The organism is Crenobacter oryzisoli, assembly GCF_030385785.1.
Taxonomy (GTDB): Bacteria; Pseudomonadota; Gammaproteobacteria; order Burkholderiales; family Chromobacteriaceae; genus Crenobacter_A; species Crenobacter_A oryzisoli.
The window spans coordinates 1-102,082 of the sequence record NZ_JAUEDK010000011.1 but is presented as its reverse complement, the minus strand read 5'-3'; the positions used below and the strand labels follow the sequence as shown (position 1 = coordinate 102,082).

Here is a 102,082-nt window from a genome sequence, read left to right as displayed (position 1 = left end):
CCGAATGAAGGTGTCGCCGCAAGCAAGGGAACACACTCCGGCCCTGCCATCCCACTGGGAAGCGCGGGCCATCGAAACGGTGTCTCGGCATGGGCGCCGGCGCATCTTGTTGACCTCCTTGCTGGATGCCAAGGCGTGGCCGGCCAAGGAGATCGCGGCGCAATACCAGGAACGCTGGCACATCGAGACCAGCTACCGCGAGCTGAAGCAGGACATGTTGGGGGACGAATTGACGTTACGCAGTGGCACTCCGGAGACCGTCCGACAGGAAGTTTGGGGGACGCTCTTGGCCTACAACCTGGTCCGACTGGAGATGGCTGAGATCGCGCGGGAAGTGGGGGTTGCGCCGACCGATCTTAGCTTTACGACAGCGCTGCATTATTTGCGCTATGAGTGGAGCTGGCTGGCGATCAGCAGCCCCGGCACCTTGCCGGCGCGCTTGCTGCGTCTGCGGGAACGTCTCGGGGAGTTGTTGCTACCGAAACAACGGCGGGGGCGTGAATGCCCCCGCGTGGTGAAAAAGCTGCCGTCCCGTTACCCAATCAAACAGGTTCGATCTGCTAAGTGAACGGCATTACGGCCTAGGCCGGGCTTTGGTGCGAGTGGCTACCCTTATACCGGTTCAGGGGCCGCGATTGCCTCGTTGTTGAAGTGCAGCTGCACTTTATTGTCGGCATCGACGTCGATCGTCACCTCGCCGCCGTCGACCAGGCGGCCGAACAGCAGCTCGTCGGCCAGCGCCTTGCGGATCGTGTCCTGGATCAGGCGAGCCATCGGGCGAGCGCCCATCTGCGGGTCGAAGCCACGCTTGGCGAGGAAGGAGCGCAGAGCCTCGGTGAAGTGCGCCTCGACCTTCTTCTCGGCCAGCTGCTGTTCGAGCTGCAACAGGAACTTGTCCACCACGCGCAGGATGATGGTCTCGTCCAGCATCGAGAACGGGATCATCGCATCCAGCCGGTTGCGGAACTCCGGACTGAACAGACGCTTGATGTCGCCCATCTCGTCGCCGGCCGCCTTGCTGGCGGTAAAGCCCAGCGACGGCTTGGACAGCGATTCGGCGCCCGCGTTGGTGGTCATGATCACGATCACGTTGCGGAAGTCGGCCTTGCGCCCGTTGTTGTCTGTCAGCGTACCGTGGTCCATCACCTGCAAGAGCACGTTGAAGATATCCGGGTGCGCCTTCTCGATCTCGTCGAGCAGCAGCACTGCGTACGGATGCTTGGTGATCGCCTCGGTCAGCTGGCCGCCCTGTTCGTAACCCACATAGCCCGGAGGCGCACCGATCAGGCGCGACACCGCATGGCGCTCCATGTACTCGGACATGTCGAAGCGGATCAGCTCGACGCCGAGGCTGAACGCCAGTTGGCGTGCCACCTCGGTCTTGCCGACACCGGTCGGGCCCGAGAACAGGAAGGAGCCGATCGGCTTTTGCGGATTGCCGAGGCCGGAGCGGGCCATCTTGATCGCACCGGCCAGCGCATCGATCGCCTTGTCCTGACCGAACACTACATTGCGCAGGTCGCGGTCGAGGTTCTTCAGTGCGTTCTTGTCGTCGGACGACACTGTCTTCGGCGGAATCCGTGCGATCTTGGCGACGATGTCCTCGATCTCCGGTTTGCCGATGGTCTTCTTCTGCCGCGACTTCGGCAGGATCTTCTGCGCCGCGCCGGCTTCATCGATCACGTCGATCGCCTTGTCCGGCAGGTGGCGGTCATTGATGTAGCGGGCCGACAGCTCGGCCGCAGTCGACAGCGCCGCCTGCGTGTATTTCACGCCATGGTGCTCCTCGAAGCGGCTCTTCAGCCCCTTGAGGATCTCGATCGTCTGCTCGACCGTAGGCTCGCTGACGTCGATCTTCTGGAAGCGACGCGACAGCGCGTTGTCCTTCTCGAAGATGCCACGATACTCGTTGTAGGTGGTCGCGCCGATGCAACGCAGCGTGCCGTTGGACAGCGCCGGTTTGAGCAGGTTGGACGCATCGAGCGTGCCGCCCGATGCGGCGCCGGCACCGATCAGCGTGTGAATCTCGTCGATGAACAGGATCGCATGTTCGTCGTCGGTCAGCTGCTTGATCACCGCCTTCAGGCGCTGCTCGAAGTCGCCGCGGTATTTGGTGCCGGCGAGCAGCGCGCCCATATCGAGCGCGTACACTGATGCCTTCGCGAGCACTTCCGGCACCTCGCCGGTGACGATGCGGCGCGCCAGGCCTTCGGCGATCGCGGTCTTGCCGACCCCGGCCTCTCCGACCAGGAGCGGGTTGTTCTTGCGGCGGCGGCACAGTACCTGGATCACCCGTTCCACTTCGTGCTCGCGGCCGATCAGCGGATCGATGCGACCGTCGCGCGCCAACTGGTTCAGGTCTTGGGTGTAGTTTTCCAGCGCTCCGCCTGGACCGGTGGCTTCGTCCGATTCGCTCTCGCTCTGCTCGCGCGATTCGTTGGAGGAGGACGGCTGCGAACGCTGCTTGGTGATGCCATGCGAGATGAAATTCACCACGTCCAGACGCGAGATGCCCTGCTGGTGCAGGTAGTACACCGCGTGCGAGTCCTTCTCGCCGAAAATTGCGACGAGGATGTTGGCGCCGGTGACCTCCTTCTTGCCGGACGACTGTACGTGCAGAATCGCCCGCTGGATCACGCGCTGGAAGCCGAGCGTCGGCTGGGTTTCCACTTCATTGTCGCCAGGCACGGTCGGCGTATGCTCGTCGATAAAGTCCGACAACTGTTTCTTGAGCTGGTCGAGGTTGGCCCCGCAGGCGCGCAGTACCTCCGCCGCCGACGGGTTATCGATCATCGCCAAGAGCAGATGCTCAACGCTGATGAACTCGTGCCGTTTGCGTCTGGCATCCATGAACGCCATGTGCAGGCTTACTTCAAGCTCTTGGGCAATCATCAGTTTTCCTCCATCACACACTGAAGCGGATGCTGGTTTGCCTTAGCAAATCCCTGCACCTGCTCTACCTTGGTTGCGGCTACATCTTTGGTATAAACGCCACACACACCGCGGCCCTGTGTATGCACCTGCAGCATCACCCGGGTGGCTTTTTCCCGGTCCATAAAAAAGAAGGTCTGCAAAACTTCGACGACGAAATCCATGGGTGTAAAATCGTCGTTTAATAACAGGACCTTATAGAGCGGTGGCGGGGCAATCCGCACCCGCGATGCCTCAAGTTGGGCATCATCCTGAAACTGCGCTGACATTTGAGCCTTGGGCAAAATTGCGGACTACTTCAATTTTGGTTCCGATGGCGGGTTTTTCAAGTGAGGAGCTGTAACGGGCTATGACTTGACGTTACTGCAATGGTTGCGTAGAAATGCAGATAGGTGCTGGGCTTAACAGTTTCTGCCGGTGTCCATGACGCCGCCATGCAGCGCTTTAAGCTTTATGGTTCGGCCTCACCAGCCTCGATTTATGCATAGGAAGTAAGATGGCAACTGGTATCGTCAAATGGTTCAACGACGCTAAAGGCTTCGGTTTCATTACCCCGGATGAAGGTGGTGAGGATCTGTTTGCACACTTCTCGGCTATCAACATGCCGGGCTTCAAGACCCTGAAGGAAGGCCAGCGTGTCTCGTTCGACATCGTGTCCGGCCCGAAAGGCAAGCAAGCGTCGAACATCCAGGCCGCTTAATCGGTTTGAATGTGCAGCTGGGCGACCGAATCGATCGGCTGGCTGGACCCAAAAACCCGCCTCGGCGGGTTTTTCTATTGTGCCAATATTATTATTGGCCAAAGGTTGTAAAAAAACCCGCCATAAGGCGGGTTTTTTGTGATTTGATGCAATTGTTTACATGCGGGCGGTCATCGCTTTGCCAAACGCCGAGCAACTGATCTCGGTCGCGCCGTCCATCAGGCGGGCGAAGTCGTAGGTGACCTGCTTGTCGGCGATCGCCGCTTCCATGGCCTTGATCACCAGATCGGCGGCTTCCTTCCAGCCGAGGTGGCGCAGCATCATTTCGGCCGACAGGATCAGCGAGCCCGGGTTCACCTTGTCCTGGCCGGCGTACTTTGGCGCGGTACCGTGGGTGGCTTCGAAGATCGCGTATTGGTCGGAGATGTTGGCGCCCGGGGCGATGCCGATGCCGCCGACCTGTGCTGCCAGCGCGTCGGAGATGTAGTCGCCGTTCAGGTTCAGCGTGGCGACCACGTCGTATTCGGCCGGGCGCAGCAGGATCTGCTGCAGGAAGGCATCGGCGATCGCATCCTTGACGATGATCTCGCGGCCGGTGTTCGGGTTCTTGAACTTGCACCACGGGCCGCCGTCGATCGGCTCGGCGCCGAATTCGCTCTTGGCCAGTGCATAGGCCCAATCGCGGAAGCCACCTTCGGTGAACTTCATAATGTTGCCCTTGTGCACGATGGTCACCGACTTGCGGTCGTTGTCGATCGCGTACTGAATGGCGGCGCGCACCAGGCGCTCGGTGCCTTGCTTGGAGACCGGCTTGATGCCGATGCCCGAGGTTTCCGGGAAGCGGATCTTCTTCACGCCCATTTCGTTCTGCAGGAAGGCGATCACCTTCTTGGCGCTCTCGGACTCGGCCTGCCATTCGATGCCGGCGTAGATGTCCTCGGTGTTCTCGCGGAAGATCACCATGTCGGTCAGCTCCGGCTGCTTCAGCGGCGACGGTACGCCCTTGAAGTAGCGCACCGGGCGTACGCACTGGTACAGGTCCAGTTCCTGGCGCAGTGCCACGTTCAGCGAACGGATGCCGCCGCCGACCGGGGTGGTCATCGGGCCCTTGATCGAGACCGAGTATTCCTTCAGTGCGGCGAGGGTTTCTTCCGGCAGCCAGACGTCGCTGCCATAGAGACGGGTGGCCTTCTCGCCGGCGTACACTTCCATCCAGTGAATCTTCTTCTGGCCACCGTAGGCCTTCTCGACGGCAGCGTCGATCACGTCCTTCATGACCGGCGTAATGTCGACACCAATGCCATCGCCTTCGATGAACGGGATGATCGGGTTGTTCGGAATCGGCTGTCCCGGAACGATCTTTTGGCCGCCTGCTGGAACCTGGATATGAGATGCGCTCATTGCTGCTCCCTTCTGGTTGAGACAGAGTTGTCGTTGCAGTCGCCGGTCTGTGGCGGCTGATCTTCCGCATTCTAACCTGTTGTGACAGTGCCAAGGCGGATTGCACCAAGGCTACTTTCTAATTATCCACGAAAATCGCACCGCCTCCGAGGCGGCGCGGAAGCGGCCTCATGTCGCTCCGGAAAGCCGAAAAGCAAAAATGCCAGGGTAGGCCCCTGGCATTCTGGTTTGATGGAAAGTGTCGGCACTTTGAGTGGCGCCGACCTCTCCTAGTCGCTCGAGGCGCTCCGCTCAGACGCGCGCTGCGGCCAGCGCGGCGTTGAGGGTGGCACTCGGGCGCATCACTGCGGCGCACTTCTCGGCATCGGCGAGGTAGTAGCCGCCGATGTCGGCCTGTTTGCCCTGAACGGCCTTCAACTCGGCGATGATCTGCTGCTCGTTGTCGGTCAGCGTCTTGGCGAGCGGCGCGAAGTGGGCCTGCAGCTCCTTGTCGTCGGTCTGTTCGGCCAGCGCCTGTGCCCAGTACATCGCGAGGTAGAACTGGCTGCCACGATTGTCGAGCTCACCGGTGCGGCGCGACGGCGACTTGTCGTTGTCGAGCAGCTTGCCAGTGGCCGCGTCCAGCGTCTTGGCAAGGATCTTGGCCTTGTCGTTGCCGGTCTTGATACCCAGCTCTTCGAGCGATACGGCCAGGGCGAGGAATTCGCCCAGCGAATCCCAGCGCAGGTGGTTCTCTTCGAGCAGCTGCTGCACATGCTTCGGTGCCGAACCGCCAGCGCCGGTTTCGTACATGCCGCCGCCGGCCATCAGCGGTACGATGGACAGCATCTTGGCCGAGGTGCCCAGCTCCATGATCGGGAACAGGTCGGTCAGGTAGTCGCGCAGAATGTTGCCGGTGACCGAGATGGTGTCGAGGCCGCGGGCCACGCGCTCCAGCGTGAAACGCATCGCGCGTACCTGCGACATGATGTGGATTTCCAGACCGGTGGTGTCGTGATCCTTCAGGTAGGTTTCGACCTTCTTGATCAGTTCGTTTTCGTGCGGACGGTACGGGTCGAGCCAGAACACGGCCGGCATGCCGGAGTTGCGGGCGCGAGTGACGGCGAGCTTCACCCAGTCGCGGATCGGAGCGTCCTTAACCTGACACATGCGCCAGATGTCGCCTTCTTCCACATTCTGCGACAGCAGCACTTCGCCGGTGGCGAGGTCTGTGATGTTGGCGACGCCGGCTTCCGGGATCTCGAAGGTCTTGTCGTGCGAGCCGTATTCCTCGGCCTTCTGCGCCATCAGGCCGACGTTCGGCACGGTGCCCATGGTGCGCGGGTCGAAGTTGCCGTGCCATTTGCAGAAGCTGATCATCTCCTGATAGATGCGGGCGAAGGTCGATTCCGGCATCACGGCCTTGGCGTCGTACGGCTTGCCGTCGGCGCCCCACATCTTGCCGCCATTACGGATCATGGCGGGCATAGAGGCGTCGACGATGATGTCGTTCGGCGAGTGGAAGTTGGTGATGCCCTTGGCGGAGTCCACCATGGCCAGGCGCGGGCGGTGCTCCTGGCAGGCGTGCAGGTCGCGGATGATTTCTTCGCGCTTGGAGGCCGGCAGGGTCTCGATCTTCTCGTACAGCGTGGCCATGCCGTTGTTGACGTTGATGCCCAACTCGTCGAACAGCTTGCCGTGCTTCTCGAAGGCTTCCTTATAGTAGATCTTCACGCAGTGGCCGAACACGATCGGGTGCGACACCTTCATCATGGTGGCTTTTACGTGCAGCGAGAACAGGATGCCGGCCTGACGGCAGTCTTCCAGCTCCTTCTCGTAGAAGTCGCACAGCGCCTTCTTGCTCATGAACATCGAGTCGATGATCTCGCCGTCCTGCAGTGCGACCTTCGGCTTCAGGACGATGCTCTGGCCACTCTTGGTGACGAGCTCCATCTTCACGTCACGGGCGCGGTCCAGGGTGATGGACTTTTCGCCGTGGTAGAAGTCACCGTGCTCCATGTGCGACACGTGGGTCTGCGACCACTGCTTCCATTCGCCCATCGAGTGGGGATGCTTCTTGGCGTAGTTCTTCACTGCCAGCGGCGCGCGGCGGTCGGAGTTGCCCTCGCGCAGCACCGGGTTCACTGCCGAACCCAGACACTTGGCGTAGCGGGTCTTGATCGCTTTCTCTTCGTCGTTGGCCGGGTTTTCCGGGTAGTCGGGGATGGCGAAGCCTTTGCCCTGCAGTTCCTTGATGCAGGCCATCAGCTGGGCCACCGAGGCGCTGATGTTCGGCAGCTTGATGATGTTGGTGTCGGGGTTCTGGGTGAGGCGACCCAGTTCGCCTAGAGTGTCCGGCACTTTCTGCGCGTCGGTCAGGTAGTCAGGGAATTCGGCCAGGACACGGGCGGCCACCGAGATGTCGGCGGTGGCGATGTTGATGCCGGCTGGGGCGGCGAAGGTTTCGATGACCGGCAGGAAGGCGCTGGTTGCCAGCGCGGGGGCTTCGTCGGTCAGGGTGTAGATGATGGTCGGCTGTTCCGAAGGCATTACGCTATCTCCATGATTATCTTGTGACGACATAACGATGGCACGGGGGCTTGCTGTGGGGGACGACCCCCGTGTCGACGCGGGAAAAGACTTTGGAAAGGCGGGCTTGCTGCTGCCAGGTACGGCGGCGCCAGAGGCTGGCAGCCCGGTGACTCTCGGGCGACTTTGTTGGATGAGAATTATAACCTGTCAGGGGCGCGCTGTTTGCTGCAGTTTCGAACTTTCCTGTCGTTTTCAAGATAAACGCTTGTTCGAATATGAATTATGTCGCTCTGAAGCTACGATTTTTACTGCATATTCGAAGTAGAGTGGTTGCTTGATAGATGTTGCATTCATAAACGAACGTTTGAATTATTTTTGTGCAGGTTAAGCGTCGACCGGCGTTGTCGGTGAGGCTCTGCGGTGGTTGGACAACGGCCGGCGAGGCAGATCGGCAGGCCGATGGAACCGTGGCTTGCTATCATCCGGGCAATTGTTATTTTTTCCCCTGCCATGTCTCAACTCATCCTGCTCAACAAGCCTTACGGCGTGATCTGCCAATTCTCTGAGCACCCGAAGCATCCGACGCTCAAATCCTGCATCGACTTGCCGGGGGTCTACCCGGCAGGGCGGCTCGACACCGACAGTGAGGGGCTGCTGCTGCTGACCGATGACGGTGCGCTGCAGCACCGCATCGCCGATCCGCGCTGGAAGCTGCCAAAGACCTATTGGGTGCAGGTTGAGGGGGAGCCGAGCGACGCGCAGTTGGCGGCGTTGGAGGCCGGGGTAGATCTGGGCGATTTCGTGACGAAGCCGGCCACGGTGCGCCGGCTCAATCCGCCGTCGTTGTGGCCGCGCAACCCGCCAGTGCGCTTTCGCAAGAGCGTGCCTGACAATTGGCTCGAGATCGTGATCAGCGAAGGCAAGAACCGTCAGGTGCGTCGGATGACCGCCAAGGTCGGCCTACCGACGTTGCGGCTGGTGCGGGTGGCGATCGGTCCGTGGCGGCTTGAGGACCTGCCGCCTGGCGAGCACCGCGTGCTGGCGGTGGACCTTGCCGATTTGCCGGGCGGCAGGCAAGCTATGACGAGGGCAAAGGTTGGCCGAACGCCGCCGCGCTCGAGCGGGCACCGGCAGACCATGTCGTCCCCGACGAGCCGCAGGCGCAAACCATAAACAAGATGCGTCGGCCAAGCACAAGGGAGAACGAGGCCGATGCAGATTCCGGAATACTACAACCCGGTTGCGCGTGACATCGCGCAGGTGCTGGTGGAGGGCTTCAACAAGCACTACCGGCTGTTTCGCGAGACCGGGCGCTACGCGAAGACATTGTTTGAGCAGCAGGACTGGGAGGGGATCCAGCAGACCATCCGCGATAGGATCCAGTTCTACGACGAGCGGGTTAGCGAGACGGTACTGCGCCTGCAGCAGGAATTCCACGCCAATCTGCTGGACGACGAGATCTGGCAGCAGACCAAGCTGTACTTCATCGGTCTGTTGACCAACCACAAGCAGCCGGAATGCGCCGAGACCTTTTTCAATTCGGTGTTCTGCCGCATCCTGCACCGCGACTATTTCAACAACGACTTCATCTTCCTGCGGCCGGCGATTGCTACCGACTATATCGATTCCGACCCACCGACCTATCGCAGCTACTATCCGCGCACTGTGGGCTTGCGCCGGGTTCTGCGCCAGATCATCGGTGATTTCGACTGGGAGACACCCTTCGCGCACCTGGCACGTGACATCGGCTGCGTGCTGCGAGCGGCGTGGATGCACCTGGGCGGCGAATGGCCGGTGATCGAGGCGAACCTGCAGATCCAGGTGCTGGCGACGCCGTTCTACCGTAACAAGGCGGCGTGGATTCTGGGCAAGGTCGTGAATGGCGGGACCAGCTACCCGTTCGCGCTGGCGGTGTTTCACGATGCCGAGGGCCGGCTGACGCTCGACACGGTGCTGCTGGAACCGTGGCGGATCGGCATCCTGTTCTCGTTCAGCCGCGCCTACTTTCTGGTCGACATGGAAGTGCCGTCGGGCTATGTGCAGTTTCTGCGCTCGATGCTGCCGACCAAGAACAAGGGGGAGTTGTATACGATGCTTGGCCTGCAGAAGCAGGGCAAGAATATCTTCTACCGCGACTTCATCCACCACCTGAAGCACTCCAACGACAACTTCACCATCGCGCCGGGCATCAAGGGCCTGGTGATGCTGGTGTTCACGCTGCCTTCCTACCCGTATGTGTTCAAGCTGATCAAGGACGTGTTCGGTGGACCGAAGGAGACCGACCATGCCATGGTGATGCGCAAATACCAGCTGGTGAAGCGCCACGATAGGGTCGGGCGGATGGCCGACACGCTGGAGTTCTCCAATGTGGCGTTTCCGAAGGCGCGCTTCACTGCCGAGCTGTTGGCTGAACTGCGGGCGCAGGTGCCGTCGCTGCTCGAGGAGGACGAGGAGCGCATCGTGATCCGCCACCTTTATATCGAGCGACGGATGAAGCCGCTGAACCTGTACCTCGCCCAGGTCAACGCCGAGGAGAAGGCCCGGGCGGTGCGCGATTATGGCGACGCGATCAAGGAGTTGGCGGCGGCCAATATCTTCCCCGGCGACATGCTGTACAAGAACTTTGGTGTGACGCGCTACGGGCGGGTGATCTTCTACGACTACGACGAGATCGAGTATTTGACCGACTGCCATTTCCGGCACATTCCTGAGGCGCCGAATCTGGAGATGGAGATGTCCGGCGAGGTATGGTATCCGGTTGCACGCGGCGATGTGTTTCCGGAGGAGTTCGCCACTTTCCTGCTCGGCGACCCGGAGGTGCGCCGGGTGTTCCTCGAGCACCATGCCGACTTGTTGACGCCGGAATTCTGGCAGACCAAGCAGGAGCGGATCCGCGCCGGCTTTATCGAGGACTTTTTCCCCTATCCGCAACACCTGCGTTTCGGCCGCAGTCGCGGCCGGGCGTGCTGAACGCAACAAGGGGAGCCTTGCGGCTCCCCTGGGCGTTGATGGCAGCTTCGTCCTAGCGGGCCGGCTCTTCACCACGTTGGTCTTGGAAGTAGGCGACCGGTCCGGCACTGGTCAGGCCGATGTGGAAGCACGCCGTGCTCGGGAGTGTCACACCGGGTTGCTCGGCGGCGCGGACGATCTCGAACAGGACTTCAACCTCTTTGAAACGTTTGGCGATCCTGACGTTGCCGGTCAGCCAAGCGCGAATCGCCTCGGCCTGCGGGTGATCGTTCTCGATGGTCAGCTCGCGGTTGGGGCAACTGACCAGCCCAATGGCTGGCGGAATGGAAATTGAGAGCTCGGCCAGTTGCTGTTCAACCAGCTTGCTGAATTTGGCCAGCTGGCGACTGGCGCGTGCGCGGATGGCGGCCAGCGTCAAGCGGCCGTCTTGGTTGCCTTGGCCGAATAAGCGGGCCAGGCCAGGATTTTTGGTGCTCAAACTGATCTGCATGACGTAAAGCTCCTGCTTTTCTTTTAACGACGAACTGCTGCTCACTATAGAAAACCCCGGTTCTCATGCCGGGTTTTTTTACAACGGAATGACAAGCGGTTGCCAATGATAACGGTAGTTACCATCTGGGCCTTGCTTTAAAAATAAGACATATTTTAAGAATTGAAATGAAAAAATGGCCGAGCGGTTGGCTCGGCCATTGCAGGATTTTAAATATTTTTAAAAACAGATAGTTATATTGTCATTTTCTTCAGTTCGTACAGCAGCGCCAGTGCCTCGCGCGGGCTGAGGCTGTCCGGATCTAGGTCGCCGAGGCGGTCCACCGCCGGATGAGGGGCTGGCTCGGCCGGTTCGGCCACCGGTACCGCGAACAGATCGGGCTGGCGGTGCGCGCTGGCTGCCTGCGACTCCAGTTCGGCCAGATGTCGGCGCGCCTCGCGGATCACCTTGCCCGGCACACCGGCCAGCTGCGCCACGGCCAAGCCGTAGCTCTGGCTCGCCGGGCCGTCCTCGACGTGGTGCAGGAACACGATACTGTCCTTGTGTTCGACCGCGGACAGGTGCACGTTGGCGACCTGGGCGAACTCGTCGGCGAGGCGCGTTAGCTCGAAGTAGTGGGTGGCGAACAGCGTGTAGGCGCGGTTCTTGTCGATCAGCGCGCGCGCGATCGCCCAGGCCAGCGCCAGGCCGTCGAAGGTGGAGGTGCCGCGGCCGACCTCGTCCATCAGCACCAGGCTATGCTCTGTGGCGTTGTTGAGGATATTGGCGGTCTCGGTCATCTCGACCATGAAGGTGGAGCGCCCGCCGGCCAGGTCGTCCGACGCGCCGATGCGGGTGAAGATGCGGTCCACCTCGCCGATCACCGCGCGGTCGGCCGGCACAAAGCTGCCGATGTGGGCGAGCAGGGTGATCAGCGCCACCTGGCGCATATAGGTCGACTTACCACCCATGTTCGGGCCGGTGATCAGCAAGAGCTTGCGCTCGGCGCCGAGGCGGGTGTCATTGGCGATGAAGCGGTCGACCTCGGCCTCGACCACCGGGTGGCGGCCATTCTCGATGGTCAGTTCCACACCCGGCACGAATTCCGGCTCGACATAGCCGAGCGTGTCGCCGCGCTCGGCCAACGTCGCCAGCACGTCGAGGGTGGCGGTGGCCTGGGCGATGAGCTTCAGCTCGGCGATGTGGGCGGCCAGTTCGTCGAGCAGCGCCTCGTAGAGCTGCTTCTCCAGCATCAGCGCGCGGTCGTTGGCCGACAGCGCCTTGTCCTCGAATTCCTTCAGCTCTGGCGTGATGTAGCGCTCGGCGTTCTTCAGCGTCTGGCGGCGGCGGTAGTCGTCCGGCACCTTGTCGCCCTGCGCCTTGCTCACCTCGATGTAGAAGCCGTGCACGCGGTTGTACTCGACCTTCAGCGTGCTGATGCCGGTGCGCTCCTTCTCGCGTGCCTCGAGCTGCAGCAGGAAGTCGCCGCAGTTCTGCTGGATCGCGCGCAGCTCGTCGAGCGTCGGCGAGTAGCCGTGGTTGATCACGCCGCCGTCGCGCAGGAAGGTGGCCGGCTCCGGCAGGATGGCGCGAGCGAGCAGCGCGGCGACGTCCGATTCACGCGGCAGCACGCCGGCGAGCTGTTGCAGCAACGGGCTGTCGAGCTGTTCGGCCAAGGTCCGGGTTGCCTCCAGCGCCTTCAGGCTGTCGCGCAGCGCAGCCAGATCGCGCGGGCGGGCGCTGCGCAGCGCAACGCGCGCGGTGATGCGCTCCACGTCGCCGACCTCGGCGAGGCTGTCGCGCACGCCCTGCCAAGCGTCACGTAGCACGCGCACCGCGGACAGGCGTTCGGCCAGCTTGCCGTGGCGGCGGATCGGGTGGTGCAGCCAGTGGGCCAGCAGGCGGCTGCCCATGCTGGTCGCGCAGGTGTCGAGCAGCGACAGCAGCGTCGGGCTCGGCTCGCCGCGGATGGTCTCGGTCAGCTCCAGGTTGCGGCGGGTGGCGGCGTCGAGGCGGATCAGCTCGCGCGCGTCCTCGACGGCGAGGTTGGCGATGTGGCTGGGCTGCACGCCCTGGGTCGACTTCACGTACTCAAGCAGCGCGCCGGCACAGCCGATCGCTACGTGCATGCCGTCGACGCCGAAGCCGGCCAGGTCGCGGGTGCCGAAGTGGCGGGTCAGTGTGGCGGTGGACGACTCGGTGTCGAACTGCCAGGCCGGCAGGCGTTGGCTGGGGATGCCGAGCTGGGCCAGCAGCGGGATATCTAGCCCGTCCGGCAGCACGATCTCGGCCGGGCGTAGGCGCTCCAGCTCGCTGGACAGCTCATCGATGCTGGTCTGCTGCAGGCGGAATTCGCCGCTGGCGAGCGAGATCCAGCCGAGGCCCAGCGTGCCGCGCTGGCTGTTGAGCGCCAGCACGCGGTTGTCGCGCTTGTCGTCGAGCAGCGCTGCGTCGGTCAAGGTCCCTGGCGTCACCACCCGCACCACCTTGCGTTCCACCGGGCCCTTCGCGAGTGCCGGGTCGCCGATCTGCTCGGCGATCGCCACCGACTCGCCCAGCTTCACCAGCCGCGCCAGATAGCCCTCGGCCGCGTGGTATGGGACGCCGGCCATCTTGATCGGCACACCGGCGGTGGCGCCGCGAGTGGTCAGCGTGATGTCCAACAGGCGGGCGGCCTTTTCCGCGTCCTCGTAGAACAGCTCGTAGAAGTCGCCCATGCGGTAGAACAGCAGCTTGTCCGGATGGTCCCGCTTGAGCGAGAAGTATTGCGCCATCATCGGCGTGTGGGCGGGGGCCTTGTCTTTGTTCACTGCACGGTCCATGGCTTGAAAGCGTTTGATACGGTAACCGGCCATTCTACCGGAGCACGAGTAGCCGCGCCGCAGGCCGGAAACGACAACGCCCTGCACGGGGCAGGGCGTTGTGAGGGCGGGGCGGGGATTTAGCCCTTCAGGTGCGGCGCGAAGATGTGCAGCAGCTGGCCGAGCACCTTCGGGTTGGCGGCGACGATGTCGCCCGATTCCAACCAACCGTCTTCGCCGGTCAGGTCGGTGACGATGCCGCCGGCTTCCTGCACCAGCAGCGCGCCTGCGGCGATGTCCCACGGCTTCAGATTGAATTCGAAGAAGCCGTCGACGCGACCACAGGCCACGTTGGCCAGGTCCAGCGCGGCGGAGCCTTCGCGGCGGCCACCGGCGGTCTTGGCCAGCACGTCCTTCAGCATGGCGAAGTAGGTGTCGATCATCGACTGGTCGACCACCGGGAAGCCGGTGGCGATCAGGCATTCGTTCATGTTGATGCGCTTGGAGACGCGGATACGGCGGTCGTTCAGGAACGCACCCACACCGCGGCTGGCGGTGAACAGGTCGTTGCGGTTCGGATCGTAGACCACGGCTTGCTGGATCTGGCCCTTGTGGGCGAGAGCGATGGAGACCGCATATTGTTGGTGACCGTGCAGGAAGTTGGTGGTGCCATCGAGCGGGTCGATGATCCACTCGTATTCGGACTGGCCAATGCCCTGTGCGCCGGATTCTTCGGCCAGCACGCCATGCTTCGGATACGCTTCGAGAATGGTCTCGATGATCGCCGTTTCGGCGTTGCGGTCGACTTCGGACACAAAGTCGTTGGCTTTCTTGCGCTCGACGCGGATCACGTCGACGTTCAGCGAAGCGCGCTGGATCACGGTGGCAGCACGGCGCGCGGCCTTCACCGCGACGTTGAGCATAGGATGCATGTCTGGCCTTTTCTACACGGTCTGACGCCGCCGGCCCGAGCGTCGGGCGGCCTGCGTCGTTACAATATGGGTTAAGGAACGATAAAAACCCGCGATCGACGCGGGTCTTTGTAATATGGCCGACATTGTACGCGACAACTACTCATGAATAAACCCGAAGTCCCTGATTTTTTGAAGAACATTCGCGTCGTGCTGGCGCGACCGAGCCACCCGGGCAACATCGGTTCGGCCGCACGCGCGATGAAGACCATGGGCCTGACCAATCTGTATCTGGTCGAGCCCAAGGCCTTTCCGCATCCCGAGGCCGACACGCTGGCTTCCGGCGCGGTGGATGTGCTGGAGCGCGCCACCGTGCTACCGACGCTGGCCGACGCGCTGGCCGACGTCACCATCGCCTGCGCGCTGACCAGCCGCCGCCGTGAGCTGACCACGCCGTTGTCCACCCCGCGCGAGGCGGTGCCGGAGCTGCTGGCGCGCGCCAAGGCTGGCGAGCAGGTGGCGCTGGTGTTCGGCAACGAGACCTTCGGCCTGTCGATCGACGAGGTCGAGCTGTGCAACCGGCTGGTGACGATCCCGGGCAATCCAGACTACTTCTCGCTGAACCTGTCGCAGGCGGTGCAGGTGCTCTGCTACGAGCTGTTCAGCCAGGTCGACCTGCCGCTGCCGCATCTGGAGCAGGAATCGCAGCCGGCCACCCAGGCTGAGGTAGACGGCATGCTCGGCCATCTGGAGAGCGCGATGACCAAGAGCGGCTATTTCGAGCGCCGCAACAGCGAGCGGCTGATGCGCCGCATGCGCCGCCTGTTCGGCCGCGCCGACGTGGAGCGCGAGGAGATCGACATCCTGCGCGGCTTCTGGAAACAGGTGGAGCGCGTGGCCGACCAGGCGCGCGGTGACAAGCAGGACTGAACAAGGAATCGCCGATGAATGTCGCCCTCGATGCGCTGTGGTGGCGCCTGCAGCACCCACAAGTCCGCGATCTGGCCGCGCTGCTGGTGGCGCCGCCGCCGTGGCTGACCGGGCGTGAGCTGACGCTGCCGCAACTGTTGGGCGAACACGGCTTCCGCTACCTGTTGGCGCTGGACGCCCGGCCCGAGCCGCTGACTGGCTGGCTGGCCAAAGAGTCGGTCAGCCGGCTCGGCCGCTATGCCGAGCGGCTGTTGATGTTCTGGTTCGCCAACGCGCCGCACAGCGAGCTGGTATCGGCCAACCTGGCGGTGCACGACGGCAAGGACACCGTCGGCGAATACGATTTCCTGGTGAGGCTGAACGGCGAGCCCTGGCACCTGGAGCTGGCCTGCAAGTACTACATGATGCTGGGAGAGGGGCCGGACACGCTGGTCGGGCCGAGCCTGCGCGACGCCTGGCGGCTGAAGTACCACAAGCTGCATCACCAGCTCGGCCTGTCCGGCCGGGCTCCGGGGCGCGCGGCTTTGCCGGACGGTTTTGCCGGCGCGCGCTGCGCTTCGGTGCTGCGCGGCACGTTGTGCTACCGCGATGGCCCGTGGTTGGACGAACCGCTGTCGCCGTTGCAGTGGCACGGCTGGTGGCGGCCGCTTGGCGAAGCCTGGCCGGTGTCGCGCGACGACAGCCGCTGGGTGTGGCTGCCTCGCTTACGCTGGCTGTCGCCGGCACGGGTCGACGAAGCGCTGGTGCAGCGTATGGAGGACCTGCAGGCGCAGTTGGCTGGCAACGACGTGCCACAGCTGGTGGCTGAGTGTGAGAAACGGCCGGACGGCCACTGGCACGAGATCGCGCGCGGTTTCGTGGTGCCGGTGGGCTGGCCCAACCCGGAGCGGCTCGACGCCTTGCTGCGCCGCGCCAGTGCGCGCGGGTGAGCGTGATCTACTCTTTCGCCCAACACGGCAATACTTCTTCCACCTGCCGGCCACTTAGGCCGGGTCATCCCCCATCTTTCATCGGCGGCTAAGACCGTCGGTTTCCCGTCCTCGGCAACTTTCAAAATCCTCCTTACCACTATGGGGCCGTAGCACGTGATGAACGCCTTGGGTGCCGCCGCGCCGACGCTGTGCCGGTGCAAACCCACGCGCAATGGGCGTTTGGCAAACGGGCGTTTCACGTCTTCGGGCTTGATTTTGCCTAGGTTTTGCCTACAACAATGAATTGTTGCCACCCTTTTGGGTTTGCTAAAGACATAAAATTCAACTGATCAATATTTGAGATCCAGTGCTTGTTTTAACGTCTTGTGTGGCTGTATAGCTCAAATAATATGGTGTTCGTGTTAATAAATGCTAACAGGTTACTTAAAGGCATTGTTTAAATAAATGCAATGGATCAATGTCTGTTTTATGTTGCTTGCAACAATATCAATATTAATCATTTCTGCTATTGGTCGGGTGAGTAATTACTTACTCGACATGAAATATTTTACGCTTGAGCATGGGAGGGGAAATGGGAAAAGGGGGTCGTGGGGTTTCGGCTTGGCCGCTTGCTCTGCTAGCGCCGCTGGCCGTGATACCGCTGCAAGCTGGGGCGGCGGGAAAGAGCGTTGCTCAATTGGAACAGGACATGGCAGCTTTGCAGGCTGAAAACCAGAGCCTAGAGCAAAGAATCCAGCAGCTAGAGAGTCGTTTGGCTGCATTGGCGCCAAGCTCGCAAGCGGCCGCTCAACCTATGGCCACGGCCACTCAACCTATGACCAGGTCGGCACCTCCAGCGGCTACGGTGCTTGCCAGTACCACTACGCCAACCACGGATGTCACCCAGACGACTTCGGCATCGACGATAAGAACAGTCGATGATGTGCCGAAAAGTGTGGAGGACATTTATCAAACTGCCAGCGGATTTTTCAGCTCCAGCAAATTCTCGATCGAGCCAAGCTTTTCCTACAGCTATTACGATGTTCACGAGATGACGCTGAATGGCTTTCTTGCGTTGGATTCGATATTTTTGGGAAACATCAATATCGATCGTATCAAAAGCGACACTTATACCTTTGACGTGACGACCCGTTATTCTCCAACGCCACGTTTGCAGTTTGATATTGATGTTCCGATGATCGGTAGGGATTCTACGTATTTCTCCGGTGGAGTGGGTGGGTCATCAACAACACTTTCACAATCCCAGTTGAGCCAGGCGCCAAAACTTGGCGATGTCTCCGCCGGGATTTCGTACAAACTGGTTCAGGAAGACGCTGACTGGCCCGATATCGTCGGTAGCATCAGGGTAAAGGCCCCGACGGGTAAAGAGCCCTATGGTATTAAGGTACGGACCGACCCCAATAATGACAATCTCTCCGTGCCGGATAGCATGCCGACGGGTAATGGCTTGTGGGCGGCGACTGCAGGGATGTCGTTTGTGAAGACGATTGATCCTGCCGTGGTCTTCGCAAACCTTGGCTATACTTATTATTTTGATCGGCATTTCAACGATATCAGCTCAAATGCCAATCAGCAGGTTCCGGGGTCGATTAAGCTGGGGAATAGCTGGCAATTAGGCGCCGGTGTCGCCTTTGCCCTGAATGACAGGATAAGTCTTGGCATGTCTTATTCGCAGCAGATTGAGCAAGGCAGCCAGACAAAAGTGGATGGTGGGAGTTGGCAAGGTATTACGGGTAGTGATGCCAATGCAGCTAGCATTAACCTTGGTTTAACTTTCGCGATGAGTAGGCACTTTTCTATCATCCCGACGGTTTCCTTCGGTCTAACGCCTGACTCGCCTAACTATTCGCTGTCCGTAAGGTTCCCTTACCAGTTCTAACGTAGAAACGGAAGGAAGTGAGGTCGCTATGTTTCCCAAGCAAATAGTGGTATTGGGGGGCGAAAATGAGCCTGATTTTCTTGAGACGCTGAGAAAAGAAGGCTGGACCGTACTGCCGGTGCGCAGTGCAACTCAACTTGGTGCGCTCAACCGTGATACCGATAGCACGGCCTGTGGCTTGCTTCTGGCCGGTGCGCAGTTCGAGAAACAGCTGCCTCGCTTTCGATCTCTGCTGTTGTCGACCGATTTTGAATGGGTCGTGCTACTGGAACAGCAGATGTTGGAGATATCGGAGGTGCGGCAGTTTGTTTATGAGTGCTGTTACGACTATCACCATAGGCCGATCGACGCCAAGCGCCTCTTGGTGACGCTGGGGCGCTTGCGAGGCAAGGCGCTGCTGAGGCACCGACAGTACGATGTCGAGGCGCCAATTGGGGAGCTGATAGGGGAGCACCCGGTGATGGTGCAGTTGCGGAAGAACGCGCAACGCATTGCACGTAGCCAGGCCAACGTGTTGATCACTGGAGAGAGCGGTACCGGTAAAGAACTGGTCGCTCGCACGATCCATCGCCTATCGGACCGCAGTCATGGGGTCTTTCAGGCGGTCAATTGTGGTGCATTACCGGGCAGCCTTGTCCAATCAGAGCTTTTTGGCTATGAGAAGGGGGCCTTTACGGGGGCCAGTGAGCGCCGGCTGGGGCGTATCGAGTCCGCTTCGGGTGGGACGCTGTTTCTCGATGAAATCGGCGACATGGCATTGGAAGCTCAGGTCAACCTGCTGCGCTTTCTCCAGGAGGGGACCATTGAGCGGCTCGGCTCCCCGCACCCGATTGGCGTGAATGTCCGCGTGGTGGCGGCAACGCACGTGGATCTGATGGGCAGGGTTAGGCAAGGCGGGTTCCGCGAGGACCTGTACTATCGGCTCAATGTTTGCACCATCCATATTCCGCCGCTGCGCGAGCGTCCGTCGGACATTATTCCGATCGCGCAACATCTCATCGCTTGCCATGCCGAGAACCTCGGGGTTCCAAAGCGGCGGCTGAGCAGCGAGAGCGTGCAGGCGTTGGTCAACCACGCCTGGCCGGGCAATGTGCGCGAGCTGACCAACCGACTCAGCCAAGGGCTGGTAATGAGCTCCGGCCGGTTTATCAAGCCAAAGGATATGGGGCTTGAAGCTGGGGTTGAGCCGTCAATCTACCCCTTGGACAAGGAAAGGGAAAATGCCGAGCGCGAAGCGCTGAGAATTGCCCTTGCGATCAATCAGGGCAATCGTAGCAAGGTGGCCCGCTCACTCGGGGTGTCGAGGGCAACGCTGTATCGTTTGCTAAATAAGCATCAGCTGCTCGACCTTGCCGATGCAACATCGTAGCCGGCGTTTGACGACACGAATGGTGAAGTAAGTAAATGCAAAGGCGCGGCCCTCGGTTTCGTTGAGGGCCGCTCTCTTGTTTTGGCATCTTGAAGGGCAGCGTGGTTGCTGGTGTGGATGACAGTGCTTGGCTTGCATGGATGGCAGGCGCACCCGGGGCTAACGAGGGAGCCCAACCAGCAGATGCTGGGCATTGGCCAGGCTGGCGCGCACATCATTTATCGTGTTCGGGTTCAACGTTACGGTGATGTTCAGGCTATTGCGTGTGACCGTGTCATTGGTGTTGATCCGGGTAAATTGCTGGAGCTGACCCTGCCCGACGCTCTGTGAAAGACTGCCCTTGTCCCCCATATCGAGTTGGCTGGTGAGTTTGTTGCCCGATAGCGTTACGCCTTGGCCTTGTGAGGGTACCCAGCCTGCCCCTGGCGCCGACTGCGTTGAGCTATTAGGGTCGCCGGGCCGGATGGTGATGTTAACCAGGTTGCCGGAATTATTGTTATTGCCCCCGATCTGGTTGACCTGGGTGACGCCTTGCACCGTGTTGTTGCTCACGGTCAGCCCGCCTTGAGAGCCTGTTCCACCTGATTGGTTCGATGTCCCGTTCAAGCTATAGGTCGTGATCGTGGGGGTGAAGCGTAGGTTTGGGGTGCCTGCCATGACGACGGCGGTGCCTCGTTGCGTGCCATCCGGCCCCGTCCAGGTCGACGCCATTTCAATGCCAAAGCTCATGATCTTGCCCGCATCGATGTAGCGGCCCCGCAGCGTGTCGAGCGCCTTATCACTGACGTAGGCGAGCTCCCCGAACGCCCCGGCATGCGCGTTGCCGACCCCGCAGAGTGCGACCAGCAAGCCCTGCACCATGAGTAGCCTTCGCATGTCGATCTCCTTCCTTGGTCAGGCGACCCATATCGCCTAGAAAAAGTCACTACGCTGGAAGCCGAATTCCAGCAGCTCGGCAATCGGTACTGGCTGGGCGCGGTTAATCGCATAGCGCGCTGAGATGACTCCCGCGGTGCCCAACAGCGGTGTGTCCCGGCGATAGCCTTTGCCAGCCAGGACCAGCAACACGCCGTTCCATTGTTTCTTGAACGTGTCGGTGGTTACGGTGCGGTTGCCGATGGCCGGGTCGGCCAGATAGACCCAGTCGCTGGTGTAGGATTTCAAGATGACAAAATGCTTGTAGCCGTTGACATCAAGCAGCACGATGGCCGGCAGTTTCAACTGGACCAGGCGGCCGGCGTCGACGAGGAAACCGCTGGCGCGCAGACCGAGACGGTTGGCATAGCGTTTCATGTCCAGCATGGAGAAGCCGTTTTTGCGCACCGTTTCCGGGTCTGAGATGGCCATCATGCCGGCGATGACATCGGCTTCGGTGACCTGGCGGTCGAAGCCATAGCGCAGCAACGTTGCCATGACGGCGGCACCGCAGCTGAAATCGGTTTTCTGCTCAATGATGTTGGTAAAGCGCAGGTCACGCAGACTCTTTACCTGTTTTACCGGCTGATCCATCCCTGTGTAGCCGGGCACAACCATGGTGGCGGAAACGGCCTGTGGGGACTGAGTCAGCCAAGCCAGAACCAGCAAGAGCGGCAGGACGGGTCTTATCATAGTAAATACCCGGCCCCGTTGGCGGGGCCGGGTCCTCCTCAAGATAAGCATCGATCAATCAAAACTACCCCTTATTTCGGTGCTGCGATGGCCAGCAGGTTAGCCTGTTGGTTGCCGATGCCGGAGGCCACGTTCACGCCGATGTTGCCGGAGTTGTGGTTCACCGAGTCTTTCACCGTGGCGCGAGTGTCCAGAGCTCGGTCAATATCGAGGCGAGCGTCAGCGATCACTTGGATGCCACCGGCAGTCGCCGACGACAGCTCTGCCGAGTCGGCGGTGGCGACAGCCAACGCATTACCCTGCTGGTTGAAGGCGCCGGAGCCGACGTTCACGCCGATATTGCCGCTGTTACGCTCGATCGAGTCGTAGACTGCACTGTGGAAGTCGATGTCACCCCAACCCCATTTGGTACCGAGGTTGGTGTCGAGCATCAGCTGAGCGCTGCTAGCGTTCGCGTTAAGCAGCTCGACAGGTTGGTGATTGTCGTTGTCATGGTTAGCCAGAGCGAGCACGTTCTTCTGCTGGTTGCCGATACCGGCGGCGACGTTGACCGCGGTATTGCCCGCGTTGTGGGTAACCGAATCGCGGCTCAGCGTTGCAGTGGCATTGTTGCCGTGGCCCAGGTGCATATAAACGTCACCGATATTTTGCTCGAAGCCTGCGTCGGCAGCGGACACGACGTCATCGTCCCACCGGTTGCGGTGGCGGGTCGAGTTGGTCGCAATGGCCGCTTCGTTGGCCTGCTGGTTCCACGCGCCGGCTGCCACGTTGACGCCGGTGTTGCCGGCGTTGCGCTGCACGCTGTTGCTGACGCTGGCGTGGGCCGGATCTTCGAAGTAGACCGGATCGTCGGCTTCGGCACCCGGCAGCAGTTTCTGCGTATCGCGGGCGACAGCGACGGTGCCTTCATCGGTACGGATCCGCTTGTCGAACTTCACATCGACGTCGACCGTCAGGTCACTTTCCAGCTTGGTGCGGCTGGTGTCCTTGAAGTTGTACGACGGGTCGTTGTCGACCTTGATGTGGTTGTCGAGGTCCAGCGTGGTGCCTGCATGGGCGATCCCATAGATACCGACCAGGGCGCTGAAGATCAACGAGTATTGAAGCGAGCGTTTCATGTTATTTCTCCAGTTGCTTTTTTAAAATCCACACAACAGTAGCGGCTGTGTGGGTTAATGGCCCAGAGTCTGGGCTATTACATTCACCGTCACCGCGTTGACGGTTTGATTCATTACCCCGGCTACCTGATTGACCTGGACAACGCCGGAGGTGTTGTTAAACGCTGTGTCGTCGATATAAACCTTGTTATTGGATTGCTTGTTATCGGTTTTACTGTTTTCTCCACCTGCATTTGTCATGGTTAATGCGGTATTGTCCAAGGTATAGATGCTTCCCTGAATATTGCCAGTATTTTTTTGGTCGATAAAATTGATGTTTGCCTGGTTGCTCATTTGATTAAAGGCGCCGGCGCTTTGGTTAATACCGATGATGCCACGGTTGCCGGAAAAGGCACTGCCATTAATGCTGGCGCTATGCGCTGCACCTTTCATGGTTTCAGCAGCGGTATAGGATTTTTTGTTAAATATTATGGATTGGTCGGCCTCAGTATTCGCCAAACCTCCCTCTCCACCTATAGTCAGGCTGCGCAAGTTGAGCTGCTGATTGCCAATGCCTGCTGCTTGGTTGATCGAAACAACCCCGGCATTATTCTGTCCGCTATTAATAATGGTAGCGGCATCGTCGGCTAGGCAACCTGCTGATAAAACCAGTGCCGGCAAGATAAAAATCAATCGCTTCATGGTATTCTCCGGTCGGTGCTTGCCATGCAGGCACCGCCCCACTGATTCGTTTTCCTGCTGAGTGCTAAAAAATCAGCAAAGCGATTTTGCTTTTCCCCCTCATGCAGTTTTAGAGGGTTGGCTGTTTCGTCACTGAGTTTTATTAACGACGACTTAATGGCCCAAACTGCTGAGCGGCGACATTGCCTGGCTGAGGGTGTTGCTTATGGCCGAGGTTGCCGACGTAATGGTTTGGCCGATGCTGCCCCCGCCTGACCCGCCCATGCTCGCGCCAAGCGGGTTTTGAGATCCGGTGCCGATGCCCATTGCGTTGGTGACCAGCGAGCCGATATTGGCATTGGCCACGCCAGCTGTTCCGCCCGAGGTGCCCGCACTGTTGTTGGCCAGTAGGGACTCATCAAGCATCTGGAGAGCCGCAACATTCTGGGCTGCCGATAAGACGCTCGCCGCCGGAGAGGCTTCCACCACTGTGGGGTGGGTGCTGGGGGGGAAATCCGGGCGATAAGCAATGCGAGTGTCGACCGGCCTTGAGACGATGATCGGCGCCGAATAGTCGTCCGGGCTGGCCGCAGCCAATACCGATTGGCAGAGCGGAACAAGCAACAAGGACGAAACGACGAGCCGGGTTCTGTACTGATTCATCTCAAGCTCCCGCAGAGCATTCTTCCTGCCGCCTCTTATGCATTTGCTATGCCAGCTAGCTGGAGACCTTGTGGGTGAAGGAAGAGGGAAATCGCGGGGAGATGGGAGGGGCGTTTCTGTACAGGTTCTGAGACAGGTTTTGGCGCCAATTAGGTGGTAGTGGCTCTAATGTGCTCCGGCAGGTCGAGCACGGCGGCTGAAGTATGATGTGACGCGGGTTTGCGGGGGCGGACAGTTGGGCAGTTGTGTCTCATCGTTGAGAATCGGGCCTGGGGGGAGTGCCGCTCATGAGGGGCCGTGAGCTGGCCTCGATAAGCATGGTGGGCTGGGCTATAGCGAACACAAGAAGCTGTTTTTACGGCTTTCTTTCATCGCATCGTCACCGTCACAGGAATAAGCCCATGCGCTGTTCGTTTGACCGTTCCGTCATTGCCAGCCGCTCGCGCCGTGCTGGCTGGCGGCCGCTGAGCGATGCCGAATGCGCGCTGGCGTCGCGCGTGTTCGGCGTGTCGCTCGACCCCGAGCGGGTGAGGCTGTATGGGCACGGTTGGCTGAACGTGGCACGGGTGCCGATGGCGCCGTTCGGTCAACTCTATTTCCCGCGTGACTGGTACTGCCGCGACTTCGCGGTGCAGCCCTTGCCTGACTCGGCCGTGGCGTCTGGTCTGCGTCTGTTCAATACCTTCGTCCATGAACTGGTGCATGCCTGGCAGTACCAGAACGGCTGCCCGGTATGTTGGCGAGGCGGGCTGATCGTCGTCACACGGGCGCTTCGGCTGCGCCGCGAGCCGTACCACTACCGACTCGATCCGGCCGCGACGCTGGGTGACTATGGGCTGGAGCAGCAGGCGTCGCTGATCGCCGACTATGTGACGCTAGCCGAGCGCCCGGGCGACCCGCGGCTATGGCAGGTGCTGGTGCGAGACAATGTCAGCCTGTTCGAGGCCGGTACGAGGTACAGCGGGCGAGATGAGTGGCTGGCGCGTTACGAACGGGTGTTGGCGCCATTGCGCGAGACACCGCAGGCATTCTGTGGTCGGGTCGAATGGCTGGGGCGGCTGCGAAGCCGCTGATCATGAGAGGAAAAGCACAAGGGCCGGTCATGTGACCGGCCCTTGGCGTGTCGGAGGCATTGCGGCTCAGACGCTCGGTGCCTGCGAACAGCCGGACACAAGGGCCTTCAGCGCTTCCGGTTGCTCGAGCTTGATGTGCTTGTGATCGACGCTGAGCCAGCCCTGCTGGGCAAATTTCGACAGCGTGCGGCTGACAGTCTCGAGTTTCAGGCCCAGGAAGCTGCCGATCTCTTCGCGGCTCATGCGCAGGATGAAGTCGTTGGCTGAGAAGCCGCGCGACGAGAGGCGGCTCGACAGGTTGAGCAGGAAGGCGGCCAGCCGCTCTTCGGCTTTCATATTGCCAAGCAGCAGCATCACGCTCTGATCGCGCACGATCTCGCGGCTCATCAAGCGGTAAAAGTGGTGCTGCAGGCTAGGGATCTCTCGCCCCAGGCTCTCCATCCGGCTGAACGGCAGCTCGCACACCTCGCTGTCTTCGAGCGCGATCGCATCGCAGCCGTGGACATTGGCCGAAATGCCGTCAAGGCCCATCAGCTCGCCCGACATGTGAAAGCCGGTGACCTGCTCGCGGCCATCCTGGCTTGCGACGCTGGTCTTGAAAAAGCCGGTACGCACCGCGAACAGCGAGCGGAAGCCTTCGCCGCTGCGGAACAGGTACTCGCCGCGTTTCAGGCGGCGGCTTTGTCGGATCACCGCGTCAAGTTGCGACAGCTCCTCGCGGCTCAGACCGACCGGTAGGCACAGCTCCCGCAGACTGCAGTTGGAGCAGGTGACCTTGAGCGAGTGAGGGTGGAAAAGTTGATCATTCATGCCTGAAACCCGTTTAGCCGAGACTAGTTGATGCTGGTCAAGGCGGACAATATGGTGATGCGCGATGGTGTGAGTCTATCGCAAGACTCACCGGATCAGAAAATGACCATCGCCAGCCACCCGTTTTCGCCCGAGCGATTGGAGTTCGACCGCAATCTGATCGAGAAACTCGACGGCGCCGGGCCGCGCTATACCTCGTACCCGACAGCGGATCGCTTTGCACCGACTTTTACTGGGGCCGACTATCGTCACTGGTTGGGGCAACACCGTATCGGTGCCAGTCGCAAAGCAATATCATTATATGCTCATTTACCTTTCTGTAATACCATCTGCTATTACTGCGGCTGCAATAAAGTCATTACCAAAGACAAGTCGCGTGCAGATATCTACCTCGATTATCTGGAAAAAGAGCTGGCGCTGATCGCCGAGGCGCTCGGTGTGCGCGAGACGCTGGCGCAACTGCACTTTGGCGGCGGCACACCGACCTTTCTGTCCGATGCGCAGCTCTCCCGGCTGATGGCGATGCTGCGCCGGCACTTCAACTTCCTGCCCGAGGGCGAGTACTCGATCGAGATCGATCCGCGTAAGGTCAGCCGCTCCACGGTGTTTCACCTGGCGGCGCTGGGCTTCAACCGCATGAGCGTCGGCATCCAGGACTTCGAGCCGGCGGTGCAGCAGGCGGTAAACCGGGTGCAGAGCGAGGCCGAGACGCTTGAGGTCATTCAAGCCGCGCGCGATGCCGGTTTCAAGTCGGTCAGTGTCGACCTGATCTACGGCCTGCCGCGGCAGTCCTGCGGCAGTGTGCGTCGAACCCTGGAGAAGGTGATCGCAGCCGGCCCGGATCGCGTCGCGCTGTACAACTACGCGCACCTGCCGACGCTGTTTAAGCCGCAGCGGCGCATTATCGAGTCCGAACTGCCGAGCGCAGCGGAGAAGCTCGACATCCTGCAGCAGTCGGTGGCGCAGTTGATCGATGCCGGTTACCTGTTTATCGGCATGGACCACTTTGCCAAGCCGGACGACGATCTGGCGGTCGCACTGCGTCAGGGGCGGCTGCAGCGCAACTTTCAGGGCTATTCGACCCACGCCGACTGCGACCTGATTGGCATCGGCGTGTCGGCGATCGGCAAGGTCGGCGCCTGTTACAGCCAGAACGAGAAGGAACTCGATGCCTATTACGCGGCGCTTGACGCCGGGAGGTTGCCGGTGCTGCGCGGCATGACGCTGAGCCAGGACGATATCCTGCGCCGCAGCGTGATCCAGGCGCTGATGTGCCGCTTCGCATTGTCGGTCGAGGCGATCGAGCAGGTATTCGGCATCGACTTCGGCGACTATTTCTCGGTTGAGCTAGAGGCGCTGAGCGAGTTCGAACAGCTCGGGTTGTTAAGCTTCGATGGCGACTTCCTGATGGTGATGCCCAAGGGGCGTTTCCTGATCCGCAACATCGCGATGGTGTTCGACCGCCATCTGCGCGAGAAGCGCACCGAGGCGCGTTACTCGAAGACGATTTGATCGGGCTTCGGTCGGCCCTTTCCGAGGAAAAGGGGGAGGGTCGCCACGAAAACCTTTTTCATTAAAGGGGATCAGCTGCCCGGGCGGTGCTGGTGCAGCCGGATGATCGCCGGGCCGGTCGGCGGGGACGACAGGTCCGCCAGGGTATAGTGCTCGAGTGTGGCGTAGAACGCGTCGCGGCCGGCATCGAGCACGCCTTTGAGCAGGCAGCCGCCGCGTAGCGCACAGGGCGGATCGGAACAGTCGACCAGCGGGCGATCACCTTCCAGAGTGCGGATTAGCTGGTCGAGCCGGTAGGCGGATGGCGGATGCGCCAGTGCGAGACCACCGCCCTTGCCGCGACTGGTCGCCAACCACCCTTGCTGCGCCATGAAGTGCACCACCTTCACCAGATGGTTGCGCGACGCCTCGAACCGCTCGGCGATCTCACTGATGGTCACAGGGGTGTCGCGCTCGCTGAAGGTCAGGTACATCAGCACGCGCAGACCAAGGTCGGTAAAACGGGTCAGCTGCATGGCTAGGTGGTGTTAGTTAGTAGCAGGCAGCATAGCGCGTCGCCGCCGCCCGCTCAATTGCTGTGCATTCGGCGCTGCGCACAAAGCGTGGCAGCGCCGAAGTGTTTCTCGCCGCCAAAGCCGGGTGAAGCAACCCCGGCGAGGCGTGCTGCCCGCAGCGACGACGTGACGGTGAAACGATAGTACACGTCATACGGCAAGGCAGCACAACCACGCGGGAGGAGGACTTACGCCGCAGCCAGCACGTGCGAGCCGAATACCTCGTAGTGGATGCGTTCGGCCGGTACACCCAGTTCCTGCAGCGATGCCAGTTGCGCGCGCATGAAGGGCACCGGGCCGCACAGGTAGTAGTCGGCGTCCGGGACGATCGCGGTTTCGCGGATCGCCGCCAGGTCGATGCGACCCTGGTGTTCATAGTCGACGCCGAGGCGGTCGTCATTGCTGGCGTGCTCGTAGAACACCTGGACGTTCAGCTGCGGGTGGCGTTCGGCCAGGTTGCGAACATGGTCGTTCAACGCGTGTACCTGGCGGTTGCGGGCCGCGTGCACGAAGGCGACACGGCGGGTCGGCTGCTCTTGCACCAGCTGGTTCAGCATCGACACCATCGGCGTCAGACCAACGCCGCCGCTGATCAGCACGACCGGGCTGTCTTTATCGGTGTCGAGCACGAAGTCGCCGAACGGCGGAGCCAGTTCGACCAGCGTGCCTTCCTCGACTTCGTCGTGCATCCAGTTGGAGATCAGGCCATCCGGTCGGCTCGCATCGCCCTGTTCGCGCTTGATCGACAGGCGCAGGTACTCGGGGTTCGGCGCATCCGACAGGCTGTACTGGCGAGGCTGGATCAACGCTCCGCCGGCAGCGCGGCCGCGCACGCTGATGTACTGGCCCGGCACGAAGCTCGGTACCGGCGCACCATCGACCGGGTAGAGGTAGAACGAGGTGATCTCGTCGCTTTCACGCACCTTTCGGCCAACCTTGAACGGGCGCCATCCCGACCAGCCGCCTTCGGCCAGCGCGGCGTTGCGGTACAGCTCGGCTTCGGCCGCGATCAGGATGTCGGCCAGCTGGCCGTAAGCGGCGGCCCAGGCGGCGATCAGCTCGTCGCTGGCGGCGTCGCCGAGTACCTCGCGGATCGAGGCGAGCAGGTGACCGCCGACGATCGGGTAATGCTCGGCGCGGATGCCCAGGCTGGCATGCTTGTGCGCGATACGGCCGACCACCGGTGCCAGCACCGACGGATCGTCGATGTTCTCGGCGTAACCGAGCACCGCCAGCGCCAGCGCAGTCTGCTGCTGGCCGCTAGCTTGGTGGCCTTGGTTGAACAGGTGCTTCAGCTCCGGATTGTGGCGGAACATGCGCTGGTAGAAGTGGCTGGTCAGCGTAACGCCGTGCTCCTTGAGAACCGGCACAGTGGCTTTGACGAGTTGGCGAGTGTTCGCATCGAGCATGCTGGACATCCTTTTGATGTATTAAAAATACATGTTAATCCGCGGACAGCTGACACTGGATCGCACTTTCCGCTCGATCCATGCGGTGCGTACCGCGGTACGCTTTGAAGATGTGCGAATGATACATCTATTGAATCGGGCGACCAAGTGTTTCGTCGCTTTTTCCAAAAAGCGCTAGCAGAAAGGCAACAAGCCGGCGCGTGACAGAATGAAGGCAGTACCTTCGCTGCGACATCGGGCTGGGCCGCGTCAGGCGACCGGTTGGATGCCACAATCCCCCGCCTGTCAGGGGCCTGCGGCTCGCTCGGTACAATGTGGCCAATGATGAAGGGGGGTAGACAACAGCCGGCAGCGACGGCGTATCGGCGGTTTTTCCGGCTGAAACCCAGTTTTCTGACAATCGGGCGATTGGAGCGAGTCTGCCTGTTTCAGGAGCCGCACGTTGGTGTGACGGCTGTTCGAGCATGTGGCTGCCGGTCGTGGATTGTGAGGAGGGCAAAATGCAAAGACGGACGTTTATCCTGACCGCACTGGCATTGAGTGCCACCAGCCTGCTCGGCTGTACCACGACCTCCCATCAGGGGGCGGCCAGCGGCACGCGGCGCGAGATCGATGCCGGTGTCGACAATGCACTGTCGCGGCTCTACAGCAATGTCGGTGGCTCGCGCGAGTTGGTAGGCAAGGCGCGCGGCGTGCTGGTGTTCCCATCGGTGGTCGCTGCGGGCCTGATGGTCGGCGGCGAATACGGTACTGGCTCGCTGCGTGAGGGAGGGCGAACCACGGGCTACTACAGCACTACCTCCGGCTCGTTTGGTCTACAGATCGGTGCGCAGAGCAAAACGGTGATGTTCTTGTTCATGAACCAGGCGGCGCTGAACAAATTCAAGAGCAGCAGCGGCTGGACTGCCGGTGTCGACGCATCGGTGGCAGTGCTGAAGGTCGGTGCCAACGGCAAGGTCGATACTTCGACCGCGACGCAGCCGATAATCGGCTTCGTGATGACCAATGCAGGGCTGATGGCGGATTTGACGCTGGAAGGCACCAAGGTCAGCAAGTTGGATCTCTAGCTTCAGGTGCGGACAACAACAGCATGGCTAGACCGGTGGTTCTACCATGCTTTTCCATCTGGCTGCCACCTTCGGGAGGAGGCACGAACTACATTCGTGCGTAGCGATCTCCCAAGTGCTCTGCCGTAGGCAGGGCCACTAGCATGGCAGGGCAACAATGTGGGAGGGGCGGGCAGCGCTTAGCGCATGACTCGCTCGAGGAGCGCGGTGATCATGGCGACGGCCGGCTCGTTGCAGCCGTGCGGCAGGATCACGTCGGCGTAGTGCTTGGTCGGTTCGACGAACTGCTTGTGCATCGGCCGTACCGTTGCCTGGTATTGTTCCATCACGTTGTCCATCGTGCGGCCGCGTTCCGCGATATCGCGGCTCAAGCGACGGATGAAGCGCACGTCGTCGTCGGTGTCGACGAAGAGCTTCAGCGACATCATCTCGCGCAGCGTCGCGTCGTACAGCGCGAAGATCCCTTCGATCACGATCACCGGAGCGGGAGCCACTGCCACGGTCTGTCCGGCGCGGGTGTGTGCGGCGAAGTCGTAGACCGGCATCTTGATCGTCGCACCGCCGCGCAACGCGCCGATATGCTGGATCAGCAAAGGCCAGTCTAGCGCGTGGGGGTGATCATAGTTGCTGCGCAGCCGCTCCTCGAGTGGCAGCTGCCGCTGGTCGAGGTAATAGTTGTCCTGGACGATGACCGCGACCTTGTCCGTGCCGATCGCCTCGACTACCTTGCGGGTCACCGTGCTCTTACCGCTGCCACTGCCGCCGGCCACGCCGAGGATGAAGGGAGTGCTCATGAAGGCTTCGCCAGAGAAACGCGCCATTCTAATGACCCGTGGCGATTTTGCCATCCGCCAGGGTGGCGGCACGGGGCCGAATTGACCGCGTCAGTGAGGGGGCTCGGCGTGTGCCACCTCTGCAGCGGCTTCGCTGATCCAGCGTTGCATCGCCTTTGTGCCGAGCAGATGGTCGACCCAGGCCTGCGACATCGGTGGCAGCGCGATGTCGTAGGTGACGAAACGGCTGGCGACCGGGGCAAACATCGCATCGACGATGCCGAAGCGACCGAACAGGAACGGTCCGTCGCTGATATGTTTGGCGCGCAACTCCTCCCAGACCGCGATGATGCGGGCGATGTCGCGGTCCACCTGCAGGTTGCTGTCCTCACGCGGGTAACGGCCGCAGACGTCCATCGGCAGATGCTGGCGCAGTGCGGCGAAGCCGGCGTGCATTTCGGCCGCGAGCGAGCGGGCATGGGCGCGTTCGGCCGGGTCTTCCGGCCACAACTGCGCACCGGGAAAGCACTCGTTCAGGTATTCGCAGATCGCCAGCGAGTCCCATATCTTCACGTGGCCGTCGATCAGTACCGGTACCTTGCCGGCGGGGTTGACCGACAGGATCTTCTCCTTGGTGTCAGGCTGATCTAGCCGGATCAGCACCTCGATGAACGGTTCGTCGAGCATCGCCAGGATCAGCCAGGGGCGCAGCGACCAGGACGAGGTGTTCTTGTTGCCGATGATCAGTCTGAACATGAGGGACCCCGCAAGGTTGGCCAAAGGACTGGTTAAGGGTTGGTTTCAGTGTAGTGCTTCGTCATCGCCGCGACCGGCCTGCGTGGCAAAACGACAACGCCCCGCGCGGGGCGGGGCGTTCGGCCAACATTGGGCTGGGACGGGCTTATTCGACTTCGTCGATCCAGGCCTGCTGGATCGCTTCCAGGATCTTCTCGCCGCAGTGCTTCGGGTCGTCGTCGAACTCCGGTAGCGCCAGCACCCAGTCGCGCAGGTCGACGAAGTTGATCCGGGTCGGGTCAACGTCCGGGTGGGTTTCGCTCAGTTCGATGGCGATGTCGAGGCTGTCGGTCCATTTCATGGCGGGGTCTCCTGTCTCGCTCAGTGGTTTTCGCGGGCGAGGTTGATGGTGTAGCGCGGCAGTTCCACGACCAGGTCTTCGGCGGCAACGATCGCCTGGCAGGACAGGCGCGAGTTCGGCTCGAGGCCCCAGGCCTTGTCGAGCATGTCTTCCTCCAGCTCGTCCGCTTCGTTCAGCGACTCGAGGCCCTCGCGCACGATCACGTGACAGGTGGTGCAGGCACAGGACATCTCGCAGGCATGCTCGATTTCGATATCATGATCGAGCAATGCCTGGCAGATGCTCTCGCCGGGCTGGACATCGTCGATGACCGCGCCTTCCGGGCACAGCTCGGGGTGCGGCAGCACGATGATTTGCGGCATGGGGTGACTCCTTACAATTCGCTGATGTTGTGGCCTTTGAGCGCGCGCTGGATGTTGCGATTCATGCGGCGCTCGGCAAACGGGTCGGTGAGGCGCGACAGAGCGGCAGCGGCGTCATTGACGGCACGGGTGCTGTCGCCCTTGATGGCCGCATCGGCCACCGCGAGCGCCGCGTCGATGTCCGCGCGCTCGGCGGCGTCGAGCAGGTCGCCGTCGCTGGCCAGTGCCGAGCGGGTCGCCTCAAGCAGGCTCTCGGCATCGACGATTGCCTCGCGCAGTTTGCGTGCCTCGATGTCTTCCTTCACGTGGCTGAGCGACTCGGTCAGCATCCGGCTGATCTCGTCGTCGGACAGGCCGTACGACGGCTTCACCTCGATATGGGCCTCGACGCCGGACGATTGTTCGCGTGCAGTCACCGACAGCAGACCGTCAGCGTCGACCTGGAAGGTGACGCGGATGCGCGCGGCGCCGGCGACCATCGGCGGGATGCCGTGCAGCACGAAACGAGCCAGCGAACGGCAGTCGGCGACCAGCTCGCGCTCGCCCTGCAGCACATGGATCGCCATCGCGGTCTGGCCGTCCTTGAAGGTGGTGAATTCCTGCGCGCGCGCGGTCGGGATGGTACTGTTGCGCGGGATCACCTTCTCGACCAGGCCACCCATCGTTTCGAGGCCTAGCGACAGGGGAATTACGTCCAGCAGCAGCCAATCGTCGTCGCCCTTGTTGCCCGCGAGCACGTTGGCCTGCATCGCCGCGCCGAGCGCGACCACCTTGTCCGGGTCGAGGTTGGTCAGCGGAGGCTGGCCGAACAATTCGCCGACCGCCTTTTGCACCTGCGGCATGCGGGTGGCACCGCCGACCATCACCACGCCCTTTACGTCATCGACGCTGATCTTGGCGTCGCGCAGCGCCTTGCGCACCGGCAGCAGCGTCTTGTCGACCAGCGTCTTGGTGATCTCGTGGAAGGTCGCCTGGTCGAGCGTCAGGTCGATGCTCTCGCCGTCGGACAGGATCGCTGTGATACGCGTCTCGGTGTGCTCGGTCAGCGCTTCTTTGGCTTCGCGGGCGCGGGTCAGCAACAGGCGGGTATTGTGTGCGCCGAGGCCGGACAGACCCGCTTCGGACAGCATCCAGCAGTAGATGCGGTGGTCGAAGTCGTCGCCGCCCAGTGCCGAGTCGCCGCTGGTCGCCAGCACCTCGAACACACCGCGCGACAGCTTCAGGATCGACACGTCGAACGTGCCGCCGCCGAGGTCGTACACCACGTAGGTGCCTTCCGAGGCGTTGTCGAGGCCGTAGGCGATCGCCGCCGCGGTCGGTTCGTTCAACAGGCGCAGTACGTTCAGCCCGGCCAGCCGCGCCGCGTCCTTGGTCGCTTGGCGCTGCGCGTCGTCGAAATAGGCCGGCACGGTGATCACCGCACCGGTCAGTTCGCCGCCGAGGCTCGCCTCGGCGCGCTCCTTCAGCGTGCGCAGGATGTCGGCCGATACCTCGACCGGGCTCTTTGCGCCGGCGCGGGTCGACAGCTGCAGCATGCCCGGCGCATCGACGAAGTGGTAGGGCAGGCTGCCCGCGTCCGGTAGATCGGCCAGCCCCCGGCCCATGAAGCGTTTCACCGACACGATGGTGTTGTGCGGGTCGTGGCTTTGCTCGGCTTGCGCATTGTGGCCGACCACGGTGCCGGCCTTGCTGTAATGCACGACCGAGGGCAGGAGGGAGCGGCCAAACTCGTCGGGCAGGCAGGTGGCGCTGCCGCTGCGTACGGTGGCGACCAGCGAGTTGGTGGTGCCAAGGTCGATGCCGACCGCCAGACGGTGCTGGTGCGGGGCGGTGGAGAGGCCGGGTTCGGCGATTTGCAGTAATGCCATCGTTTAGTGGTCCCGTGTGTCCTGGCGCGGCAGGGCACTCAAGCAGTAAGCAACAAAGGGGGCGGTAATCCTGAGGCGAGCGGTGAATGGGAGCGGATGGCCTGTCACCGGACGCTGTTCAATACAGCAGCGCTTCGATCGCGTCACCGATTTCCTGGTCGAGCTTTTCCATAAAGCGCCATTTTCGCACCAGCTGAGCGGCGCCGTCCAAGTCCGGATCGGCGCTGTCGAGGGCTTCAGCCAGTTCGGCCTCCAGTGACTTCAGGTCGCCGGCCAGCTCGCGGGCGAGCTTTTCCAACTGCTCGACATGGCTGCCGGCGCGCGCATCGGCAATCGCTTCGCGCCACTCCATCTGTTCCATCAGGAACTCGGCCGGCATGCTGGTGTTGGTTTCTTCCTGAGTGTCGATGCCGGCCAGCTGCAGCAGGTAGCGGGCGCGCGCCAGTGGCTGGCGCAGCGTCTGGTAACCTTCGTTGACCCGGGTCGCGTGCATCAGCGCCAAGCGTCGTTCGCTATCGGGAGCGCTGGCATAACGGTCCGGGTGCACTTCGGCGGCGATCGCGCGATAGGCGGCATCGAGCGCAGCGGCGTCGAGGCCAAAGCGGCGAGGCTGGCCGAACAGGGCAAAGAAGTCCTGCTTGAAATCGAGAGTCATCGTATTCTGGCTAACAAAAACGCGCAGGCTGCGGGCGCTGCGCGTGGTCGACTGGGCGACGCCGGGCGTCTCAGACGTGGAAGCTTTCGCCGCAGCCGCACTCGTTCTTCACGTTCGGGTTGTTGAACTTGAAGCCCTCGTTCAGGCCTTCCTTCGCGTAGTCGAGCTCGGTACCGTCGAGGTAGGCCAGGCTCTTCGCATCGGTGAACACCGTTACGCCAAAGCTCTCGAAGGTCAGATCGTCATCGTGGGCGACGTCGACGAACTCCAGCTTGTACGCCATCCCCGAGCAGCCCGAGGTCTTCACCCCGAGGCGGATGCCCAGGCCCTTGCCGCGGCGGGTCAGAAAGTTGCGGATATGGTCTGCCGCGCGTTCGCTCAGAGTAATTGCCATGATCGAGTCTCTTTGCTACGCCCGGCAGCACTGCCGCCGGGCCGAATACCAGGCGCGGCTTATTCCAGGCCGTGCTTTTTCTTGTAGTCGCTCACTGCCGCCTTGATCGCGTCTTCGGCGAGGATGGAGCAGTGGATCTTCACCGGCGGCAGCGCCAGTTCTTCGGCGATGGCGGTGTTCTTGATCGCGAGGGCCTGGTCGAGCGTCTTGCCCTTCACCCACTCAGTCACCAGCGACGACGAGGCGATCGCCGAACCACAGCCGTAGGTCTTGAACTTGGCGTCTTCGATCACGCCGTCTTCGCCAACCTTGATCTGCAGCTTCATCACATCACCACAGGCCGGCGCGCCGACCATGCCGGTACCGACCGACTCGTCGCCCTTCTCGAAGGCGCCGACGTTGCGGGGGTGTTCGTAGTGGTCGAGGACCTTTTCGCTGTAAGACATGTTTTCTCTCCGATCTCGTAGTGCAGGACCCGGTGGCGCCGCGAGGCACCCCGGTCCCCTTTACTTCATTTTAGTGAGCAGCCCATTGCACGGTGTTGAGGTCGATGCCTTCCTTGAACATCTCCCACAGCGGCGACAGTTCGCGCAGTTTGCCGATCTTGGCACGCATCAGCTCTACCGCGTAGTCGACTTCCTCGACGGTGGTGAAGCGACCGATGGTGAAACGGATCGAGCTGTGCGCCAGTTCATCGTTGCGGCCAAGCGCGCGCAGCACGTACGACGGCTCCAGGCTGGCCGAGGTACAAGCCGAGCCGGACGACACCGCCAGGTCTTTCACTGCCATGATCAGCGACTCGCCTTCGACGAAGTTGAAGCTGACGTTCAGGTTGTGCGGTACGCGCTGGTCGAGGTCGCCATTGATGTACACCTCTTCCATGCCCTTCAGGCCGTTCCACAGGCGGTCGCGCAGCATGCGGATGCGCTCGTTCTCGGTAGCCATCTCCTCGCGGGCGATGCGGAACGCCTCGCCCATGCCGGCGATCTGGTGTGGAGCCAGCGTGCCGGAGCGGAAGCCGCGCTCATGACCGCCGCCGTGCATCTGCGCCTCGAGGCGCACGCGCGGCTTGCGGCGCACGTACAGCGCGCCGATGCCTTTCGGGCCGTAGGTCTTGTGCGCCGACAGGCTCATCAGGTCGACCTTGAGCTTCTCCAGGTCGATTTCGACCTTGCCGGTCGCCTGGGCCGCGTCGACGTGGAAGATCACGCCGTTGGCACGGCAGATCTCGCCCAGTTGAGCGATGTCCTGGATCACGCCGATCTCGTTGTTAACGAACATCACCGACGCGAGGATGGTGTCCGGACGGATCGCCGCCTTGAATTCTTCGATGTCGAGCAGGCCGTTTTCCTGAACGCCGAGGTAAGTCACCTCGAAGCCCTGACGCTCCAGCTCGCGCATCGGGTCGAGCACCGCCTTGTGTTCGGTCTTGACGGTGATCAGATGCTTGCCCTTGCTCTTGTAGAACTGGGCCGCGCCCTTGATCGCCAGGTTGTCCGACTCGGTCGCACCCGAGGTCCAGATGATTTCCTTGGCGTCGCAGTTGAGCAGCTTCGCTACCTCGGCGCGCGCGTTCTCCACCGCCTCCTCGGCTTCCCAACCGAAGCTATGGCTGCGGCTGGCCGGGTTGCCGAACTTTTCGGTCAGGTAGGGAATCATCACCTCGGCGACACGCGGGTCGATCGGGGTGGTGGCGGAGTAATCAAGGTAGATCGGAAGCTTGGGCTGGCTCATTACGGGTTCTCCACTGGGTCCGGTTATAGGCCGGTGATGGATTCGGAGCGGCTGCGGCGGCTTGGACGAGCCTCGCGCTGATCCTGCAATACATTTACGTCCTTGGTGCGTTGGCTGTTGACCAAACTGGCCAGGCTGACCTTGGACAGATAATCGAAAATCGTGGTGTTCAGGCTGGTCCACAGGTCGTGGGTCATGCAGCGCTGATTGGTGCCAAGGCAGTTCTCGCGGCCGCCACATTGCGTCGCATCGACCGGTTCGTCGACCGCGACGATGATGTCGGCCACCGAAATCGCCTCGGCATCCTTGGCTAGCGTATAGCCGCCGCCGGGACCGCGGACGCTCTCCACCAGGCTGGCGCGGCGCAGTTTGCCGAACAGCTGCTCAAGATAGGAGAGCGAGATGCTCTGGCGCTCGCTGATACCGGCCAGCGTTACCGGGCCGTTGCTCTCGCGCAATGCCAGGTCGAGCATGGCCGTAACGGCAAAGCGGCCTTTGGTAGTCAGTCGCATGGTCGGGTTTCCCTTGGGTGGTTGCCGGCCAGTATCTTATTTCCGAGTATTTTAGTCAACTATTCGTGGCCGAAGGCCCCGGCCCGCACGCCGCCGGTTCAGGACAAACCCGACTATTTTACTGGGTTTAGTCGGAATTGGGCACGCTTTTCTGTGTGGCGGGCTAAATGGTAAGGAGATGCTTGGTGTATGATTCAAGCAAACATTTGTTTGGATCGACGGATCTGCTCTGGCATCCTTGCCCAGAGCGCCAACAGGAAAACCCATCAATGAATCAGGTCGTTATCAGCGGCACCGGACTGTTCACCCCGCCGCATGCCATCAGCAATGAAGAGCTGGTGGCCTCGTTCAACCGTTACGTCAACCGTTATAACACCGAGCACGCCGACGCGATTGCAGGCGGCAAGACCGAAGCGCTGGTCGAATCGAGCGCGGAATTCATCGTCAAGGCGTCGGGCATTCAGAGCCGCTTCGTGCTCGACAAGGATGGCGTGCTCGATCCCGAGCGGATGAAACCTTTCCTGCCAGAGCGCGGCAACGAGGAGATGTCGGTCCAAGCCGAGATGGCGGTGCACGCGGCGCGCGAGGCGCTGGAGAACGCTGGGCGCTCGGCGGCCGACATCGACATGGTGATCGTCGCTTGCTCGAACCTGCAGCGAGCCTACCCGGCGCTGGCGATCGAGGTGCAGAACGCGCTGGGCATCGATGGTTTCGCCTTTGATATGAATGTCGCCTGTTCGTCGGCGACCTTCGGCATCCAGACCGCAGCCAATGCGATCGCGAGCGGTCAGGCTCGCGCGGTGCTGATGGTGAACCCGGAAATTTGTTCCGCCCACCTGAATTTCCGCGACCGGGACAGCCACTTCATCTTCGGCGACGCCTGCACCGCGGTGGTGCTGGAGCGGGCCGACCTGGCGGTGTCGGCGCAGCGTTTCGCGGTGCTCGGCAGCAAACTGGCCACGCTGTTTTCCAACAACATCCGCAACAACGCCGGTTTCCTCAACCGCTGCGACGAGCGCGGTAGCGGCGCACTGGACAAGCTGTTCGTGCAGCAGGGCCGCAAGGTGTTCAAGGAGGTATGTCCGATGGTCGGCGAGCATATCGTCGCCCACCTCGCCGAGCTGGCGCTCGAACCGACTGCCGTCAGGCGCTTCTGGTTGCATCAGGCCAACCTCGGCATGAACGAGCTGATCGCCCGCCGGGTGCTCGGCCGCGAAGCCAACCGCGACGAAGCGCCGGTGATCCTCGATCGTTACGCCAATACCAGTTCTGCCGGCTCGGTGATCGCCTTCCACCTGTATAGCCGTGACATGGCGGCAGGGCAGGTCGGCGTACTGTCGTCGTTCGGCGCCGGCTATTCGGTCGGTTCGGTCGTTCTGAAGAAATATTGATTTGTCACATTTTGTCGCCAACGATACAAACGACGATACATCGATGCCGCTGAATGTAGGCATGCCACCTCACCGCCTATAACAAAAACGTAGCAAGCATAAGTTTTTGTAAGTGGATAGGAAGGGGAGCCTTCTGAAATACTCGCGCTCACAGCTCACACTAGTCGGGCAAATGGGTCGTGGTGAATTGGCTAGGGGAGGGCGGTGCTCCGTCGAATGACCGTGGCGCCGAACTACCCAAAACGTGCGGTACGGATTGCACTTGCCAATTCATCACGACCTGAATAATGTATCCCGGCGACGCCATAGAGCGTCAGGTTATATAAAAATAATTACCGTTTATAAACAGAGAAGAAGGAAACTATCAATGCGCGCTGCCAAGACGCTGCTGATTACTGCCGGACTGCTTACCGCCGCCTCGATGGCCCAGGCTGCCGGCACCTTGATTTATTGCTCGGAGGGGAGCCCGGCCGGTTTCGACCCGGGTCAGTACACCACCGGTACCGATTTCGACGCCTCGGCCGAAACCGTGTTCAACCGCCTGACACAGTTCGAGCGCGGCAGCACCAAGGTCATCCCGGGCCTTGCCGAGAAATGGGACGTCTCCTCGGACGGCCTGACCTACACCTTCCACCTGCGCCACGGTGTGAAGTTCCAGACTACCGACTACTTCAAGCCGACCCGCGAGTTCAACGCCGACGACGTGGTATTCACCTTCGACCGCATGCTCAACAAGAACAATGCGTTCCGCAAGGCGTACCCGACCGAGTTCCCGTACTTCACTGACATGGGCATGGACGAGAACATCACCAAGGTCGAAAAGGTCGATCCGTACACCGTCAAGTTCACCCTGAAGAAGATCGATGCCGCCTTCGTGCAGAACCTGGCAATGAGCTTCGCGTCGGTCCAGTCGGCCGAATACGCGGACAAGCTGTTGAAAGAAGGCAAGCCGCAGCTGATCAATCAGCAACCGGTCGGCACCGGCCCGTTCATCTTCAAGCGCTACCAGAAGGACGCGCAGATCCGCTTTGCCGCCAACAAGGACTACTGGAACAAGGCTGACGGTCCGAAGGTCGACAACCTGGTGTTCGCGATCACCACCGACCCGTCGGTACGCTTCCAGAAGCTGAAGGCCGGCGAGTGCCAGATCACCACCTTCCCGCGTCCGGCCGACCTGCCGGCGATCAAGGCCGATGCCAAGCTGAAGGTGATTACCCAGCCTGGTTTCAACCTGGGCTACCTTGCCTATAACGTGAAGCATAAGCCGCTGGACAAGCTGGAAGTGCGCGAAGCGCTCGACATGGCGATCAACAAGAAAGCCATCCTCGACGCGGTGTACCAGGGTGCAGGCCAGTCGGCCACCAACCCGATGCCGCCGACCCAATGGTCATACAACAAGTCGCTGAAGGATGCGCCGTACAGCCCGGATAAAGCCAAGGCGCTGCTGGCCAAGGCCGGTTTCCCGAACGGCTTCGACCTGGGCCTGTGGGCGATGCCGGTGCAGCGTCCGTACAACCCGAACGCCAAGCTGATGGCCGAAATGATCCAGGCCGACTGGGCCAAGATCGGCGTGAAGGCCAAGATCCAGTCGTACGAGTGGGGTGAGTACATCAAGCGCGCCAAGAAGGGCGAGCAGGACACCATGCTGATCGGCTGGACCGGCGACAACGGCGACCCGGACAACTGGCTGGGCGTGCTGTTCGGCTGCGACGCGATGAACGGCAACAACTTCTCGAAGTGGTGCTACAAACCGTTCGAAGACCTGATCCAGAAGGGCAAGACGACCTCCAACGTTGCCGAGCGCACCAAGCTCTATATGAAGGCGCAGGAGATCGTGAAGCAGCAGGTTCCGCTGACCACGATCGCCCACTCCACCGTGAACCAGCCGATGAGCAAGTCGGTGCAAGGGTTCAAGGTCAGCCCGTTTGGCCTGAACTCGTTCTACGGCGTCAGCCTGAAGTAAGGCGGGTTTGCTGCTGAAGCTGTAGCGTGCACGTCGGGGGCCAGGCCCCCGATGTGCATTAAGGGACGGTCGTTTATCCAGGGGGCATTTTTTCTGGGCGACTGGCTCCCTGGCAGCGTGAAGCGGACGGAAGGGTGAAAACGGAGTGGAATGGTCGTGGGTTTGACCTGAATCAAGATCGGTTCGGGTACCGGCTGCTATCTTGCACAGGTCGAGGCAGCAGCGATGACCGTTTTAGGTGGGTGGTTCGGTCGTGGCTGTTGCCCGACACCTCTCCCGCCGTCCCCCTCCCGATTTCTCCCGACATCCTGACACTTCACTCTGCGTTGCAATGCGGCGACGAGGTCCTGCGCGTGTCGCGTGCCGATCCACCGGCATACCGACGGCCACGCCGCCATTTCGGACAACCCGAAACGAGAGAAGTCCCATGCTGTTGTTCCTGTTCCGACGACTGAGCGTGCTGATTCCCACCTTCCTGGGGGTCACGCTGCTGACTTTCGGTCTGATCCGGATGATTCCGGGCGACCCAATCGAGGTGATGGTGGGCGAGCGTACGCTCGACCCGGCGATGCATGCCGCGGCGATGCACCGGCTCGGTCTCGACAAGCCGTTGCCTGCCCAGTACTTCGATTACCTCACCAATCTGCTGCACGGCAACTTCGGCGAGTCGCTGATCACCCGTGACAGCGTCTGGCACGAATTCACCACCCTGTTCCCGGCCACGCTGGAACTGGCAACCGCCGCGATGATCTTCGCGGTGGTGGTCGGCTTGCTCGCCGGCGTGATCGCCGCGATCAAGCGCGGCTCGATCTTCGACCACGGGGTGATGGGTATCTCGCTGACCGGCTTCTCGATGCCGATCTTCTGGTGGGGCCTGATCCTGATCATGTTCTTCTCGGTGAAGCTTGGCTGGACCCCGGTCTCGGGCCGCCTCGATCTTGCCTACGACATCACTCCGCGCACCGGCTTCATGCTGATCGACAGCTGGTTGGCCGAGCGGGCCGACCCGTCGGCCAACGCCGGCGCCTTCGTCGACGCGCTCAAGCACCTGATCCTGCCGGCCATCGTGCTGGGTACCATCCCGCTGGCGGTGATCGCGCGGATGACCCGCTCGTCGATGCTGGAAGTGCTGCGCGAGGACTATGTGCGCACCGCGCGCGCCAAGGGCCTGTCGCCGGCTCGGGTGATCTTCATCCACACCCTGCGCAATGCGCTGATCCCGGTGCTGACCGTGGTCGGCCTGCAGGTGGGCACGCTGATGGGCGGTGCGGTGCTGACCGAGACCATCTTCTCCTGGCCGGGCATCGGCAAGTGGCTGATCGACGCGATCGCGCGCCGTGACTATCCGGTGGTGCAGAACGGCATCCTGATCGTCGCCACCCTGATCATCGTGGTGAACTTTATCGTGGACATCCTCTACGGTATCGCCAACCCGCGTATCCGCCACGCCAAGTAAGCCGCAAGGAGAGACATCATGGCGAATACCGTCCAAACCGCCGCTCGCGAGGACCTCTCGCAGACCTATCCCTCGCCGCTCAAGGAGTTCTGGCAGGGCTTCTCATTCAACAAGGGGGCCGTCGCCGGCCTGGTGTTCATGGCGCTGGTGCTGCTGGCCGCCGTGTTCGCGCCGCTGGTGGCCCCGCACAGCCCGATCGAACAGTTCCGCGATCACCTCTTGACCCCTCCGGCCTGGCTGGAAGGCGGCCATGCGAGCTTCCTGCTCGGCACCGACGAACTGGGCCGCGACATCCTGTCGCGCCTGATCTACGGCGCCCGCCTGTCGCTGCTGATCGGTCTGTCTTCGGTGATGATGGCGCTGATCCCGGGCGTCATCCTCGGCCTGTTGGCCGCGTTCTTCCCGAAGGTGCTCGGGCCGATGATCATGCGCCTGATGGACATCATGATGGCGCTGCCGTCGCTGCTGTTGGCGGTGGCGATCGTCGCCATCCTAGGGCCCGGCCTGATCAACACCATCATCGCGATCGCGTTTACCGCGCTGCCGGCCTACGTGCGCCTGACCCGCGCGTCGGCGATGACCGAACTGAACCGCGACTACGTGACCGCCAGCCGCGTCGCCGGCGCGGGCCTGATCCGGCTGATGTTCGTCACCGTGCTGCCCAACTGCATGGCGCCGCTGATCGTGCACGCGACGATGAGCTTCTCGTCGGCCATCCTCGATGCCGCCGCGCTGGGCTTCCTGGGCCTGGGCGTGCAGCCGCCGGCCGCCGAGTGGGGCACCATGCTCGCCTCCGCACGCGACTACATCGAACGCGCCTGGTGGGTGGTGACCCTGCCGGGTCTGACCATTCTGTTGTCGGTGCTGGCGATCAACCTGATGGGCGACGGCCTGCGCGATGCGCTCGACCCGAAACTGAAACGCGCCGCCTGAGGGGAATGCGATGAGTCTGCTAACTATCAAGAACCTCTCGGTCGCGTTCGGCAATCCGGCCAATCCGTTCCGCGCGGTCGAGAACATGGACCTGACCGTCAACCAGGGCGAGATCGTCGGCATCGTCGGCGAGTCGGGCTCGGGCAAGTCGGTGACGATGATGGCGCTGATGGGGCTGATCGACGCCCCGGGCCGCGTCACCGCCGACGAGCTCTCCTTCGACGGCAAGAACTTGCTCAAGCTCAGCGCGCGCGAACGCCGCAAGATCGTCGGCAAGGACATTGCGATGATCTTCCAGGATCCGATGACCAGCCTGAACCCGAGCTACACCGTCGGCTACCAGATCATGGAAGTGCTGAAGGTGCACCAGGGGCTGCGCGGCGCCAAGCTCAAGCAGCGCGCGCTGGAACTGATGGAGATGGTGGAGATCCCGGCGGCGAAGAGCCGGCTGGACGCCTATCCGCACCAGCTGTCCGGCGGCATGAGCCAGCGGGTGGTGATCGCCATGGCGATCGCCTGTAACCCCAAGCTGCTGATCGCCGACGAGCCGACCACCGCGCTCGACGTGACCATCCAGGCGCAGATCATGGACCTCTTGGTCAATCTGCAGAAGAGCCAGAACATGGCGCTGATCATGATCACCCACGACCTGGCGGTGGTGGCCGAGATGGCCGACAGGGTGGCGGTGATGTACGCGGGCCAGGTGGCCGAACTCGGCCGCGTGCCGGAGCTGTTCCGCCAACCGGCCCACCCGTACACCGAGGCGCTGTTGGCGTCGATCCCGGAGCACAGCAAGGGCGCCGAGCGGCTGTCGACGCTGCCGGGCATCGTGCCGGGCCAGTACGACCGGCCGAGTGGCTGTCTGTTGTCGCCGCGTTGCCCGTATGTGCAGGAGCGCTGCCGCGCCGAGCGGCCGCAGCTCACGCCGTCGGCCAACGGCAGCGTGCGTTGCCACTTCCCGCTGATCGCCCAGCCCGTCGAAATTCGTGATCGGAAGGTCGCCCAATGAGTCAAATCGTTCTATCCGCCCGCGACCTGACCCGCCACTACAAGGTGTCGCGCGGCTTTATGAAGGGGCATGCCACCGTCAAGGCGCTCAACGGCGTGTCGTTCGAGCTAGCGGCGGGCAAGACGCTGGCGGTGGTCGGCGAGTCCGGTTGCGGCAAGTCGACGCTGGCGCGCCAGCTGACGCTGATCGAGGAGCCGACCTCGGGCGAGCTGAGCCTCGACAATGTGTCGGTGGCCAAGGCCGGCCAGAGCGAGCTGAAGGCGCTGCGCCGCAAGGTGCAGATGGTGTTCCAGAACCCGTATGCCTCGCTCAACCCGCGCCAGAAGATCGGCACCCAGTTGGCCGAACCGCTGACGATCAACAGCGATCTGTCCGCCGCCGAACGCGAGGCCAAGGTGAAGGCGATGATGGCCAAGGTCGGCCTGCGCCCGGAGCATTTCTACCGCTATCCGCACATGTTCTCCGGCGGTCAGCGCCAGCGGATCGCGATCGCGCGGGCGATGATGCTGAACCCGAAGATCGTGGTGGCCGACGAGCCGACCTCGGCGCTGGACGTGTCGATCCAGGCGCAGGTGCTCAACCTGTTCATGGACCTGCAGCAGGAATTCGGCACCGCCTATGTGTTCATCTCGCACAACCTGTCGGTGGTCGAGCATGTCGCCGACGACGTGATGGTGATGTACCTGGGCCGCGCGGTGGAGGTGGGCAGCAAGACGGCGCTGTATGCCAAGCCGCTGCACCCGTACACCCAGGCGCTGTTGTCGGCCACGCCGTCGATCCACCCGGAAGACCGCAAGACCAAAATCAAGATCGTCGGCGAGCTGCCCAGCCCGCTCAATCCGCCGACCGGCTGCGCTTTCCACAAGCGCTGCCCGCACGCGGTGGAGCGCTGCAAGCAGGAGGTGCCGGAGCTGCGCCCGATCGGCGGCCGCCAGGTGGCTTGCCACCGAGCCGAGGAAATCAACGTCTGATAGACTGGGATAGCCGGTTGCGAAACCCCGCCATTGGCGGGGTTTTTTTATTGCGCTGCAAAAAAACGGCTTGTCCGCCTTCCGTCACGCGGGGTACATTCGCCATGAATACGATCCACTATCGAGGAAGACGAGAATTGAAACGTGCCGTGTATGCCGGTAGCTTCGACCCGCCGACCAATGGGCACCTGTGGATGATCCGCGAGGCCGTCGAGCTGTTCGACGAGCTGGTGGTCGCCATTGGGGTCAATCCCGACAAGCATTGCACCTTCAGTGTGGAGGAACGCGCCGACATGCTGCGCGCTGTTACGCGCGGCTTCTCCAAACTGCGCGTCGAGGTGTTCGAGCACCAGTTCCTGGTCAACTACGCGCAGAGCATCGGTGCCAACTACATCGTGCGCGGCATCCGCACCGCCAGCGACTACGAGTACGAGCGCACCATGCGCTACATCAATTCCGACCTGCACCCGGACATCACCACCATCTTCCTGTTGCCGCCACGCGAGTACGCCGAGGTGTCGTCGACGATGGTGAAGGGTCTGGTCGGTCCGCAGGGCTGGGAGAACGTGATCCGCCAGTACCTGCCGGAGCCGGTGTACCGCAAGCTGATTGCCTATCAGAAGAGCCAGTAGGACCCACCGGCTGTGGCCGGTGTACAATCCATTCCTATCGATGGCGCTGTTTCCGTCCGGCTCGGGCGGGGCGGCGCCAGTCCTTTTCTAGATCAGGAGTAAGCGCTGTCATGGTGGACGTCAGTCCCTTCGCCAACCGGCTCGGCAAGAACATCAAGCATTACCTCAAGTGGGCGCGTCGCCAGGGCATCGACGCCTGGCGCGCCTACGACCGGGACGTGCCGCAGTTTCCGTTCGCGGTCGATTTCTACGGCGAGCGCGTGCACCTGCAGGAGTTCGACACCGGCTGGCTGATGCCGGATGACGAGCACGAGGCGTGGCTTGCCGAAGTGGTGGAGGCGATCTGCTTCGTCACCGGTTTCGACAAGAGCGCGGTATCGGTGAAGACCCGTCGCCGCCAGAAGGGCGAGAACCAGTACGAGAAGACCGGCGAGGAGGGCGAGGACTTCGTGATCGAGGAGTTCGGTCAACGTTTCTGGGTCAACCTCGACACCTATCTCGACACCGGGCTGTTTCTCGATCACCGCAATACCCGCAAGCGGGTGCGCGAGGAGGCGGCTGGCAAGCGCTTCCTCAACCTGTTCGCTTATACCGGCAGCTTCACCGTCTACGCCGCCGCTGGCGGCGCGGTGTCGAGCGAGACGGTCGACCTGTCCAACACCTATCAGGCCTGGTCGCGTCGCAACTTCGAGCTGAACGGCCTGGACCTCGACGCGCACCGGCTGGTCCGCGCCGACGTGTTCCAGTATCTGGACGACGCGCGTGCGGCCGGCAAGCAGTTCGACCTGATCGTGATGGACCCGCCGAGCTTCTCCAACTCGAAGAAGATGCTGGAGATCCTCGACGTGCAGCGCGACCAGGAGCGGCTGATCGACGGGGCGATGGCGCTGCTGGCACCGGGCGGCACGCTGTACTTCTCCAACAACCTGCGCAGCTTCACGCTGGAACCCGCGTTGGCCGAACGCTACGCGGTGCGCGACATCAGCGCGCAGTCGGTGCCGGAGGACTTCCGCAACAAGAAGATCCACCAGTGCTGGCGCATCCAGCATCGCAGCTAAGGTTGTCATCGCAAGGGATAGTCGGCCGCTATCGGACAGGTTGAAAAATATAAGCGGTGCTATCCCTTTCAAAAGCGGCGGTGCGCCCCTATCCTGAGCCCATGGCACGTAGCCACCCGTAACCGATAGGAAAGAAACCGCCATGGCGACCATCAACCTCACCGCCGACACCTTCAACAGCATCGTCGACACCGACGGCATCGTCATCCTCGATTTCTGGGCACCGTGGTGCGGCCCGTGCAAGTCGTTCGGCCCGGTGTTCGAAGCCGCGTCCGACAAGCACACCGACGTCGTGTTCGCCAAGATCAACACCGAGGAAGAGCAGGATCTGGCGGCCCATTTCAACATCCGTTCGATCCCGACGCTGATGGTGCTGCGCGACAACGTGTTGCTGTTCAACCAGGCCGGCGCGTTGAGCGGGGGCCAGCTCGAGCAACTGATCGGCGAAGTGCGTGCGCTCGACATGGACAAGGTCAAGGCCGAGTTGGCAGAAGCCGAACAGCAGTAAGTCTGTCGATTGCTGGTAGCGGGCGGGCAGGGGCGGACCCTGTCCGCCCGTTTTGTTCTGCAAATCGGCGATTGTCGCCGGAAGGCAGGGCGGCTAGAGTCAAATCAGTTCCCCCCCGAGGCGTTGAAGACGAGGCTCATGAAGACGTTTCTGCTGTTTTGTTGGCTGCCACTCACCGCCCAGGCCGCCTGCCCGACGCTGCTGAATCAACAGCTGCCGGGGTTGATGGGCGGTACGGTTGATCTGTGCCAGTACGCCGACCGACCGGTGCTGGTCGTGAACACCGCCAGCCACTGCGGTTACACCCCGCAGTTCACCAAGCTCGAGGCGCTGTACAAGCGCTATCGCGATCGCGGTTTCGTCATCGTCGGCGTGCCGTCGAATGACTTTCACCAGGAGCTCGAAAGGAACAGCGACATCGGCAAGTTCTGTTTGGCCAACTACGGTGTCAGCTTCCCGATGGCGACCAAGGCGCACGTAGTCGGGCCGGACGCGATCCCGCTGTACCGCCAGCTGATCACGGTAAGCGGCGACGCACCGCGCTGGAACTTCCACAAATATCTGATCGCGCCGGGAGGCACAACGGTGACGAGCTACGGCACCCGCACCGAGCCGGACGACCCGAAATTGATCGGCCAGATCGAGGACTATCTGAACGGGATGCCCGCGCCGGCGCCAAGCGTGCCGCCGCCAGCGCCTCCCCGCTTGAAGGCGATCAGCGGCTCGTAGCATCAGGCCGCTCTGTCGAGGTCTCTGCACACGCTGCCCGGAACATCCATCCGGGCAGCGTTTTTTATGCCCGGCAAAACATTAGGCGGTGCTGAACTGCGCCGCTGTCATCCTGTCACAGCCGTCGTACAATGTGAGGCCCGGGGGTCCGAGCCACGCGCCCCGATTCTGTTGATGGTATTCCCATGCTCAAACGGCTTCTTCTGCTGCTGCCGCTGATCTGGCTGGCAGCCTGTTCCACCGCACCGCGTGCGCCGACCAGTAGCAGTGGTCCCTCCTTCGGCGGCAACGCTCGCTACGCCCCGGTCGGCTTCGACCAGCTGCCCGACTGGAAAGCGCAGCAATCCGGTACCACGCTGTTGGCACTGCAGCAAAGCTGCAAGACGCTGCAGCGCCGCGCTGGCTGGGGCCCGGTGTGCAGCGAGGCGGCCCGCTTGTCGCCGGACAATGCCGCGATGGTGCGCCAGTTCTTCGAGGCCCGCTTCGTGCCGTGGCAGCTGCGCGACGGCGCGAGCAACACCGGCCTGATCACCGGCTATTACGAGCCACTCTTGGCCGGTAGCCGCACCCGGTCCGCACGCACCCCATACCCGGTGTACGGCGCACCAATCGACCTGTTGTCGCTGGACGTCTCCGCCGCCGACCGTGCACGCTCGGTGCTGGTCGCCCGCCGTGCCGGCGCCAAGCGCCTGATGCTGGTGCCGGGTAAGACGAGCGCCGGGGCAGGAGAGTTCGAGCTGAATCCGACCGACTTCGCCAACGACGGCCGCGGCAAGACGTTGAAGGGGCGCATTGACGGCAACCGCTTCGTGCCGTACTACACCCGCGCGCAAATCGCGCAGGGACAGGGCGTAAATACCGCACAGGTGCTCGCCTGGGTGGAGAACCCGGTCGAGCTGTTCTTCCTGCAGGTGCAGGGCTCGGGGCGCATCCAGCTCGACGACGGCAGCTTTCTGCGCGTCGGTTTCGCCGACACCAACGGCTATCCCTATCAGTCGATCGGCAAGTGGCTGGTCAACCAGGGGCAGATGACGTTGGGTGATGCGTCGATGCAGGGCATCCAGGACTGGATCGCCCGCAACCCCTCGCGTCAGGACGAGCTGTTCAATGTCAACCCGAGCTACATCTTCTTCCGCACCCTCGGCCATCCGGAGGGCGGCCCGCTCGGCGCGCTGGGCGTGCCGCTGACCGACGGCTATAGCATTGCGGTCGACCCGCATTACATTCCGCTCGGCTCGCCGGTCTACCTGTCGACCACCTACCCGCTGTCGACCCAGCCGCTCAACCGCCTGATGCACGCGCAGGACACCGGCACCGCGATCCGCGGCGCGCTGCGTGCCGACTTCTTCTGGGGCTACGGCACCGAGGCTGGCATGTACGCGGGGCGGATGAAGCAGCAGGGCAGCCTGTGGCTGCTCTTGCCCAAGGGCGTCAACCCGCCGGCCTGAGCGCCGGCTCGCTTCGCCGGATGAGGGGGCGTCGCAGTGCCTGGCCGCGAACGACGCCACCCCAGCCTTGATCAACAACTCTCGCGATCTTTATGACCAAGACCCTTCGCCTGATCATCGTCGCCAGCGTGGTACTGCTTGCCGCCTGTGGCAAATCCCAGCCGGCGGCCGATGCCAAGCCCGTCAACCCTGCGCGCGAACTCGCCAGCGCCGACGTGCTGACTGCGTGCGTGGCACCGGTCGCCGACAGCCTGCCGTTCACCGGTACGCTGTCGGCGCTGTCCAGCAGTGTGCTTGCTTCGCAGATCGATGGCACCGTCAGCGAGGTGAAGGTGCGCGAGGGTGAAAGGGTGAAAGCGGGGCAGGTGCTGGCGACGATAGACAGCGAGGAGCTGCGCCAGAGCGTTGCCGAGCAAAGTGCCCGGCTCAGCAACAACGAGTCGCAGTTGAGACTCGCCAAGATCAAGCTCAACCAGCAGCGCGAGCTGGCCGGCAAGGGCTTCATCTCCAAGACCGCACTCGATGAAGCGGAGAGCGCCTACGTGGTGAAAGCCGGGGAGCTGGAGGCGCAGCGCAGTCAGCTGGCGCGGGCGCGCAAGCAGCTGTCGTACACCGTGGTGCATGCGCCGATCACCGGCGTGGTGTACGAGCGCAAGATCAATCCGGGCGAGCAGATCGTCAAGAACGCCCGTCTGTTCGCGGTCGCCGACCTGTCGGTGCTGGAGATCGCCGCCACGCTGCCGTCCAGGCAGATCTCGCAAGTGAAGACCGGCCTGCCGGCGCGCTTCAGCGTCGAAGGGCTGTCCGAGCGCTTCAAAGGGCAGCTGGTGCGGATCAACCCGGTGGCATCGGTCAGCACGCGCAGCTTCACCGTCTACGTGCGGGTAGAGAACAAGGACGGCGTGCTCAAGGGCGGCCAGTTCGTGAAGGGTGCGCTGGTGCTCAAGGAAGTGAGCGACCATGTGGCACTGCCGCTGGCCGCGATCAACGACCGCAGCGGCAAGCCGTGGGTGATGGTGGTGAAGAACGGCAAACTCGAGAAGCGGCCGGTGACCTTGCTGCTCACGTCGGAGTCGGAGCGCCAGGCGGCGGTCACCGGCGTTTCCGCCGGTGAGACGGTGCTGTCGGCGGCGCTACTCGGCATGAAGCCGGGCGATGCGGTGATGCTGCCGCGCGCCGGCTGAGGAGCGCTGCCATGTGGCTTACCCGGATCAGTATCAAGAACCCGTATTTCGCCACCGTGCTGATGCTGGCGCTGGTGGTGCTCGGCCTGTTCGCGATGAGGAGCCTGCCGGTCGAGGAGTTTCCGGACATCCGCTTCCCGGTGGCGATGGTCAGCACCAACTATGAGGGCGCCTCGCCCGAGGTGGTCGAAAGCGAGGTCACCAAGCCGCTCGAGGAGGCGCTCAACACCATCAGCGGCATCAAGCACATCCGCTCGTATTCGTTCGAGGGCAATTCGACCATCGTGGTCGAGTTCGAGCTGACCGTCGATCCGAACGTGGCGGTGCAGGATGTACGCGACCGCGTCGGTAGCGTGCAGGGGCGCTTCCGACGCGAGGTTTCCACGCCCAGCGTGTCGCAGTTCAACCCGAACGACCAGCCCTTGATGTCGATGGCCTTGAGTTCGAGCGAGGTCAGTCCGCGCGAGCTGACCAGCTGGGTCGACAATACGCTGAAGAAACGGTTGCAGACCGTGTCCGGCGTCGGCGAGGTGAAAGTGATCGGCGGCGTCAACCGGGCGATCCGGATCGACCTCGATCCGTACCGGCTCGAAGCGCTCGGCCTGTCGCCGAGCGACGTGTCCGACGCGGTGCGCGCCGCCAACCGCGACTACCCGGCCGGTGAGGTCGGCACCGCCAGCAACGAGCTGGCGATCCGGGTGGCCGGCAAGCTCAAGAGTCCGGACGACTTCGCGAAGCTCGTGATCGCCTACCGCGCCGGCGGGCCGATCCTGCTGTCCGACGTTGCCGACGTGGTCGACGGCGAGGCCGAACAGACCAGCATTTCGCTGCTCGACGGCAAGCCGGCGGTCGGTCTCGATGTGCGCGCCTCGCGCGGTGCCAATGTGGTCGATGTCGCCAACGGCGTGAAGCGGGTGATGCTGGGAATGCAGTCGCAGATGCCGGCCGGCACCGCGGTGAAATACACCTACGACAAGTCGCAGGACGTGAAGAATTCGCTGGCCGATGTGCGCAGTACGCTGATCGAGGGTGCGGTGCTGACGGTGCTGATCGTGTTCCTGTTTCTCGGCAGCTGGCGCAGCACGGTGATCACCGGCCTGACGCTGCCGGTGGCGCTGATCGGAACCTTGTTCGCGGTACAGGCGCTCGGCTTCACCCTCAACCTGATGACGCTGATGGCGCTGTCGCTGTCGATCGGCCTGCTGATCGACGATGCGATCGTGGTGCGCGAGAACATCGTGCGCCACGCGTCGATGGGCAAGGGCCACTACCAGGCGGCGATGGAGGGGACGGCCGAAATCGGTCTCGCGGTGCTTGCGACCACGTTGACCATCGTCGCGGTGTTTCTGCCGGTCGGCTTCATGGGCGGCATCATCGGCAAGTTCTTCCATCAGTTCGGCCTGTCGGTGACGGTGGCGGTGCTGATCTCGATGCTGGTCAGCTTCACCCTCGATCCGATGCTGTCGTCGATCTGGCACGACCCGCATCACCACGGCGACCGCCACAAGGGGCCGGTCGGCCGTTTCCTCGACTGGTTCGAGAGCTCGCTTGACCGCATGGCCGAGCGCTACGGCGGCGTGATCCGTTGGTCGCTGCACCACCGTAAGACGGTGATCGCGCTGGCGATCGCCCTGACCATCGGCAGCTTCATGCTGGTACCGACCATCGGCGGCGAGTTCATTCCGCGTACCGACAAGGGCGAGTTCTCGGTCAGCTTCAAGACTGCGCCGGGTTCTTCGCTGGAATACACCGGCACCAAGGCGCGCGAGATCGAGACGCTGCTGCGCCAGCAGATTCCCGAGGTGAAGTCGGTCAGCATCTCAGTCGGTGGCGGCAGCTTCGGCGCCGGCAAGACCGACGGCAAGCTGGTCGTCGACGTCGGCAAGAAGCGTGAGCGCAAGCGCAGCCTGTTCGCTCTGATGGACATCGCCCGGGCGCAGGTGGCGCATGTGGCCGGGGTTGAGATTGTGTCGGTCGAGGAGATGGGCAAGAATGGCTCGGGCGGCAAGCCAATCCATATCGGCTTGCGTGGCAGCGACATCCGCCTGCTCGAGCAGGCTGCCGATGAGGTCGGCGAGAAGGTCAAGCGTATCAAGGGCGTCAGCGACCTGCAGAGCAGTCTTGCCGATGCCGATCCGGCACTGAACGTTGAGGTGAACCGCGACGCGGCGTCGAGCCTGGGGGTCGATCTGGCCAAAGTTGGGAACACGCTGTCCATCCTGCTGGCCGGCGAGACCACCACCACCTGGGAGGCACCGGACGGCGAGAACTACGACGTCAAGTTGCGGATTCCGAAGCTGGCGCGCCAGAACGAGCTGCTCGATGCGATCACCGTGCCGGGCAAGCGGGCCGACGACGGCAGCGCGGCGATGGTGCCGCTGTCGTCGGTGACGCAACTGCGCGATGCGACCAGTCCGCGCCAGATCGACCGGGTCGACCTGCAGCGCGAGATCACGCTGACCGGCAATATCACCGGACGCGACAGCAGCGATGTGTTCTCCGACATCGCCAAGATCACCGACTCGCTGAAGTTGCCGCCTGGCGTGACGCTGGCGCAGGAAGGCGAGCGGCGCGACATGGAGGAATCGCTGGCCTTTGCGATCCAGGCGCTGGCGATGGGGGTGATCTTCATCTATATGATCCTTGCCGCGCAGTTCAGGAGCTTTACGCTGCCGGTGACGATCATGATGGCGCTGCCGCTCGCCTTCGTCGGCGTGTTCGTGGCGCTCTTGCTGTTCGGTAGCACGCTGAACATGTTCTCGGTGATCGGCATCGTGATGCTGATGGGCCTGGCGGCGAAGAACGGCATTCTGCTGGTCGATTTCATCAACCAGGTGCGCCGCGAGGGCATGGGCCGTGAGGATGCGATCGTCGAGGCGGGCAAGGTGCGATTGCGCCCGATCATGATGACCAGCCTGGCAATGATCTTCGGCATGCTGCCGTTGGCGCTGGGTGGTGGCGAAGGTTCGGAGACGCGCGCGCCGATGGCGCACGCGATCATCGGGGGGCTGGTCACCTCGACGGTGCTGACGCTGATCGTGGTGCCGGTGGTGTACACCTATCTGGACGGCCTGCGCGGCCGGGTGCGCCGGCTGTTAGCTCGCCTGAACGGTACGCTGCAGGCCGACAAGGTCTAGATTTCGGCCAATATTGCAAAGCAACAGGGCTGCCCCCGGGCAGCCCTGTTTGCATCTGGTGCCGGACGTGTCAGTCGGCCAGCGCGATCACCACGCGCTTGTTGCGGCTACCCTTGTTTTCGATCTTCTTTACCACCACCCGGCCGATCTCGCCGGTATGCGCCACATGCGTGCCACCGCAGGGCTGCAGGTCGGTGCCCTCAATGCGGATCAAGCGGATCTCCGGCAGATCGAGCGGTGGTTGCACCGACATCGTCTTGATCAGTTCCAGCTGGGCCGCCAGTGCCGCGCCGCTGGTCATCTCGACGCTGACCGGGTAGTCGTCGACGATCAGCCGGTTGAGCGCCTGTTCGATCTGGTCGCGATCGAGCACCCATTCGTCGCCAAGGTCGAAGTCGAGCCGCGCCGACTCGGCGGTGAGGTTGCCGCCGGTGACGCCAGCGCGGATCACGCAGCTCAAGAGATGCAGCGCAGTGTGCAGGCGCATGTGGCGGTAACGGCGTGTCCAATCGAGTGTCAGCGTCACCGGTGTTCCCGGCGCAAAACGCGGTGCATCCGGGGCTGATAGGTGGACTATCTCTCGGCTCATGCGGTCACGGCGGGTGTCGGTGATCTCTAGTGCGGTGCCGGCCGCGTCGCTCACCGTCCCGGTGTCGCCGGGCTGGCCGCCGCCGAGCGGGTAGAAAATGGTGTCCTCAAGTACTAGGCCCGCCTCGTTATGGCGCAGCACGCGAGTGTCGAGCTGGGTGAGATAGGCATTCTGGTAGAACTGTTCCGGCATGATGGCCCTCCCTCTTTGGATGCATCAAGCATGCCGTGCCAAGGCAGAGGGGACAAGGCCGTTCGGTCCCATGCCAGTCGCTACCGCCAGTACGGAGGGTAACCCCAGTAGCGGTATGGCCAGGCCCAATAGCTGCCGTAATAGCTTTCGCGCTGGAACTGGACGTAGGCAGGCCAGTATTTGAGCAGGAAGGCGTCTTCACGCTCTTTCGGGCAGACACCGTAGTAGCGTTCGCCACGCAGGCCGACGCGGGTGCCGTTGTCCGGAGTGCAGTAGTCCTGCAGACCGCGGGCGCGGCCGGTGAGATAGGCATCGCGATCGAGCGTTAGCTGGTACTTGCCGCAGGCCTGCTGGTTGTCGTCGAACCGGGTGGTCGGGTAGCCGGCGCGGCCGTCCGTCTCGCCTATCGCGGCGGAGGACAGCGTGCGGCATTGCTGCTCGTTGAGGGTGGCGCAGCCGGACAGCAACAGGGAAAGAAACAGCGGCAGGAAACGCATGGCGGCTCATCAAACAGGTTGGCCGAAAGCCTGCTTTGATGATACGTCACGTGGAAGGGAATGATGGGGAGACGGGACGTAGGGGGTGGCAGAGCCACCCCCTCTAGAGCGCTCAGTGCTCGCGACGAGCGAAGTCTTTGAAGCGGAAGCCCAGCGCGAACAGGAAGGCGAAGTAGCTCGCCGCACCGGCGACGATCAGCGTGGTCAGCCAGCCGACCCGCACATAGGAATGGCCGTGCCAGTTGGTCGGCAGTAGATGGTCGAGCACCAGCAGCACCACGGCCATGCCGATAACGGCCACTACCGTTTTGCCGGCAAAGCTCTTCCAGCCTGGCTGCGGCATGTAGATGCGGTGCCGGATCAAGAGCGTCAGCAGCAGACCGGCGTTCAGGCAGGCGCCCAGGCCGATCGCCAGCGACAGGCCGGCGTGCTTGAGCGGCCAGACGAAAGCCAGGTTCATCAGCTGGGTCATCGCCAGCGTGAAGATGGCGATCTTCACCGGGGTCTTGATGTTCTGGCGCGCGTAGAAGCCCGGCGCCAGCACCTTCACCAGGATCAGCCCGACTAGGCCGATCGCGTACGCAATCAGCGCGCGCTGCGTCATCGCCGCGTCGAAGGCGCTGAACTTACCGTACATGAACAGCGTGGCGATCAGCGGCTTGGACAGGATCGCCAGCGCCACCGACGCAGGCAGCGCCAAGAGCAGCGACAGGCGGATGCCCCAGTCGAGCAGCTTCGAGTATTCGTCCAGCGAGCGGTTGGCGGCGTGCTTGGCCAGCGACGGCAGCAGGATCGTGCCGAGCGCCACGCCGAGGATGCCCGTCGGAAATTCCATCAGCCGGTCGGCGTAGTACATCCACGACACGCTGCCCGACACCAGGTAGGAGGCGAAGATGGTGTTGATCACCAGCGAGATCTGCGAGATCGACACACCGAAGATCGCCGGTCCCATCTGCTTGACGACGCGCCACACCGCCGCGTCCTTCAGGTTCAGCCGCGGCCAAGTCAGCATGCCGACCTTCTTCAGGTAGGGCAGCTGGTAAAGGAGCTGTGCCACGCCGCCGAGAAACACCCCCCAGCCCAGCACCATGATAGGTGGGTGGAAATATGGTGCGAGGAACAGCGCGCAAATAATGAAGGAAATGTTCAGGAAGGTCGGTGTGAACGCCGGTACCGAGAACATGTTCCAGGTGTTCAGCACGCTGCTGGCGAGCGACGACAGCGAGATGAACAGGATGTACGGAAAGGTCACCTGCAACAGCTTGACCGTCAGCGCAAACTTGTCCGGCTCGTTGGCGAAGCCCGGGGCCGAAATCCACACTACCGCTGGGGCGGCGATGATGCCGATCACGGTGACGATCAGCAGGATCAGTGATAACAGCCCGGCGATATGGGCGAGAAAATGGCGGGTCTCGTCGTCGGTTCGCTGCTGCTTGTATTCGGCCAGCACCGGCACGAAGGCCTGCGAGAACGCGCCTTCGGCGAAGATGCGCCGCAGCAGGTTGGGTAGTTTGAACGCCACGTAGAAGGCATCGGTGGCAACGCTGGCCCCGAATACCCGAGCGATGATCGCGTCACGGGCAAAGCCGAGGATGCGCGACACCAGGGTCATGCTGCTGACCGTGGCCAGCGCCTTGAGTAGATTCATGCAAGGTCCCGATTGCGTGGGAGATATTGAGGGTTGGAAAGCTGTCGGGGGCGTGCCTGCGCCGCCGGCCGACACGCTCATAACGCTGGACAAGCGCGTGAGTTTACGCGTCCGGGTTTGTTGTTGCAAAACCTTGGTTTAGGGCTTAAAATCGGCCGTTTCAGAATCCGCTCATCAGGAGATTTTCCATGGCAAACAGCGCACAAGCTCGCAAGCGTGCACGCCAGGCTCTCAAGCAGCGCGCGCATAACGCCAGCCTGCGTACTGCGTTCCGTACCGCAGTGAAGAAAGTGATCAAGGCCGTTGAAGCCGGCGACAAGGCTGCCGCTCAGGTCGTTTTCCAGCAGTCGACCAAGGTGCTCGACCGCATCGCTGACAAAGGCGTGTTCCACAAGAACAAGGCTGCTCGCCACAAGAGCCGTCTGTCCGCGCAAGTCAAGGCCATGGCTGCCTAATCGCCACAGGCAAGATTATGCAAAAGGGCTCCGCTACGGCGGGGCCCTTTGTCTTTGCTGCGGCGTGTTGCTATTGGCAGAAACGCGACAGCTGTCGTTCGTCCCGGTGGTGTGCACCGTGGGCCGGTTGGCGCGTTAGGTGTCGTGAATCTTTATTCCCCATCGTCCGTCTGTCATGAGCCATCGCTACAGCCCCGAAGAAATTGCCACCGTCTACCGAGTCATCCAGGAGCGGCGAGACATGCGCCACTTCCTGCCCGATCCGGTCGACCCCGACGTGCTGGCCCGGCTGCTGCAGGCGGCCCATTTCGCGCCCAGCGTCGGCTTCATGCAGCCCTGGCGGTTTATCCGCATCACCGACCGGGCATTGCGCGGCCAAATCCACGCGCTGGTCGAAGCCGAGCGGCAGCAGACCGCCGAACAACTGGGCGAGCGCAGCGACGACTTCATGCGCCTGAAGGTGGAGGGCATTCTGGAATGTGGCGAGCTGTTGGTCGCGGCGCTGATGGATGGCCGCGAGCGGCATGTATTCGGCCGACGCACGCTGCCGGAGATGGATCTTGCCTCGGTCGCCTGTGCCATCCAGAACCTGTGGCTGGCCGCCCGAGCAGAAGGGCTGGGCATGGGGTGGGTGTCGCTGTTCGATCCGCAGCAACTGGGCGCCTTGTTGGGGCTGCCACCCGGCGCAAAGGCGGTCGCGGTGCTGTGCCTTGGCCATGTGCCGGCCTTTTATCCCAAGCCGATGCTGGAGCTGGAAAACTGGGCGCATCGCCAGGCGCTCGAGACGCTGGTCGCCGAGAACACATGGCCGGCTGACATCTAGGTGGGAGAGGAAAGCGATTCGGCATTGAAAAGCGCTGTTTAGTCCCTATCTGCTGCATATCTTCAACCAACCTGTCTCGATGTCCATGAGCGCAAAACAAACCCTGGGCTTTCAGACCGAAGTCAAACAGCTGCTGCAGCTGATGATCCACTCCTTGTACTCGAACAAGGAGATCTTCCTCCGCGAACTGGTATCGAACGCGTCCGACGCCGCAGACAAGCTGCGCTTCGAGGCGATCGCCCGCCCCGAGTTGTTCGAGCAGGACGCCGAACTGAAGATTCGCATCAGCGTCGATGCGGACAACCGTACCGTCACCATCGCCGACAACGGCATCGGCATGAGCCGCGAAGAGGTGATCGACCACCTCGGCACCATCGCCAAGTCCGGTACCAAGGCCTTCTTCGAGTCGCTGACCGGCGACGACAAGAAGGATGCCAACCTGATCGGTCAGTTCGGCGTGGGCTTCTACTCGGCGTTCATCGTCGCCGACAAGGTCACCGTCACCACCCGCCGCGCCGGCCAGCCGGCCAGCGAAGCGGTGCGCTGGGAGTCGGCCGGCGAGGGCGAGTACAGCATCGAGAGCGTCGACAAGCCGGGCCGCGGCACCGAGATCGTGCTGCACCTGAAGGACGGCGAGGACGAATTCCTGTCCGAATGGAAGCTGCGCCAGATCGTGCGCACCTACTCCGACCACATCTCCATCCCGATCGAGATGAAGAAGGCGCCGAGCTATGGCGAGGACGGCCAGCCGGTCGAATCGGACGAACTCGAGGCGGTCAACCAGGCTTCCGCACTGTGGACGCGCAGCAAGAACGACATCAGCGACGAGCAGTACAAGGAGTTCTACAAGCACGTCGCCCATGACTTCACCGACCCGTTGGCATGGAGCCATGCCCGCGTCGAGGGCCGTCAGGAATACACCGAACTGTTGTACATCCCGGCGCGTGCACCGTTCGACCTGTATGAGCGCGAGCGCAAGCAGGGCATCAAGCTCTACGTGCGCCGCGTGTTCATCATGGAAGACACCGAGAAGCTGATGCCGCACTACCTGCGCTTCGTGCGCGGGGTGATCGACAGCAGCGACCTGCCGCTGAACGTCAGCCGCGAAATCCTGCAGCAGAGCCGCGACATCGACACGATCCGCGCCGGCTGCGTGAAGAAGGTGCTGGGTCTGCTGGAAGACCTGGCCACCAACCGCGCCGACGACTACACCAGCTTCTGGAAAGAGTTCGGTCAGGTGCTGAAGGAGGGCGTTGGCGAGGACTTCGCCAACAAGGAACGCATTGCCAAACTGCTGCGCTTCGCCACCACCCATGGCGACAGCGATGCCCAGGTGGTCAGCCTGAGCGATTACGTTGGCCGAATGAAGGAAGGCCAGGACAAGATCTACTTCATCACCGCCGACAGCTACGCCGCGGCGAAGAACAGCCCGCACCTGGAAGTGTTCCGCAAGAAGGGGGTCGAGGTGCTGCTGCTGAGCGACCGCGTCGACGAATGGCTGGCTGCGTCGCTGACCGAGTTCGACGGCAAGGCGCTGGTGTCGGTGGCCAAGGGCTCGCTCGACCTGGGCGCGCTGGACGATGAGGCCGACAAGGAAGCGCAGCAGGCGGCCGAGGAAAACGCACGGCCGGTAGTCGACCGCCTCAAGACCGCACTCGCCGACAAGGTAGCCGACGTGCGTGCCACTGCCCGCCTGATCGATAGCCCCGCCTGCCTGGTGGTTGGCGAGAACGACATGAGCGCTCACCTGGAGCGCCTGTTGAAGGCTGCCGGCCAAGCCCTGCCGAAGGAGAGTCGCCCGACGCTGGAGATCAACCCGCAGCACCTCTTGGTGAAGCGCCTGGCCAGCGAACAGGACGAAGCCCGTGCCAGCGATCTGGCCCACGTGCTGTTCGACCAGGCCCTGCTTGCCGAAGGCGGCAAACTCGACGATCCGGCCGGCTTCGTCAAGCGTATCAACAGCCTGATGCTCGAGCTGTCTGCCTAAGTCGCAGCTTGGTGTCGGTGAAAAGCCTTCCCACTCGGGAAGGCTTTTTCATTATGCGGAACTCGCTTCCAAATTAACAAAATGTGTTGTGATTTTACGTCAAGAAAATTGATGTTAAGATATTGTTTTTTATGGGGTTCCATTTCCCAACACCTAATGGAAAAGGCTTTATCGTGATTTGGAAATGATGCTGTTGAAGCGCTTTTCTTCATCCCTTTATAGTGTCGCGAATGTCTTTTAGTTATGCCTTAAGATTCTTGGTGTGGTGGAAGACTTATTACAACGATGACGCAATGGAGGAAGTTTGGAGATGAAGCAACGCATTCTGGCCCTGGCAGTGATGGCGCTGCCGATGGCGGCTATGGCCGACGTGACCATCTACGGCCGCATCAATGCCGGTCTGGAAAACGATCACGTCCAACTGAAAGACGGCACCACTACCTCGACCAACCGCGTTGAGGATTACCTGTCCTGGATCGGCTTCAAGGGCGACGAGGATCTGGGCAGCGGCTTGAAGGCGATCTGGCAGGTCGAGAACTATATAATCGTGGATGGCACTGGTAATCCGCAAAACGGCAACAGCACCTTCGCGACCCGTGATACCTTCGTTGGCCTGCAGGGCAACTTCGGTAAGGTACGTCTCGGTAAGCTGACAAATCCGCAGCGCGACATGTACAACCTCGATGTCGGCAGCAACAGCAACGGTGCCAACGCACTCGATATCTTCGAGCGTACCGCCGGTCGCCCGAACAACAGCATCCGCTATGATTCGCCGACCTTCGCCGGTTTCAACGGCAGCCTGCAATACGGCTTCGGTGAGAAGAAGACCGCCCCTGCCGGCAGCACCCAGAAAGCCAGCGACATGTGGGCAGCCGGTCTGAACTACAACAATGCTGGTTTCTTCGCGCAGTACGGCTACGATCACCGCACCAACTCCAACGGTTCGGGCAAGGATGCCTATGCCAGCACCCTGATGGGGGGCTACAACGCTAACAACCTGTTGCTGACCTTGGCGTATCAACAGGCGCGCGGCTGGGGCTGGGGCGACCGCTACTACTACAACGAAACCACCGGTGCCGCCGACAGCGCATCGACCTTTCCGTTCCAGCCGAACAGCCTGAAGACCCAAGAGGCTGCCATCACCGTGGCCTACAGCTTCGGACCGCTGATCCCGCGCGTCACCTATTCCAAGGGCTGGAATGTGAAGGATGGCAATAACGGCGACACCAGCATCGGCAATAGCGGTTATTGGCAGTACATCCTTGGTCTCGACTACGCGCTGTCCAAGCGCACTACCGCTTCGCTGGAGTTTGGCTCGCTGAACATAGGCAATGGCTATACCAGCTACACCGACGGTTCGCCGCTCAACCAGACCGGTATCCAGAAACAGCGCACCACCTCGGTGTCGCTGCAACACTGGTTCTAAGCCGTACCGTTCCAGTCGTTTGACAAGTCAGTCAATTGTCGGAGGGGATTATCCCCTCCGTTTTTTCATTGGCACTGCACAAACAAACAGCCGACCCGAGGGGCGGCTGTCGTCATCTTGCCCGGCTGCGGTTCAGGCATGTGGAGGAGGCACGGTGTCGACGAAAGAGGGGCGGGTCGACAGGCGCAGCTGCAGCTCGGCCAACCGCGGATAGCGGTCCCGCCAGTTGATCGCCGGGAAACGGAAGTCGAGGTAGCCGAGGCACACACCGACCGCGATGTCGGCCAAGCTGTAGGCCTCACCATTGCACCAGTGGCGGTCGCCCAGGTCGTGCGCCAGCATCGCCAGCCCCCGTTCCACCTTCTGCATCTGACGATGGATCCAGTCCTCGCTTTGCTGTGCGACCGGTCGGCGTTGTTCGATCACGATTGCGGTAGCCGCATCGCACACGCCGTCGGCCAGTGCCTCCCAGCGTCGGGTCGCGATCAGCGCGCGTTTGTCCTGCGGGAGGATTCGCGACACCGGGGAGATGGTATCGAGGAACTCGACGATGACCCGCGAATCGAACAGGCTGCTGCCGTCGTCCAGGATCAGCACCGGTACCTTACCCAGCGGGTTATGGTCGATGACATGACTGTCCAGTATCCACGGCTGCACTTCCTCGAGCGGGCAGTCGATCTTCTTCTCCAGCAGCACGATGCGTACCTTGCGGGCAAACGGGCTGGTCAGCGATGCAATCAGTTTCATGATGGTTTGGGTCGGTTGCGCTGAAGTTCTGGGCACGGCTTGCTTAATTATATTCAGGTTGCCGCCCGAATAGGCCTGTTGATCAACGCAATTCTACTTTGCCGGATACCTGAACCGAAATGGTGCTCTTGCCGGCTTCCCAGCTCGGTGCGGTGACCTGTTCCGGTGCGGCGTCTGCGCCGGCGAACTTGGCCATTGCCATCATCGGGCGCGGGCCGATGTCGCGGCTCTCGCCGATATTCAGTTCCTTGATGGTTAGCGCCGGCTTGCCTATCGCCTTGCCGACCGCGCTGGCGCGGCTGTTCAGCTCGCGGATCGCCTCTGGAATCAGCGTCGCTTCGGTCTGACGGCGTGCCGCATCGGACACGCTGAAGCTGACCCGTTCCAGCTGCAAGTAGCTCTGCAGCTTGCCGGTCAGTTCAGCAAGCGCGGCACTGTCGCGGCTCTTCATGCGGATCTCGCCGCGGCCCTGCCAGCCGTTGATCTTGCCGTTCTTGTCGTAGTGCGGCCAAGTATTGGCCTGGCCGCTGCTGGCCTCGACCGTTTTAACCACGCTGGCATCGGCCAGTGCACGCTTGAGCGTGCGATTGAGGCTATCGGCGAGACGGGCAGGGCTGCTGTTGTTTTCCTGTGCGTACAACACGACGCTGGTCTCGTCATTGTCGACCTCGCGTTGCGCCTGACCGCTCAGGCTAACGACGGTCGCCTCGGCGGCAACGGCGTAGACAGGGGCGAGTAGGGCTGTGGTCAACAGGACGGGATAAAGCGTACGCATGAAGCACTCCTTTTGGGATAGAGCGCTTACGATACGCCGTTGGCGGCGCTCGGCCAACCCGCTTGCGTCCGAGTTTTGTGTCGCTTTTGTAGAAGGGGAGCGTCCCCGCCGTCGGGCGGGGACGGAGGCGGGACTTAGCCGAGCAGCAGCGCGTCGTCGGCCAGCGCTTCACCGCGAGTGCGTTCGAACATTGCCAGCAGATCGGGGACGTCCATCTTGGCCCGATCGGCGCCGGCGACATCGAGCACCACCCGGCCCTGATGCAGCATCACAGTGCGGTCGCCGTGATCGAGCGCCTGGCGCATCGAGTGCGTCACCATCATGGCGGTCAGCTTGTTCTCGCGTACGATCTGGTCGGTCAGCTCCAGCACGAAGGCAGCGGTCTTTGGATCGAGCGCGGCGGTGTGCTCGTCGAGCAACAGGATCTGCGACGGTTTGAGCGAGGCCATCAGCAGGCTGACTGCCTGGCGCTGCCCGCCGGACAAGAGGCCCATGTGGTCGGTGAGGCGGTTCTCCAAGCCCAGCTTCAGCGTTGCAAGCTTGTCGCGGAACAGGCTGCGCAACGAGCTGTTCAGAGAACCCCTCAGGCCGCGTTTTTCGCCGCGCTGCCAGGCGATGGCCAGGTTCTCCTCGATGGTCAGTGCCTCGCAGGTGCCGGCCATCGGGTCCTGGAACACGCGCGCGACCAGTCCGGCGCGCTGCCAGGCTGACAGACGGGTGACATCGCGCCCGGCGATTTCGATCGTGCCCTGGTCGACGATCAGATCGCCGCTGATGGCATTGAGAAAGGTCGACTTGCCGGCACCGTTCGAGCCAATCACGGTGACGAACTGCCCCTGCGGGATATCGAGCGATGCGCCGCGCAGTGCCGGGTTCTCGATCGGGGTGCCGGGGTTGAAGGTCTTGTAGAGGCCGTTAGCGCGCATCATTGGCGGTGTTCCTCTTGGTCGATGCCGAGCGTCGGGCGGCGATTTTGCGTTTGATCGACGGCAGCACCAGTGCGAAGCCGACCAGGGCTGCAGTGATCAGGTTCAGGTCCTGCGCCTGCAGGCCGATGAAATCGGCGTTCAGCGCCAGCGCGATGAACAGGCGGTAAACCAGCGCGCCGAGTACGGCAGCGAGCGTTGCGATCATGATGGTGCGGCCGGGGATCAGCGTCTCGCCGATGATCACCGCGGCAAGACCCACCACGATGGTACCAATGCCCATCGAGATGTCGGCGCCGCCCTGGGTCTGCACGTACAGTGCGCCGGCCAGCGCGATCAAGGCGTTGGAGAGCGCCATGCCGATCAGCACCATACGGTCGGTGGGGATGCCTTGCGAGCGGGCCATGCGCGGGTTGGCGCCAGTGGCGCGCATCGCGAGCCCGGCCTGCGAGGCAAAGAAGGCATCGAGGGCCAGCTTGGCGATCACCACGATCACCGCCAGCACCATGGGCTGGATCAGGTATTGCGAGTCGGGAGCCTGGGCAATGAACGGGCTGAACACCGTGGTGGCACCGATCAGCGGCATGTTCGGCGCGCCCATGATGCGCAGGTTGACCGAATAGAGCGCGATCATCACCAGGATACTGGCCAACAGCTGGAGGATATTGAGTCGCACGTTCAGCCAGGCGGTGGTCAGGCCGGCCAAGCCGCCGGCTACGGTGCCGGCCAGGGTGGCCAGCCACGGGTCGTGGCCGCCGGCGATCAGGGTGGCGGCCACGGCGCCGCCCAGCGGGAAGCTACCGTCGGCCGTCAGGTCGGGGAAATTCAGGATGCGGAAGGAAATCAGCACGCCCAGCGCCACCAGCGCAAAGATCAGGCCGATTTCCGTGGCGCCCAGCAAGGCGATCAGGGACATGAAACGACACCTCGTGAAACGTTCGCTCCCCAGGAAGGGCTTGTGGCCAGGCCTGGGGAGAAAGGGCGGACTTCAGGGTTGGCCGAAGTCGCGAGACAGGCTTTACTTGATCACTTCCTTGGCGGTCTTGATCAGTTCTGGCGACAGCTTGATGCCTTGCTTCTCGGCGGCACCCGGGTTGACCACCAGGTTGAGCTTGGTGCCCACTTCCGGTGCGATCGCGCCTGGCTTCTCGCCCTTCAGGATGCGCACTACCAGCTTGCCGGTCTGGCGGCCCATGTCGTAGTAGTTCTGGCCGAGCGCGGCGACGGCACCACGCTTCACCGTGTCGGTGTCGGCGGCGATCAGCGGCAGCTTGCTGTCGACGGCGACCTTGTACAGCGACTCGTAGGCCGACACCACGTTGTTGTCGGTGGTGGTGTAGATCACGTCGACCTTGCCGACCAGGCTCTTGGCGGCAGACGGCACGTCCACGGTGCGGGCGGCCGACGCTTCCACCAGGGATATGCCCTGCTTGGCGAGTTCGGCTTTCAGCTCCTTGGCGACGATGGTGGAGTTCACCTCACCCGGGCTGTACACCATGCCGACGCGCTTCACGCCCGGCTTCACCTTCTTAATCAGCTCGATTTGCGGAGCCAGCGGCAGGGCATCGGATACGCCGGTGATGTTGGTTCCGGACGGTTTCCAGTCCTTTACCAGCTTGGCTGCTACAGGGTCGGTCACGGCGGCGAACACGACCGGGATCGACTTGGTCGAGGCGGCCAGCGCCTGTGCGCTCGGGGTGGCGATGCCGACGATCACATCCGGATTGTCGCCGACGAACTTGCGGGCGATCTGTGCAGCGGTGGCGGTATTGCCCTGTGCACTTTGGAATTCGTATTTGAGGTTTTTGCCCTGAATGTAGCCGGCAGCCTTGAGCTCGTCCTCGATACCTTTGCGAGCTGCGTCGAGCGCCGGGTGTTCGACGATGGCGGTGATCGCCACTTTCTTCATTTCGGCTGCATTGGCCGATACCGCAAAGGCGCTGGCAACCAACCCGGCGAGAGCGGTCGTTACGAACAGGCGGCGCGACAGGTGTCTCATGCTTTCTCCTTGTTGTGTGTCTGATCTTTATAAGGCACAGCACGGCGGCGCGTCAGGCGCCGGCGCATGTTCGCAATTTTATTGCAAAGAACAAAAAAATATCCGCCAGTAGACAAAATATTATTTCAAAAATTGGATATTGTAGGCAGGATGTTTCGGTGTGAAGTGATCGGCAAAAACAAAGCGGCCCGCATGGGGCCGCTTTGGGGTGCAACGTGGCAAATTGCTGCGTTGCGAGGCTTAGGCGAGGTATTCGTAACCCGGCAGGGTCAGGAACTCGACGAAGTCATCCGAGGTGGTCAGCATCTTGAACATCTCGGCTGCATCCTCGTATTGCTTGGTCCACTTGCTGCCGTACTCGTCGCGCAGCTTGGCCACTTCGTCGGCCGCGAGTTCTGCAAACAGCTCGTGGGTGACCTTGCGGCCGTCGTTCAGCACGCCCTTCGGGCTGCGGATCCATTGCCAGATCTGCGCGCGCGAGATTTCGGCGGTGGCGGCATCTTCCATCAGGTTGTGGATCGGTACCGCGCCCGAGCCGGAGATCCAGGCGCCCAGGTACTGGATGCCCACGTTGATGTTCATGCGCAGGCCGGTCTCGGTGATCGGGGTCTCCGGCTGGAAGTTCAGCAGGTCGGCACCGCTCACGTTCACATCGTCACGCTGCTTGTCGATCTGGTTCGGCTTGTCGCCCAGCACGGCGTCCCAGGCAGCCATGGCCACCGGCACCAGGCCCGGATGGGCCACCCAGCCGCCGTCGTAGCCGTCGGCCGCATCGCGGTCCTTGTCGGCGCGCACGCCGGCCAGGGCCTTCTCGTTGGCCGCTTCGTCGTTCTTGATCGGGATCAACGCGCTCATGCCGCCGATGGCCGGGGCGTTGCGCTTGTGGCAGGTCTTGAGCAGCAGCAGGGCGTAGGCGCGCATGAACGGCACGGTCATGCCGATCTGGGCGCGGTCGGCCAGGCAGAAGTCCTTGTTGGTCTTGAACTTCTTGATGCAGCTGAAAATGTAGTCCCAGCGGCCGGCGTTCAGGCCGGCGGAGTGCTCGCGCAGCTCGTACAGGATCTCTTCCATCTCGAAGGCGGCGAGGATGGTCTCGATCAGCACGGTACCCTTGATGGTGCCGCGGGCGATGCCCAGCTCGTCCTGCGCGAAGCAGAAGATGTCGTTCCACAGGCGCGCCTCGAGGTGCGACTCCATCTTCGGCAGGTAGTAGTAGGTGGCGCTACCGTTGGCAACCAGGTGCTTGATGTTGTGATAGAAGGACAGCGCGAAGTCGAAGATGGCGCCGGACACGATGTCGCCGTCGATCTTCACGTGCTTTTCCATCAGGTGCCAGCCGCGCGGACGCACCAGCAGGGTGGCGATCTGATCGTTCAGCTTGTATTCCTTGCCCTGCGGCGAGGTGAAGCTGATGGTCTTGCGGTAGGCATCGCGGACGTTGATCTGGCCCTGGATCTGGTTTTCCCAGCTCGGACAGTTGGCATCTTCGAAGTCGGTCATGAAGATCTTGGCGCCGGAGTTGAGCGCGTTGATCATCATCTTGCGTTCTACCGGGCCGGTGATCTCGACGCGGCGATCGAGCAGGTCCTTCGGCAGCGGCGCGATCTTCCAGTCGCCGTTGCGGATCTCTGCCGTCTCCGGCAGAAAATCAGGTAGCTTTCCGCTGTCAAGGGCTTTCTGTCGAGTGATGCGTGCCTGCAACAATTCGCGGCGGCGCGGCTCAAATTTGCGATGAAGTTTGGAAATGAATTCCATTGCTTCGGGGGTCAGGATCTCGGCAAATTCCGGGGTGATCGAGCCCTCGATCTCAATACCGGCAGGGTAGGTTGGTCGAGTCATCATGCGTTTTCCTGAATTTTGCGCGGGCGGTTATCCGCCTCTTTCTCAATGGTTGTCAGATTAGGCAATGCGAACGCCGCAACGTTCGGTAAAACAACACCTTACGTCGCGGCGAGGGCCTGTGTCGAGCAGGGGGCGCTCAGTGGAACTGGGCTTCTTCCGTGGACCCTTTCAGGGCTGTGGTGGACGATTGTCCGCCCTGGATGGTCTGGGTAACGGCATCGAAGTAACCGGTCCCCACTTCACGCTGGTGTTTGACTGCAGTGAAACCGCGTTCCGCTGCGGCGAACTCTTTTTGCTGCAGTTCCACAAACGCTTTCATGTTCTCACGAGCGTAGCCGTAAGCCAAGTCGAACATCGAGTAGTTGAGGCTGTGGAAGCCTGCCAAGGTGATGAACTGGAAGCGATAACCCATCGCGCCGAGCTCGCGCTGGAACTTGGCGATGGTCGCGTCGTCGAGGTTCTTCTTCCAGTTGAACGACGGCGAGCAGTTGTACGCCAGCATCTTGCCCGGGAACTCAGCATGGATCGCCTCGGCGAACTTGCGTGCATATTCCAGATCCGGGGTGCCGGTTTCACACCAGATCAGATCGACGTACGGCGCGTAGGCAAGGCCGCGGGCGATCGCCTGTTCGAGACCCGCCTTGACGCGGTAGAAGCCTTCCACGGTGCGCTCGCCGGTGCAGAACGGCTTGTCGCGGTCGTCGACGTCGGTGGTCAAGAGGTCGGCCGCCTCGGCATCGGTACGGGCGATGATCACGGTCGGCACGCCCATCACGTCGGCTGCCAGACGTGCAGCGGAGAGCTTTTCCACTGCTTCGCGGGTCGGCACCAGCACCTTGCCGCCCATGTGGCCACATTTCTTCACCGAGGCGAGCTGGTCTTCGAAGTGTACGCCGGCGGCGCCTGCTTCGATCATCGACTTCATCAGTTCATGCGCGTTCAGTACGCCACCGAAACCGGCTTCGGCATCGGCCACGATCGGCAGGAAGTAGTCGATGAAGTTGGCGTCGCCTTCGTTCACCCCTTCGGAATGCTGGATCTGGTCGGCGCGCTGGAAGGTGTTATTGATGCGTTCGACCACGGCCGGTACCGAGTTGGCCGGGTAGAGCGACTGGTCCGGGTACATCTGGCCGGCGATGTTCGCGTCGGCGGCTACCTGCCAGCCGGACAGGTAGACTGCCTTCAGGCCGGCCTTGGCCTGCTGCATTGCCTGGGCGCCGGTCAGGGCACCGAGCGCGTTGATGAACGGCTCGTTGGTGATGTGCTGCCAGAGCTTGTCGGCGCCGCGGCGGGCCAGGGTGTGCTCGATCTGCAGCGAGCCGCGCAGGCGCTCGACATCGGCGGCGGTGTAGGTGCGGGTGATGCCTTTCCAGCGCGGGTTGGTGTCCCAGTCGTGTTGAATGGCGGCAATGCGTTGTTCGCGGGTGGTCATGGTGCTCTCCCTATTCCTTGGTAGGTTTCCTCGGTGCCGGCTTTAAAGGTCGGCGCTGTTTTCTTCCTTTCGGTCTGCTGTCGACGAACGGCAGGCCGATCTTGCGATCTGTCGCCAGTTTGGTTGCGACTGGCTTCGCTGCGGTGCGGCATTTCTAGGTGCCGTCTGGTGTCGTTGTGCTTCCATTAAATCACATTTTTTTGTGCTGTGAAGCCATTTTTAGCTAATAAAATCAGGGTTATTCACAAACAAACATGTCTGGTTAAAATCGAAAAAAAATGGTGCTGTGCTGTGCTGTCTTTGCGAACAATTTGCGCTGTTTTTTAAAAAGTGTCGACACTTTTGCAAAAAAAGGTTGTGGCGGTGGTGCGACGGGCAGGGGGGGGCGGTGAGGCGGGCTAGCCGTGGCGGGCAGAGATGGCACCATTAGGCTTGGGTGAATCTCGCCGGTGGCGGGTGATAGTTGGACAGAAAGTGCCAATGGCAGAGCGCTTTGTTTCCGAAATGCGCCAATTCAATGACGTCTAAGATTTTTATCTTTATATGAAGATATAAAGTTGAGAGAAAACAATGGTATGGATGGCATCGATTGATTTTGTCTCAAATTCATAAAATGGAATTGACATCCATCAGGTGGAAACTACAGTATGGCGGCCAGTAAGAAACACACATAACAATCTTAAGCAGAGCAGTGCCTGATTGAGAGTAGATGGAGAAGCCAGATGAACCCGTTGCTGTTTAGGGTGGAGGATCGCCCGCCCGTGTTGACCTCCCTGTTGCTTGCCGCCCAGCATCTGCTGGCCGCCCTGGGGGGCATCATTGCCGTGCCACTGGTGATAGGCGGCGCGTTGCGCCTGCCGGCCGATCAGGTGGTCGCGCTGGTCAATGCCGCGCTACTCGGCTCGGGTATCGTCACCATCATTCAATGCAAGGGCGTCGGGCCGGTCGGCATTCGCCTGCCCTGTGTGATGGGCACCAGCTTCGCCTTCGTCGGTGCGGCGATCAGCGTCGGCATGGAACATGGTGTGCCGGGCATTCTCGGCTCGTCGTTGGTCGGCTCGCTGGTGATGATCTCCGGTAGCTTCTTCATGCCGCAGATCCGCAAGCTGTTCCCGCACGCCGTCACCGGTGTGGTGGTGGCCATGATCGGCCTGTCGCTGGTGCCGGTGGCGATCGACTGGGCTGCCGGTGGCGCCCATTCGGCCAACTACGGCGACCCGGTCAATCTGGGTATTGCCTTCCTGGTGCTGGTTTCGGTGATCGGGTTGGTGCAGTGGGGCAAGGGCATCATCTCGGCGTCGGCGATCGTGATCGGCATGTTCGTTGGCTATCTGGTCTGTCTGCTGATGGGTAAGGTCGATTTCACCCAGGTGCAGCATGCCGTGGTGTTCGCGCTGCCGCAGCCGCTGCATTTCGGGCTGTCCTTTCCTCCGTCCGGTATCGTGGCGATGTCGATCGCCTATATGGTCACCATGGTGGAGACCACCGGTACCTTCATGGCGCTCGGCTCGGCCACGAAAACCGAGGTGGACGGCAAGCGGTTGTCCAGCGGCATCCTGTGTGATGGCGTCGGCTCGGCCTTCGCCTCGTTGGTGTCGAGTCCGCCGGTGTCGACCTTTGCCCAGAATGTCGGCGTGGTGTCGTTGACCGGGGTGGCCAGCCGCCATGTGGTGGCCTTTACCGGCGTGATGCTGCTGCTGGCCGGCCTGTTCCCGGTGCTTGGCGCGCTGGTGGTGACGGTGCCGCAGCCGGTGCTGGGAGGGGCGGGTTTGATGATGTTCGCGATGATCATTTCGGCCGGCATCCAGATGCTGGGCAAGGTCGAGCATACCAAGCGCAATGGCCTGATCATCGCGGTGGCGATCGGCTGCGGCCTGGCGGTGACGGCGCGACCGGAGCTGCTGTCTAAGCTTCCGGCCTTCGTCAAGGAAGTGTTCGGCTCCGGGATTACCGTCGGTGCGCTGGTGGCGGTGCTGCTCAATCTGCTGCTGCCGGGCCGTCCGGTCGAGAGCGAACATGAGCACGAGCTGCAGGCGCGCGAACTCGAGGAGATTGCCAGCGAGGCTGCCTGAGCCGACGGAGAGATTCCAATTGAAGGCCCACCGCGCGCGGTGGGCCTTTGCTTTTTAAATGCCGATATAGATGATTGGAATTTGTTTCTGCAAAGCATTGTTCGACAATCGGCATGTATTTTTATTGAGATAAATTCCCGGTAATTTCTGGTAAAAATCCAGTTTTTCTATGAAAAAAACATGATCTGATGGTTTTTGTGAAAATGGAATTGACATCCATTACGTGAAGTTGACAAGATTGCCGCCTTAAAAATTTTAACAACAAGACTCTTTAGGCTGGCGGTAGTCGACCGTGTCCAATTCGATTGAGGAGATGCAGGATGGAACAGTTGCTGTACAACGTGGAGGACCGGCCGCCATTGGCGACGTCGTTCTTGCTGGCCGCCCAGCATTTGCTGGCTGCGCTGGGCGGCATCATCGCGGTGCCGCTGGTGGTGGGCGGCGTGCTGAAGCTGCCGACCGAGCAGGTAGTGGCGCTGGTGAACGCGGCACTGATGGTGTCGGGCGTGGTAACGATCATCCAGTGCAAGGGCGTCGGCCCGATCGGCATCAAGCTGCCCTGTGTGATGGGTACCAGCTTCACCTTCGTGGCCGCCGCGATCGCCGTCGGCTTCGAGCACGGCATGGCGGGGGTTCTCGGGTCGTCGCTGGTCGGCTCCTTCGTGATGATCGTCGGCAGCTTCTTCATGCCGCAGATCCGCAAGCTGTTCCCGCCGGTGGTGACCGGCACGGTGGTAACGATGATCGGCCTGTCGCTGATTCCGGTGGCGATCGACTGGTTCGCCGGCGGCCAGGTGGGCTCGGCGCACTATGCCGATCCGGCCAACCTCGGCATCGCGCTGTTCGTGCTGATCCTGGTGATCGGGCTGGTGCAGTGGGGCAAGGGCATCATTTCGGCGGCGGCGATCGTGATCGGCATGTTTGTCGGCTACCTGGTCTGCCTGGCGTTCGGCCTGGTGGATTTCTCGGCGGTGCATCAGGCGCAGTCGTTTGCGGTGCCGCAGCCGCTGCACTTCGGCCTGGCCTTCCCGATCTCGGGCATCGTCGGCATGTCGATCGCCTACCTGGTGACTATCGTCGAATCGACCGGTAACTTCCTGGCGCTGGGCGCGGCCACCAAGACCCCGATGAGCGGCAAGAAGATCGCCCGCGGCGTTCTGTGCGATGGCGTCGGCTCGGCGCTGGCCGCGGTGATGTCGACCACGCCGTTCTCGTCGTTCGCGCAGAACATCGGTGTGGTGTCGCTGACCGGGGTGGCCAGCCGTCACGTGGTGACGCTGACAGGCATGCTGCTGGTGCTGGCCGGGTTGTTTCCGATCCTCGGGGCATTTATCGTGACCATCCCGCTGCCGGTGCTCGGTGGCGCGGGGCTGATGATGTTCGCGATGATCATCGCTGCCGGCATCCAGATGCTCGGCCGGGTCGAACATACCAAGCGCAACGGCCTGATCATTGCGGTGGCAATCGGGTGTGGCGTGGCGGTGACGATGCGTCCGGAACTGCTGGCCAAACTGCCAGCCTTCATCAAGGAAGTCTTCGCTTCGGGCATCACCGTGGGCTCGCTGGTGGCGTTGTTCCTGAATCTGATCCTGCCGGGCCGTCCGACTCAGGTCATTGACGAGCACGAGGGCGAGTTCATTGAAGAGATTGCTCGCGAGACGGTGTAAGTCTCACTGCATATAAATGAGCCGATCGGCTCCCGAAAGTAATCGGGGGCCGTTTTTGTTTGTCGGGCAGGCCGGTGGCGACAGAAAACGTGGCGATCAGTGTCGATCGCTCTTGAATTACCGGTTAAAGACCTTACCTTGATCCAGTCTTTACCATTGTCGGATTCAGTTAAGGAATCGTCATGCAGGAAAACGAGAACAGCAAGCAAGGGGCGGTGGATGCCGCGGATATCGCCATCGACAAATTGGCCGAAGCAGCCGGCGTCGAAGCGAGTGACGACGCGACCCGAATCGCCGAGCTGGAGAAGGAAGTCGCCGAGCTGAAGGACAACTTCCTGCGCGCCCGCGCCGACGCTGACAATCTGCGTCGCCGCGCGACCGAAGACGTGCAGAACGCCCGCAAGTTTGCGATCAACAAGTTTGCCGGCGAGCTGCTTAGCGTGAAGGACAGCCTGGAGATGGCGCTAGCCGACCAGAGCGGTCAGTTCGACGCGTTGAAATTCGGTGTGGACCTGACGCTGAAGCAACTGGCCTCCGCGTTCGACAAGGCCGACATCAGCGAAGTGAACCCGATCGGCGAGAAGCTCGACCCGCACAAGCATCAAGCGATCAGCGCCGAGGAGTCGGACGCCGAGCCGAACACCGTGATTCGCGTGATGCAGAAGGGCTATACCGTGGCCGATCGCGTGTTGCGTCCGGCGATGGTGGTGGTCGCGAAGGCCAAGGCATAAATCCCCTCTTGAAAACGTGGCGAATGGCCACGATGTAGCTAACCAAGACAGACGATGCCGCCCGGCAAGAGCGGCAAAAAATCGAGTTACAAGGAATAGGAATACAGAATATGGGCAAAATTATCGGTATTGACCTGGGCACCACCAACTCCTGCGTGTCCGTGATCGAAAACGGCCAGCCGAAGGTGATCGAGAACGCCGAAGGCGCGCGTACCACTCCGTCGATCATCGCCTACATGGACGACGGCGAGATCCTGGTCGGCGCCCCGGCCAAGCGCCAGGCGGTCACCAACCCGAAGCACACCCTGTACGCGGTGAAGCGCCTGATCGGTCGCCGCTTCGAAGACAAGGAAGTACAAAAAGACATCGACCTGATGCCGTTCGAAATCACCAAGGCGAAGAACGGCGACGCCTGGGTGAAAGTGAACGACCAGGAACTGGCCCCGCCGCAAATCTCGGCTGAAGTGCTGCGCAAGATGAAGAAGGCGGCCGAGGACTACCTGGGCGAGGAAGTGACCGAGGCGGTGATCACCGTACCGGCCTACTTCAACGACAGCCAGCGTCAGGCCACCAAGGACGCAGGCCGCATCGCCGGCCTGGAAGTGAAGCGCATCATCAACGAACCGACCGCCGCTGCACTGGCGTTCGGCATGGACAAGCACGAGAAGGGCGACACCAAGATTGCCGTGTACGACCTGGGCGGCGGTACCTTCGACATCTCGATCATCGAGATCGCCGACGTTGACGGCGACAAGCAATTCGAAGTGCTGGCCACCAACGGCGACACCTTCCTCGGCGGCGAAGACTTCGACCAGCGCGTCATCGACTACATCGTGACCGAGTTCAAGCGCGAACAGGGCGTGGACCTGAAGAACGACGTGATGGCGCTGCAGCGTCTGAAGGAAGCGGCCGAGAAGGCCAAGATCGAGCTGTCGAGCGCCGCGCAGACCGAGGTGAACCTGCCGTACATCACCATGGACGCGACCGGTCCGAAGCACCTGGCGATGAAGATCACCCGTGCCAAGTTCGAGAGCCTGGTGGAAGACCTGATCGAGCGTTCGATCGAGCCGTGCCGCGTGGCCCTGAAGGACGCCGGCCTGTCGATCAACGACATCCACGACGTGATCCTGGTCGGCGGTCAGACCCGCATGCCGAAGGTGATCGACAAGGTGAAGGAGTTCTTCGGCAAGGAAGCGCGCCGCGACGTGAACCCGGACGAAGCCGTGGCCGTTGGCGCCGCGATCCAGGGTTCGGTGCTGGCCGGTGACCGTACCGACGTGCTGCTGCTGGATGTGACCCCGCTGTCGCTCGGTATCGAGACGATGGGCGGCATCATGACCAAGCTGATCCAGAAGAACACCACGATCCCGACCAAGGCGACCCAGACCTTCTCGACCGCCGAGGACAACCAGAACGCGGTGACCATCCATGTGCTGCAGGGCGAGCGTGAGCGCGCTTCGGCCAACAAGTCGCTGGGTCAGTTCAACCTGTCGGACATTCCGCCGGCACCGCGCGGCATGCCGCAGATCGAAGTGACCTTCGACATCGACGCCAACGGCATTCTGCATGTATCGGCGAAGGACAAGGGCACCGGCAAGCAGGCCAACATCACCATCCAGGCGTCGTCGGGTCTGTCGGAAGCCGAGATCGAGCGCATGGTGCAGGACGCCGAGGCCAACGCCGAGGAAGACAAGAAGCTGGCCGAACTGGTGCAAGCCAAGAACCAGGCCGAAGGCTTGATCCACTCGGTGAAGAAATCGCTGACCGAGTACGGCGACAAGATCGATGCCGCCGAAAAGGCCAAGATCGAAGCCGCGCTGAAAGAAGCCGAAGAAGTGGTGAAGGGCGACGACAAGGAAGTGATCGACGCCAAGGTACAGGCGCTGATGGAAGCGTCGCACAAGCTGGCTGAGCAGATGTACGCTCAGCAGCAGCCGGAAGGCGAAGCGGCCGCCGGTGCCGACGCCAAGAAGGACGACGGCAACGTGGTCGACGCTGAGTTCGAAGAAGTGAAGGACAAGAAGTAAGCGTTGAGGTCCCGAGCCTGTTCAGACTCTGTCGCGAGCGGCCCTCAGCGGGGTGAAGCGCAGCGCAGGAACCGGAATGTACAGCAGTACATGAGGATTCCGAGCCGCACATGAACCCCGATCAGGGACGCGTAGCAGGAGGATGACAGGCTCGAGAGGCACAGGGGCGGGTGGGGAATGATCCCGCCGGCCTCTGTGCCTTTGCTGTTTCGGCATTTCCGTTTTCGGCCACCCTTTGCAGTGGGCCACAAGGTTAAGACACCATGTCCAAACGTGACTATTACGACGTGCTCGGCGTCAATCGCGATGCGTCCGACGACGACATCAAGAAGGCGTATCGCAAGCTGGCGATGAAGTACCATCCGGACCGCAACCCGGACAGCAAGGAAGCCGAGGACAAGTTCAAGGAAGTGAAGGAGGCGTACGAGATCCTGTCCGAATCGGACAAGCGTGCCGCCTACGATCAGTTCGGCCATGCCGGCGTTGACCCGAACATGGGCGCGGGCGGTGGCTTCCGCGGTGGTGCCGGCGGCTTCGGCGACTTTGCCGACGCGTTCGGCGACATCTTCGGCGACATCTTCGGTGGTCGCGCGGGCGGCGGCGGGCGTTCCAACGTCTACCGTGGTGCAGACCTGCGCTACAACATGGAGATCACGCTCGAAGAGGCTGCCAAGGGCTGCGAGCGTCAGATCCGCATCCCGACCCACGAGAACTGCGATGTTTGCCACGGCACGGGCGCCAAGCCGGGTACCAGCCCGAAGACCTGCTCGACCTGCGGTGGCCATGGCCAGGTGCGTGTGTCGCAAGGCTTCTTCTCGGTGCAGCAGACCTGCCCGACCTGCCACGGCAGCGGCAAGCAGATCACCGACCCGTGCACCAAGTGCCACGGCGCCGGCCAGCTGAAGACGCACAAGACGCTGAACGTGAAGATCCCGGCCGGCGTCGACGAGGGCGATCGCATCCGTCTGGCGGGCGAGGGCGAGCCGGGCACCAACGGCGGCCCGTCCGGTGACCTGTACGTGGTCACCCACATCAAGCAGCATGCGGTGTTCCAGCGCGACGGCATGGACCTGCACTGCGAGATGCCGATCACCTTCGCCACGGCGGCACTGGGCGGCGAGATCGAGATCCCGACGCTGGACGGCATGGCCAAGATGAAGATCCCGGCCGAGACTCAGTCGGGCAAGGTGTTCCGCCTGCGCGGCAAGGGCGTGAAGGCGGTGCGCGGCAACGACTACGGCGACCTGATGTGCCATGTGGTGGTCGAGACCCCGGTGAAGCTGACCGATCGCCAGAAGGAACTGCTGCGCGAGTTCGAGCAGATCGGCGAGGGCGACAAGGCCACTCACAACCCGCGCGCCAAGTCGTTTATGGACAAGCTGCGCGAGTTCTTCGACTAAGCTTGCTACGCGATGCGTTTGAGAACGGCGGCCGATTGGCCGCCGTTTTTTCATGTCTGCTTTTCGGAAGGGCTGACTCGTATACTTGAAGAGGTCAAAAGCCCAACCCCTCTCGTTATGATCATCGCCGGTGATGTGCCGCCTGTCGCCGGCCCGTTTTTGCCGGGCCGAGTCGCAAAGAGTAGACTGCCTGTTTTTCTGTTAAAGACCGCTGCCATGCTGCATTCGATCTGGTTCTGGATCGTGATTATCGTCGCGCCGATCGCCACCGTGGTCGGCACGCTGGTGCGGCTGGCCAAGCGTGAGCCGCCGCTGAATCTGCCCCCCGGCGTGTCGCCCGGTACCTACCGTCGCTTCGACGACGACCCGCCCGAGGACGATGAGCCGCTGAAGAAGGACGAGCCGCCGCGTCAGCGTTGACGCGTTTTTTTGCGTGCTTTGCCTGTGACCGGTTGAACCGCTTGTCAGGACAATGGTCTGTAACAGCACCGATTTAATAACGGGAGTGATCATGATTTTTGCCAACCGCTATGCTTCGTCGACCCGGATGCGCCGGATGCGTCGTGACGAGTTTTCGCGCCGATTGATGCGCGAGAACGTGCTGACCACCAACGACCTGATCTATCCGGTATTCGTGCTCGATGGCGCCAACCGCGAGCAGGCGGTGCCGTCGATGCCGGGCGTGGCGCGCCAGAGCCTGGACAAGCTGCTCTACACCGCCGAAGAAATGGTCAAGCTGGGCATCCCGATGATCGCGCTGTTCCCGGTGATCGAGTCGGGCAAGACCGAGCTGGCCGAAGAGGCGTACAACCCGGATGGCCTGGTGCCGCGCGTGATCCGCGAGCTGAAGGCGCGCTTCCCGGAGCTGGGCGTGATGACCGACGTGGCGCTCGACCCGTACACCATCCATGGCCAGGACGGCCTGCTCGACGCGTCCGGCTACGTGATCAACGACGAGACTGTCGACGTGCTGGTGCGCCAGGCGCTGTGTCATGCGGAGGCCGGCGCCGAGGTGGTGGCGCCTAGCGACATGATGGACGGCCGCATCGGGGCGATCCGCGAGTCGCTGGAAGAGGCCGGGTTGATCCACACCCGCATCATGGCGTACTCGGCCAAGTACGCCTCGGCGTTCTACGGCCCGTTCCGCGACGCGGTCGGCTCTTCGGCCAACCTTGGCAAGGCCGACAAGTTCACCTACCAAATGGACCCGGCCAACAGCGACGAAGCGCTGCAGGAAATCGCGCTGGACCTCGCCGAGGGGGCCGATATGGTGATGGTGAAGCCGGGCATGCCATACCTCGACGTGATCCGCCGCGTGAAGGACGAGTTCAAGGTGCCGACCTTCGCCTACCAGGTGTCCGGCGAGTACGCGATGCTGAAAGCGGCGTTCGCCAACGGTTGGTTGAACGAACAGGCCTGTATGATGGAATCGTTGGTGGCGTTCAAGCGCGCCGGCGCAGATGGCATCCTGACGTATTTTGCACTGGACGCCGCGCGCGCTTTGCAACGCTGAGTACCCGAGTTCTTCCGGCGTTATTGTCCTGCCTGGCCCTATGACTTTCACTGCTTAGTGGGGCACTCGCCAACTGGCAGGGCAGTGGCCCTGTCGCTGTAGCAAAAACCACCCCGCCTGCGAATGCAGGCGGGTTTTTTATTGCGACCTGTTACGTGGGGCCGGTCAAAACCGGCCGCTTTGGCTACAATCGACGCAGACAGGGCCGGAGCGCGCTCTTTCGGCCAACCTTGCCGGCAGCGCACCGCTCCATGCTCCCGTTTCTGAACACTGTTACCGGCCACCCCGGCGGCAGTGCGCTCGCTTGTGTAACCGACACGTACAGAGTCTTTCATGAACCATACCTATCTCGCCCATCTCGAGGCCACGCTGAACCAGATCCGCGCCGACGGCTTCGAGAAGCCCGAACGCATCATCGCCACCCCGCAGGGCGCTGGCATTACGCTGGCCGACGGTTCCGCGGTGCTGAACTTCTGCGCCAACAACTATCTGGGGCTCGCCGATGACGCGCGGCTGATCTCCGCCGCCAAGCAGGGCCTCGACGACTACGGCTACGGCTGCGCCTCGGTGCGCTTCATTTGCGGCACCCAGAGCGTGCACAAGGAGCTCGAGGCGGCGATTTCGCGCTTTCTCGGCACTGACGACACCATCCTGTATTCGAGCTGCTTCGACGCCAACGGTGGCGTGTTCGAGACGCTGCTGAGCGAGGCGGACGCGGTGATCTCGGACGAGCTGAACCACGCGTCGATCATCGACGGCATTCGGTTGTGCAAGGCTCGGCGCTACCGCTACAAGAATAACGACATGGCCGACCTCGAGGCACAGCTCAAGGCTGCCGACGAGGCAGGCGCACGCTTCAAGCTGATCGTCACCGACGGCGTGTTCTCGATGGACGGCATCATCGCCAACCTGAAGGGCATCTGTGATCTGGCCGAACGCTATGACGCGCTGGTAATGGTGGACGACTCGCACGCGGTCGGCTTTATCGGCGACACCGGCGCCGGTACCCCGGAATACTGCGGCGTGGCCGACCGGGTCGACATCTACACCGGCACGTTGGGCAAGGCGCTCGGCGGCGCATCGGGTGGCTACGTGTCGGCGCACAAGCCGATCGTCGAGCTCTTGCGCCAGCGCTCGCGCCCCTATCTGTTCTCCAACAGCCTGGCCCCGGCGCTGGCCGCCACCAGCCTGAAAGTGCTGGAGATCCTCGCGTCCGACGAGGGGCGCCAGCTGCGCGAGCGGCTGAAGACCAACGCCGAGCTGTTCCGCAATGAGATGGCTGAAGCCGGCTTCGAGCTGGTGCCGGGCGAGCACCCGATCATCCCGGTGATGCTCGGCGACGCGCGCCTGGCCGGCGAGATGGCGGCCGAACTCTTGAAGGAAGGCGTGTACGTGATCGGCTTCTCCTACCCTGTGGTGCCGAAAGGCAAGGCACGCATCCGCACCCAGATGTCGGCAGGCCACACCACCGAGCAGGTGCAGCAGGCGGTGGCGGCGTTCATCAAGGTAGGGCAGAAGCTGGGCGTGATCCCGGCATAATGATCATGGCGGGCGGCGCATCACCTGTTGCCGTTTGCCGAGCGGCCCCGATAGCGGGCCGGATTAAGACAGGGTGGGCCGGGGCGATCCTTCGGCTAACCCGACAAGGACAAGTAGAGGCAGCTTCATGAAAGCATTGGCAAAACTGCAACCGGCCAAGGGTCTGACGATGACCGACGTGGCCGTGCCGGAAATCGGCCACAACGATCTGTTGATCAAGATCACCAAGACCGCGATCTGCGGCACCGACATCCACATCTGGAACTGGGACGACTGGGCGCAGAAGACCATCCCGGTGCCGATGCACGTCGGCCACGAATACGTCGGTGTGGTCGCCGGCATCGGCTCGGAAGTGCAGGGCTTCAAGCTCGGCCAGCGCGTGTCCGGCGAAGGCCACATCACCTGCGGCTACTGCCGCAACTGCCGCGCCGGCCGCCGCCACCTGTGCCGCAATACCGTCGGCGTCGGCGTGAACCGCCCGGGCGCCTTCGCCGAATACCTGGTGATTCCGGCGTTCAACGCCTTCCCGATCCCGGACGACATCTCCGATGACCTGGCATCGATCTTCGACCCGTTCGGCAACGCGGTGCACACCGCGCTGAGCTTCAACCTGGTCGGCGAGGACGTGCTGATCACCGGCGCCGGCCCGATCGGCATCATGGCGGTGGCGATCGCACGCCACGTCGGCGCGCGTCACGTGGTGATCACCGATGTCAACGAGTACCGGCTGGGTCTGGCCGAGAAGATGGGCGCGACCCGAGCGGTCAACGTCGCCAAGCAGGACCTGAAGGCAGTGATGGCCGAGCTGGACATGCACGAGGGCTTCGACGTCGGCCTGGAGATGTCCGGCAACCCGCAGGCATTCCGTCAGCTGCTCGACGTGATGAACCACGGCGGCAAGGTGGCGCTGCTCGGCATCCCGCCGGACAACACCGCGATCGACTGGAACCAGGTGATCTTCAAGGGCTTGGAGATCAAGGGCATCTACGGCCGCGAGATGTTCGAGACCTGGTACAAGATGGTGGCGCTGCTGCAATCGGGCCTCGATATCAGCCCGATCATCACTCACCATTACAAGGTCGACGACTTCGAAGCCGGCTTCGAGGCGATGCTGTCCGGGCAGTCGGGCAAGGTGATCCTGGACTGGCAGGCGGCGTAAGCGCCGACGACTGACCGCTAAGTTGGTCTAACGGGCCGGCTCCTCATGGGGCCGGCCCGTTGTCATTGGGGCTGCGTGAAAGCGTCGGTGCTTTTGAGTCATTCCCCCTTGGTGAAGCCGAAGTGATGGCTATCGCTCCCTATTGCGCTGCCGTTGGCAGCAGGGCCGGTGTCGGATTTGCGTGATCCAGTGACAGGGCTCGGCAGTGTGTGCCGGCTTTGGCCGTCGCCGGCCTCGGCCCAGCATCGCTCTGCAGTCATGTTGCTAATGTCCTAGTCATTCAGTGTGAAGGACATATACCGCCAATCCGGCGCGATGCTTGCTTTCCCGCGTCGGTAAAGGCAAGTAAAATCGATCCAATTTTGTCCATTACCCATTCACGTGACATGCTGACTTTCCAGGAAATCATCCTCACGCTGCAGAACTACTGGAATCGCCAGGGCTGTGCCCTGCTGCAGCCCTACGATACCGAAGTCGGCGCCGGCACCTCGCACACCGCCACCTTCCTGCGCGCCCTCGGCCCGGAGCCGTGGAACGCCGCCTATGTGCAGCCGTCGCGCCGCCCGAAGGACGGCCGCTACGGTGAGAACCCGAACCGATTGTTCCAGCACCACCAGTTCCAGGTGGTGTTGAAGCCGTCGCCGCCGAACATCCAGGACCTGTACCTCGGTTCGCTGAAGGAACTGGGCCTCGATCCGACCCAGCACGACATCCGCTTCGTCGAGGACAACTGGGAAAACCCGACGCTGGGCGCCTGGGGCCTCGGTTGGGAAGTGTGGCTGAACGGCATGGAAGTGACCCAGTTCACCTACTTCCAGCAGGTGGGCGGCCTCGATTGCAAGCCGGTGCTCGGCGAGATCACCTACGGTCTCGAGCGTCTGGCGATGTACCTGCAGAACATCGAGAACGTCTACGAGCTGGTGTGGACCTACCTGCCGGACGGCACCCCGGTCACCTACGGCAATGTGTTCTTCCAGAACGAGGTGGAGCAGTCGAAGTACGCCTTCGAGCACAGCAACGTCGAATTGCTGTTCCGCCAGTTCAACGACTACGAGGCCGAGGCCAAGCGCTTGCTGGAAGCCGGCCTGCCGCTGCCGGGCTACGAGATGATCCTCAAGGCCGGCCACACCTTCAACCTGCTCGATGCGCGCGGTTCGATCTCGGTGACCGAGCGCGCCACCTACATTGGCCGCATCCGCAACCTGGCGCGCGGCGTGGCGCAGGCCTACTACGACTCGCGCGAAGCCCTGGGCTTCCCGATGCTCAAGCGCGACTGACCCGAGCCGCGCCGCCGTGCCATCGCCGGCGGCGCATTCGTGCGACCGAACAGAACAGACACCATGAACGCAACCCTGCTGATTGAACTTTTGACCGAGGAACTGCCGCCGAAGGCGCTGCCTCAGCTGGCGGCCAGCTTCGCCGACACGATTAGCGACGAACTGAGGAAACTGCAGTTTGCCGCCGCCGATGCCAATGTGCACGTGTTCGCCTCCCCGCGCCGCCTGGCGGTGCAGATCGCCGGCGTGCTGGCATTGCAGCCGGACCAGCACATCGTGAAGAAAGGCCCGTCGCTCGCCGCCGGCATGAAAGACGGCGTGCCGACCAAGGCGCTGGAAGGCTTCGCCCGCTCCTGCGGCGTCAGCGTCGACGAGCTGACCGTCTCCAACGACGGCAAGCAGGACGTGTACGCCTACGAGTCGACCAAGACCGGCGAACCGCTGTCCGCCGCGCTGTCCGACATCGTGGCCTCCGCGCTGAAGAAGCTGCCGGTGCCGAAGCTGATGCGCTGGTCCGACCTGGACCACCAGTTCGTGCGTCCGGTGCACGGCCTGATCATGCTGCACGGTGACCAAGTGGTGCCGGGCGAGGTGCTGGGCCTTAAGAGCGGCAACGCCACCCGCGGCCACCGCTTCCTGTCGCAGGGCGAGGTGGTGATCAGCCACGCCGACCAGTACCCGGTCGAACTCTTCGAACAGGGCAAGGTGGTGGCGAGCTTCGATACCCGCCGCAGCCTGATCCGTCACCGCCTTGACAAGCACGCCGCCGACCTTGGCGCGACCATCGCCGCCGATGACGCGCTGATCGACGAGGTGACCGCGCTGGTCGAGTGGCCGGTGGTGCTGGAGGCCGGCTTCGAGGCCGAGTTCCTGCGCGTGCCGCAGGAGTGCCTGATCCTGACTATGCAGCAGAACCAGAAGTATTTCCCGCTCTTGGACGGTCAGGGCAAGCTGATGAACCGCTTCCTCCTGGTATCCAACCTGGAGGCGGCAGACCCGTCCAACATCATCCACGGCAACGAGCGCGTGTTGCGCGCGCGCCTGTCGGACGCCAAGTTCTTCTTTGAGCAGGACCAGAAGCACCGCCTCGACACCCGTCTGTCGCGTTTGGCGCACGTGGTCTACCACAACAAGATCGGCACCGTGCTGGAGCGCGTCGAGCGCCTGCAGGCGATCGCCGGCGGCATCGCCGCGCAGCTGGGGGCGGATCAGGACCGTGCCGAAAGCGCCGCCTACCTCGCCAAGGCCGACCTCGTCACCGACATGGTCGGCGAGTTCCCGGAACTGCAGGGCGTGATGGGCATGTATTACGCGCTGCACGACGGTCACGACCCGGAGGTGGCTGCCGCGATCGAGGGCCACTACCACCCGCGCTTCGCCGGCGACACGCTGCCGGTCGGCCCGATCGCTACCGCGGTGGCGCTGGCCGACAAGCTCGAAACCCTGGTCGGCATCTGGGGCATCGGCCTGATCCCGACCGGCGACAAGGACCCGTTCGCGCTGCGCCGCGCCGCGCTGGGCGTGCTGCGCATGCTGCTCGAATCGCCGCTGAGCCTGAAGGCACTGCTGAAGCTGGTAGCCGAGGTCTTCCCGGCCGGCAAGCTGGCGGCCAACACAGCCGACGAGCTGTACGGCTTCATGCTTGAACGCCTCAGAAACTTGTTGCGCATGGAGCTTCTAGAGGAGGGTAGTGTTGTGCCAAACCTCGCTGCGCAACATGCATTTGCTCAAGAGGTTCATGCACAAGTTAATGCTGGCAAGCTTTCTACTCAGGAAGCTGGGGAGATGCTAGCGGGTCAGTTGTCTGGTAATAGACCAGTTATTGATTTGAGTGTTATCGACGCCGTGCTGGCGCAGACCCCGGACCGCCTCGACGAGGTGCGTGCGGTGCTGGCCGCGGTGGCCGAGTTCAAGCGCCTGCCGGAAGCGGCCACGCTGGCCGCCGCCAACAAGCGCGTGAAGAACATCCTGAAGAAGGCCGAGGGCGAGGTCGGTGCGGTCAACCCGGCGCTGTTCGCCGAGGCGGCCGAAACCGCGCTGCATCAGGCGGTCGAGGCGCTGGCGCCGCAGGTGGAGGCCAAGTTCGCCGCTCACGACTTCACCGCCGCGCTGTCGCTGCTGGCCGGCCTTAAGGCACCGGTGGATGCGTTCTTCGACGGCGTGATGGTGATGGCCGACGATGCCGCGGTGCGCGCCAACCGGATCGCGCTGTTGGCGCGCCTGTCGGCGCTGTTCAACCGCGTGGCTGACATTTCCTTGCTGGCCGAGTAAGGCCGCTGCAAGCGGGCGCACGTCCTCGGGGGAGGGGGCGTGCGCCTTTCGTGTCTCTTGAGGGGATGCTGTGAAACTGGTGATTCTGGACCGCGATGGCGTGATCAATCACGACCGCGACGATTTTGTGAAAAGCCCGGCCGAGTGGGTGCCGATCGACAAGAGCCTGGAGGCGATCTCCAACTTCACCCAGGCCGGTTGGCGCGTGGTGGTGGCGACCAACCAGTCGGGGCTGGGCCGCAAGCTCTACACCGTGCAGGCACTCAATGCCATGCACGAGAAGATGCACCGGCTGGTCGGCCAGGCAGGCGGCCGCATCGACGCGGTGTTGTTCTGTCCGCACACCGCCAACGACAACTGCGATTGCCGCAAGCCCATGCCGGGCATGATCCAGGAGATCGCCCAGCGCTTCAACGCCGACACCAACGGCCTGCCGCTGATCGGCGACAGCCTGCGTGATCTGCAGGCGATTGCCGCAGTCGGTGGCCAGCCGCTGTTGGTAAAGACCGGCAAGGGGGAGAAGACCCTGGCCGCCGGTGGCCTGCCCGAGGGCACGCTGGTGTTCGACAACCTTTTCGATGCTGCCGATTACCTAATCGGCGGTGCCACCGACTGACCGATTTGCAGGAGTGTTCGGCCGGCCTCGAGCTTGGACGAACGGTGTCATTATGTCCATTTTGCTTCGCAACCTGATTTACTGGCTGGTGCTGATCATCATCACGCCGCTGTTTTTCCTTGCCCTGTTCATCGCCGCGCCGCTGCCACGCCGCACCCGCCACGTGATCGGCCAGACCTGGGCGCGTGTGTTGACCTGGACGCTGGTCCACGTGGTCGGCCTGAGGTACAAGGTAATCGGCGCCGAGAACATCGGCGATAATCCCGGCATCATCTGCTCCAAGCACCAGTCCGGCTGGGAAACGCTGGCGCTGCAGGCGATCTTCCCGGCGCAGATCTATGTCGCCAAGCGCGAGCTGTTGTGGATCCCGGTGTTCGGCTGGGGGTTGGCGCTGATGAACCCGATCACCATCAACCGTGCTGACCGAGCGACCGCCAACAACCGGCTGCTGAAACAGGGCAAGGAGCGGCTGCGCCACGGCTTCTGGATCACCGTGTTCCCGGAGGGCACCCGCATCAAGCCGGGCAAGCGCGGCAAGTACAAGCTCGGTGCGGCGCGTCTTGCCAAGACGCTGGAGATGCCGCTGGTGCCGGTGGCTCACAACGCCGGCGAATTCTGGCCGCGCAATGCTTTCATCAAGCAGCCGGGCGAGATCACCGTAGTGATCGGTAAGCCGCTCTATCCGAACGAGGCGCGCGGTCCCGAGGCGTTGATGAGGGAGGCCGAGGAGTGGATCGAGGCGCGCCAGTGCGAGATCGGCGGGGTCGGCCCGTTTGCTAACCCGGACGATCGTGCCCGACGTATTGCATCTCACTCTGCCTGAGGGCAGGGTGCCGGTACGCGTGTCGCGCAAGGCGCGCACGCGCATCTCGTTGCGCATCGCCAATGGCGAGGTGAAGCTGGCCGCCCCGCCCGGGGTGCCGCTGGCCGAATTGCAGCGCATCCTGGAACTTCGCCGCGATTGGATTGCCCAGCAGTGGCGGGCTGCGCCGATCGTGAGCGAGGCGCTGCCGGAGAGAGTCAGCCTGTTCGGTCAGGCGCTGCGACCCGCGCCGTACGAGGGAAAGCGCCGCAGCGTGCGGCGCGATGGCGACACGCTGTGGCTGGCCGGAGCCATCGAACCGGCCGAACAGCGCGCGCTGCTGGCGCAATGGCTAGCGCGGGAGGCGGCGCTGTACCTGCCCGCGCGCACTGCGGCGCTGGCGCGCCATACCGGCCTGATCCCGCGCGAGGTGAAACTCGCTAATGCGCGCGGCCGCTGGGGCAGCTGCAGCAGCGCCGGCGTGGTGCGGCTCAACTGGCGGCTGGTGCAGGCACCGGTGGCGATCAGCGACTACGTGATCGTGCACGAACTCGCCCATCTTCAGCACATGAATCATTCTGCCGCGTTCTGGGCGCTGGTCGGCCAGCATTGTCCGGAGTGGCAGGCCCGGCGCGACTGGCTCAAACAGCATTCGGCCGAGCTGTTCGAAATCGGCTGAGCCCCTGCCGCAGCCAGCAGGTTGGGCGGCGGTTGGCGGCAAGACTTAAGGAGAACCCCCATGCGTCTGTTACACACCATGTTGCGCGTCGGCAACCTCGAGCGCTCGCTGGCGTTCTACCAGGACGTGCTCGGCATGAAGCTGCTGCGCAGGACCGACTATCCGGAAGGTCGCTTCACCCTGGTCTTCGTCGGCTATGGCGACGAGAAGGACACTGCTGTACTTGAACTGACCCATAACTGGGACACCGAATCGTACGAACTGGGCACCGGCTACGGCCACATCGCGGTCGAGGTCGACGACGCGGCCGCCGCTTGTGACGCGGCCCGCGCCAAGGGCGGTAAGGTAACCCGTGAAGCCGGCCCGATGAAGCACGGCACCACGGTGATCGCCTTCATCGAGGATCCGGACGGCTACAAGATCGAGTTCATCCAGAAGGGCCGCCGCTAAGCGACGACGCCCCCTTTCCTCAGAAGCCGTTTTAGAGCCGCTAACAACACTCAGTGAAGCGGCCTTGGCGAGGCGCGCGGCCTCAGACAGTACAAATAGAACGGCAAGACAGCATCACAACGTCAAGTTGTGGCTGCGGTTCTTGGACGGCCGTCGTTGTCGTGGGGCGGCCTGCTCGTCCGGCTGTGCCTAGCGCATGACCTGAAATCGAATCTCCTCCAGAGGGACGAGCCAAGGCACGCTATGCGTCGTATCGTGTTTGGGGCGGACTGTCCGTCCCTTTTTGCAATCGGGCGATATGCCCGTTGGAAGTCGGCGGCTACACTGTGACGTAGCGCCCAACGCTGCGCCTTCGTCGGCGGTTGACCCGCACCGGCTTCCCATCAGACAGGAGAAACAATGACCCCCATCCTGAGGACCCTCTTGCCGCTGCTGCTCTTGGTGCCTGGGCTTGCCCAGGCAGCCGACCTCGACGGCGCGACGCTGAGCCTCGCCTGGGCGATTCCGTTTGCCGGCATCCTGTTGTCGATCGCGCTGTTTCCGATCTTCGCGCCCGGCTTCTGGCACCACCATTTCGGCAAGATCACCGCGATATGGACTGCGCTGTTCCTCGCGCCGTTTGCACTGACCTTCGGCAGCCACGTCACGCTGGCACTGCTGGTGCATGCGCTGCTGACCGAATATGTCCCCTTTATCGTGCTGCTGTTCGCACTCTACACTGTTTCGGGCGGCATCCTGGTGTGGGGCGATCTGCGCGGCTCGGCCAAGCTCAATACCAGCATCCTGGCGATCGGTGCCGTGCTCGCATCGCTGATGGGCACCACCGGTGCGGCGATGCTGCTGATCCGGCCGCTGCTGAGGGCCAACGACAATCGCAAGCACAATGTGCACGTGGTGGTGTTCTTCATCTTCCTCGTCGCCAACGTCGGCGGCGGCCTGACCCCGCTCGGCGACCCGCCGCTGTTCCTCGGTTTCCTGAAGGGCGTGGATTTCTTCTGGACGATGGAGCACATGGCGCTGCCGGTGCTGCTGCTGTCGCTGGCATTGCTGGCGATCTTCTACGCGGTCGACTGCTACTACTTCAAGAAAGAAGGCGTCGAGCCGTATGACCCGAGCGAAGACTCGCCGATCAAGCTGTACGGCACCTTCAACTTCGTGCTCCTCGCCGGTGTGGTCGGCGCGGTGCTGTTGTCGGGCTTCTGGAAGCCGGGCGTCAGTTTCGATGTCATTGGTACCCACTGGGAGCTACAGAATCTGGTGCGCGACCTGTTGCTGCTCCTGCTGGCGTTCGCCTCGCTGGCGATGACGCCGAAGCAGGTGCGTGCCGGCAACGAGTTCAACTGGGCCCCGATCCTGGAGGTCGGCAAGCTGTTTGCCGGCGTCTTTATCACCATCGCCCCGGTGATCGCCATCCTGCGTGCCGGCAGCGATGGTCACTTGGCGGGCCTGGTCGGCATGGTGTCGGGCGAGGATGGCATGCCGATCAATGCGATGTACTTCTGGATGACCGGCATCCTGTCGAGCTTCCTCGACAATGCGCCGACCTATCTGGTGTTCTTCAACCTGGCCGCCGGCGATGCACCCACGCTGATGACTCAGCTGTCGCAGACGCTGCTGGCGATCTCGATGGGCGCGGTGTTCATGGGGGCGATGACCTACATCGGCAACGCACCGAACTTCATGGTCAAGGCGATCGCCGAGCAGCGCGGCGTAGCGATGCCGAGCTTCTTCGGTTACCTCGCCTGGTCCGGCGTGTTCCTGCTGCCGCTGTTCGCGCTGCTGACGCTGGTGTTCTTTCGTCTCTGACGACCCACGACGCTAGCTGAAACGCCCGCCCCTCCGGCGGGCGTTGTTCATAGTGCCTTGCCGCCGTCCGGGTTCGGCCCAGCGTCGAGAAGCGGCGATACGAGGGGGCTGTCGTTTCTCTTGATTTGCCCGATGCACGCCAACACCCGTTTCGTCACCAGCAACCAGCCTGGCCCTCATGAGGGCCACCACCGCGCCCGGCCGTTCGCCAAGCCGCTGGCCGATTTCAACTGTGCAGCCTGGACCGAGGCCCGTGCCGCCTGGGGCGGCGGCACCCCGTTGGTCCTCGACACCGGTTGCGGCGTTAGTCTGTCGACGATCCGTCTGGCCAAACGTCATCCCGATCATTTCGTGCTAGGCGTCGACCCGTCGTTCGACCGGCTGTCGCACGCCAAGCCGCTGGCGTTGCCGGACAACGCGCTGCTGTTGCGTGCCGATCTGGTCGACCTGTGGCGACTGATGGTCGACGACGGCGTGCAGCTGGCCCAGCACTGGCTGCTCTACCCGAACCCCTGGCCGGAGCGCCATCACCTGCAGCGGCGCTGGCACGGCCACGTGGTGTTTCCGTTGCTGCCCAAGCTTGGCGGGGTGATGGAACTGCGCAGCAATTGGGCGATCTATGTCGAGGGGTTCGCGCTGGGGCTGAGTGCGCTGACCGGCCGCGCGCTGGCTGCCCGAGGTCTGCCTAGCCCCGTTCGAGCAGAAACACCTCGACTCGGGCCATGCACTGCGGCGGGTGTGGCGGGGTCTGGAAGCCGCGGGCTAGGTAGGCTAGGGAACCCCGTCCGGCCAGTGCCGTCATCACCGCAGGGTCGATGCGCGGCGGCGCGGTTGGGGTGCTTTGCGGTATCCTTGGCGTTTTGCCGTTTTCTCAAGCAAGAGTCGTCATGCACATCCACATTCTCGGCATCTGCGGCACCTTCATGGGCGGCCTCGCCGCCATCGCCAAGCAGGCCGGCCACCGCGTCACCGGTTGCGACGCCAACGTCTACCCACCGATGAGCTCCCAGCTCGAGGCGATGGGCATCGAGCTGACCCAGGGCTTTGGCGCCGAGCAGGTCGAACTGAATCCCGACGTCTACGTGATCGGCAACGTAGTCACCCGCGGCAAGCCGCTGATGGAGGAGATCCTCAACCGCGGCCTGCCGTATATTTCCGGCCCGCAATGGTTGGCCGAAAACGTGCTGCACGAGCGCTGGGTGCTGGCGGTGGCCGGCACCCACGGCAAGACCACCACCAGCTCAATGCTGGCGTGGATCCTCGAAGACGCCGGCTTGGCACCGGGCTTCCTGATCGGCGGCATTCCGGAGAACTTCGGTGTGTCGGCGCGGCTCCCGGGTGCGCCGCGTCAGGACCCGGCGAGCGTCAGCCCGTTCTTTGTGATCGAGGCCGACGAGTACGACACCGCCTTCTTCGACAAGCGCAGCAAGTTCGTCCACTACCGGCCGCGCACCGCCGTGCTGAACAATCTGGAATTCGATCACGCGGACATCTTCGCCGATCTGGCCGCGATCGAGACGCAATTCCACCATCTGGTGCGCACCGTGCCGGGCAATGGCCGCATCGTCGCCAACGGCCGCGAGGCGAGTCTTGACCGGGTGCTGGCGCGCGGCTGCTGGACGCCGGTGGAGCGCTTCGGCGGCGAGGGCGGCTGGCAGGTCGGTGCGGTCGACGCCGACGGTAGCTTCGAGGTGTGGCTCGACGGTTCGGTGCAGGGCAAGGTGGTCTGGACCCAGCTGGGCGAGCACAACCGGATGAATGCGTTAGCAGCGATCGCCGCTGCCCGTCATGTCGGCGTGCCGGTGGCCGACGCGATCGCCGCGCTCGGCCGCTTCCGCACCGTGAAGCGCCGCATGGAAGTGAAGGGCGTGGTGAGCGGCATCACCGTCTACGACGACTTTGCCCACCACCCGACCGCGATCGCCACCACGGTGGCCGGCCTGCGCGCCAAGGTCGGGCCGGATACCCGCATCCTGGCGGTGTTGGAGCCGCGCTCCAACACGATGAAGCTCGGCACGATGAAGGGCGCGTTGCCAGGCTCGCTCGCCGACGCCGACCGGGTGTTCTGCTACGGGGCCAACCTGGGCTGGAGCCCGGCCGAGGCACTGGTGCCGCTCGGCGACAAGGCGCAGACCTTCGACGATCTGGACACGCTGATCGCGGCGGTGGTCGCCGAGGCGCGCCCCGGCGACCAGGTGCTGGTAATGAGCAACGGCGGCTTCGGCGGCATCCACGGCAAGCTGTTGGCGCGGCTGGGGCTCTGAGTCGTCGTGCTGTTGGACAAGATTGGCCGAACTGATGGGTTCGGCCAATTTTTTTGCCACGAACCCCACGACACAACACGGCATTTCATTCGTGCATGTTTTTTCGTGGAATGCGGGCGAAAAAGGGTTTTGAGCTACGCCGATGCCCGCGCCACCTCCGTCTTCACCTGGCGCACGAAGCCCTGCAGCAGCTGCGAATGGTCCTCCTCGCGGTAGGCCAGCCACACCGCGGTGCGCGCCTGAGGGTCGGCGATCGCGCGGTAGGTGACGTTGTCGAGCTGAATGCGCTGCTGTAACGCCGGCAGGATCGCCACGCCGAAGCCGGCGGCGACCAGCGCGATCTGCGTCGACGCCTCGCGCGCTTCCTGCGCGACGCGCGGTGTAAAGTCGGCATGGCGGAACAGTGCGATGATCTGCTCGTAGAGCGGGATGCCGAGATTGCGCGGGAACATCACGAAGTCGTCGTCGGCGAACGCGGCCAGGGGCAGCGCCTCGCCCGGTGCCTGCTGCGCCAGAGGGTGGTCGCTGCGCATCGCGATCACTATCGGTTCGCGCATCAGCTCGATCGCGGTCAGCGCCTCGGGCAGGTCGGTCGGGCGGATCAGCCCGGCATGCAGCCGCCGCTCCATCAGTGCCTCGATCTGGTCGACGGTGTTTAGCTCCTGCAGCGCCAGGCGCACATCCGGGTGACTCTGCCGGAATGCGTAGATCGAGCGCAGGAACACCGTGGTAAATGGGGCAGACACGGTGAAGCCAAGACGCAGCTCGCCGACCTCGCCGCGGTGCGCGCGCGCGGCCTGTTCGACTGCATCGTCGAGGCGAGTGAGGATGGCGCGGCACTCGGCGAGGAACAGCCGTCCTGCCTCGGTCAGCTCGACGCGGCGGTTGGTGCGGTTGAACAGCCGCGCGCCGATGCTGTCCTCCAGCGCGCGGATCTGCTGGCTCAACGGCGGCTGGGTGATGCCGAGCCGTTCGGCGGCGCGGCCGAAGTGCAATTCTTCGGCGACGGCAATGAAATAGTGCAGCTGGCGCAGTTCCATGGATTGAGTCGTAAAAGCTATCAAAGAGGTCGATAGCTATTATCGACAGCAATCAATCACGTTTCTACACTTCAATTCTGCAGTACCACGATCCATCGGCCCCACGGCCTCTGTGCAGAAGGTTTCCATGAGCAGTCCACACGACGGCGTCCCCTTGCCGCAGCGCTATTGGGCGATCCTCGTTATCGCGCTCGGCGTCAGCATGGCGGTGCTCGACGGAGCGATCGCCAACGTCGCCTTGCCGACCATCGCCCGCGACCTGAACGCCAGCCCCGCTTCCTCGATCTGGGTGGTCAACGCTTACCAGCTGGCGATCACCGTGTCGCTGTTGGCGTTCTCCTCGCTCGGCGACATCATCGGCTACAAGCGCATCTACCAATGGGGGCTGGCGGTGTTCACCCTCACCTCGGTGGGCTGCGCGTTGTCCGACTCGCTGACCACGCTGACCATCGCGCGCATCCTGCAGGGTTTCGGAGCCGCGGCGATCATGAGCGTGAACACCGCGCTGATCCGGGTGATCTACCCGAAGGCGCAGCTCGGTCGCGGCATGGGCTTCAACTCGCTCTTGGTGGCGCTGTCGTCGGCGGCCGGTCCGACCATCGCGGCGGCGATCCTGTCGCTGACCTCGTGGCAGTGGCTGTTCGCGATCAACCTGCCGATCGGCCTCGTCGCCTGGCTGGTGGCGCTGCGCGCGCTGCCGGCCAACCCGCACAAGGTCAGCCATCGTTTCGACATCCGGAGTGCGCTGCTCAACGCGCTGACCTTCGGCCTGCTGATCTTCAGCGTCGACGGTTTCGGTCACGGCGAGAGCCCGCTCCTGGTCGGCGGGATGCTCATGGTCTCGCTGGCGGTCGGCTACGTGTTCGTGCGCCGCCAGCTCAGCCTCGCCGCACCGCTGCTGCCGGTCGATCTGCTGCGCATTCCCTTGTTCGGCTTGTCGGTCGGTACCTCGATCTGCTCGTTCACCGCTCAGATGCTGGCGCTGGTGTCGCTGCCGTTCTACCTGCAATCGCTCGGTTACGGCCCGGCCCAGATTGGCCTGTTGATGACGCCGTGGCCGCTGGTGATCATGGCGGTAGCGCCGCTGTCCGGCCGCTTGGTGGAGAAGTATTCGCCGGGCCTGCTCGGCGCGGTCGGGCTCGCCCTGTTCGCGGCAGGCCTGCTGTCGCTGGCCTTGCTGCCCGCGCAGCCGAGCTATCTGGACATCGTCTGGCGGATGGCGCTGTGTGGGGTCGGCTTCGGTTTCTTCCAATCGCCGAACAACTTCGCGATGCTGTCATCCGCGCCACCGCACCGTAGCGGCGGGGCCAGCGGCATGCTAGGCACCGCGCGTCTGCTCGGCCAGACGACCGGCGCCTCGCTGGTGGCGCTGCTGTTTACGCTGTTCCCACATCACGGCACGCATACCGGTCTGATCGTCGGCGCGGCGTTCGCGCTCAGTGCAGCCGGGGTGAGCTGCCTGCGCATGACAAACGGAGCAGGGCGGGTCGCGGCGGGTCATTGAGACCGTGGCTGCCCAACGATTGCGGGCTCGTGCTATGGTTGGGCAATGCACATCGACATTCGCCGCCTTATTCCTTCCGAAGCCGTCGCCTACCGACAGTTGATGCTGGAAGCCTATCAAAGCCATCCCGAAGCGTTCACGTCGAGCGTGGAGGAGCGAGCCGCCTTGCCCCTGTCCTGGTGGGGCGAGCGCCTGACCGAAGCCTCCCTGGCCCCCGAGGTCGTGTTCGCCGCCTTCGACGGCGGGCGACTGGCCGGTGTGGCCGGCATCGCTTTCGAGTCGCGCGAGAAGGTGAGGCACAAGGCCAATCTGTTCGGCATGTACGTTCCGGTCCGCTACCGGGGACAGGGGCTCGGGCAGCGGCTGATCCAGGCGGTGCTGAATTACGCAAAGCTACGTGGCGGTGTGCGCATCGTGCAGCTCACTGTCACCGACGACAATGATGCCGCTTGCCGGCTCTATGCCCGCTGCGGTTTCCTCAGCTACGGACTGGAACCGCTGGCAGTGCGGGTGGGCGACACGTTCATGGCCAAGCGCCATATGTACTACGACCTGAACATCCGTCCGGCGGCCCCACATCCTTAATCGGTAACTATCCTCTTCCCGCTTCACGCCTGGCTTGTCTCAATTGGTGGGCGCAAGGACGGCGTTGCTGGCTGCTTGCAGTGCTTGCCAAGGCAGTCGACAGCTCTGGCTGTCTCATCTGTCGATCATCGTGCGCAGGTAATCGAACGTCTGTGGGCCCCTTGCTGCTCTTGGTCTTACCGCATGATTCAGCTTGATCGCAGCGGACAGCTAGAGCCCTGTTTCGCTGGTGGCCGTCGGTCCAAATGGCGAGGTCAGGCGGGTAGGGGGGCAAGTGGGTGGAGGGGCCGTGGTTTCCGCAGATCAGCTAGAAGCCGCTGGTGTGGTGCCATCGGTAAGGGGCTGGGGAAGCCCGCGGCGGATCGGCGTATCGAGCCGACCCAGGACGGTGCATTATGCGTTGAAGGGCGGATTCAGCGGCTGTGCAGGCCGAGGCGGTGGCGGCGGAATACCCAGCGCTCCCAGCTCTCGCGGCTGCCATCGTCGAACGGCGCGATCAGCCGGGCTTTAACGACGCTGCCGCCTTCGCCGTCGCCCTGGCTGTACTCGACCACGACCGGCAGCAACAGCGCCAGCGCCGAGTCGACATTGGGGAACAGCGTCAGCAGCAGCCGTTCGCCGACCGTTATCGACGTCGGTGCATGCCATGCCAGCGCCTCGAGACCGACCCGACTGGCGCGCTGCGACGGGTGGCCTTGGTGGCGAGCCAACAGGCCCAGTTCCAGCGCCAGATCCAGCTTCGCCTCGACGCGCAGCAGCAGCGGGTCGCTGTTCTCCCGGGTCTCGGTCGGAGCCGCCAGCAGGCGCAGCGCCAGCCGCGTCTCTCGGTCGAGCCGGGCGGGCAGAGCGTCGAGCGGACGGCTCTGCAGCGGCAGTTCGGCGTCGAAGCTGACAGTGTCGAGTGGAGGCAGGGTCACCGACATGCACGTCTCCTTACAAGCTTGTTCACCATCTTGCTGTGCGGCCCTTCACTGTTCAGAGGGCCGCTTACAGGAACAGATGACGGACACCATCCAGGCCGACATGGTTGATCGCCACGTCGGCTTGGCGGCGCACCACCGGCTTGGCGCGGAATGCGACACCGACGCCGGCTTCGGCCAGCATCAGGAGGTCGTTGGCGCCGTCGCCCATCGCGATCACCTGTTCGGGGGCGAGATTCAGCTCCTTGCGTACCTCGACCAGCAGGCGTGCCTTGGCGGCGGCGTCGACGATGTCGCCGACCAGACCGCCGGTGAGTTTGCCGTCCTTCACTTCCAGAGTATTGGCAAAGGCGTAATCGAGGCCAAGGTCTTCCTTCAGGCGCTCGGTGAAGAAGGTGAAGCCACCCGATACCAGCATGAAGCGCAGCTCGTGCTGGCGGCAGGCGGCCAAGAGTTCGCGCGCCCCGGGGGTCAGTGCGACCTTCTCGTTGTAGACGGCTTCGAGTTCGCGCTCCGCCAGGCCTTCGAGCAGGGCGACGCGTTCGCGCAGGCTGTCGGCGAAATCGAGCTCGCCGGCCATCGAGCGCTCGGTGATCGCGGCGACTTTGTCCTTGATGCCGAGCCGGCCGGCGATTTCGTCGATGCACTCGATGGTGATCAGCGTCGAGTCCATGTCGGACACGATCAGGCCAAAGTCGGCGAAGTAGCGTTCGCTCGGCACGAAAGCGGCGTCGAGCTCGCGCCCTTCACACCAGTCGATCACCGTTTCGCGGTTGGCCAGGTTGGCCGATGCGAGCCGTGCCACGCCGGCGGTGGGGCGGTCGACTTCGCCGGCTTCGGCCAACTCGGCGAGCTCGGACAAATCGAGGGTATCGAGATCGGCGGACTGAACCACCAGGGTGTAGGAAGCGTTCGACATGGTTCGGGGCAGCACGGCTGTTGAATGGATACCTCCGATTATGCCACGCCGCTCACCGTCGGGTGCGGCAGCGGTGCGTGATCCAGGCGTCGAGCGAGACGAGCCCTGGGCCGAACAGCATTAGCGCCATCAGTTCGGTGCCCCAGTAGTAGTGGTAGGAACGGGTGATCTCGGTCAGCCCCGGGTAGCTGATCACCGCGACCGTGTTGAGGATGAACAGGCCGGTGGCGGCGAAGCGGCCGGCGAGCCCCGCCACCAGCAGCGATGACAGGCCGAGCTCGCCGCAGGTTGCCATCACCGCTGCCACCGCCGGCGGCAGCAGGGGGACGTGGTACTCCTCGGTGAACAGCGTCAGCGTGGTGTCCCAGTCGGCGATCTTGGTTAGCCCCGACTTGAAGAACACGCTGGCGAGGAACAGCCGCAGGCCCAGCAGCAGCAAGGGCTGCAGCGCGTTGGCTAGGCGGATCGGCGGGGTGAAATAGGCGATCAGGCGGCACAGCGCGTTCATCATGGACCTCCGTGGGTCAGGCTGCGAGACAGCCGGTTTGCAGCAGCGTCACCAGCAGCGGTTGCAGGTCGAAATCGGCGTCGAGCGTCAGCGCAGCATCGGTGGCCGTTTCCAGCGTCGCGCCGCCCATCAGTGCGGCGATGAATGCTGCGTCGGCATCGCTCAGCGGCAGCAGTCCGGCCTCAAGGTCCGGTTGACGGTACACCAGTGCGTTTTCGCCTCCGCTGCCGAGGTCGACCCGGGACGGGGCGCCACCGGGGCGGTGCGCCTGCCAGATAGCGACGATCGGCCAGTGGGCCGAACGCACCAGCGCGCAGGCCGGCTGAAAGGCCAGGCACAGCTCGCCCCAGCTTTCCGGGGCGATTGCGGCCAACGTTGCCGGGGAGAACTGCGTGGCGTCGACGGCGTAATAGGCGCGGTGTAGCGCCCATTCCAGCCGTGCTACACCGCCGAGGTAGGGCAGGTCGGCGGCCGGTTCGAAGCCGTCGACAAAGTTGCCGAAGCCCTCGCCGTAGCGGTGCAGGTTGCCGCTGGCCGACGGGGTGCGCCTCACGTATTCGCGCGCGAGGCCGGTCAGGAAATCGTCGCCGACCAGTTGCGCGATCACCGGGTACAGCGACTTCACGGTGTCGATCAGGCCGACCCGGTAGTTGTTGCGGTAGACCGCGAGTCCGTCGGCGCCGTAGGCCGTGTCGGGCAGAGCGGGGTCGTGGATCGCGGCGATCAGCCCGGCCTGCCAGCGTTGCCAGTCGCTCATCGTGCATCCCCCCTCGTTGCGTCGGCGTCGAGCCGGCGCTGCGCCTTGGCCGCCTCGCCGAGCAGGGTATCGAGCGGCGGGATGTCGATGTCCCACTCGATCAGTGTGGGGCGCGGCCCGAAATGGGCCAGCACCCGGTCGTACAGCGCCCATACCGCGTCGTGCACGGGCCGGCTGTGGGTGTCGATCAGCAGTGTGCCGCGCTGCGAGTAGCCGGCCAGGTGGTATTCGCCGATTGTCTCGGCCGGCAGTGCGGCGAGGAAGGCATCGACGTCGGTGCCGAGATTCTGCTGGTTGACGTACAGGTTGTTGACGTCGAGCAGCAGGCCGCAACCGGTGCGGCTGACCAGTTCGGCGAGAAACTCCGCCTCGGTCAGCTCGTTGGCCGGGTATTCGAGGTAGCTCGATAGGTTCTCGAGCAGCAATGGTCGACCGATTGCGTCCTGGGCCTCGGCGACGTGAGCGGCGATGGTGTCGAGCGCCGCGCGGGTGTACGGGATGGGCAACAGGTCGTTGGCGTAGCGCTGGCCTGCGTGGTTGAACGCCAAGTGCTCCGACACCGCTGCCGGTTCGATTGCGTCGACCAGGCGTTTCAGCGACGCGAGGTGGGTCGGGTCGGGACGGCTCGCCGAACCCAGGCCCAGGCCGACGCCGTGCAACGACAGCGGATAGTCGGCAGCGACGCGACGCAGCATCGCCAGCGGCAGGCCGCCGTCGAAGAAATTCTCACTGTGTACCTCCAGCCAGCCGATGGCAGGCCGGCTGTCGAGCACCTGTCGATAGTGCGGTGCGCGCAGGCCGATGCCGCTGGCGGCGGGCAGGGTCGTGGTCATGGTGGGGTCTCACGAATCAGGGAAGGGGCTGGCGGGGCGGTGTTCGGCCCACCCCACCGGCGGAGGGAGCGGGTTTATTTCTTCGGTTGCAGCATGCCGCCCATCTGTTGGCAGCTGCCCTTCGCGACGTATTTGAAGTCGCCCGGGTCATGGTCGGTCTTGGCTTGGCCGGCGCAGCTGTGCAGGCCGGAGGCCGACGCGCAGTCGTTCTTGCCGGCGGTGGCGATACCGAAACATTTTTCCTTCTCGGCGGCTTGGGCCGGCAGGCTGGCGGCACCGATGGCAACGACGGCGCCGAGGGCGGAAGCGATCAGGGTGCGGGATGCTTTCATGGTGTTTCTCCTAGTAGAGGGGGAGGACGGCGAAGGCCGTTTCCGCTGAGTCAGTCGCGTCACGGCCGCGTTTCTTACAGGGCGTCGTGAAGATGGCGTCCGAACGAGGTGCAGGCCGGCCCCGGTCGACTGAGCGAAGCACCATGGGGGCCATTGAAAAAGTGGGACGATGGTGTCATCGCAAGGTTCGCACAGGGGGAATACGTACCGTGGCGCTGATTCTGGCTGAGGCGATTTTGCCACAATGCTTTTGGTGCTTTTCTATTGTATTGCAACTCGAATTGCATGCTTACTGCGGGTAAAATATAAAGCAGATGCTTAATGGTAGATCGGCCAGATCACAAGGAAACATAGTGAAAAAGTCGTCTCGCTGGCTGCCGTATGGCCACGCCGGTGGGGATGGTGCAGGAGACGGGGAAGCAGACAGGACTGTAGACATGTTGAACGCGCGACTTCTAGGGGCTGCCTGTCCGGCGGTGCGGTCTACTACAACGGCCGCACGCTGAATCGGATCTGCAAGCCGGCCAACGCCGCCTTCACCATCGACAGCCATAACTGCAACGCCAGCGACGTCGGGCAGCTCAGCGGCCGGGTCGATTCCAACAAGGTGTCGCCGTAGTGGGGCACAGGCAGGGGCAACCCGACCGCCAACGGCAAGGGCTTGAGCTTCGTCCGCCGGTAGCGCACCTGAGCGTGACCCGCCGAGGAAGCACCTCGCAGCAGACATACTGAAGCAGCCAGTCATTACGAGTAGCGTGGGGAGAACAATCGGTCATCGATCGATTGAGAAATAAAAAAACTACATAAAAACTTACAGAGGGTATTCATGATGAAGACATTAAGGAGTCGGCTGATCAGCCTGACGGTGTTATTGACCATGCTGTTTGGCACGGCGGTACTGCTATTTTCTTATTTTCACATGCGCAGCGAGATCCGCGACGGGGTGTCCCAGGAGTTTCACTCCATCCTCGCCGGGCAGGGCAGTGTGGTGAAAAGTTGGCTGGAGGAGAAACAGGCGCAGATCAGCAGCCAGGTGAAAATTGCCCAGCGACCGGACGCCGTCGAATATTTCAAGCGCGCTGCCGAGGGCGGGCGCTTCTTCGATGTCTATGTGGCCTTTGCCGACAAGCGCACCACCTTTGCCAGCGGCTGGGTCCCGCCCGCTGATTATGACCCGAATGCCCGTCCCTGGTTTCAGCAGACCAAGGCTGCCGGCAAAACGATCGTTGTCGATCCCTACATCGATTTGCAAAGTAAGAAGCTGACGATCACAGTGGCCAGTCCCTTCAATGTCGACGGCACGTTCGCTGGGGTGGTCGGGGGCGATGTGTTCGCCAGCGACATCATGAAAGCGGTGCTGTCGCAGAAGGTTCGCGGCGATGGCTATCCGTTCATCGTCAACCGCGATGGCCTGATCATCGCCCATCCCAAGGCCGAGCTGACCCTGAAGCCCATCACCGACATCGCACCGTCGCTGACCGCCGGCGCCCTGAACGTTCTGGCCAGCCAGACCGTGCCGAGCGAGGCGGTCATCGACGGTGAGACCATGCTGGTCGAACTGCAGCCGATCGCCGGCACCAACTGGTACATCGGCGTGGCGGCCAAGAAGTCCGAGCTGATGGCACCGCTGTCCTCGCTATTGTATGCCCTGTTAGCCATCTCGGCGGTCGCGCTGGTGCTGATCGTCGCGGTGACCAGCATCGCCATCGGCCGCATGCTGGCGGGTCTGAATCGCCTGCGTGACGTGATGGAGGACATTGCCCAAGGGGATGGCGACTTGACGCTACGGCTGGACGACAGCGGTAGCGACGAGATCGCGGCGACCGCCCGCGCCTTCAATCAGTTTGTCGGCCAGCTGCGCAAGCTGTTCGGCCAACTGCAGGGCGAGGCGCACACGCTGATCGGCGGGGTGCACCAAGCCAGCTCGCAGCTGAGCAGCCTGGCCGACGGGTCGCGCCAGATGGCCGAAGTATCGTCGTCCAATGCGGCCACGCTGGAGGAGATCACCGTCAGCATCGCCCACGTCGCCGACAGTGCGGGGCAGGTGGACCTGTTGGTGAAGGGTACGCATGACGAGCTGGCGCAGAGCGCCACGCGCATGCAGAACCTGTCGGATGCGATGGAAGGCACGGTGACGGCGGTTCGTTCGATGGAGTCGATGCTGGTTTCGCTCGACCGTCGTTCGCAGGACATCAGCAGCATCACCAATGTGATTCGCGACATCGCCGACCAGACCAACCTCTTGGCGCTGAATGCGGCGATCGAGGCGGCACGTGCCGGCGAGCAGGGTCGCGGCTTCGCGGTGGTGGCTGACGAGGTGCGCAAGTTGGCCGAACGCACCTCCCAGGCCACGCTGGAGATCGCCCAGCAGGTAGAGACGATCCGCCGCGAGACCGGTCAAGCGGTCGGCGACGTCAACCTGACGGTGCAGTCGGTGGATGGCGGGGTGGAGCAGACGCAACTGGTGGTTAGCGACATCGAGACCATTCGCGCGTCGATGGAGTCGGTAGTGACCCGGATGAACGACATCGCCCAATCGACCACCGAGCAGCATAATGCCTCGACGCTGATCGCGCAGAGCACCGAGACCATCAACAACCGCGTGCAGGAAACTGACGGACGCCTGCAGGGAGTGAGCGGCACGCTGCAAGCGTTGGCCGAGGCGGCGTCGCGGATGGACGCGGCGTTCAGCCGATTCAAGCTGTAAGGCGATTCGCCACGAAAAAGCGCCCCGTTTGGGGTAATGCCGTTCACTTAGCGGATCGAACCTGTTTGATTGGGTAACGGGACGGCAGCTTTTTCACCACGCGGGGGCATTCACGCCCCCGCCGTTGTTTCGGTAGCAGCAACTCCCTGAGGCGTTCCCGCAGACGCAGCAAGCGCGCCGGCAAGGTGCCGGGGCTGCTGATCGCCAGCCAGCTCCACTCATAGCGCAAATAATGCAGCGCTGTCGTAAAGCTAAGATCGGTCGGCGCAACCCCC

The 102,082-nt window shown here is 62.7% G+C and carries 91 protein-coding genes and 1 pseudogene; 49 read left to right on the top strand and 43 right to left on the bottom strand.

What is annotated here, in order from left to right:
* On the top strand, positions 1-568 hold a 568-nt coding region (locus QU481_RS08655), incomplete at its 5' end, for a transposase (protein WP_289829552.1).
* A gap of 44 nt (positions 569-612) precedes the next feature.
* On the opposite strand, the gene clpA is transcribed toward QU481_RS08655, so the two are convergent.
* Together clpA and clpS are read right to left on the bottom strand one after the other, a co-directional pair.
* On the bottom strand, positions 613-2,892 hold the full coding sequence (clpA, locus tag QU481_RS08650; protein WP_289829551.1) for an ATP-dependent Clp protease ATP-binding subunit ClpA: 2,280 nt from the start codon (positions 2,890-2,892) through the stop codon (positions 613-615).
* Positions 2,892-3,200 carry an ATP-dependent Clp protease adapter ClpS gene (clpS, locus tag QU481_RS08645; protein ID WP_289829550.1) on the bottom strand — a complete coding sequence of 103 codons (309 nt, stop codon included), beginning with the start codon at positions 3,198-3,200 and terminating at the stop codon, positions 2,892-2,894. Before clpS ends, clpA begins: the two co-directional genes overlap by 1 nt.
* Positions 3,201-3,427: 227 nt before the next feature.
* Between clpS and QU481_RS08640 the strand changes: the two genes are divergently transcribed.
* On the top strand, positions 3,428-3,631 hold the full coding sequence (locus QU481_RS08640) for a cold-shock protein (RefSeq protein ID WP_289829549.1): 204 nt from the start codon (positions 3,428-3,430) through the stop codon (positions 3,629-3,631).
* A 156-nt stretch (positions 3,632-3,787) separates the two neighbouring features.
* On the opposite strand, the gene icd is transcribed toward QU481_RS08640, so the two are convergent.
* Positions 3,788-5,032, bottom strand: coding sequence for an NADP-dependent isocitrate dehydrogenase (gene icd, locus QU481_RS08635; RefSeq protein ID WP_289829548.1), 1,245 nt, complete (start codon positions 5,030-5,032; stop codon positions 3,788-3,790).
* 291 nt (positions 5,033-5,323) lie between these two features.
* Entirely contained in the window at positions 5,324-7,561 is a 2,238-nt protein-coding gene (locus QU481_RS08630) for an NADP-dependent isocitrate dehydrogenase (RefSeq protein WP_289829547.1), read from the bottom strand.
* A gap of 492 nt (positions 7,562-8,053) precedes the next feature.
* Between QU481_RS08630 and QU481_RS08625 the strand changes: the two genes are divergently transcribed.
* Positions 8,054-8,716, top strand: coding sequence for a pseudouridine synthase (locus QU481_RS08625; RefSeq protein WP_289829546.1), 663 nt, complete (start codon positions 8,054-8,056; stop codon positions 8,714-8,716).
* Positions 8,717-8,755: 39 nt separating this feature from the next.
* Positions 8,756-10,513 (top strand): bifunctional isocitrate dehydrogenase kinase/phosphatase, encoded by a 1,758-nt coding sequence (gene aceK / locus QU481_RS08620; RefSeq protein ID WP_289829545.1) that lies wholly within the window; start codon positions 8,756-8,758, stop codon positions 10,511-10,513.
* A gap of 52 nt (positions 10,514-10,565) precedes the next feature.
* Here the strand turns inward: aceK and QU481_RS08615 are convergent, their stop codons facing one another.
* From QU481_RS08615 to QU481_RS08605, 3 genes are all read right to left on the bottom strand, one after another.
* On the bottom strand, positions 10,566-11,048 hold the full coding sequence (locus QU481_RS08615) for a hypothetical protein (RefSeq protein WP_289829544.1): 483 nt from the start codon (positions 11,046-11,048) through the stop codon (positions 10,566-10,568).
* 188 nt (positions 11,049-11,236) lie between these two features.
* Positions 11,237-13,759, bottom strand: coding sequence for a DNA mismatch repair protein MutS (mutS, locus tag QU481_RS08610; RefSeq protein ID WP_289829556.1), 2,523 nt, complete (start codon positions 13,757-13,759; stop codon positions 11,237-11,239).
* 164 nt (positions 13,760-13,923) lie between these two features.
* Entirely contained in the window at positions 13,924-14,715 is a 792-nt protein-coding gene (locus tag QU481_RS08605) for an inositol monophosphatase family protein (RefSeq protein WP_289829543.1), read from the bottom strand.
* A gap of 144 nt (positions 14,716-14,859) precedes the next feature.
* On the opposite strand from QU481_RS08605, the gene QU481_RS08600 reads away from it, so the two are divergent.
* From QU481_RS08600 to QU481_RS08585, 4 genes are all read left to right on the top strand, one after another.
* A complete protein-coding gene (locus tag QU481_RS08600) occupies positions 14,860-15,624 on the top strand; it encodes an RNA methyltransferase (RefSeq protein WP_289829542.1) in 765 nt (254 codons plus the stop codon).
* Between the two features lie 14 nt (positions 15,625-15,638).
* Positions 15,639-16,553, top strand: coding sequence for a DUF1853 family protein (locus QU481_RS08595; protein ID WP_289829541.1), 915 nt, complete (start codon positions 15,639-15,641; stop codon positions 16,551-16,553).
* Between the two features lie 574 nt (positions 16,554-17,127).
* A complete protein-coding gene (locus tag QU481_RS08590; RefSeq protein ID WP_289829540.1) occupies positions 17,128-18,435 on the top strand; it encodes an autotransporter outer membrane beta-barrel domain-containing protein in 1,308 nt (435 codons plus the stop codon).
* A 28-nt stretch (positions 18,436-18,463) separates the two neighbouring features.
* A complete protein-coding gene (locus QU481_RS08585) occupies positions 18,464-19,804 on the top strand; it encodes a sigma-54 dependent transcriptional regulator (RefSeq protein WP_289829539.1) in 1,341 nt (446 codons plus the stop codon).
* 159 nt (positions 19,805-19,963) lie between these two features.
* Here QU481_RS08585 and QU481_RS08580 read toward each other — a convergent pair whose 3' ends face one another.
* From QU481_RS08580 to QU481_RS08560, 5 genes are all read right to left on the bottom strand, one after another.
* Positions 19,964-20,680, bottom strand: a complete 717-nt coding sequence (locus tag QU481_RS08580; RefSeq protein WP_289829538.1) for a hypothetical protein — start codon at positions 20,678-20,680, stop codon at positions 19,964-19,966.
* A gap of 36 nt (positions 20,681-20,716) precedes the next feature.
* The gene (locus tag QU481_RS08575; RefSeq protein ID WP_289829537.1) at positions 20,717-21,313 is read right to left on the bottom strand and encodes a C39 family peptidase; all 597 of its coding nucleotides are present in this window, start codon (positions 21,311-21,313) and stop codon (positions 20,717-20,719) included.
* A 170-nt stretch (positions 21,314-21,483) separates the two neighbouring features.
* Positions 21,484-22,530, bottom strand: coding sequence for a FapB/FapC family functional amyloid domain-containing protein (locus tag QU481_RS08570; RefSeq protein WP_289829536.1), 1,047 nt, complete (start codon positions 22,528-22,530; stop codon positions 21,484-21,486).
* A 54-nt stretch (positions 22,531-22,584) separates the two neighbouring features.
* A complete protein-coding gene (locus QU481_RS08565) occupies positions 22,585-23,211 on the bottom strand; it encodes a FapB/FapC family functional amyloid domain-containing protein (RefSeq protein ID WP_289829535.1) in 627 nt (208 codons plus the stop codon).
* Between the two features lie 153 nt (positions 23,212-23,364).
* The gene (locus QU481_RS08560; RefSeq protein WP_289829534.1) at positions 23,365-23,853 is read right to left on the bottom strand and encodes a FapA family amyloid fibril periplasmic chaperone; all 489 of its coding nucleotides are present in this window, start codon (positions 23,851-23,853) and stop codon (positions 23,365-23,367) included.
* A 401-nt stretch (positions 23,854-24,254) separates the two neighbouring features.
* Here QU481_RS08560 and QU481_RS08555 point away from each other — a divergent pair, with 401 nt between their 5' ends.
* A complete protein-coding gene (locus QU481_RS08555; protein ID WP_289829533.1) occupies positions 24,255-24,926 on the top strand; it encodes a hypothetical protein in 672 nt (223 codons plus the stop codon).
* 66 nt (positions 24,927-24,992) lie between these two features.
* On the opposite strand, the gene fnr is transcribed toward QU481_RS08555, so the two are convergent.
* On the bottom strand, positions 24,993-25,736 hold the full coding sequence (gene fnr, locus QU481_RS08550) for a fumarate/nitrate reduction transcriptional regulator Fnr (protein ID WP_289829532.1): 744 nt from the start codon (positions 25,734-25,736) through the stop codon (positions 24,993-24,995).
* Positions 25,737-25,838: 102 nt separating this feature from the next.
* Here fnr and hemN point away from each other — a divergent pair, with 102 nt between their 5' ends.
* Positions 25,839-27,248 carry an oxygen-independent coproporphyrinogen III oxidase gene (hemN, locus tag QU481_RS08545; protein ID WP_289829555.1) on the top strand — a complete coding sequence of 470 codons (1,410 nt, stop codon included), beginning with the start codon at positions 25,839-25,841 and terminating at the stop codon, positions 27,246-27,248.
* A 71-nt stretch (positions 27,249-27,319) separates the two neighbouring features.
* Here the strand turns inward: hemN and QU481_RS08540 are convergent, their stop codons facing one another.
* On the bottom strand, positions 27,320-27,763 hold the full coding sequence (locus QU481_RS08540) for an RrF2 family transcriptional regulator (protein WP_289829531.1): 444 nt from the start codon (positions 27,761-27,763) through the stop codon (positions 27,320-27,322).
* Positions 27,764-27,990: 227 nt separating this feature from the next.
* Entirely contained in the window at positions 27,991-29,211 is a 1,221-nt protein-coding gene (gene hmpA / locus QU481_RS08535) for an NO-inducible flavohemoprotein (RefSeq protein ID WP_289829530.1), read from the bottom strand.
* Positions 29,212-29,711: 500 nt separating this feature from the next.
* Between hmpA and QU481_RS08530 the strand changes: the two genes are divergently transcribed.
* Complete coding sequence (locus QU481_RS08530) at positions 29,712-30,278, top strand: BPSL1445 family SYLF domain-containing lipoprotein (protein ID WP_289829529.1); 567 nt, start codon at positions 29,712-29,714, stop codon at positions 30,276-30,278.
* A gap of 179 nt (positions 30,279-30,457) precedes the next feature.
* Here QU481_RS08530 and udk read toward each other — a convergent pair whose 3' ends face one another.
* The 10 genes from udk to iscR all read right to left on the bottom strand — a co-directional run bounded on the left by udk (position 30,458) and on the right by iscR (position 37,672).
* A complete protein-coding gene (gene udk, locus QU481_RS08525; protein ID WP_289829528.1) occupies positions 30,458-31,072 on the bottom strand; it encodes a uridine kinase in 615 nt (204 codons plus the stop codon).
* Positions 31,073-31,162: 90 nt separating this feature from the next.
* Positions 31,163-31,807: a glutathione S-transferase family protein gene (locus tag QU481_RS08520; protein ID WP_289829527.1), complete on the bottom strand. Its 645-nt coding sequence runs from the start codon at positions 31,805-31,807 to the stop codon at positions 31,163-31,165.
* A 145-nt stretch (positions 31,808-31,952) separates the two neighbouring features.
* Positions 31,953-32,147 carry a Fe-S cluster assembly protein IscX gene (gene iscX, locus QU481_RS08515; protein WP_289829526.1) on the bottom strand — a complete coding sequence of 65 codons (195 nt, stop codon included), beginning with the start codon at positions 32,145-32,147 and terminating at the stop codon, positions 31,953-31,955.
* Between the two features lie 20 nt (positions 32,148-32,167).
* Complete coding sequence (gene fdx / locus QU481_RS08510; RefSeq protein ID WP_289829525.1) at positions 32,168-32,509, bottom strand: ISC system 2Fe-2S type ferredoxin; 342 nt, start codon at positions 32,507-32,509, stop codon at positions 32,168-32,170.
* 11 nt (positions 32,510-32,520) lie between these two features.
* The gene (gene hscA, locus QU481_RS08505) at positions 32,521-34,377 is read right to left on the bottom strand and encodes a Fe-S protein assembly chaperone HscA (protein WP_289829524.1); all 1,857 of its coding nucleotides are present in this window, start codon (positions 34,375-34,377) and stop codon (positions 32,521-32,523) included.
* Positions 34,378-34,495: 118 nt separating this feature from the next.
* Entirely contained in the window at positions 34,496-35,032 is a 537-nt protein-coding gene (gene hscB / locus QU481_RS08500) for a Fe-S protein assembly co-chaperone HscB (protein WP_289829523.1), read from the bottom strand.
* 70 nt (positions 35,033-35,102) lie between these two features.
* Entirely contained in the window at positions 35,103-35,426 is a 324-nt protein-coding gene (gene iscA, locus QU481_RS08495) for an iron-sulfur cluster assembly protein IscA (protein WP_289829522.1), read from the bottom strand.
* 59 nt (positions 35,427-35,485) lie between these two features.
* The gene (gene iscU / locus QU481_RS08490) at positions 35,486-35,872 is read right to left on the bottom strand and encodes a Fe-S cluster assembly scaffold IscU (RefSeq protein WP_289829521.1); all 387 of its coding nucleotides are present in this window, start codon (positions 35,870-35,872) and stop codon (positions 35,486-35,488) included.
* A 70-nt stretch (positions 35,873-35,942) separates the two neighbouring features.
* Positions 35,943-37,160 (bottom strand): IscS subfamily cysteine desulfurase, encoded by a 1,218-nt coding sequence (locus tag QU481_RS08485; protein WP_289829520.1) that lies wholly within the window; start codon positions 37,158-37,160, stop codon positions 35,943-35,945.
* A 23-nt stretch (positions 37,161-37,183) separates the two neighbouring features.
* Entirely contained in the window at positions 37,184-37,672 is a 489-nt protein-coding gene (gene iscR, locus QU481_RS08480) for a Fe-S cluster assembly transcriptional regulator IscR (protein WP_289829519.1), read from the bottom strand.
* 269 nt (positions 37,673-37,941) lie between these two features.
* Between iscR and QU481_RS08475 the strand changes: the two genes are divergently transcribed.
* The 13 genes from QU481_RS08475 to QU481_RS08415 all read left to right on the top strand — a co-directional run bounded on the left by QU481_RS08475 (position 37,942) and on the right by QU481_RS08415 (position 54,091).
* Complete coding sequence (locus QU481_RS08475; RefSeq protein ID WP_289829518.1) at positions 37,942-39,063, top strand: beta-ketoacyl-ACP synthase III; 1,122 nt, start codon at positions 37,942-37,944, stop codon at positions 39,061-39,063.
* A gap of 367 nt (positions 39,064-39,430) precedes the next feature.
* Positions 39,431-41,026 carry an ABC transporter substrate-binding protein gene (locus tag QU481_RS08470; protein WP_289829517.1) on the top strand — a complete coding sequence of 532 codons (1,596 nt, stop codon included), beginning with the start codon at positions 39,431-39,433 and terminating at the stop codon, positions 41,024-41,026.
* Between the two features lie 427 nt (positions 41,027-41,453).
* Entirely contained in the window at positions 41,454-42,482 is a 1,029-nt protein-coding gene (locus QU481_RS08465; protein WP_289829516.1) for an ABC transporter permease subunit, read from the top strand.
* An 18-nt stretch (positions 42,483-42,500) separates the two neighbouring features.
* Positions 42,501-43,415: an ABC transporter permease subunit gene (locus QU481_RS08460; protein ID WP_289829514.1), complete on the top strand. Its 915-nt coding sequence runs from the start codon at positions 42,501-42,503 to the stop codon at positions 43,413-43,415.
* A 10-nt stretch (positions 43,416-43,425) separates the two neighbouring features.
* Positions 43,426-44,424: an ABC transporter ATP-binding protein gene (locus QU481_RS08455; RefSeq protein WP_289829513.1), complete on the top strand. Its 999-nt coding sequence runs from the start codon at positions 43,426-43,428 to the stop codon at positions 44,422-44,424.
* A complete protein-coding gene (locus tag QU481_RS08450; RefSeq protein ID WP_289829512.1) occupies positions 44,421-45,395 on the top strand; it encodes a peptide ABC transporter ATP-binding protein in 975 nt (324 codons plus the stop codon). Before QU481_RS08455 ends, QU481_RS08450 begins: the two co-directional genes overlap by 4 nt.
* Before the next feature lie 104 nt (positions 45,396-45,499).
* Positions 45,500-46,027, top strand: coding sequence for a pantetheine-phosphate adenylyltransferase (coaD, locus tag QU481_RS08445; RefSeq protein WP_289829511.1), 528 nt, complete (start codon positions 45,500-45,502; stop codon positions 46,025-46,027).
* 110 nt (positions 46,028-46,137) lie between these two features.
* The gene (locus QU481_RS08440; protein WP_289829510.1) at positions 46,138-47,085 is read left to right on the top strand and encodes a class I SAM-dependent methyltransferase; all 948 of its coding nucleotides are present in this window, start codon (positions 46,138-46,140) and stop codon (positions 47,083-47,085) included.
* 142 nt (positions 47,086-47,227) lie between these two features.
* Positions 47,228-47,593 (top strand): thioredoxin, encoded by a 366-nt coding sequence (trxA, locus tag QU481_RS08435; RefSeq protein ID WP_289829509.1) that lies wholly within the window; start codon positions 47,228-47,230, stop codon positions 47,591-47,593.
* 138 nt (positions 47,594-47,731) lie between these two features.
* Positions 47,732-48,322 (top strand): glutathione peroxidase, encoded by a 591-nt coding sequence (locus QU481_RS08430; RefSeq protein WP_289829508.1) that lies wholly within the window; start codon positions 47,732-47,734, stop codon positions 48,320-48,322.
* Positions 48,323-48,507: 185 nt separating this feature from the next.
* Positions 48,508-49,770, top strand: coding sequence for a murein transglycosylase A (gene mltA, locus QU481_RS08425; protein ID WP_289829507.1), 1,263 nt, complete (start codon positions 48,508-48,510; stop codon positions 49,768-49,770).
* A 92-nt stretch (positions 49,771-49,862) separates the two neighbouring features.
* A complete protein-coding gene (locus tag QU481_RS08420) occupies positions 49,863-50,954 on the top strand; it encodes an efflux RND transporter periplasmic adaptor subunit (RefSeq protein WP_289829506.1) in 1,092 nt (363 codons plus the stop codon).
* A gap of 11 nt (positions 50,955-50,965) precedes the next feature.
* Positions 50,966-54,091: an efflux RND transporter permease subunit gene (locus tag QU481_RS08415; RefSeq protein ID WP_289829505.1), complete on the top strand. Its 3,126-nt coding sequence runs from the start codon at positions 50,966-50,968 to the stop codon at positions 54,089-54,091.
* Between the two features lie 70 nt (positions 54,092-54,161).
* On the opposite strand, the gene QU481_RS08410 is transcribed toward QU481_RS08415, so the two are convergent.
* The 3 genes from QU481_RS08410 to murJ form a co-directional block, all read right to left on the bottom strand.
* The gene (locus QU481_RS08410; RefSeq protein WP_289829504.1) at positions 54,162-54,872 is read right to left on the bottom strand and encodes an alanyl-tRNA editing protein; all 711 of its coding nucleotides are present in this window, start codon (positions 54,870-54,872) and stop codon (positions 54,162-54,164) included.
* Positions 54,873-54,952: 80 nt separating this feature from the next.
* Positions 54,953-55,369, bottom strand: coding sequence for a DUF2799 domain-containing protein (locus tag QU481_RS08405; RefSeq protein ID WP_289829503.1), 417 nt, complete (start codon positions 55,367-55,369; stop codon positions 54,953-54,955).
* A 112-nt stretch (positions 55,370-55,481) separates the two neighbouring features.
* Positions 55,482-57,017: a murein biosynthesis integral membrane protein MurJ gene (gene murJ / locus QU481_RS08400; RefSeq protein ID WP_289829502.1), complete on the bottom strand. Its 1,536-nt coding sequence runs from the start codon at positions 57,015-57,017 to the stop codon at positions 55,482-55,484.
* Positions 57,018-57,205: 188 nt separating this feature from the next.
* Between murJ and rpsT the strand changes: the two genes are divergently transcribed.
* The 4 genes from rpsT (at position 57,206) to QU481_RS08380 (ending at position 61,708) form a co-directional block, all read left to right on the top strand.
* Positions 57,206-57,472 (top strand): 30S ribosomal protein S20, encoded by a 267-nt coding sequence (rpsT, locus tag QU481_RS08395; RefSeq protein WP_289829501.1) that lies wholly within the window; start codon positions 57,206-57,208, stop codon positions 57,470-57,472.
* A 175-nt stretch (positions 57,473-57,647) separates the two neighbouring features.
* On the top strand, positions 57,648-58,295 hold the full coding sequence (bluB, locus tag QU481_RS08390; protein ID WP_289829500.1) for a 5,6-dimethylbenzimidazole synthase: 648 nt from the start codon (positions 57,648-57,650) through the stop codon (positions 58,293-58,295).
* Positions 58,296-58,380: 85 nt separating this feature from the next.
* Positions 58,381-60,282 carry a molecular chaperone HtpG gene (htpG, locus tag QU481_RS08385; RefSeq protein ID WP_289829499.1) on the top strand — a complete coding sequence of 634 codons (1,902 nt, stop codon included), beginning with the start codon at positions 58,381-58,383 and terminating at the stop codon, positions 60,280-60,282.
* Positions 60,283-60,592: 310 nt separating this feature from the next.
* Positions 60,593-61,708 (top strand): porin, encoded by a 1,116-nt coding sequence (locus QU481_RS08380; protein WP_289829498.1) that lies wholly within the window; start codon positions 60,593-60,595, stop codon positions 61,706-61,708.
* Between the two features lie 132 nt (positions 61,709-61,840).
* Here the strand turns inward: QU481_RS08380 and QU481_RS08375 are convergent, their stop codons facing one another.
* The 7 genes from QU481_RS08375 to aceA form a co-directional block, all read right to left on the bottom strand.
* Positions 61,841-62,455: a glutathione S-transferase gene (locus QU481_RS08375; protein WP_289829497.1), complete on the bottom strand. Its 615-nt coding sequence runs from the start codon at positions 62,453-62,455 to the stop codon at positions 61,841-61,843.
* An 82-nt stretch (positions 62,456-62,537) separates the two neighbouring features.
* Positions 62,538-63,230 carry an SIMPL domain-containing protein gene (locus QU481_RS08370; protein ID WP_289829495.1) on the bottom strand — a complete coding sequence of 231 codons (693 nt, stop codon included), beginning with the start codon at positions 63,228-63,230 and terminating at the stop codon, positions 62,538-62,540.
* 134 nt (positions 63,231-63,364) lie between these two features.
* A complete protein-coding gene (locus QU481_RS08365; protein ID WP_289829494.1) occupies positions 63,365-64,159 on the bottom strand; it encodes an ABC transporter ATP-binding protein in 795 nt (264 codons plus the stop codon).
* On the bottom strand, positions 64,146-65,072 hold the full coding sequence (locus tag QU481_RS08360; RefSeq protein WP_289829493.1) for an ABC transporter permease: 927 nt from the start codon (positions 65,070-65,072) through the stop codon (positions 64,146-64,148). Before QU481_RS08360 ends, QU481_RS08365 begins: the two co-directional genes overlap by 14 nt.
* A gap of 102 nt (positions 65,073-65,174) precedes the next feature.
* Complete coding sequence (locus QU481_RS08355; protein WP_435382727.1) at positions 65,175-66,155, bottom strand: ABC transporter substrate-binding protein; 981 nt, start codon at positions 66,153-66,155, stop codon at positions 65,175-65,177.
* 240 nt (positions 66,156-66,395) lie between these two features.
* The gene (aceB, locus tag QU481_RS08350; protein WP_289829492.1) at positions 66,396-67,997 is read right to left on the bottom strand and encodes a malate synthase A; all 1,602 of its coding nucleotides are present in this window, start codon (positions 67,995-67,997) and stop codon (positions 66,396-66,398) included.
* Between the two features lie 136 nt (positions 67,998-68,133).
* Positions 68,134-69,429, bottom strand: coding sequence for an isocitrate lyase (aceA, locus tag QU481_RS08345; protein ID WP_289829490.1), 1,296 nt, complete (start codon positions 69,427-69,429; stop codon positions 68,134-68,136).
* 722 nt (positions 69,430-70,151) lie between these two features.
* Here aceA and QU481_RS08340 point away from each other — a divergent pair.
* From QU481_RS08340 to mpl, 18 genes are all read left to right on the top strand, one after another.
* On the top strand, positions 70,152-71,501 hold the full coding sequence (locus QU481_RS08340; RefSeq protein ID WP_289829489.1) for a nucleobase:cation symporter-2 family protein: 1,350 nt from the start codon (positions 70,152-70,154) through the stop codon (positions 71,499-71,501).
* Positions 71,502-71,821: 320 nt separating this feature from the next.
* Positions 71,822-73,168 carry a nucleobase:cation symporter-2 family protein gene (locus tag QU481_RS08335; RefSeq protein ID WP_289829488.1) on the top strand — a complete coding sequence of 449 codons (1,347 nt, stop codon included), beginning with the start codon at positions 71,822-71,824 and terminating at the stop codon, positions 73,166-73,168.
* Between the two features lie 182 nt (positions 73,169-73,350).
* Positions 73,351-73,899 carry a nucleotide exchange factor GrpE gene (gene grpE, locus QU481_RS08330; RefSeq protein WP_289829487.1) on the top strand — a complete coding sequence of 183 codons (549 nt, stop codon included), beginning with the start codon at positions 73,351-73,353 and terminating at the stop codon, positions 73,897-73,899.
* Positions 73,900-74,009: 110 nt separating this feature from the next.
* On the top strand, positions 74,010-75,926 hold the full coding sequence (gene dnaK / locus QU481_RS08325) for a molecular chaperone DnaK (RefSeq protein ID WP_289829486.1): 1,917 nt from the start codon (positions 74,010-74,012) through the stop codon (positions 75,924-75,926).
* 263 nt (positions 75,927-76,189) lie between these two features.
* A complete protein-coding gene (dnaJ, locus tag QU481_RS08320) occupies positions 76,190-77,326 on the top strand; it encodes a molecular chaperone DnaJ (RefSeq protein ID WP_289829485.1) in 1,137 nt (378 codons plus the stop codon).
* A gap of 216 nt (positions 77,327-77,542) precedes the next feature.
* Complete coding sequence (locus QU481_RS08315) at positions 77,543-77,746, top strand: hypothetical protein (RefSeq protein ID WP_289829484.1); 204 nt, start codon at positions 77,543-77,545, stop codon at positions 77,744-77,746.
* A gap of 91 nt (positions 77,747-77,837) precedes the next feature.
* On the top strand, positions 77,838-78,839 hold the full coding sequence (gene hemB, locus QU481_RS08310) for a porphobilinogen synthase (RefSeq protein ID WP_289829483.1): 1,002 nt from the start codon (positions 77,838-77,840) through the stop codon (positions 78,837-78,839).
* A gap of 333 nt (positions 78,840-79,172) precedes the next feature.
* A complete protein-coding gene (locus QU481_RS08305; protein ID WP_289829482.1) occupies positions 79,173-80,378 on the top strand; it encodes a glycine C-acetyltransferase in 1,206 nt (401 codons plus the stop codon).
* Positions 80,379-80,505: 127 nt separating this feature from the next.
* Positions 80,506-81,537, top strand: a complete 1,032-nt coding sequence (gene tdh, locus QU481_RS08300; protein ID WP_289829481.1) for an L-threonine 3-dehydrogenase — start codon at positions 80,506-80,508, stop codon at positions 81,535-81,537.
* A 386-nt stretch (positions 81,538-81,923) separates the two neighbouring features.
* Positions 81,924-82,814, top strand: a complete 891-nt coding sequence (gene glyQ / locus QU481_RS08295) for a glycine--tRNA ligase subunit alpha (RefSeq protein ID WP_289829553.1) — start codon at positions 81,924-81,926, stop codon at positions 82,812-82,814.
* A gap of 63 nt (positions 82,815-82,877) precedes the next feature.
* Entirely contained in the window at positions 82,878-85,085 is a 2,208-nt protein-coding gene (gene glyS, locus QU481_RS08290; RefSeq protein WP_289829479.1) for a glycine--tRNA ligase subunit beta, read from the top strand.
* A gap of 70 nt (positions 85,086-85,155) precedes the next feature.
* Positions 85,156-85,701, top strand: coding sequence for a D-glycero-beta-D-manno-heptose 1,7-bisphosphate 7-phosphatase (gene gmhB / locus QU481_RS08285; protein ID WP_289829477.1), 546 nt, complete (start codon positions 85,156-85,158; stop codon positions 85,699-85,701).
* A 52-nt stretch (positions 85,702-85,753) separates the two neighbouring features.
* The gene (locus QU481_RS08280) at positions 85,754-86,524 is read left to right on the top strand and encodes a lysophospholipid acyltransferase family protein (protein ID WP_289829476.1); all 771 of its coding nucleotides are present in this window, start codon (positions 85,754-85,756) and stop codon (positions 86,522-86,524) included.
* The gene (locus QU481_RS08275; protein WP_289829475.1) at positions 86,493-87,182 is read left to right on the top strand and encodes a M48 family metallopeptidase; all 690 of its coding nucleotides are present in this window, start codon (positions 86,493-86,495) and stop codon (positions 87,180-87,182) included. The genes QU481_RS08280 and QU481_RS08275 overlap by 32 nt, the downstream gene beginning before the upstream one ends.
* A 60-nt stretch (positions 87,183-87,242) precedes the next feature.
* Positions 87,243-87,632: a lactoylglutathione lyase gene (gene gloA, locus QU481_RS08270; protein WP_289829474.1), complete on the top strand. Its 390-nt coding sequence runs from the start codon at positions 87,243-87,245 to the stop codon at positions 87,630-87,632.
* 399 nt (positions 87,633-88,031) lie between these two features.
* Positions 88,032-89,438: a sodium:proton antiporter gene (locus QU481_RS08265; RefSeq protein WP_289829473.1), complete on the top strand. Its 1,407-nt coding sequence runs from the start codon at positions 88,032-88,034 to the stop codon at positions 89,436-89,438.
* 132 nt (positions 89,439-89,570) lie between these two features.
* The gene (gene trmB, locus QU481_RS08260; RefSeq protein WP_289829472.1) at positions 89,571-90,440 is read left to right on the top strand and encodes a tRNA (guanine(46)-N(7))-methyltransferase TrmB; all 870 of its coding nucleotides are present in this window, start codon (positions 89,571-89,573) and stop codon (positions 90,438-90,440) included.
* Positions 90,326-91,702 (top strand): UDP-N-acetylmuramate:L-alanyl-gamma-D-glutamyl-meso-diaminopimelate ligase, encoded by a 1,377-nt coding sequence (gene mpl / locus QU481_RS08255; protein WP_289829471.1) that lies wholly within the window; start codon positions 90,326-90,328, stop codon positions 91,700-91,702. Before trmB ends, mpl begins: the two co-directional genes overlap by 115 nt.
* A gap of 134 nt (positions 91,703-91,836) precedes the next feature.
* Here the strand turns inward: mpl and QU481_RS08250 are convergent, their stop codons facing one another.
* A complete protein-coding gene (locus QU481_RS08250; protein WP_289829470.1) occupies positions 91,837-92,742 on the bottom strand; it encodes a LysR family transcriptional regulator in 906 nt (301 codons plus the stop codon).
* Positions 92,743-92,869: 127 nt separating this feature from the next.
* Between QU481_RS08250 and QU481_RS08245 the strand changes: the two genes are divergently transcribed.
* Positions 92,870-94,246 (top strand): MFS transporter, encoded by a 1,377-nt coding sequence (locus tag QU481_RS08245; protein ID WP_289829469.1) that lies wholly within the window; start codon positions 92,870-92,872, stop codon positions 94,244-94,246.
* Positions 94,247-94,291: 45 nt separating this feature from the next.
* A complete protein-coding gene (locus tag QU481_RS08240) occupies positions 94,292-94,831 on the top strand; it encodes a GNAT family N-acetyltransferase (protein WP_289829468.1) in 540 nt (179 codons plus the stop codon).
* Positions 94,832-95,244: 413 nt separating this feature from the next.
* On the opposite strand, the gene QU481_RS08235 is transcribed toward QU481_RS08240, so the two are convergent.
* From QU481_RS08235 to QU481_RS08210, 6 genes are all read right to left on the bottom strand, one after another.
* Positions 95,245-95,754: a hypothetical protein gene (locus QU481_RS08235; RefSeq protein ID WP_289829467.1), complete on the bottom strand. Its 510-nt coding sequence runs from the start codon at positions 95,752-95,754 to the stop codon at positions 95,245-95,247.
* Positions 95,755-95,818: 64 nt separating this feature from the next.
* Entirely contained in the window at positions 95,819-96,670 is an 852-nt protein-coding gene (serB, locus tag QU481_RS08230; RefSeq protein ID WP_289829466.1) for a phosphoserine phosphatase SerB, read from the bottom strand.
* A 52-nt stretch (positions 96,671-96,722) separates the two neighbouring features.
* Positions 96,723-97,181: a DoxX family protein gene (locus QU481_RS08225; RefSeq protein ID WP_289829465.1), complete on the bottom strand. Its 459-nt coding sequence runs from the start codon at positions 97,179-97,181 to the stop codon at positions 96,723-96,725.
* 13 nt (positions 97,182-97,194) lie between these two features.
* Positions 97,195-97,935, bottom strand: a complete 741-nt coding sequence (locus tag QU481_RS08220; protein ID WP_289829464.1) for an HvfC/BufC N-terminal domain-containing protein — start codon at positions 97,933-97,935, stop codon at positions 97,195-97,197.
* Positions 97,932-98,768, bottom strand: coding sequence for an MNIO family bufferin maturase (gene bufB, locus QU481_RS08215; protein WP_289829463.1), 837 nt, complete (start codon positions 98,766-98,768; stop codon positions 97,932-97,934). Before bufB ends, QU481_RS08220 begins: the two co-directional genes overlap by 4 nt.
* 74 nt (positions 98,769-98,842) lie before the next feature.
* Entirely contained in the window at positions 98,843-99,100 is a 258-nt protein-coding gene (locus QU481_RS08210; protein ID WP_289829462.1) for a BufA1 family periplasmic bufferin-type metallophore, read from the bottom strand.
* An 826-nt stretch (positions 99,101-99,926) separates the two neighbouring features.
* Between QU481_RS08210 and QU481_RS08205 the strand changes: the two genes are divergently transcribed.
* Positions 99,927-101,807 (top strand): methyl-accepting chemotaxis protein, encoded by a 1,881-nt coding sequence (locus tag QU481_RS08205; RefSeq protein WP_289829461.1) that lies wholly within the window; start codon positions 99,927-99,929, stop codon positions 101,805-101,807.
* A 43-nt stretch (positions 101,808-101,850) separates the two neighbouring features.
* On the opposite strand, the pseudogene QU481_RS08200 reads toward QU481_RS08205, so the two are convergent.
* Positions 101,851-102,082, bottom strand: a pseudogene (locus QU481_RS08200) (IS4 family transposase); the annotation flags it as partial.

Bases quoted from the DNA above. Each gene is read 5' to 3' on its own strand.
- QU481_RS08380 (WP_289829498.1), top strand. From the start codon at position 60,593: ATGAAGCAACGCATTCTGGCCCTGGCAGTGATGGCGCTGCCGATGGCG.
- QU481_RS08565 (WP_289829535.1), bottom strand. From the start codon at position 23,211: ATGAAGCGATTGATTTTTATCTTGCCGGCACTGGTTTTATCAGCAGGT.
- QU481_RS08235 (WP_289829467.1), bottom strand. From the start codon at position 95,754: ATGTCGGTGACCCTGCCTCCACTCGACACTGTCAGCTTCGACGCCGAA.
- mutS (WP_289829556.1), bottom strand. From the start codon at position 13,759: ATGATGGCGCAATACTTCTCGCTCAAGCGGGACCATCCGGACAAGCTG.
- iscX (WP_289829526.1), bottom strand. From the start codon at position 32,147: ATGAAATGGACCGACAGCCTCGACATCGCCATCGAACTGAGCGAAACC.
- glyQ (WP_289829553.1), top strand. From the start codon at position 81,924: ATGCTGACTTTCCAGGAAATCATCCTCACGCTGCAGAACTACTGGAAT.
- QU481_RS08465 (WP_289829516.1), top strand. From the start codon at position 41,454: ATGCTGTTGTTCCTGTTCCGACGACTGAGCGTGCTGATTCCCACCTTC.
- QU481_RS08640 (WP_289829549.1), top strand. From the start codon at position 3,428: ATGGCAACTGGTATCGTCAAATGGTTCAACGACGCTAAAGGCTTCGGT.
- QU481_RS08405 (WP_289829503.1), bottom strand. From the start codon at position 55,369: ATGCGTTTCCTGCCGCTGTTTCTTTCCCTGTTGCTGTCCGGCTGCGCC.
- hscB (WP_289829523.1), bottom strand. From the start codon at position 35,032: ATGACTCTCGATTTCAAGCAGGACTTCTTTGCCCTGTTCGGCCAGCCT.
- QU481_RS08585 (WP_289829539.1), top strand. From the start codon at position 18,464: ATGTTTCCCAAGCAAATAGTGGTATTGGGGGGCGAAAATGAGCCTGAT.
- QU481_RS08240 (WP_289829468.1), top strand. From the start codon at position 94,292: ATGCACATCGACATTCGCCGCCTTATTCCTTCCGAAGCCGTCGCCTAC.
- QU481_RS08250 (WP_289829470.1), bottom strand. From the start codon at position 92,742: ATGGAACTGCGCCAGCTGCACTATTTCATTGCCGTCGCCGAAGAATTG.
- QU481_RS08355 (WP_435382727.1), bottom strand. From the start codon at position 66,155: ATGAGACACCTGTCGCGCCGCCTGTTCGTAACGACCGCTCTCGCCGGG.
- QU481_RS08440 (WP_289829510.1), top strand. From the start codon at position 46,138: ATGGTGGACGTCAGTCCCTTCGCCAACCGGCTCGGCAAGAACATCAAG.
- QU481_RS08560 (WP_289829534.1), bottom strand. From the start codon at position 23,853: ATGAATCAGTACAGAACCCGGCTCGTCGTTTCGTCCTTGTTGCTTGTT.
- QU481_RS08280 (WP_289829476.1), top strand. From the start codon at position 85,754: ATGTCCATTTTGCTTCGCAACCTGATTTACTGGCTGGTGCTGATCATC.
- aceB (WP_289829492.1), bottom strand. From the start codon at position 67,997: ATGATGACTCGACCAACCTACCCTGCCGGTATTGAGATCGAGGGCTCG.
- dnaK (WP_289829486.1), top strand. From the start codon at position 74,010: ATGGGCAAAATTATCGGTATTGACCTGGGCACCACCAACTCCTGCGTG.
- QU481_RS08470 (WP_289829517.1), top strand. From the start codon at position 39,431: ATGCGCGCTGCCAAGACGCTGCTGATTACTGCCGGACTGCTTACCGCC.
- htpG (WP_289829499.1), top strand. From the start codon at position 58,381: ATGAGCGCAAAACAAACCCTGGGCTTTCAGACCGAAGTCAAACAGCTG.
- QU481_RS08410 (WP_289829504.1), bottom strand. From the start codon at position 54,872: ATGCCGGAACAGTTCTACCAGAATGCCTATCTCACCCAGCTCGACACT.
- aceK (WP_289829545.1), top strand. From the start codon at position 8,756: ATGCAGATTCCGGAATACTACAACCCGGTTGCGCGTGACATCGCGCAG.
- QU481_RS08220 (WP_289829464.1), bottom strand. From the start codon at position 97,935: ATGAGCGACTGGCAACGCTGGCAGGCCGGGCTGATCGCCGCGATCCAC.
- QU481_RS08450 (WP_289829512.1), top strand. From the start codon at position 44,421: ATGAGTCAAATCGTTCTATCCGCCCGCGACCTGACCCGCCACTACAAG.
- QU481_RS08600 (WP_289829542.1), top strand. From the start codon at position 14,860: ATGAATAAACCCGAAGTCCCTGATTTTTTGAAGAACATTCGCGTCGTG.
- bufB (WP_289829463.1), bottom strand. From the start codon at position 98,768: ATGACCACGACCCTGCCCGCCGCCAGCGGCATCGGCCTGCGCGCACCG.
- QU481_RS08460 (WP_289829514.1), top strand. From the start codon at position 42,501: ATGGCGAATACCGTCCAAACCGCCGCTCGCGAGGACCTCTCGCAGACC.
- QU481_RS08455 (WP_289829513.1), top strand. From the start codon at position 43,426: ATGAGTCTGCTAACTATCAAGAACCTCTCGGTCGCGTTCGGCAATCCG.
- QU481_RS08315 (WP_289829484.1), top strand. From the start codon at position 77,543: ATGCTGCATTCGATCTGGTTCTGGATCGTGATTATCGTCGCGCCGATC.
- iscU (WP_289829521.1), bottom strand. From the start codon at position 35,872: ATGTCTTACAGCGAAAAGGTCCTCGACCACTACGAACACCCCCGCAAC.
- trmB (WP_289829472.1), top strand. From the start codon at position 89,571: ATGCACGCCAACACCCGTTTCGTCACCAGCAACCAGCCTGGCCCTCAT.
- QU481_RS08370 (WP_289829495.1), bottom strand. From the start codon at position 63,230: ATGCGTACGCTTTATCCCGTCCTGTTGACCACAGCCCTACTCGCCCCT.
- fdx (WP_289829525.1), bottom strand. From the start codon at position 32,509: ATGCCGCAAATCATCGTGCTGCCGCACCCCGAGCTGTGCCCGGAAGGC.
- hscA (WP_289829524.1), bottom strand. From the start codon at position 34,377: ATGGCATTACTGCAAATCGCCGAACCCGGCCTCTCCACCGCCCCGCAC.
- QU481_RS08475 (WP_289829518.1), top strand. From the start codon at position 37,942: ATGAATCAGGTCGTTATCAGCGGCACCGGACTGTTCACCCCGCCGCAT.
- hmpA (WP_289829530.1), bottom strand. From the start codon at position 29,211: ATGCTCGATGCGAACACTCGCCAACTCGTCAAAGCCACTGTGCCGGTT.
- QU481_RS08375 (WP_289829497.1), bottom strand. From the start codon at position 62,455: ATGAAACTGATTGCATCGCTGACCAGCCCGTTTGCCCGCAAGGTACGC.
- mltA (WP_289829507.1), top strand. From the start codon at position 48,508: ATGCTCAAACGGCTTCTTCTGCTGCTGCCGCTGATCTGGCTGGCAGCC.
- clpA (WP_289829551.1), bottom strand. From the start codon at position 2,892: ATGATTGCCCAAGAGCTTGAAGTAAGCCTGCACATGGCGTTCATGGAT.
- hemN (WP_289829555.1), top strand. From the start codon at position 25,839: ATGACCATCGCCAGCCACCCGTTTTCGCCCGAGCGATTGGAGTTCGAC.
- QU481_RS08205 (WP_289829461.1), top strand. From the start codon at position 99,927: ATGATGAAGACATTAAGGAGTCGGCTGATCAGCCTGACGGTGTTATTG.
- QU481_RS08305 (WP_289829482.1), top strand. From the start codon at position 79,173: ATGAACCATACCTATCTCGCCCATCTCGAGGCCACGCTGAACCAGATC.
- glyS (WP_289829479.1), top strand. From the start codon at position 82,878: ATGAACGCAACCCTGCTGATTGAACTTTTGACCGAGGAACTGCCGCCG.
- mpl (WP_289829471.1), top strand. From the start codon at position 90,326: ATGCACATCCACATTCTCGGCATCTGCGGCACCTTCATGGGCGGCCTC.
- QU481_RS08570 (WP_289829536.1), bottom strand. From the start codon at position 22,530: ATGAAACGCTCGCTTCAATACTCGTTGATCTTCAGCGCCCTGGTCGGT.
- murJ (WP_289829502.1), bottom strand. From the start codon at position 57,017: ATGAATCTACTCAAGGCGCTGGCCACGGTCAGCAGCATGACCCTGGTG.
- coaD (WP_289829511.1), top strand. From the start codon at position 45,500: ATGAATACGATCCACTATCGAGGAAGACGAGAATTGAAACGTGCCGTG.
- dnaJ (WP_289829485.1), top strand. From the start codon at position 76,190: ATGTCCAAACGTGACTATTACGACGTGCTCGGCGTCAATCGCGATGCG.
- QU481_RS08485 (WP_289829520.1), bottom strand. From the start codon at position 37,160: ATGAGCCAGCCCAAGCTTCCGATCTACCTTGATTACTCCGCCACCACC.
- rpsT (WP_289829501.1), top strand. From the start codon at position 57,206: ATGGCAAACAGCGCACAAGCTCGCAAGCGTGCACGCCAGGCTCTCAAG.
- QU481_RS08265 (WP_289829473.1), top strand. From the start codon at position 88,032: ATGACCCCCATCCTGAGGACCCTCTTGCCGCTGCTGCTCTTGGTGCCT.
- QU481_RS08575 (WP_289829537.1), bottom strand. From the start codon at position 21,313: ATGGATCAGCCGGTAAAACAGGTAAAGAGTCTGCGTGACCTGCGCTTT.
- QU481_RS08420 (WP_289829506.1), top strand. From the start codon at position 49,863: ATGACCAAGACCCTTCGCCTGATCATCGTCGCCAGCGTGGTACTGCTT.
- QU481_RS08340 (WP_289829489.1), top strand. From the start codon at position 70,152: ATGAACCCGTTGCTGTTTAGGGTGGAGGATCGCCCGCCCGTGTTGACC.
- iscR (WP_289829519.1), bottom strand. From the start codon at position 37,672: ATGCGACTGACTACCAAAGGCCGCTTTGCCGTTACGGCCATGCTCGAC.
- grpE (WP_289829487.1), top strand. From the start codon at position 73,351: ATGCAGGAAAACGAGAACAGCAAGCAAGGGGCGGTGGATGCCGCGGAT.
- icd (WP_289829548.1), bottom strand. From the start codon at position 5,032: ATGAGCGCATCTCATATCCAGGTTCCAGCAGGCGGCCAAAAGATCGTT.
- QU481_RS08245 (WP_289829469.1), top strand. From the start codon at position 92,870: ATGAGCAGTCCACACGACGGCGTCCCCTTGCCGCAGCGCTATTGGGCG.
- udk (WP_289829528.1), bottom strand. From the start codon at position 31,072: ATGAGCACTCCCTTCATCCTCGGCGTGGCCGGCGGCAGTGGCAGCGGT.
- fnr (WP_289829532.1), bottom strand. From the start codon at position 25,736: ATGAATGATCAACTTTTCCACCCTCACTCGCTCAAGGTCACCTGCTCC.
- QU481_RS08365 (WP_289829494.1), bottom strand. From the start codon at position 64,159: ATGATGCGCGCTAACGGCCTCTACAAGACCTTCAACCCCGGCACCCCG.
- tdh (WP_289829481.1), top strand. From the start codon at position 80,506: ATGAAAGCATTGGCAAAACTGCAACCGGCCAAGGGTCTGACGATGACC.
- clpS (WP_289829550.1), bottom strand. From the start codon at position 3,200: ATGTCAGCGCAGTTTCAGGATGATGCCCAACTTGAGGCATCGCGGGTG.
- QU481_RS08630 (WP_289829547.1), bottom strand. From the start codon at position 7,561: ATGCCTTCGGAACAGCCGACCATCATCTACACCCTGACCGACGAAGCC.
- QU481_RS08415 (WP_289829505.1), top strand. From the start codon at position 50,966: ATGTGGCTTACCCGGATCAGTATCAAGAACCCGTATTTCGCCACCGTG.
- QU481_RS08580 (WP_289829538.1), bottom strand. From the start codon at position 20,680: ATGCGAAGGCTACTCATGGTGCAGGGCTTGCTGGTCGCACTCTGCGGG.
- aceA (WP_289829490.1), bottom strand. From the start codon at position 69,429: ATGACCACCCGCGAACAACGCATTGCCGCCATTCAACACGACTGGGAC.
- bluB (WP_289829500.1), top strand. From the start codon at position 57,648: ATGAGCCATCGCTACAGCCCCGAAGAAATTGCCACCGTCTACCGAGTC.
- QU481_RS08555 (WP_289829533.1), top strand. From the start codon at position 24,255: ATGCGCTGTTCGTTTGACCGTTCCGTCATTGCCAGCCGCTCGCGCCGT.
- QU481_RS08210 (WP_289829462.1), bottom strand. From the start codon at position 99,100: ATGAAAGCATCCCGCACCCTGATCGCTTCCGCCCTCGGCGCCGTCGTT.
- QU481_RS08605 (WP_289829543.1), bottom strand. From the start codon at position 14,715: ATGCATCCTATGCTCAACGTCGCGGTGAAGGCCGCGCGCCGTGCTGCC.
- serB (WP_289829466.1), bottom strand. From the start codon at position 96,670: ATGTCGAACGCTTCCTACACCCTGGTGGTTCAGTCCGCCGATCTCGAT.
- QU481_RS08520 (WP_289829527.1), bottom strand. From the start codon at position 31,807: ATGTTCAGACTGATCATCGGCAACAAGAACACCTCGTCCTGGTCGCTG.
- QU481_RS08335 (WP_289829488.1), top strand. From the start codon at position 71,822: ATGGAACAGTTGCTGTACAACGTGGAGGACCGGCCGCCATTGGCGACG.
- hemB (WP_289829483.1), top strand. From the start codon at position 77,838: ATGATTTTTGCCAACCGCTATGCTTCGTCGACCCGGATGCGCCGGATG.
- QU481_RS08430 (WP_289829508.1), top strand. From the start codon at position 47,732: ATGAAGACGTTTCTGCTGTTTTGTTGGCTGCCACTCACCGCCCAGGCC.
- trxA (WP_289829509.1), top strand. From the start codon at position 47,228: ATGGCGACCATCAACCTCACCGCCGACACCTTCAACAGCATCGTCGAC.
- QU481_RS08225 (WP_289829465.1), bottom strand. From the start codon at position 97,181: ATGATGAACGCGCTGTGCCGCCTGATCGCCTATTTCACCCCGCCGATC.
- gloA (WP_289829474.1), top strand. From the start codon at position 87,243: ATGCGTCTGTTACACACCATGTTGCGCGTCGGCAACCTCGAGCGCTCG.
- QU481_RS08590 (WP_289829540.1), top strand. From the start codon at position 17,128: ATGGGAAAAGGGGGTCGTGGGGTTTCGGCTTGGCCGCTTGCTCTGCTA.
- iscA (WP_289829522.1), bottom strand. From the start codon at position 35,426: ATGGCAATTACTCTGAGCGAACGCGCGGCAGACCATATCCGCAACTTT.
- QU481_RS08360 (WP_289829493.1), bottom strand. From the start codon at position 65,072: ATGTCCCTGATCGCCTTGCTGGGCGCCACGGAAATCGGCCTGATCTTT.
- QU481_RS08540 (WP_289829531.1), bottom strand. From the start codon at position 27,763: ATGCAGCTGACCCGTTTTACCGACCTTGGTCTGCGCGTGCTGATGTAC.
- QU481_RS08530 (WP_289829529.1), top strand. From the start codon at position 29,712: ATGCAAAGACGGACGTTTATCCTGACCGCACTGGCATTGAGTGCCACC.
- QU481_RS08625 (WP_289829546.1), top strand. From the start codon at position 8,054: ATGTCTCAACTCATCCTGCTCAACAAGCCTTACGGCGTGATCTGCCAA.
- QU481_RS08595 (WP_289829541.1), top strand. From the start codon at position 15,639: ATGAATGTCGCCCTCGATGCGCTGTGGTGGCGCCTGCAGCACCCACAA.